At 67.8% G+C, this 111793-nt stretch carries 110 protein-coding genes (2 of these 110 running past the window's edge); 57 read left to right on the top strand and 53 right to left on the bottom strand.

Features of this window, described 5'->3' with window-relative positions:
- The 4 genes from ACFSGX_RS00825 to msrA all read right to left on the bottom strand — a co-directional run.
- Positions 1–2281 carry the 5' portion of a TonB-dependent receptor gene (locus ACFSGX_RS00825; RefSeq protein ID WP_380926748.1) on the bottom strand. 605 nt of this gene lie to the left of the window's left edge, so only the first 2281 of its 2886 coding nucleotides appear in the window; its start codon is at positions 2279–2281; the stop codon falls past the left edge of the window.
- Positions 2282–2566: 285 nt separating this feature from the next.
- On the bottom strand, positions 2567–3109 hold the full coding sequence (infC, locus tag ACFSGX_RS00820) for a translation initiation factor IF-3 (protein WP_373285298.1): 543 nt from the start codon (positions 3107–3109) through the stop codon (positions 2567–2569).
- Between the two features lie 114 nt (positions 3110–3223).
- Positions 3224–4015, bottom strand: coding sequence for a transglutaminase family protein (locus tag ACFSGX_RS00815; RefSeq protein ID WP_380926746.1), 792 nt, complete (start codon positions 4013–4015; stop codon positions 3224–3226).
- A gap of 56 nt (positions 4016–4071) precedes the next feature.
- The gene (msrA, locus tag ACFSGX_RS00810; protein ID WP_380926745.1) at positions 4072–4767 is read right to left on the bottom strand and encodes a peptide-methionine (S)-S-oxide reductase MsrA; all 696 of its coding nucleotides are present in this window, start codon (positions 4765–4767) and stop codon (positions 4072–4074) included.
- A gap of 220 nt (positions 4768–4987) precedes the next feature.
- Between msrA and ACFSGX_RS00805 the strand changes: the two genes are divergently transcribed.
- The 3 genes from ACFSGX_RS00805 (at position 4988) to ACFSGX_RS00795 (ending at position 9358) form a co-directional block, all read left to right on the top strand.
- Positions 4988–6346 (top strand): MATE family efflux transporter, encoded by a 1359-nt coding sequence (locus ACFSGX_RS00805; protein ID WP_380926743.1) that lies wholly within the window; start codon positions 4988–4990, stop codon positions 6344–6346.
- A complete protein-coding gene (pabB, locus tag ACFSGX_RS00800) occupies positions 6343–8091 on the top strand; it encodes an aminodeoxychorismate synthase component I (RefSeq protein ID WP_380926741.1) in 1749 nt (582 codons plus the stop codon). Before ACFSGX_RS00805 ends, pabB begins: the two co-directional genes overlap by 4 nt.
- 64 nt (positions 8092–8155) lie before the next feature.
- The gene (locus ACFSGX_RS00795) at positions 8156–9358 is read left to right on the top strand and encodes a pyridoxal phosphate-dependent aminotransferase (protein WP_380926740.1); all 1203 of its coding nucleotides are present in this window, start codon (positions 8156–8158) and stop codon (positions 9356–9358) included.
- Positions 9359–9491: 133 nt separating this feature from the next.
- Here the strand turns inward: ACFSGX_RS00795 and thrS are convergent, their stop codons facing one another.
- Together thrS and ACFSGX_RS00785 are read right to left on the bottom strand one after the other, a co-directional pair.
- Positions 9492–11483, bottom strand: coding sequence for a threonine--tRNA ligase (thrS, locus tag ACFSGX_RS00790; protein WP_380926738.1), 1992 nt, complete (start codon positions 11481–11483; stop codon positions 9492–9494).
- Positions 11484–11530: 47 nt separating this feature from the next.
- A complete protein-coding gene (locus ACFSGX_RS00785) occupies positions 11531–12223 on the bottom strand; it encodes a hypothetical protein (protein WP_380926736.1) in 693 nt (230 codons plus the stop codon).
- 218 nt (positions 12224–12441) lie between these two features.
- Between ACFSGX_RS00785 and ACFSGX_RS00780 the strand changes: the two genes are divergently transcribed.
- From ACFSGX_RS00780 to ACFSGX_RS00755, 6 genes are all read left to right on the top strand, one after another.
- A complete protein-coding gene (locus ACFSGX_RS00780) occupies positions 12442–13752 on the top strand; it encodes a dicarboxylate/amino acid:cation symporter (protein ID WP_380926735.1) in 1311 nt (436 codons plus the stop codon).
- A gap of 181 nt (positions 13753–13933) precedes the next feature.
- Positions 13934–14665 (top strand): alpha/beta fold hydrolase, encoded by a 732-nt coding sequence (locus ACFSGX_RS00775; RefSeq protein ID WP_380926733.1) that lies wholly within the window; start codon positions 13934–13936, stop codon positions 14663–14665.
- A complete protein-coding gene (locus tag ACFSGX_RS00770) occupies positions 14662–15324 on the top strand; it encodes a tetratricopeptide repeat protein (protein WP_380926732.1) in 663 nt (220 codons plus the stop codon). Before ACFSGX_RS00775 ends, ACFSGX_RS00770 begins: the two co-directional genes overlap by 4 nt.
- 45 nt (positions 15325–15369) lie before the next feature.
- Positions 15370–15783, top strand: a complete 414-nt coding sequence (locus ACFSGX_RS00765) for a VOC family protein (RefSeq protein WP_157176666.1) — start codon at positions 15370–15372, stop codon at positions 15781–15783.
- A gap of 1 nt (position 15784) precedes the next feature.
- Positions 15785–16513: a hydroxyacylglutathione hydrolase gene (gene gloB, locus ACFSGX_RS00760; protein ID WP_380926730.1), complete on the top strand. Its 729-nt coding sequence runs from the start codon at positions 15785–15787 to the stop codon at positions 16511–16513.
- A 26-nt stretch (positions 16514–16539) separates the two neighbouring features.
- Complete coding sequence (locus ACFSGX_RS00755; protein WP_380926728.1) at positions 16540–16941, top strand: hypothetical protein; 402 nt, start codon at positions 16540–16542, stop codon at positions 16939–16941.
- A gap of 3 nt (positions 16942–16944) precedes the next feature.
- On the opposite strand, the gene ACFSGX_RS00750 is transcribed toward ACFSGX_RS00755, so the two are convergent.
- Both ACFSGX_RS00750 and ACFSGX_RS00745 read right to left on the bottom strand, forming a co-directional pair.
- Positions 16945–18732, bottom strand: a complete 1788-nt coding sequence (locus ACFSGX_RS00750) for an AMP-dependent synthetase/ligase (RefSeq protein ID WP_380926726.1) — start codon at positions 18730–18732, stop codon at positions 16945–16947.
- Positions 18733–18802: 70 nt separating this feature from the next.
- Positions 18803–19825 (bottom strand): quinone-dependent dihydroorotate dehydrogenase, encoded by a 1023-nt coding sequence (locus tag ACFSGX_RS00745; protein ID WP_380926724.1) that lies wholly within the window; start codon positions 19823–19825, stop codon positions 18803–18805.
- Between the two features lie 68 nt (positions 19826–19893).
- On the opposite strand from ACFSGX_RS00745, the gene ACFSGX_RS00740 reads away from it, so the two are divergent.
- On the top strand, positions 19894–21720 hold the full coding sequence (locus ACFSGX_RS00740) for a DUF885 domain-containing protein (RefSeq protein WP_380926722.1): 1827 nt from the start codon (positions 19894–19896) through the stop codon (positions 21718–21720).
- 98 nt (positions 21721–21818) lie between these two features.
- Complete coding sequence (ppc, locus tag ACFSGX_RS00735) at positions 21819–24494, top strand: phosphoenolpyruvate carboxylase (protein WP_380926720.1); 2676 nt, start codon at positions 21819–21821, stop codon at positions 24492–24494.
- Positions 24495–24542: 48 nt separating this feature from the next.
- On the opposite strand, the gene ACFSGX_RS00730 is transcribed toward ppc, so the two are convergent.
- Complete coding sequence (locus ACFSGX_RS00730; RefSeq protein WP_380926718.1) at positions 24543–26798, bottom strand: NADP-dependent malic enzyme; 2256 nt, start codon at positions 26796–26798, stop codon at positions 24543–24545.
- A 172-nt stretch (positions 26799–26970) separates the two neighbouring features.
- Between ACFSGX_RS00730 and mutS the strand changes: the two genes are divergently transcribed.
- Together mutS and ACFSGX_RS00720 are read left to right on the top strand one after the other, a co-directional pair.
- Positions 26971–29553, top strand: coding sequence for a DNA mismatch repair protein MutS (mutS, locus tag ACFSGX_RS00725; protein ID WP_380928185.1), 2583 nt, complete (start codon positions 26971–26973; stop codon positions 29551–29553).
- 38 nt (positions 29554–29591) lie between these two features.
- Positions 29592–29789, top strand: coding sequence for a DUF1674 domain-containing protein (locus ACFSGX_RS00720; RefSeq protein WP_380926717.1), 198 nt, complete (start codon positions 29592–29594; stop codon positions 29787–29789).
- Between the two features lie 4 nt (positions 29790–29793).
- Here the strand turns inward: ACFSGX_RS00720 and ACFSGX_RS00715 are convergent, their stop codons facing one another.
- Both ACFSGX_RS00715 and tsaD read right to left on the bottom strand, forming a co-directional pair.
- Positions 29794–30768 (bottom strand): NAD(P)H-dependent glycerol-3-phosphate dehydrogenase, encoded by a 975-nt coding sequence (locus ACFSGX_RS00715; protein WP_380926715.1) that lies wholly within the window; start codon positions 30766–30768, stop codon positions 29794–29796.
- Positions 30765–31799, bottom strand: a complete 1035-nt coding sequence (gene tsaD, locus ACFSGX_RS00710) for a tRNA (adenosine(37)-N6)-threonylcarbamoyltransferase complex transferase subunit TsaD (protein WP_380926713.1) — start codon at positions 31797–31799, stop codon at positions 30765–30767. Before tsaD ends, ACFSGX_RS00715 begins: the two co-directional genes overlap by 4 nt.
- A gap of 83 nt (positions 31800–31882) precedes the next feature.
- Between tsaD and hemC the strand changes: the two genes are divergently transcribed.
- From hemC to ACFSGX_RS00690, 4 genes are all read left to right on the top strand, one after another.
- Entirely contained in the window at positions 31883–32812 is a 930-nt protein-coding gene (gene hemC, locus ACFSGX_RS00705; protein ID WP_380926711.1) for a hydroxymethylbilane synthase, read from the top strand.
- A gap of 77 nt (positions 32813–32889) precedes the next feature.
- Positions 32890–33513: a uroporphyrinogen-III synthase gene (locus tag ACFSGX_RS00700; protein ID WP_380926709.1), complete on the top strand. Its 624-nt coding sequence runs from the start codon at positions 32890–32892 to the stop codon at positions 33511–33513.
- Positions 33513–34439, top strand: a complete 927-nt coding sequence (locus tag ACFSGX_RS00695; RefSeq protein WP_380928184.1) for a hypothetical protein — start codon at positions 33513–33515, stop codon at positions 34437–34439. Before ACFSGX_RS00700 ends, ACFSGX_RS00695 begins: the two co-directional genes overlap by 1 nt.
- A 50-nt stretch (positions 34440–34489) precedes the next feature.
- Positions 34490–35149 (top strand): MBL fold metallo-hydrolase, encoded by a 660-nt coding sequence (locus ACFSGX_RS00690; RefSeq protein ID WP_380928182.1) that lies wholly within the window; start codon positions 34490–34492, stop codon positions 35147–35149.
- Between the two features lie 19 nt (positions 35150–35168).
- Here ACFSGX_RS00690 and ACFSGX_RS00685 read toward each other — a convergent pair whose 3' ends face one another.
- A complete protein-coding gene (locus ACFSGX_RS00685) occupies positions 35169–35564 on the bottom strand; it encodes an MAPEG family protein (RefSeq protein ID WP_380926708.1) in 396 nt (131 codons plus the stop codon).
- Between the two features lie 196 nt (positions 35565–35760).
- On the opposite strand from ACFSGX_RS00685, the gene rpmF reads away from it, so the two are divergent.
- The 7 genes from rpmF to ACFSGX_RS00650 all read left to right on the top strand — a co-directional run bounded on the left by rpmF (position 35761) and on the right by ACFSGX_RS00650 (position 40688).
- Positions 35761–35940 (top strand): 50S ribosomal protein L32, encoded by a 180-nt coding sequence (rpmF, locus tag ACFSGX_RS00680; protein WP_157176650.1) that lies wholly within the window; start codon positions 35761–35763, stop codon positions 35938–35940.
- An 18-nt stretch (positions 35941–35958) separates the two neighbouring features.
- A complete protein-coding gene (gene plsX, locus ACFSGX_RS00675; RefSeq protein ID WP_380926707.1) occupies positions 35959–37038 on the top strand; it encodes a phosphate acyltransferase PlsX in 1080 nt (359 codons plus the stop codon).
- Positions 37035–38024 (top strand): beta-ketoacyl-ACP synthase III, encoded by a 990-nt coding sequence (locus tag ACFSGX_RS00670; RefSeq protein WP_380926705.1) that lies wholly within the window; start codon positions 37035–37037, stop codon positions 38022–38024. The genes plsX and ACFSGX_RS00670 overlap by 4 nt, the downstream gene beginning before the upstream one ends.
- A 71-nt stretch (positions 38025–38095) precedes the next feature.
- On the top strand, positions 38096–38395 hold the full coding sequence (locus tag ACFSGX_RS00665; protein ID WP_157176648.1) for an integration host factor subunit alpha: 300 nt from the start codon (positions 38096–38098) through the stop codon (positions 38393–38395).
- Between the two features lie 9 nt (positions 38396–38404).
- A complete protein-coding gene (locus tag ACFSGX_RS00660; RefSeq protein ID WP_380926703.1) occupies positions 38405–38803 on the top strand; it encodes a MerR family transcriptional regulator in 399 nt (132 codons plus the stop codon).
- A 174-nt stretch (positions 38804–38977) separates the two neighbouring features.
- Entirely contained in the window at positions 38978–39316 is a 339-nt protein-coding gene (locus ACFSGX_RS00655) for a P-II family nitrogen regulator (protein WP_157176646.1), read from the top strand.
- Between the two features lie 16 nt (positions 39317–39332).
- Positions 39333–40688, top strand: coding sequence for an ammonium transporter (locus ACFSGX_RS00650; RefSeq protein ID WP_380926701.1), 1356 nt, complete (start codon positions 39333–39335; stop codon positions 40686–40688).
- 107 nt (positions 40689–40795) lie between these two features.
- On the opposite strand, the gene ACFSGX_RS00645 is transcribed toward ACFSGX_RS00650, so the two are convergent.
- The 3 genes from ACFSGX_RS00645 to ACFSGX_RS00635 all read right to left on the bottom strand — a co-directional run bounded on the left by ACFSGX_RS00645 (position 40796) and on the right by ACFSGX_RS00635 (position 45368).
- A complete protein-coding gene (locus ACFSGX_RS00645; RefSeq protein WP_380926699.1) occupies positions 40796–41212 on the bottom strand; it encodes a protein tyrosine phosphatase family protein in 417 nt (138 codons plus the stop codon).
- A gap of 18 nt (positions 41213–41230) precedes the next feature.
- Entirely contained in the window at positions 41231–42994 is a 1764-nt protein-coding gene (gene recQ, locus ACFSGX_RS00640; RefSeq protein ID WP_380926697.1) for a DNA helicase RecQ, read from the bottom strand.
- 553 nt (positions 42995–43547) lie between these two features.
- Entirely contained in the window at positions 43548–45368 is a 1821-nt protein-coding gene (locus tag ACFSGX_RS00635) for an ABCB family ABC transporter ATP-binding protein/permease (RefSeq protein WP_380926695.1), read from the bottom strand.
- A gap of 98 nt (positions 45369–45466) precedes the next feature.
- Between ACFSGX_RS00635 and ACFSGX_RS00630 the strand changes: the two genes are divergently transcribed.
- Together ACFSGX_RS00630 and ACFSGX_RS00625 are read left to right on the top strand one after the other, a co-directional pair.
- Entirely contained in the window at positions 45467–45700 is a 234-nt protein-coding gene (locus tag ACFSGX_RS00630; RefSeq protein WP_157176641.1) for a hypothetical protein, read from the top strand.
- A gap of 177 nt (positions 45701–45877) precedes the next feature.
- Complete coding sequence (locus ACFSGX_RS00625) at positions 45878–46255, top strand: hypothetical protein (protein ID WP_380926693.1); 378 nt, start codon at positions 45878–45880, stop codon at positions 46253–46255.
- A 75-nt stretch (positions 46256–46330) separates the two neighbouring features.
- On the opposite strand, the gene ACFSGX_RS00620 is transcribed toward ACFSGX_RS00625, so the two are convergent.
- Positions 46331–46999 carry a YggS family pyridoxal phosphate-dependent enzyme gene (locus ACFSGX_RS00620; protein ID WP_380926691.1) on the bottom strand — a complete coding sequence of 223 codons (669 nt, stop codon included), beginning with the start codon at positions 46997–46999 and terminating at the stop codon, positions 46331–46333.
- Between the two features lie 22 nt (positions 47000–47021).
- Between ACFSGX_RS00620 and ACFSGX_RS00615 the strand changes: the two genes are divergently transcribed.
- On the top strand, positions 47022–47549 hold the full coding sequence (locus tag ACFSGX_RS00615; RefSeq protein ID WP_380926690.1) for a thiamine phosphate synthase: 528 nt from the start codon (positions 47022–47024) through the stop codon (positions 47547–47549).
- Positions 47550–47576: 27 nt separating this feature from the next.
- Here ACFSGX_RS00615 and ACFSGX_RS00610 read toward each other — a convergent pair whose 3' ends face one another.
- Positions 47577–48311, bottom strand: a complete 735-nt coding sequence (locus ACFSGX_RS00610) for a porin (RefSeq protein ID WP_229673869.1) — start codon at positions 48309–48311, stop codon at positions 47577–47579.
- 222 nt (positions 48312–48533) lie between these two features.
- Between ACFSGX_RS00610 and ACFSGX_RS00605 the strand changes: the two genes are divergently transcribed.
- From ACFSGX_RS00605 to holA, 4 genes are read left to right on the top strand one after another with little or no spacing between them, the layout of a single operon-like run.
- Positions 48534–48968 (top strand): DUF3576 domain-containing protein, encoded by a 435-nt coding sequence (locus ACFSGX_RS00605; RefSeq protein ID WP_380926689.1) that lies wholly within the window; start codon positions 48534–48536, stop codon positions 48966–48968.
- A 55-nt stretch (positions 48969–49023) separates the two neighbouring features.
- Positions 49024–51573: a leucine--tRNA ligase gene (gene leuS, locus ACFSGX_RS00600; protein WP_380928180.1), complete on the top strand. Its 2550-nt coding sequence runs from the start codon at positions 49024–49026 to the stop codon at positions 51571–51573.
- Entirely contained in the window at positions 51570–52064 is a 495-nt protein-coding gene (gene lptE, locus ACFSGX_RS00595) for an LPS assembly lipoprotein LptE (RefSeq protein ID WP_380926687.1), read from the top strand. The genes leuS and lptE overlap by 4 nt, the downstream gene beginning before the upstream one ends.
- Positions 52061–53080 (top strand): DNA polymerase III subunit delta, encoded by a 1020-nt coding sequence (gene holA / locus ACFSGX_RS00590; protein ID WP_380926685.1) that lies wholly within the window; start codon positions 52061–52063, stop codon positions 53078–53080. The genes lptE and holA overlap by 4 nt, the downstream gene beginning before the upstream one ends.
- A gap of 406 nt (positions 53081–53486) precedes the next feature.
- Here the strand turns inward: holA and ACFSGX_RS00585 are convergent, their stop codons facing one another.
- The 6 genes from ACFSGX_RS00585 to ACFSGX_RS00560 form a co-directional block, all read right to left on the bottom strand.
- The gene (locus ACFSGX_RS00585; protein ID WP_380926684.1) at positions 53487–54386 is read right to left on the bottom strand and encodes a ParB/RepB/Spo0J family partition protein; all 900 of its coding nucleotides are present in this window, start codon (positions 54384–54386) and stop codon (positions 53487–53489) included.
- Positions 54387–54396: 10 nt separating this feature from the next.
- Positions 54397–55179, bottom strand: a complete 783-nt coding sequence (locus tag ACFSGX_RS00580; RefSeq protein ID WP_157176634.1) for a ParA family protein — start codon at positions 55177–55179, stop codon at positions 54397–54399.
- Positions 55176–55769 carry a 16S rRNA (guanine(527)-N(7))-methyltransferase RsmG gene (rsmG, locus tag ACFSGX_RS00575; protein WP_380926682.1) on the bottom strand — a complete coding sequence of 198 codons (594 nt, stop codon included), beginning with the start codon at positions 55767–55769 and terminating at the stop codon, positions 55176–55178. The genes ACFSGX_RS00580 and rsmG overlap by 4 nt, the downstream gene beginning before the upstream one ends.
- Positions 55766–57568 (bottom strand): tRNA uridine-5-carboxymethylaminomethyl(34) synthesis enzyme MnmG, encoded by a 1803-nt coding sequence (mnmG, locus tag ACFSGX_RS00570; protein ID WP_380926680.1) that lies wholly within the window; start codon positions 57566–57568, stop codon positions 55766–55768. Before mnmG ends, rsmG begins: the two co-directional genes overlap by 4 nt.
- Before the next feature lie 65 nt (positions 57569–57633).
- On the bottom strand, positions 57634–58908 hold the full coding sequence (gene mnmE, locus ACFSGX_RS00565) for a tRNA uridine-5-carboxymethylaminomethyl(34) synthesis GTPase MnmE (protein ID WP_380926678.1): 1275 nt from the start codon (positions 58906–58908) through the stop codon (positions 57634–57636).
- 5 nt (positions 58909–58913) lie between these two features.
- On the bottom strand, positions 58914–59153 hold the full coding sequence (locus tag ACFSGX_RS00560) for a DUF6489 family protein (RefSeq protein ID WP_380926677.1): 240 nt from the start codon (positions 59151–59153) through the stop codon (positions 58914–58916).
- Between the two features lie 116 nt (positions 59154–59269).
- On the opposite strand from ACFSGX_RS00560, the gene ACFSGX_RS00555 reads away from it, so the two are divergent.
- Positions 59270–59962, top strand: a complete 693-nt coding sequence (locus tag ACFSGX_RS00555; RefSeq protein ID WP_380926675.1) for a dienelactone hydrolase family protein — start codon at positions 59270–59272, stop codon at positions 59960–59962.
- 226 nt (positions 59963–60188) lie between these two features.
- Here ACFSGX_RS00555 and ACFSGX_RS00550 read toward each other — a convergent pair whose 3' ends face one another.
- From ACFSGX_RS00550 to hemE, 4 genes are all read right to left on the bottom strand, one after another.
- A complete protein-coding gene (locus ACFSGX_RS00550; protein ID WP_380926674.1) occupies positions 60189–60848 on the bottom strand; it encodes a TerC family protein in 660 nt (219 codons plus the stop codon).
- A gap of 24 nt (positions 60849–60872) precedes the next feature.
- Entirely contained in the window at positions 60873–62129 is a 1257-nt protein-coding gene (rho, locus tag ACFSGX_RS00545) for a transcription termination factor Rho (protein ID WP_157176628.1), read from the bottom strand.
- Between the two features lie 276 nt (positions 62130–62405).
- Complete coding sequence (locus tag ACFSGX_RS00540; RefSeq protein WP_229673873.1) at positions 62406–62855, bottom strand: CopD family protein; 450 nt, start codon at positions 62853–62855, stop codon at positions 62406–62408.
- A complete protein-coding gene (gene hemE, locus ACFSGX_RS00535; protein ID WP_380926672.1) occupies positions 62852–63901 on the bottom strand; it encodes a uroporphyrinogen decarboxylase in 1050 nt (349 codons plus the stop codon). Before hemE ends, ACFSGX_RS00540 begins: the two co-directional genes overlap by 4 nt.
- A gap of 289 nt (positions 63902–64190) precedes the next feature.
- Between hemE and ACFSGX_RS00530 the strand changes: the two genes are divergently transcribed.
- From ACFSGX_RS00530 to ACFSGX_RS00490, 9 genes are all read left to right on the top strand, one after another.
- Positions 64191–65018 carry a pyruvate, water dikinase regulatory protein gene (locus tag ACFSGX_RS00530; protein WP_380928178.1) on the top strand — a complete coding sequence of 276 codons (828 nt, stop codon included), beginning with the start codon at positions 64191–64193 and terminating at the stop codon, positions 65016–65018.
- Positions 65015–65608: a Maf family protein gene (locus ACFSGX_RS00525; RefSeq protein ID WP_380926671.1), complete on the top strand. Its 594-nt coding sequence runs from the start codon at positions 65015–65017 to the stop codon at positions 65606–65608. Before ACFSGX_RS00530 ends, ACFSGX_RS00525 begins: the two co-directional genes overlap by 4 nt.
- Before the next feature lie 144 nt (positions 65609–65752).
- Positions 65753–66571 (top strand): shikimate dehydrogenase family protein, encoded by an 819-nt coding sequence (locus tag ACFSGX_RS00520; RefSeq protein WP_380928177.1) that lies wholly within the window; start codon positions 65753–65755, stop codon positions 66569–66571.
- Positions 66568–67209, top strand: a complete 642-nt coding sequence (gene coaE / locus ACFSGX_RS00515; protein WP_380926669.1) for a dephospho-CoA kinase — start codon at positions 66568–66570, stop codon at positions 67207–67209. The genes ACFSGX_RS00520 and coaE overlap by 4 nt, the downstream gene beginning before the upstream one ends.
- The gene (gene dnaQ / locus ACFSGX_RS00510) at positions 67170–67871 is read left to right on the top strand and encodes a DNA polymerase III subunit epsilon (RefSeq protein ID WP_380926667.1); all 702 of its coding nucleotides are present in this window, start codon (positions 67170–67172) and stop codon (positions 67869–67871) included. Before coaE ends, dnaQ begins: the two co-directional genes overlap by 40 nt.
- 111 nt (positions 67872–67982) lie before the next feature.
- Positions 67983–68576 (top strand): ribosome hibernation-promoting factor, HPF/YfiA family, encoded by a 594-nt coding sequence (gene hpf / locus ACFSGX_RS00505; protein ID WP_380926666.1) that lies wholly within the window; start codon positions 67983–67985, stop codon positions 68574–68576.
- Between the two features lie 21 nt (positions 68577–68597).
- Positions 68598–69068 (top strand): PTS sugar transporter subunit IIA, encoded by a 471-nt coding sequence (locus tag ACFSGX_RS00500; protein ID WP_157176622.1) that lies wholly within the window; start codon positions 68598–68600, stop codon positions 69066–69068.
- Positions 69016–69537 carry a PaaI family thioesterase gene (locus tag ACFSGX_RS00495; protein WP_380926664.1) on the top strand — a complete coding sequence of 174 codons (522 nt, stop codon included), beginning with the start codon at positions 69016–69018 and terminating at the stop codon, positions 69535–69537. The genes ACFSGX_RS00500 and ACFSGX_RS00495 overlap by 53 nt, the downstream gene beginning before the upstream one ends.
- Positions 69534–69866, top strand: coding sequence for a DUF1491 family protein (locus ACFSGX_RS00490; RefSeq protein WP_380926663.1), 333 nt, complete (start codon positions 69534–69536; stop codon positions 69864–69866). The genes ACFSGX_RS00495 and ACFSGX_RS00490 overlap by 4 nt, the downstream gene beginning before the upstream one ends.
- A 176-nt stretch (positions 69867–70042) precedes the next feature.
- Here ACFSGX_RS00490 and ACFSGX_RS00485 read toward each other — a convergent pair whose 3' ends face one another.
- Complete coding sequence (locus ACFSGX_RS00485; RefSeq protein WP_157176620.1) at positions 70043–70522, bottom strand: hypothetical protein; 480 nt, start codon at positions 70520–70522, stop codon at positions 70043–70045.
- A 172-nt stretch (positions 70523–70694) separates the two neighbouring features.
- Between ACFSGX_RS00485 and ACFSGX_RS00480 the strand changes: the two genes are divergently transcribed.
- From ACFSGX_RS00480 to ACFSGX_RS00465, 4 genes are all read left to right on the top strand, one after another.
- Complete coding sequence (locus ACFSGX_RS00480; RefSeq protein WP_380926661.1) at positions 70695–71270, top strand: outer membrane protein; 576 nt, start codon at positions 70695–70697, stop codon at positions 71268–71270.
- A gap of 122 nt (positions 71271–71392) precedes the next feature.
- Positions 71393–72514 carry a DNA polymerase III subunit beta gene (gene dnaN / locus ACFSGX_RS00475; protein WP_380926659.1) on the top strand — a complete coding sequence of 374 codons (1122 nt, stop codon included), beginning with the start codon at positions 71393–71395 and terminating at the stop codon, positions 72512–72514.
- A gap of 31 nt (positions 72515–72545) precedes the next feature.
- On the top strand, positions 72546–72779 hold the full coding sequence (locus tag ACFSGX_RS00470; protein ID WP_380926657.1) for a winged helix-turn-helix domain-containing protein: 234 nt from the start codon (positions 72546–72548) through the stop codon (positions 72777–72779).
- A 39-nt stretch (positions 72780–72818) separates the two neighbouring features.
- Positions 72819–73421 (top strand): restriction endonuclease, encoded by a 603-nt coding sequence (locus ACFSGX_RS00465; RefSeq protein WP_380926655.1) that lies wholly within the window; start codon positions 72819–72821, stop codon positions 73419–73421.
- On the opposite strand, the gene ACFSGX_RS00460 is transcribed toward ACFSGX_RS00465, so the two are convergent.
- The 6 genes from ACFSGX_RS00460 to ACFSGX_RS00435 all read right to left on the bottom strand — a co-directional run bounded on the left by ACFSGX_RS00460 (position 73349) and on the right by ACFSGX_RS00435 (position 79448).
- Entirely contained in the window at positions 73349–73990 is a 642-nt protein-coding gene (locus ACFSGX_RS00460) for a 3'-5' exonuclease (RefSeq protein WP_380926653.1), read from the bottom strand. The genes ACFSGX_RS00465 and ACFSGX_RS00460 overlap by 73 nt on opposite strands.
- Positions 73987–74757, bottom strand: coding sequence for a 3'(2'),5'-bisphosphate nucleotidase CysQ (locus tag ACFSGX_RS00455; RefSeq protein ID WP_380926651.1), 771 nt, complete (start codon positions 74755–74757; stop codon positions 73987–73989). The genes ACFSGX_RS00460 and ACFSGX_RS00455 overlap by 4 nt, the downstream gene beginning before the upstream one ends.
- Complete coding sequence (gene cysN / locus ACFSGX_RS00450; RefSeq protein WP_380926649.1) at positions 74754–76679, bottom strand: sulfate adenylyltransferase subunit CysN; 1926 nt, start codon at positions 76677–76679, stop codon at positions 74754–74756. The genes ACFSGX_RS00455 and cysN overlap by 4 nt, the downstream gene beginning before the upstream one ends.
- A gap of 166 nt (positions 76680–76845) precedes the next feature.
- A complete protein-coding gene (gene cysD / locus ACFSGX_RS00445; protein ID WP_380926648.1) occupies positions 76846–77757 on the bottom strand; it encodes a sulfate adenylyltransferase subunit CysD in 912 nt (303 codons plus the stop codon).
- A 201-nt stretch (positions 77758–77958) separates the two neighbouring features.
- Positions 77959–78780 carry a 2,3,4,5-tetrahydropyridine-2,6-dicarboxylate N-succinyltransferase gene (gene dapD, locus ACFSGX_RS00440; protein WP_380926646.1) on the bottom strand — a complete coding sequence of 274 codons (822 nt, stop codon included), beginning with the start codon at positions 78778–78780 and terminating at the stop codon, positions 77959–77961.
- Positions 78777–79448, bottom strand: a complete 672-nt coding sequence (locus ACFSGX_RS00435; protein WP_380926644.1) for a pyrimidine 5'-nucleotidase — start codon at positions 79446–79448, stop codon at positions 78777–78779. The genes dapD and ACFSGX_RS00435 overlap by 4 nt, the downstream gene beginning before the upstream one ends.
- 216 nt (positions 79449–79664) lie before the next feature.
- Between ACFSGX_RS00435 and ACFSGX_RS00430 the strand changes: the two genes are divergently transcribed.
- Both ACFSGX_RS00430 and ACFSGX_RS00425 read left to right on the top strand, forming a co-directional pair.
- Positions 79665–81998, top strand: a complete 2334-nt coding sequence (locus tag ACFSGX_RS00430; RefSeq protein WP_380926642.1) for a S8 family serine peptidase — start codon at positions 79665–79667, stop codon at positions 81996–81998.
- Between the two features lie 180 nt (positions 81999–82178).
- Positions 82179–82475, top strand: a complete 297-nt coding sequence (locus tag ACFSGX_RS00425) for a hypothetical protein (RefSeq protein ID WP_380926640.1) — start codon at positions 82179–82181, stop codon at positions 82473–82475.
- Between the two features lie 45 nt (positions 82476–82520).
- Here ACFSGX_RS00425 and ACFSGX_RS00420 read toward each other — a convergent pair whose 3' ends face one another.
- The 8 genes from ACFSGX_RS00420 to ACFSGX_RS00385 form a co-directional block, all read right to left on the bottom strand.
- Positions 82521–82874, bottom strand: a complete 354-nt coding sequence (locus ACFSGX_RS00420; RefSeq protein WP_380926638.1) for a HesB/IscA family protein — start codon at positions 82872–82874, stop codon at positions 82521–82523.
- Positions 82874–83350, bottom strand: a complete 477-nt coding sequence (locus ACFSGX_RS00415; RefSeq protein ID WP_380926636.1) for an SUF system Fe-S cluster assembly protein — start codon at positions 83348–83350, stop codon at positions 82874–82876. Before ACFSGX_RS00415 ends, ACFSGX_RS00420 begins: the two co-directional genes overlap by 1 nt.
- The gene (locus tag ACFSGX_RS00410; RefSeq protein ID WP_380926634.1) at positions 83347–84573 is read right to left on the bottom strand and encodes a cysteine desulfurase; all 1227 of its coding nucleotides are present in this window, start codon (positions 84571–84573) and stop codon (positions 83347–83349) included. The genes ACFSGX_RS00415 and ACFSGX_RS00410 overlap by 4 nt, the downstream gene beginning before the upstream one ends.
- A complete protein-coding gene (locus ACFSGX_RS00405; protein ID WP_380926632.1) occupies positions 84570–85655 on the bottom strand; it encodes a SufB/SufD family protein in 1086 nt (361 codons plus the stop codon). The genes ACFSGX_RS00410 and ACFSGX_RS00405 overlap by 4 nt, the downstream gene beginning before the upstream one ends.
- Before the next feature lie 82 nt (positions 85656–85737).
- The gene (gene sufC / locus ACFSGX_RS00400) at positions 85738–86481 is read right to left on the bottom strand and encodes a Fe-S cluster assembly ATPase SufC (protein ID WP_380926630.1); all 744 of its coding nucleotides are present in this window, start codon (positions 86479–86481) and stop codon (positions 85738–85740) included.
- Complete coding sequence (locus tag ACFSGX_RS00395; RefSeq protein ID WP_380926628.1) at positions 86482–86823, bottom strand: hypothetical protein; 342 nt, start codon at positions 86821–86823, stop codon at positions 86482–86484.
- Positions 86820–88301 (bottom strand): Fe-S cluster assembly protein SufB, encoded by a 1482-nt coding sequence (gene sufB / locus ACFSGX_RS00390; protein WP_380926626.1) that lies wholly within the window; start codon positions 88299–88301, stop codon positions 86820–86822. Before sufB ends, ACFSGX_RS00395 begins: the two co-directional genes overlap by 4 nt.
- Positions 88298–88768, bottom strand: coding sequence for an SUF system Fe-S cluster assembly regulator (locus ACFSGX_RS00385; RefSeq protein WP_380926624.1), 471 nt, complete (start codon positions 88766–88768; stop codon positions 88298–88300). Before ACFSGX_RS00385 ends, sufB begins: the two co-directional genes overlap by 4 nt.
- 235 nt (positions 88769–89003) lie before the next feature.
- On the opposite strand from ACFSGX_RS00385, the gene ACFSGX_RS00380 reads away from it, so the two are divergent.
- Positions 89004–89486, top strand: a complete 483-nt coding sequence (locus ACFSGX_RS00380) for an MmcB family DNA repair protein (protein WP_380926622.1) — start codon at positions 89004–89006, stop codon at positions 89484–89486.
- A gap of 49 nt (positions 89487–89535) precedes the next feature.
- Here ACFSGX_RS00380 and ACFSGX_RS00375 read toward each other — a convergent pair whose 3' ends face one another.
- The 3 genes from ACFSGX_RS00375 to ACFSGX_RS00365 all read right to left on the bottom strand — a co-directional run bounded on the left by ACFSGX_RS00375 (position 89536) and on the right by ACFSGX_RS00365 (position 92950).
- Positions 89536–91194, bottom strand: coding sequence for an ATP-binding protein (locus ACFSGX_RS00375; RefSeq protein WP_380926620.1), 1659 nt, complete (start codon positions 91192–91194; stop codon positions 89536–89538).
- Between the two features lie 83 nt (positions 91195–91277).
- Positions 91278–92009, bottom strand: coding sequence for a TIGR02186 family protein (locus tag ACFSGX_RS00370; protein ID WP_380926618.1), 732 nt, complete (start codon positions 92007–92009; stop codon positions 91278–91280).
- Positions 92010–92035: 26 nt separating this feature from the next.
- The gene (locus ACFSGX_RS00365; RefSeq protein ID WP_380926616.1) at positions 92036–92950 is read right to left on the bottom strand and encodes a sulfite exporter TauE/SafE family protein; all 915 of its coding nucleotides are present in this window, start codon (positions 92948–92950) and stop codon (positions 92036–92038) included.
- Between the two features lie 361 nt (positions 92951–93311).
- Between ACFSGX_RS00365 and crtY the strand changes: the two genes are divergently transcribed.
- The 5 genes from crtY to ACFSGX_RS00340 all read left to right on the top strand — a co-directional run bounded on the left by crtY (position 93312) and on the right by ACFSGX_RS00340 (position 101397).
- Complete coding sequence (gene crtY, locus ACFSGX_RS00360) at positions 93312–94475, top strand: lycopene beta-cyclase CrtY (RefSeq protein WP_380926614.1); 1164 nt, start codon at positions 93312–93314, stop codon at positions 94473–94475.
- Between the two features lie 38 nt (positions 94476–94513).
- Positions 94514–96037 (top strand): phytoene desaturase, encoded by a 1524-nt coding sequence (locus tag ACFSGX_RS00355; RefSeq protein ID WP_380926612.1) that lies wholly within the window; start codon positions 94514–94516, stop codon positions 96035–96037.
- A 149-nt stretch (positions 96038–96186) separates the two neighbouring features.
- Positions 96187–96768, top strand: coding sequence for an LOG family protein (locus ACFSGX_RS00350; RefSeq protein WP_380926610.1), 582 nt, complete (start codon positions 96187–96189; stop codon positions 96766–96768).
- On the top strand, positions 96765–97703 hold the full coding sequence (locus ACFSGX_RS00345; protein ID WP_380926608.1) for a phytoene/squalene synthase family protein: 939 nt from the start codon (positions 96765–96767) through the stop codon (positions 97701–97703). The genes ACFSGX_RS00350 and ACFSGX_RS00345 overlap by 4 nt, the downstream gene beginning before the upstream one ends.
- Before the next feature lie 472 nt (positions 97704–98175).
- The gene (locus tag ACFSGX_RS00340) at positions 98176–101397 is read left to right on the top strand and encodes a glycosyltransferase family 2 protein (protein WP_380926606.1); all 3222 of its coding nucleotides are present in this window, start codon (positions 98176–98178) and stop codon (positions 101395–101397) included.
- A gap of 84 nt (positions 101398–101481) precedes the next feature.
- Here ACFSGX_RS00340 and egtD read toward each other — a convergent pair whose 3' ends face one another.
- The 5 genes from egtD to gluQRS form a co-directional block, all read right to left on the bottom strand.
- On the bottom strand, positions 101482–102471 hold the full coding sequence (egtD, locus tag ACFSGX_RS00335) for an L-histidine N(alpha)-methyltransferase (RefSeq protein WP_380926604.1): 990 nt from the start codon (positions 102469–102471) through the stop codon (positions 101482–101484).
- Positions 102471–103736 (bottom strand): ergothioneine biosynthesis protein EgtB, encoded by a 1266-nt coding sequence (gene egtB / locus ACFSGX_RS00330; protein WP_380926602.1) that lies wholly within the window; start codon positions 103734–103736, stop codon positions 102471–102473. The genes egtD and egtB overlap by 1 nt, the downstream gene beginning before the upstream one ends.
- Positions 103737–103972: 236 nt before the next feature.
- A complete protein-coding gene (locus ACFSGX_RS00325; protein ID WP_380926600.1) occupies positions 103973–104539 on the bottom strand; it encodes a cob(I)yrinic acid a,c-diamide adenosyltransferase in 567 nt (188 codons plus the stop codon).
- A gap of 4 nt (positions 104540–104543) precedes the next feature.
- Complete coding sequence (locus ACFSGX_RS00320) at positions 104544–104771, bottom strand: HIG1 domain-containing protein (protein ID WP_380926598.1); 228 nt, start codon at positions 104769–104771, stop codon at positions 104544–104546.
- Entirely contained in the window at positions 104771–105655 is an 885-nt protein-coding gene (gene gluQRS / locus ACFSGX_RS00315) for a tRNA glutamyl-Q(34) synthetase GluQRS (RefSeq protein WP_380926596.1), read from the bottom strand. Before gluQRS ends, ACFSGX_RS00320 begins: the two co-directional genes overlap by 1 nt.
- Before the next feature lie 515 nt (positions 105656–106170).
- On the opposite strand from gluQRS, the gene ACFSGX_RS00310 reads away from it, so the two are divergent.
- Positions 106171–106737, top strand: coding sequence for an HNH endonuclease (locus tag ACFSGX_RS00310; protein WP_380928175.1), 567 nt, complete (start codon positions 106171–106173; stop codon positions 106735–106737).
- Between the two features lie 106 nt (positions 106738–106843).
- On the opposite strand, the gene ACFSGX_RS00305 is transcribed toward ACFSGX_RS00310, so the two are convergent.
- On the bottom strand, positions 106844–107572 hold the full coding sequence (locus tag ACFSGX_RS00305) for a YiaD family glycine zipper/OmpA-like lipoprotein (protein ID WP_380926594.1): 729 nt from the start codon (positions 107570–107572) through the stop codon (positions 106844–106846).
- Positions 107573–107742: 170 nt separating this feature from the next.
- Between ACFSGX_RS00305 and ACFSGX_RS00300 the strand changes: the two genes are divergently transcribed.
- The 3 genes from ACFSGX_RS00300 to ACFSGX_RS00290 all read left to right on the top strand — a co-directional run bounded on the left by ACFSGX_RS00300 (position 107743) and on the right by ACFSGX_RS00290 (position 110376).
- Positions 107743–109044 carry a hemolysin family protein gene (locus ACFSGX_RS00300; RefSeq protein WP_380926592.1) on the top strand — a complete coding sequence of 434 codons (1302 nt, stop codon included), beginning with the start codon at positions 107743–107745 and terminating at the stop codon, positions 109042–109044.
- 101 nt (positions 109045–109145) lie between these two features.
- On the top strand, positions 109146–109385 hold the full coding sequence (locus ACFSGX_RS00295; protein WP_380926590.1) for a hypothetical protein: 240 nt from the start codon (positions 109146–109148) through the stop codon (positions 109383–109385).
- Positions 109378–110376: a sensor domain-containing diguanylate cyclase gene (locus ACFSGX_RS00290; protein ID WP_380926588.1), complete on the top strand. Its 999-nt coding sequence runs from the start codon at positions 109378–109380 to the stop codon at positions 110374–110376. Before ACFSGX_RS00295 ends, ACFSGX_RS00290 begins: the two co-directional genes overlap by 8 nt.
- A 70-nt stretch (positions 110377–110446) precedes the next feature.
- Here ACFSGX_RS00290 and ACFSGX_RS00285 read toward each other — a convergent pair whose 3' ends face one another.
- Complete coding sequence (locus ACFSGX_RS00285; protein ID WP_380926586.1) at positions 110447–110935, bottom strand: hypothetical protein; 489 nt, start codon at positions 110933–110935, stop codon at positions 110447–110449.
- Positions 110936–110985: 50 nt separating this feature from the next.
- Positions 110986–111793: the 3' portion of a phosphoribosylamine--glycine ligase gene (gene purD / locus ACFSGX_RS00280; protein WP_380926584.1), read on the bottom strand. The gene runs 482 nt beyond the window's last position; only the last 808 of its 1290 coding nucleotides appear in the window; its start codon lies beyond the right edge, outside the window; the stop codon is at positions 110986–110988.

The following is a 111793-nucleotide window of genomic DNA, read 5'->3' as shown; positions in this document are numbered from 1 at the left end:
CGGTATCGCCGCCGTTCAGGCTCGTCTTGCAGGCCGCAATGTTCTGCACGATGAAGATCGATCCGTTGAACGTGTTCAGCTGGAACGTCTTGAACTCCTGCCGGAACGCCGCGACATTCAGGTTGAAGTGCCGGCTGCTGTACTTCGCGCCGATTTCATAGGCGTCGACCTTTTCGGGCTCGAACTGCAAACCGTCCGCATCGGCATTGGTGCGCGGGCTGAACACGCCGTTCGCCCCGCCCAGCGCCGAGCGGTCGAGGTTGAACCCGCCCGCCTTGTACCCCTTGGAATAGGATGCGTAGGTCAGCACCCGCGCGGTCGGCTTCCAAGACAACACACCGGTGCCGGTGAACTCATCCTCCTTCCGCGTGCTGTTCAGGTTCAGCGCGTTCAGTGCCGGGCTGCTGTTGCCCTGGCAGCTCAGCGTCACGATCCCGCCGGCGATCGCCCCCAGCGCGGGGTTGGCGAGCAACGGCCCGAGCAACGCCTGCTGCGTCGGGCAGATCGTGTTGTTGTTGTCGAAATTCGCGTCGAACTTCTTCGTCTCGTTGGTGTAGCGCGCGCCGAGCGTGACGCTCAGCGTATCGGTGATGTTGATGATGTTGTGCGTGAAGAACGCGTAATTCTCGCTGCGCTGGTTGTAGACCGCGCGGTTGTCGCCCTTGTCGCTGATCGTGCCGAGATTATCGATCCCACGCAGCAGCAGCGGCGCCGCCGCCCCGAACCCGGCGGTCAACGTCGCACGGCCCGCCGCACTCAGGCAGCCCGGCGATCCAGGCGCGCGCAACGCGGCCACCGGGCTGATCGTCGCCACGATGCGGCATGCCGCAAACTGGCCGTACTGCGTGCCGAACTTGATGTTGTCGACCAGCCGCAGCTTCTCGTTCGAGTAGTAACCGCCGACCAGGAAATCGAGCACGCCGTTGAACGCCGAACCCTGGAAGCGCGCTTCCTGGCTGAACGTCTTGAACCGCCGGTAATTGTCCGTGTCGTCACCGCGATACACGAGGTCCGCCGCGTTATAGTCGACGTCCGCCGCGCCGCCGGCCTTGTACTCGCGGTATGCCGTGATCGACGTCAGCGTGCCGGGGCCGAGATCCCAGTCGAACTGCGCTGACCCGCCCCAGTCGGTCGTCAGGTTCTTGAACGTCCGCCCGGGCGTCAGCGCGACGCGGCGGTTATACGGGTCGAGGTTCGCCTGCGTCGGGATGTTGGCATTGAAATACGGGTTGTTCAGGATGTCGACGATCCGGTTCGTCGCCGACTCCGCGGTCGCGCCGTCCGTGTTCACGCCGCCCGTCGCAGACGCCGGGTTCGCGGTCGGATCGACGCTCTCGCGCGTCGCGACGAACACCGCGCCGCAGCAGCTTTCGTTGCGCCGCGAATAATCGCCGATCAGCCGGACCGAGAAATCGTCCGAGGGTTCGTACAGCAGCTGCCCGCGCACGAAGTAGCGGTTGCGGTCGTTGATCCGCGACTCGCTGTCGCCACCCTGCGTCGCATTCTTGTAGAAGCCGTCGCGCTTCACGTAGATCCCATCCAGCCGGTACGCGAGGCCGCTCTTGCCGATCGGGCCGCTGATACCGCCCGACAGGCGCAGGAAATCATAATTGCCGTACGTCGCCTCGGCATAGCCTTCCGAGGTGAAGGACGGCTTCTTCGACACGATGTTGATCAGGCCGGCCGACGCATTGCGCCCGAACAGCGTGCCCTGCGGACCGCGCAGCACCTCGACCCGCTCGATCTCGCCCAGTTCGTTCAGGCCGGAACCGGTGCGGCTGCGATACACGCCGTCGATGAATACCGCGACCGAGCTTTCGAGGCCCGGATTATCGCCGACCGTGCCGATGCCGCGGATGCGGGCGGACCCGTTCGCCTCGCTGCCGGTGGACGATACGAGCAGCGACGGTGCGAGCTGGTTCAGCTGGCGGATGTCGGTGGCGCCGCTGTTCTGCAACGATGCGGCGGTCACCGCGGTCACCGCGATCGGCACGTCGGACAGCGGGCTCGCGCGGCGGGTGGCGGTGATCACGATCGTGCTCGGATCGTAGTTCGGGCTGTTCGGGTCGTTCACGCCGGCGGCGGCGGGCGATGCCGGGTCGGCCGGAACGATCGCCCCGGCGGTGCCACCCGACTGGACCGCGCCGGCTTCGGTACCGGTTCCCGCGGGTCTGGTAGTATTGGCAGGGCTGGCTGGTAGAGTGCCACTATTGTCCTGCGCCATCGCTGGGGCAGAAATCGTGACGATACAGGTGGACAGCAGCCACAGGGCTTTACGCATCATCTTCTCCCGAACACTTTTTTGTTATGTGTTGCCGTGAACGTAAAGCGATCTGTAAAGCGGCGCCAGCCGAAACCGTGGTAATTCTAACAAAAAGGCAGTTTTGCGTCATGTTAGCAACAGACGAAAGTCTTTGCCGACCTTCGCGATTGCAGCATGACGACCGGCGCGCCGGCGCCCTGACGTCGCGTCATGGCTGCGGCATCGGCAACGCAGATGCAGAAAGGCCGCCCGCCCCGGCTTGGGGCGGACGGCCTCGACCGATCCGAAATGATACGAGTCGCGTTACTTGGGCGACAGCACCATCAGCATCTGGCGGCCTTCCATGCGGGGATGCTGCTCGACCTTCGCGGTCTCGACCACATCGTCCTGCACGCGGCGGAGCAGGTTCATGCCCAGCTGGCCGTGCGCCAACTCGCGCCCGCGGAACCGCAGCGTCACCTTGACCTTGTCGCCCTCGTCGATGAACTCGTTGAGCTTCTTCATCTTCGTATCATAATCATGATCGTCGATGTTCGGACGCATCTTGATCTCCTTGATCTCCTGCGTCTTCTGGCTCTTACGGGCGAGGTTGGCCTTCTTCTGCGTCTCGTACTTGAACTTGCCGACGTCCAGGAACTTGGCGACGGGCGGATCGGCGTTGGGCGACACCTCGACCAGGTCGAGCCCCACTTCGCGCGCCTGCTCCATCGCTTCGCGCGTGAACATCACACCCAGATTCTCACCGTTCTCATCGATCACCCGCACCTTCTGGCTCTGGATGAATTCGTTGAAACGGGGGCCGTTCAGCGGGGAAGGCGTCGGCGCGAAACCGCGGCGGGGCATCATCGGGGGTATGGTCGTTTCTCCTGTCGGACCGTTCGTCTATCCCGCTGATATAGGCGATTTCGTGCCTTTGCGAAAGGGTGCCCGACCAAGAGAAGCGTCGATCGCAACCGATTGCTAGCCGTCCGCCCCGGCCAGTGCCGCCAGCGCATCGCCGATCTGCGCACGCCGCACCGGTTCGCGCGTCATTTCCAGCATGGCGCTCAGGCTCGCCCGCGCCGCGGTCACCCGCCCCCCGGCCAGTTCCAGCCGCGCCCGCTCCCACCAAGCATGGCCCGCCCCCGGCGCGATCGTGGTCATCCGCTCGAACAGGGTCAGCGCCCGGCCGTTCTGTCCGGCCTGCTCCGCCCGCATCGCCTGGTTCAGCAACAACCGCACCAGCACCGACCGGTTCGACATCGGCCCGATCGTCGCGCCGGCATTGGGGCCGAGCAACGCCATCAGCGCCGTGACACCCACGACCATCCCGCCGCGGAACGGATCGATCAACACCGACGCGCCGTCGCCCCCGATCCGCACCAGCACATGCCCCGGAATATCGAGCGCATCCGCCGTCCAGCCCAGCCGCCGTGCGGTGGCGACATAAATAATCGACAGGCTGACCGGCAGCCCTCGGCGCCGCGCCATCACCTGGATCAGGTCGGCATTGGCGGGATCGTCATACGCTTCGCGGTCCCCGACGAACCCGAACGTGCCGGCAATGACCTCGGCCAGCACGGCAGCCCGCGCGTCGGCATCGACCGCCTCGCTGGCACCGGCGCGGACGCCGTCGGCGATCGCCGCGAGCAGGTCGATCGCGGGATCCAGGTCGACCCCCGGATGATCGAGCGCGGCCAGGTCGAGCGCCGCCAGGTCGAGCGCGATGGCATCGTCGTCGACGAGGCCGAGGTGGAGGAGATCTTCGTGCATGCCCTCAAGATGGGCGGTCGGACCCGTTCCGCCAAGCGGCGCCCGACCGAACCGGGTCACCCGCGGACCAGCACGGGCTGCGGCCGGGTCAGCGCCGGGTAGAAGCTCTGCAACGCCTTCACCTTGGGCAGGTCGTTGACCCGAATGTACGGCGAGTAGGGATTATTGACGAGGTAGTTCTGGTGATACGCCTCCGCCGGATAGAAGCCCTTCATCGGCTCGATCCGCGTGACGATCGGCCGCTTCCACACGCCCGACTTGCTCAATTGCGCGATATAGGCACGCGCGACCTGCGCCTGCGCCGGCGTCGTCGGCATCAGTGCGGAGCGGTACTGCGTCCCATGGTCCGGCCCCTGCGCGTTCAACCGCGTCGGGTCGGCCACGACCGAGAAATAGACCTGCAACAGCTTGCCGTAGCTCACGACGCGCGGATCGTAGGTCACGCGCACCGCCTCGGCATGGCCCGTGTCGCCGCCCGACACGGCGTCGTAGTTCGCGGTGTTGCGCGCGCCATTGGCATAGCCCGACACCGCCGACGACACGCCCTTCACCCGCTGGTACACGCCCTGCACGCCCCAGAAGCATCCGCCGGCAAAGACCGCGGTCTGCATCCTCGCAGGCACCGCCGGATCGACCGCCGGCACGGGCGTCCGCACCGCGACTTCGGCGGATGCGGCGGACACGGTGCTCAGCATGCCCACCGCGATGATCCCGGCGGCGGCGGCGGCAACGATGGACGATCGAATGGTCATGGCAGGCCTCGTGGTTCACGCATTGTCCGTGGAAGATACGTCGTGGCCCGCCCCCCCGGTTGCAAGGACCGCCGCCGCACCCGGACAATCGGTCCCACGCTGTCCGCGATCCGCTCGGACGATGGCCCCCACCGTCACCACTGTCCCGTCGATTCCGTACCGAAACCGCCGTAGACGCCCGCCGGGGTGACGAGCCGGGCGGGGCTGGCTATGGGGGACCATGTCGCCCACCACCCGTACCGAAATCCGCGCTACGCTGGCGCTGGCGGCGCCCTTGGTGCTGACCAACCTGGCGCAGGCGGCGATCAACGCGACGGATGTGGCGCTGCTCGGCTTGGTCGGGCCGGCGACGCTTGCGGCCGGCGCGCTCGGCGTGAACCTCATCACCGCCTGCCTGTTCTTCGGCACCGGCGTAGTCACCGCGGCCTCGCCGATGCTGTCGCGCACGCTCGGCGCGCGGCCGAATTCGGTGCGCGAGGTGCGCCGCACCGTGCGCCAGGCGCTGTGGTCCGCCCTCGTGCTGGCCGTGCCGTTCTGGCTGATCCTGTGGCACGCCGCCGCGATCCTGATCGCACTCGGGCAGGACCCGGCACTGTCCCGCGCCGCGCAGGGCTTCGTCCGCGCGACGATGTGGGGGCTGCTCCCGGCTTACGGTTTCCTCGTGTTGCGCAGCTTCATGGCCGCGGTCGGCCGGCCCGGCTGGACGCTCACCATCGCGGCACTGGCGATCCTGGCCAATGCCGGCATCAACGCGGTGCTGATCTTCGGCGCGTTCGGCATCCCCGCGCTCGGGCTGGTCGGTGCGGGCATCGGCAGCGCGATCGCCAACCTGCTGATGTTCGGCGGGCTGGCCGCGGTCGTCTTGATCGACCGACGGTTCCGGCGCTACCATCTGTTCGGCCGCTGGTGGCGGAGCGACTGGCCGCGCTTCGGGCAACTCTGGCGGCTCGGCTTGCCGATCGCGGTCACGCTGGCGCTGGAGGTGACGGTGTTCAACGCCGCGGTGTTCCTGATGGGCCTGCTCGGCACCGCCTCATTGGCCGCGCACGCCATCGCGATCCAGATCGCCGCGCTCTGCTTCATGGTCCCGCTCGGCATGGCGCAGGCGGTGACCGTTCGCGTCGGCCTCGCCAGAGGGCGCGGCGACCGGGCAGCGGTAGCGCGCGCGGGCTGGACCACCTTCGGGCTGACCACCGGCTTCATGTGCCTGATGGCGGCCGTGCTGCTCGCGATCCCGCGGCTGCTCGTCTCGGCGTTCCTTGACGTGAATGATCCCGCCAATGCGGAAGTCGTGGCGCTGGCCGTCTCGTTCCTGGCGATCGGCGCGCTGTTCCAGGTCGTCGACGGCGCGCAGGCGGTCGGCGCCGGCATGCTGCGCGGGCTGCACGACACCGCCTGGCCGATGGCGTTCGCGCTTGTCGGCTATTGGGTGATCGGGCTCGGCGTCGGCGTGTGGCTCGGTTTCAACCGTGGCATGGGCGGGATCGGCGTCTGGATCGGGCTGGCAAGCGGGCTGGCGGTGGTGTCCGTCCTGATGATGGTGCGCTGGTCACAACGCGAACGGCTCGGCCTGTCATGAAGACACCGTTCGTCCTGATCGACGACCAGCGCCCGGACGGCCACGCGACGCTCTACCGCGATCCGGTACGCGTCGTGCAAGCCGACACGGCAGCCAACATTCCCATCCTGCTCGACGCCCTGCGACAGGCCCGCGCCGACGGCCTCCATGCCGTCGGCTATCTCGCCTACGGCGCCGGCGCCGCACTCGAACCACGACTAGCGACGGCGGGTAACGCCGGAATGCCGCTCGGCTGGTTCGGGCTGTTCGCCGCGGGTGAACCGGTCACGGCGGCGGACTGGCTCCCCGACCCGGCCGGCGCCGCGACCGGCCCGGTCGTCCCGCGTATCGCCTTCCCCGATTACGCCGCCGCGTTCGAACAGGTGCAGGCCGCCATCGCATCCGGCGATATCTACCAAGCCAACCTGACCTTCCCGGCCGACATCCGCGTCGCGGGCGACCCCCGCGCACTCTACGCCCGATTGCGCGCGGCGGCGGGCGGCGGCTGGGGCGCGCTGGTCTGGGACGGCGCTCGGCACCTGCTGTCCTGCTCGCCCGAACTGTTCTTCACGGTCGCCGGCGACCAGCTGACCGCGCGGCCCATGAAAGGCACCGCGACGCGCGACCCCGATCCCGCCCGCGACGCAGCCGCCGCCCGCGACCTGGCGACGGACCCCAAGCAGCGCGCCGAAAACCTCATGATCGTCGATCTGCTCCGCAACGACATGGCGCGCGTCGCGGTGGCGGGCAGCGTGGGCGTCCCCGACCTGTTCACCGTCGAAACCTATCCGACGATCCACCAGCTGACCTCCACCGTCACCGCCACGCTCGCCCCCGGCCGCGACGCGGTCGATGTGCTGGCTGCCACCTTCCCGTGCGGATCGGTGACCGGCGCGCCCAAGATCCGCGCGATGGAGATCATCGCCGCGGTCGAACCCTGGCCCCGCGGCGTCTATACCGGCTCGATCGGATCGATCGCGCCGGACGGCGACGCCGCGTTCAACGTCGCGATCCGCACGCTCCGGATCGACGCCGGCACCGCCACCGCCACGATGGGCCTCGGCTCCGGGATCGTCGCGGACTCGAACGTCGGGGCCGAATGGGCGGAGGCGCAGGCCAAGGCGCGGTTCGTCGGCACCGGCGCACGCCCGTTCGACCTGATCGAAACGATGCGCTTCGATCCGCTCGAAGGGTTGTGCAACCTCGACCTCCACATGGCGCGGCTCGAACGATCCTGCGCCGCGCTGGGCTTCGCGTTCGACCGCCACGATGTGCGCAACGAACTGCAGGCGGCGACCTTCCCGCTGCGCGCGGACATGCGCGTGCGGTTGATGATGGCGCGGTCCGGCGCGGTGTCGATCGTGGCCACGCCGCTGCCGCCCGCCCCGGTCGAGCCGGTAAACATCGCGATCGTGCCGCTGCCGGTCGACGCCCGAGATTTCCGGCTCGCCCACAAGACCAGCGACCGCAAATTCTACGACGCGACACGCGCCGCGGCGGGGACGTGGGAGGTGCTGTTCGAGGCGCCGGACGGCCGCCTGACGGAGGGGAGCTTCACCAGCCTGTTCGTTCCGTCCGCGAACGGTCCGCTGCGCACGCCGGCGCCCGACGGCGGCCTGCTACCCGGCGTCCTGTGCGCGCGGCTGCTGGCGGACGGCCGCGCCGTGACGGCGGACCTGACGCGCGAAGACCTGGGCAACGGCTTCTTCGTCGGCAATGCGGTCCGCGGGCTGATCGTTGCGCGATTGGCGCCGACGGCAGGTTGAAAGCTGCGCCTGCACGGGCTATCGCGCCCCCGCCGGACGCCCCGGCACGCAAAGGCCCCGCGACATGACCACGACCTCCGCCAGCCTCGATCGCATCACGCCGTCCGCGACGCTCGCCATGACGAGCCGCGTGCTGGACCTGAAGGCGCAGGGCATCGACGTGATCGGCCTGGGCGCCGGCGAACCCGATTTCGACACCCCCGATTTCGTGAAGGACGCCGCGATCGCGGCGATCCGCGCGGGCAAGACGAAGTACACCAATGTCGACGGCACCGCCGAGCTGAAGGCCGCGATCGCCGCGAAGTTCCTGCGCGACAACGACCTGACCTACGCCGCCAACCAGATCAGCGTGAACGTCGGCGGCAAGCACACGCTGTTCAACGCGCTGGTCGCCACCGTCGGCGCGGGCGACGAGGTCGTGATCCCGGCGCCCTATTGGGTCAGCTACCCCGACATCGTCGAATTTGCGGGCGGCACCCCGGTGATCGTGCCGGCTGGCGCGGATCAGCAGTACAAGGTGACCGCCGACCAGATCGAGGCCGCCATCACACCGCGCACCAAGTGGGTGATCCTGAACTCGCCGTCCAACCCGACCGGCGCGGCCTATGGAGCGGACGAACTGGAAGCGCTCGGCGCGATGTTCCGCCGCCACCCGCACGTCATGATCCTCGCCGACGATATGTACGAACACATCGTCTATGACGGCTTCCGCTTCGCCACGATCGCGCAGGTCTGCCCCGACCTCTACGATCGCACGCTGACGATGAACGGCTGCTCCAAGGCCTATGCGATGACCGGCTGGCGGATCGGCTATGCAGGCGGCCCGACCTGGCTGATCAAGGCGATGGCCAAGCTTCAGTCGCAGTCGACCTCCAATCCCTGCTCGATCGCACAGGCCGCGGCCGTCGCAGCGCTCAACGGCCCGCAGGATTTCCTGGCCGAACGCAACGCCGCGTTCCAGGGCCGCCGCGACCTCGTCGTGGGCCTGCTGAACGCGATCCCCGGCATCGCCTGCCCCACGCCGGAAGGCGCGTTCTACGTCTATCCCGACGTGTCCGGCCTGATGGGTAAGACCACGCCGAAGGGCGCCGTGATCGAAACGGACGAACAGCTCGTCACCTACCTCCTCGACGAAGCCCGCGTCGCCGCGGTCCACGGCGCCGCGTTCGGCCTGAGCCCCGCCTTCCGGATCAGCTACGCCACGTCCGAAGCGCTCCTGACTGAAGCCTGCAAGCGCATCGCAACCGCCTGCGCGGCGCTGCGCTAAACCTTAGCACCAAACACACCCCGACCCGTTTGGTTCGAGCCTGTCGAGAACTCCGCGCTGAGTTCTCGACAAGCTCGAACCAAACGGGTCGGGGTGTGGATCAAAAAGCTAGCGCACTACAGCGCCCCACCCCTCAAACCAGATCCGGCGCCAGCGCCTCCGCCTTCAACATCGCAATCGCATCCGCCAGCGGCATCATCGTCTGCGCCTGGCTGCCCAGCCGGCGGATCGCAACGGTGCCTTCCTCCGCCTCGCGCTTGCCGACCACCAGCAGCACCGGCACCTTGGCCAGGCTGTGCTCGCGCACCTTGTAGTTGATCTTCTCGTTCCGCACGTCGCGGTCCGCACGCAGCCCGGCCGCGGCCATCTGCTTCATCACCTCACCGGCATAGTCGTCGGCATCCGACACGATCGTCGCCACCACCGCCTGCACCGGCGCCAGCCACAGCGGGAAGCGCCCGGCATGATGCTCGATCAGGATGCCCAGGAACCGTTCGAACGTGCCGAGGATCGCGCGGTGCAGCATCACCGGCCGATGCCGCTCGCCATCCTCGCCGATATAGCTCGCGTCGAGCCGCTCGGGCAGGACATAGTCGAGCTGGATCGTCCCGCACTGCCACGTCCGCCCGATCGCGTCGGTCAGGTGGAACTCCAGCTTCGGCGAGTAGAACGCCCCCTCGTTCGGCAGTTCCTCCCAGCCATATTCCGGCCCGGCCCGGCCCGCGGCGCGCACCGCATCGCGCAGATTGCCCTCCGCCCGGTCCCACATCTCCTCGGTCCCGAACCGCTTGTCGGGCCGCAGCGCCAGCTTGATCGCATAGCTGTCGAAGCCGAGATCCTTGTACACCGTATCGAGCAGGTCGCAGAACAGCCGCACCTCCTCGACGATCTGATCCTCGCGGCAGAAGATATGCGCATCGTCCTGCGTGAACTGCCGCACGCGCATAATCCCGTGCAGCGCGCCGTGCGGCTCGTTCCGGTGGCAGCAGCCGAACTCCGCCAGCCGCATCGGCAGGTCGCGGTACGATTTGATCCCCTGGCGGAAGATCAGCACATGCGCCGGGCAGTTCATCGGCTTCAGCGCCATCAGGTCGCCCTCGCCGGTCAGCACCGGGCCTTCGTCCTCGGTGTTCGGCACCTCGTCGGGCACCACGAACATGTTCTCGCGGTACTTGCCCCAATGGCCGGACGCCTCCCACTGGCGCGCATCCATCAGCTGCGGCGTCTTCACCTCGGCATAGCCCGCCGCGTCCAGCCGGCGGCGCATATACGCCTCCAGCTGGCGCCACAGGAGATAGCCGTTGGGGTGCCAGAACACCGACCCTTGAGCCTCCGACTGCAGGTGGAACAGGTCCATCTCCTGCCCGATGCGGCGATGGTCGCGCTTGGCCGCCTCCTCGATCCGCGTCATGTGCGCGTCGAGCTGCTTCTTGTTCAGCCATCCGGTGCCGTAGATCCGGCTCAGCATCGCGTTCTTCTGGTCACCGCGCCAATACGCGCCCGACACGCGGGTCAGCTTGAACGCCGCCGGATCGAGCTTGCCGGTCGACACCATGTGCGGCCCGCGACACATGTCGAGCCACGCCCCCTGGCGGTAGATCGTCAGTTCCTCGCCCTCGGGCAGCTCGGCGGCCCATTCGGCCTTGAACGTCTCGCCCTGCTCGGTCCAGCGGTCGATCAGCTGCTGCCGGCTCCACACCTCGCGCACGAACGGTTCGTTGCGCGCGATAATCGCCCGCATCTCCGCCTCGATCGCGGGCAGGTCCTCCTCGGTGAACGGCCGATCCTTCGGCGCGAAGTCGTAATAGAAGCCGTCGTCGGTCGCCGGGCCGAACGTGATCTGCGTGCCGGGAAACAGGTGCTGCACCGCCTCCGCCATCACATGCGCCAGATCGTGGCGCACCAGTTCAAGCGCGTCCTTCTCGTCCTTCGCGGTGATCAGCGCCAGCTGCGCGTCGCCGTCGAACGGCCGCATAATATCGCGCACTGACCCGTCGACGCGCGCCGCGATCGCCGCCTTGGCGAGGCCCGGGCCGATCGCCGCGGCGATATCGGCCGGGGTCGTGCCGGCCGGCACCTCACGCAACGAGCCGTCGGGAAGGGTGATCCGGAACATCTGTGTCATGGCCGGGCTTATGCGCCAGCCCGGCAACGGGGGGCAAGCCAGGACTGTCAGGGTTTCGCGAGGGTATAGCCCAGCAGCGTCTCGGTCTGCAGCACCCGCCCGCCGCGGCTGACCGACACCCGCGCCGCGCCCGTATCCGGCACCATGACGTCATAACGGTAGCCGAGATTGACGAACCGGAACCGCGTCGCCGCCCCCACCCGGCTGCGCACCCCGCGCCCGACGGTCAGCGTGGCCGCGTTGCTCCGTCCGATCCCGGCGGTCTGCACCACCGGCCCGCGCCTGGCCGCGTCGAAACTGCGATAGACGATCTGCCGCCCATCCTCCGTCACCAGGAAGCTGCGCCGCGCGGTCAGCCCCATGAACAGCGTGTTCGCGACCCAACGACACCCCAGCGTCCGCCCGTCGAGCGTGACGGACGTAAAGGTCGGCGTCCGCGCCGTCGTCGGATCGGCCAGCACCGCCGGCTGCACATAGTGCAGATCGCCCGCCGGCCGCCCCGCCAGTGTCAGCGGATAATGAACCTGGCTCATCCCCGCCTCCGCCGCCCCGACCGCGTATCGCCGCGTCACGACCGCCCCCGTTCCACGTGAAACGACGCTGATCAGGCTCTGTCCCCGCTCCAGAGACCCCACCAGCGCCGCCACAGGTGCATCGACCGAATCACACAGAAACCATCCCGGCCGCGGCGCGGGTGCCGCGATCGAAGTGACGGCGGCCAAGGCGAGAAACTGGATCATGCTGTCTCGACGCATATCGTCGACGCCGGTTCCAGTCACGCCAGCAAAGCCCCCTTCCTTTCAAGGGAGGGGGTTGGGGGGTGGGTGCTACCGTTCCCTAAGTCACGACCTTGGAGGCCGCCCCTGCTTCAGAACCCAAAGCCCACAGCAGCACAAAACTTGACCCTGCCCCGCCTTTCCCGCTCTAACCCGGGCCGACACCATATCGGAGCCACGCCTTGGCCAAGCGCCTGACCCTCTACATCCTCATCGGCATGGTGCTCGGCATCGTGGTCGGGTTCGTGATGAACGCCATGATCGCCCCCGCCGATATCAAGGGCGCGACCGACGGCTTCACGATCGTCACCGACATCTTCCTGCGGCTGATCAAGATGATCATCGCGCCGCTCGTGTTCTCGACCCTCGTCGTCGGCATCGCGCATATGGGCGACACCGCCGCACTTGGCCGGATCGGCGCGAAAACGATGGCGTGGTTCCTGTCCGCCACCGTCGTCTCGCTGACGCTGGGGCTCATCCTCGTCAACCTGCTCGGCCCCGGCCGCGGGCTCTCGCTCCCGCTGCCCCCGGTCACCGAAACGCTCGGCCTCGATACCAAGGCATTCAATCTCCACGATTTCCTGACCCATATCGTGCCGACCTCGATCTTCGACGCGATGGCGAAGAACGACATCCTGCCGATCGTGGTGTTCGCGCTGTTCGTCGGCGTGGCGCTGACCGCCATTGGCGAGAAGGCGTCGCCCATCGTGCGCGGCATGGAATCGCTCGTCGCGCTGATGCTGCAGATCACCGACTATGTCATGCGCGCCGCCCCGCTGGCGGTGTTCGCCGCGATCGCCCACGCGGTCGCGGTCAACGGCCTCACGATCCTGCTGACCTTCGGCAAGTTCATCGGCAGCTTCTATCTCGGCCTCGCCATCCTCTGGCTGGTGCTGTTCTTCGCCGCATTCGTGTTCATCGGGCCGCGCATCACGCTGCTGATCCGCTACATCCGCGAACCGATCCTGCTCGCCTTTTCGACCGCATCGTCGGAAGCCGCCTACCCCCGCACGCTGGAGGCGCTCGACCGGTTCGGCGTGCCGCGCCGCATCGCCAGCTTCGTCCTGCCGCTCGGCTACTCGTTCAATCTGGACGGGTCGATGATGTACATGACCTTCGCCAGCCTGTTCATCGCGCAGCTCTACGGCATCGACATTTCGGTCGGTCAACAGATCACGATGGTCCTGATCCTGATGATCACGTCGAAGGGCATGGCCGGCGTCCCCCGCGCTAGCCTCGTCGTGATCTCCGCCGTCATGGGCAATTTCGGCATTCCGGAGGCCGGGCTCATCCTGATCCTCGCGGTCGATCAGTTCCTCGACATGGGCCGCTCCGGCACCAACGTCGTCGGCAACGCGATCGCCACGGTGGTGGTGGCAAAGTGGGAAGGCCAGCTCGAGGTCCGCGAACCCGCCGAGATCGAACCACCCCACGCCCCCACCCGCACGGCCGCCGCCGGCCGCGCGGGCCTCGATATCGACCCGCAAGCCTGATCGGTATGTTCCCCGGCGCAGGCCGGGGCCTAGGTGAACCAGTTGCATCAAGGCCCCGGCCTCCGCCGGGGAACGGTTAAGGCTGTGTAGACAGGTCGGCAGCAAACGCTGGAAGTTCCCTGGCGAAAGCCTGGGCCTAGACGCAACGCCTCCCCCACCAATTCCATGCTACACCCCAAGCATGCCAACCCACACCCGCCCCGACCGCCCAGCGCTCAGCTACCACCACCGCCCCGGCACCGGCCCGACGATCGTCTTCCTTCCCGGCTATGCGTCCGACATGACCGGCTCCAAGGCGCTTGCGCTCGACGCCTGGGCCGCCGACACCGGCCGCGCGATGCTCCGCCTCGACTATGCCGGTTGCGGTACCAGCGACGGCGCGTTCGAGGACCAGATCCTCACCGACTGGCGCGACGACGTCCTGACGCTGATCGATACCGTCGTCGAAGGCCCCATCCTGCTCGTCGGCTCTTCGATGGGCGGCTGGCTCATGCTGCTCGTCGCCCTTGCCCGGCCGGACCGGATCGCGGGCCTCGTCGGGATCGCCGCCGCACCCGATTTCACCGCATGGGGCTATGACGACGCCGCCCGCGCGATCATGGCGCGCGACGGCCGCTTCGTCGAACCGTCCGACTATGGCGACCCGATGGTCATCACCCAGCGCTTCTGGGAAAGCGGCCAGGCCTCCCTCCTCCTCCTCGACACCCCGATCGCGATCGACGTCCCCGTTCGCCTGCTCCACGGACAGGCCGACCGCGACGTACCGTTCGCCATCAGCCTCCGCCTCGCCGACGTGCTGCGTTCAGCCGACGTGCAGACGATCCTCGTCAAGGACGGCGATCACCGATTGTCGCGGCCGCAGGATATCGCCCTGCTGATCGCGACGGTCGACCGGCTGCTGGACACGCTATGATCGCTCTCTTCCTCCTGCTTCAGGCCGCCGCCGGCCCCGCCGCGCCGCCCACCGTTGCGACCAAGCGCTTCGAAGCCTGCACCACGCTCATCAAGACCGACGCCGCCGCCGCGGTGGCGGAGGGCGAACGCTGGGCCGCGACCAATGGCGGCCTCCCCGCCCGGCTCTGCCTCGGCCTCGCCTATGTCGCGCAAGAAAAATGGGCCCCCGCGGAAATCGCCTTCGCCCAGGCCGCGACCGAGGCGGAGGCCGCCCGCGACGGCCGCGCCGCCGCCCTCTGGGTGCAGGCCGCGAACGCCGCACTTGCCGCCGACGACCCGTCCAAGGCCCGCGGCGATCTCGACAAGGCGCTCGCCCTCCCCGTGCTGACCGACGTGATGCGCGGCGAGGCCTATCTCGACCGCGCCCGCGCCGGCGTCGCGCTGAACGACCTGCCCGCGGCGCGCATCGATCTCGATCAGGCGCTGAAACTCGTCCCCGCCGATCCGCTCGCCTGGCTGCTGTCCGCCGCGCTCGCCCGGCGACAGGGCGACCAGCGCCGCGCAGTCCGCGACCTGGCCGAGGCGCGCACCCGCGATCCAAGGGCGCCGGAGATCACCGAGGAAGCCGCCCGCATCGCCCAGATGCCGGCCAAACCGGTGTCGCCCACCGGCCGCTGACCCCCACGGCATTGCACCGGCCGCCGCGGTTCCTACGTACGAAGGATGCGCTATCTCCACACCATGATCCGGGTTTCGGACCCGGACGCCACGATCCGCTTCTTCCAACTGCTGGGCTTGAAAGAGGTCAAGCGGATGGAGAATGAAAAGGGTCGTTTCACCCTGATCTTCCTCGCCCCGCCGGGCCAGGAAGACGCGCAGGTCGAACTGACCCACAACTGGGACCCGGAAGAGTATGGCTCAGGCCGCAACTTCGGCCATCTCGCCTACCAGGTCGACGATATCTACGCGACGTGCCAGACCCTGTCGGACGCCGGCGTCACGATCAACCGTCCACCCCGCGACGGCCACATGGCATTCGTGAAGACGCCCGACGGCATTTCCGTCGAACTGCTCCAGAACGGCACGCTGCCGCCGCAGGAACCTTGGGCCTCGATGCCCAACACCGGGACCTGGTAAGGTGATCGACGTCGCCTGCGTCCCCGCGCTGTCTGACAACTATGTCTGGCTGCTGCATGACGACGCGAGCGGCGACACCGTCGTGATCGACCCGGGCGAGGCCGAACCGGTCCTCGCCGCGGCGGCCGAACGCGGCTGGACGATCGGCCAGATCTGGAACACCCACTGGCACCCCGACCATGTCGGCGGCAACGCGGCGATCAAGGCCGCCACCGGCTGCACCATCACCGGCCCCGCGGCGGAGGCGGACCGCATCCCCACGCTCGACCGCACCGTCTCGGCCGGCGACAGCGTGACGATCGGCGCATACAGCGCGACCGTCATGGCGGTCCCGGCCCACACGAACGGCCATATCGCCTACCACTTCGCCGACCCCGCGATGCTGTTCTCCGGTGACGTCATCTTCGTCATGGGCTGCGGCCGATTGTTCGAGGGCACGCCCGCGCAGATGCACGACGCGCTCACCCGCATCGCCGCGCTGCCCGGCGAAACGCTGATCTACGGCGCGCACGAATATAGCGCGGCCAACGCCCGCTTCGCGCTGGTGACGGAACCCGATAACGCCGCGGTACGCGACCGCGCAGCCGAGATCGACCGCCTCCGCGCGGACGGCAAACCGACACTCCCCACCACGGTGGCGCTGGAACGCGCCACCAACCCCTTCGTCCGATCACCCGACGTCGCGACCCTCGCCCGCCACCGCGCCGCCAAGGACGATTTCCGCGGGTAACCACTTCGCTTCAGGAGATACCCGTCATGTCCGTCCGCTTGTACACCGCCCTCCTCATCGCCGCCGCATCGGTCCCGGCCTTTGCCGCGGCGCCTGTCGAGGCACCGATCACCCGCTCCCCCGAACTCGACAAGCTGATCGGCAACCGCGTCGCCGGCGCACCGGTGGACTGCATCGACCTGCCCCGCGCGCGCAGTTCTGAGACGGTGTCGAACCCCGACACGATCGTCTACCGCGTGGGCCAGTCGCTTTACGTCAACCAGCCGGCCGGCGGTTGCGGGTTCCGGTTCGATCCGATCATCGTCTCGCGCACGCCGTCGACGCGCCTGTGCCGCGGTGACATCATCACCGCGGTCGATCGTGCGTCGCGGATGCAACAGGGTTCCTGCGGCCTCGGCATGTTCACGCCCTACGCCAAGGCGAAATAGCCGCTACTTCCGGTACAGCGCGTCCAGCCGCGCGCCGTACCGCGCGCGGATGACGTGCCGGCGGATCTTCATCGACGGGGTCAGTTCCTCGTTCTCGATCGCGAACGGCTCGTCCGCCACCACGATCCGCCGTACCTTCTCCGTCACCGACAGCCCGGCATTGACCCGATCCACTGCGGCCGACAGCGCACGGGCGAAGCCCGGATCCTCCGCCGCCTTCGCCGGATCGATGCCCTGCGCCGCCGCCCATTCCCGCACCCATTCCGGATCGGGCACGATCAGCCCCACCAAATGCGGCCGCCGGTCGCCGTACACCATCGCCTGCAGGATCTCGGGCTCCAGCGTCAGCATCCCCTCCACCCGCTGCGGCGCGACATTGTCGCCCTTGTCGTTGATCAGCAGGTCCTTCTTGCGGTCGGTGATCACCACCCGCCCGGCCTCGTCGATATGGCCGATGTCGCCAGTGTGCAGCCAGCCGTCCACCAGCACCCGCGCCGTCTCCGCCGGGTTGCGCCAGTAACCGTGCATCACGCACTCGCCGCGCACCAGGATCTCGCCATCCTCGCCGATCCGCACCTCGGTGCCTTTGAGCGGCGGACCAACCGTATCCATCTTGATCCCCGCCGACGGCCGGTTGCACGAGATGATCGGCGCCGCTTCGGTCTGGCCGTACCCCTGCAACAGAGTCACGCCCAGCGCGTCGAAGAACACGCCCACCTCCGGGTTCAGCGGCGCACCGCCCGACACCATCGCCTTCAACCGCCCGCCGAACTTCGCGGAGATCTTCGGCCGCAGCGTCCGCGACAGGATCAGCTCCATCGGCTTGTCGCGCCACCGCGGCCGCCCCGCCATCCGCCCGGCCCCGATCGCGAGCGCGCGGGCCATCAAATAGTTCGGCACGCGCCCCTGCTTGGCCACCTGTTTCAGGATCCGCGTCCGCAACACCTCGAACAGGCGCGGCACCACGACCATGATCGTCGGCCGCACCTCTTCGATGTTGCTCGCCAGCTTCTCCAGCCCCTCGGAATAATAGATCTGCCCGCCCAGCCCGATCGGAAAATACTGCCCCCCGCTATGCTCGTACGCGTGCGACGCGGGCAGGAACGACAGGAACACCTCGTCCCCCCACCCGAAATCGGTCGAGATGACGTCCACGCAGCCCGCCACATTCTGCAGGATCGCCCCGTGATGCTGCTGCACCCCACGCGGCGCGCCACCCGTGCCCGAGGTATAGATCACGCACGCCAGGTCCCCGCGCTCGAAGTCCGCCCCGGCTGCACAGGCTTTCACATCCGGCGTCCCCGCGATCATCAGCGCCTGCCAGTCCGCGAACCGCACATTGCCGGCCTGCTGCCCCACCCCCATCGCCTCGATCCCGACGATCAGGTCGCAATGCGTCGATCGCAGGACGGCGGGCAGCAGCGCCCGCGCCAGCTTCGCGGTCGACACGATCACCGCCCGCGCGCCGCTGTCGCTCAGGATATGGGCATGATCGCGCTCGGTATTGGTGATGTAGGTCGGCACGGTGACGCACCCCGCCGCCATGATCGCCAGGTCCGCCACGCACCATTCCGGGCGGTTTTCGGACACCAGCATCACCCGATCGCCGCGCTCAAGCCCCATGTCGCGCAGCGCCGCGGCCAGCACCGCCACCTGTTCCGCCGCCGCGCGCCAGCACGTCGCGGTCCACGCCCCGTCATGCTTCACCCACAGGAACGGCGCATCGCCGCGTTCCGCCGCCCGCGTGAAGAACATCGTCACCAGGTTGGGGAAATGTTCGAGTTGCCGCATGTCCGCTCCTGCCCGGCCCGTGTCGCGATACCCTAGGCCCGACCGCCGCGGCGGCAACGATAATCGGGTGCTACCCCGTCCCGACCGCATCGGCGACCGACGCGAACCCGTCGCGCTTCAGCAACGCCGGCAACGCCCGCGTTATGCGGCGCGCCAGCCCCGGCCCTTCATAGACCAGGGCGGAATAGAGCTGGACGAGCGAAGCGCCCGCCCGGATCCGCGCATAGGCATCCTCCGCCGATCCGATCCCGCCCGCGCCAATCAGCGGCAGCTGCCCGCCCGTCGCCGCGCGGAAATCGCGCAGGCACTGCAACGCCGGTTCGCGCAACGGCGCACCCGACAGCCCGCCCGCCTCGCCCGCGTGGCGCGACCGCAGCGCCGGCCGCGCGATCGTCGTGTTCGACACGATCAGCGCGTCGATCCCGCTGTCGATCGCGGCGCGCGCGATCCCGTCGATCTGCGCGCGATCCAGGTCAGGCGCGACTTTCAGGAACACCGGCACGGCCCCACGCGCGCCCTGCACCGCCGCCAGCAACGCGGTCAGCTCGCTCCCGCTCTGCAAGCCGCGCAGGCCCGGCGTGTTGGGCGAACTGATGTTCACCGTCACATAATCCGCCACGGTCGATGCGCGCGCCACGCCGGCGGCATAGTCCGCGATCCGGTCTACCGCCTCCTTGTTCGCGCCCACGTTCACGCCGACGATCCCCTTCGGCCGCCGCGCGCTGAGCCGCGCCAGCCCGGCGTCCAGCCCGCCATTGTTGAAACCCATCCGGTTGATCACCGCGCGGTCCTTGGGCAGCCGGAACAGCCGCGGCCGCGGGTTCCCGTCCTGCGGCAACGGCGTCAGCGTGCCGACCTCGACGAAGCCGAACCCCAGCGTCAGGAAACCGGTCGCCGCCTCGCCATTCTTGTCGACGCCAGCGGCCAGCCCGACCGGGTTCGGAAAGCGGATGCCCGCCACCGTCGTCGCCAGCGCCGCGTCGTCCGCCGGCGCCCGCTCCGGCAACCGCGCCAGCCCGGCGATGGTCAGGGCATGCGCCCGTTCCGCCTCGATCCGGAACAGCAGGGGGCGGACAAGATCGAAGGCGCGCATGGCGACGCTATGGCAGGCCGCGGCCGAGGTCGCTAGGCTCTCCGCAACACATAGGGGGTTTCACGATCATGCGCTTCGTCACCATGCTGCTGGCCGGCACCATCGCCGCGGCCCTGCCCGCATCCGGCACACTGGCCCAGACGCCCACTGCCGCACCCGCCACGGGCGCACAGGACGCCGCACTCGCCAGCTTCTTCGACGCGGTCGACAAGGCGCAGCTCGCGCGCAGTCCGCAGGGCAAGGCCTATCGCGGCATCCGCGACGCCGACTATGGCAAGCTCGACGACCCCAGCGACGCCGCCCGCCTGCGCGACTATCAGGCGGACGAAGCCGCGCTCGCCGACATGAAGCGCCGGTTCGATCCGGCCAGGCTCTCGCCCGAAAGCCGGCTGTCCTACGACCTGTTCGTTCAGCAGGCCGATCGCCGCCGCACCGCCTGGGCCTACCGCGACAACGGCTATGTGTTCGACCAGATGAATGGCGTGCAGAGCCGCCTGCCCGCCTTCCTCATCAACATCCACCGCATCACCAACCGTGCGGACGCCGACGCCTATGTCAGCCGGCTGCGCGCGATCGGTCCGGTGATGGACACCGCCATCGCCACCGCCGCCCGCCGTGCGCAGGCGGGGGTTCAGCCGCCGAAATGGGTCTACCCCTATGTCATCTCCGACGCGCGAAACGTCATCACCGGCGCGCCGTTCGGACCCGGCCCCGATGCCCCGCTCTATGCCGACCTCAAGACCAAGGTGAACGCGCTCGCGCTTCCCGCCGCGGACAAGGCCGCGATCCTGAAATCCGGCGCCGACGCGATGGTTCAGGTCGTGAAGCCCGCCTATGACCGGCTGATCGCGGCGATGACCGCACAGGAAAAGACTGCCGGCACCGACGACGGCATCTGGCGGTTCAAGGACGGCGCCGGCTACTATGCCGAGCGCCTCAAGAACTACACCACCACCGACATGACGCCCGACCAGATCCACCAGGTCGGGCTCGACAATGTCGCGCGCATCCACCGCGAGATCCAGGGGATCATGACGCAGGTCGGGTTCAAGGGATCGCTGCAGGACTTCTTCCAGCTGATGCGCACCGACAAGCGCTTCTACGCACCCAACACCCCCGCCGGCCGCGCGCTTTACCTGTCCGAAACCGAGAAGGCCCGCACAGCCGTCACCGCCAAGCTGCCCCAGTGGTTCGGCGTGCTGCCCAAGGCACCTTTGGTCGTGAAGGCGGTCGAACCGTTCCGCGAGAAATCGGCCGGCAAGGCGTTCTATCAAAGCCCGGCCCCCGACGGATCGCGCCCCGGCACCTACTATGCCAATCTCTACGACATGGCCGACATGCCGTTGTTCGAGGTGGAGGCGTTGTTCTACCACGAGGGCATTCCCGGCCATCACCTGCAACGTGCGATCCAGACCGAGCTGACCGAACTGCCGCCGTTCCGCCGCTATGGCGGGTTCACCGCCTATACCGAGGGCTGGGGGCTGTATTCGGAGAAGCTCGCCAAGGACATGGGGCTCTACACCGATCCCTATCGCGACTTCGGCCGGCTCCAGCTCGAACTGCACCGCGCGATCCGCCTCGTCGTGGACTCCGGCCTCCACCACAAGCGCTGGACGCGCGAGAAGGCGATTCAATATGTGAAGGACAACAGTGCCGACGCGCCCGGCGGCATCGTGAAGGCAATCGAACGCTACATCGTCTATCCGGGCCAGGCGACGGCCTACCTCGTCGGCCGGCTGAAGATCAGCGAGTTGCGCGACCGCGCGCAGGCCCAGCTCGGCTCGAAATACGATGTCCGCGCCTTCCACGACGTCGTGCTGAAGAGCGGTCCGCTGCCGCTCGACATCCTCGAACGCCGCGTGGATGCGTGGATCGCCACCACAAAGGCCTCGTAAACGCTCCAAACCTTGCAATTTCGAGCACCCGACACCTCCTCCCCGCATCCGCCCACGGAGGGCATTGACCCCCATGCTGCCGCATAGCAGCATGGGGCATGGCCACATCGCTCCCCATCGCGCAGAACCCCGACATCCGCTTTCTCGGGCGGATCCTGGGTGCCGTCATCCGCGCGTACGGCGGCGACGCGCTCTTCCGCCGGATCGAACATATCCGCTCGGTCTCGGTCGATCGGGCACGCGGCGTGGCGGGGGCGGATGCCATCGACGCCGGCCTCGACACGCTCGGGCTCGACGACACGCTCGCCTTCGTCCGCGGCTTCATGCTGTTCTCGATGCTCGCGAATCTGGCGGAAGACCGCCAGGGCGTGGCCGCCGAACCGGGTGCCGACGTTGCCTCCGCGCTCGACCGGCTGGCCGCCGAGGGCGTCTCGCGCGCCGATGCCGCAGCCCTGCTCGACCGGGCGCTGATCGCCCCCGTCCTGACCGCGCACCCGACCGAAGTGCGCCGCAAGAGCATGATCGACCACCGCAACCGCATCGCCGCGCTGATGGCGCTGCGCGATGCGGGCGAGACCGAAACCCCCGACGGCGACATGATCGACGCCGCGATCGCCCGCCAGATCGCGCTCCTCTGGCAGACCCGTCCGCTGCGCCGCGAACGGCTCTACGTCGCCGACGAGGTCGAAACCGCGCTCGCCTATCTCCGCGACGTCTTCCTGCCCGTCCTGCCAGCCTTGTACGGCCGCTGGGAACGCGCACTCGGCCACCGCCCGAAAAGCTTCCTGCGCCCCGGCAGCTGGATCGGCGGGGACCGCGACGGCAACCCGAACGTCAACGCCGACACGCTTGAGTCCGCGCTCTGCCGCGCCTGCAATGCGGTGCTGACCGACTATCTCGACCGCCTCCACGCGCTCGGCGCGGAACTGTCGATCTCGACCGAACTGACCACCACCACCGACGCCGTCACCGCACTCGCCGACCGTAGCGAAGACGACGCGCTCGCCCGCCGCGACGAGCCCTATCGCCGCGCCGTCAGCGGCATCTATGCGCGCTTGGCGGCCACCTATCGCCACCTGATGGGGCACGAACCACCCCGCCCCGCCACACTTGAGGGTGATCGCTACCCCGACCCGCAGGCGTTCCGCGCCGACCTGGTAGAACTGGCCCGCGGCCTCGCCGCATCGGGCGAAGGAATGCTCGCCACCGGCGGCGCGCTCAGCCGGCTGATCCGCGCCGTCGAAACCTTCGGCTTCCACCTCGCCACGCTCGACCTCCGCCAGAATGCCGACGTCCACGAACGCGTCGTCGCAGAACTGTTCTCGGCATCCAGCGTCTCCCCCGACTATCTCGCCCTCGACGAGACCGCCCGCGTCGCAATCCTGCGCCAGGAACTTGCCAGCCCCCGCCCGTTGTCGTCGCCGTTCGCCACTTACTCCGACGAAACCACGTCCGAACTGGCCATCGTCCGCGCCGCCGCGGAGGCTCACTGCCGCTACGGCAACCAGTCGATCACGTCCTACATCATCTCGAAGGCCGCAACCGTCTCGGACCTGCTCGAGGTCTGCGTCCTGCTCAAGGAAGCCGGGCTCTACCGGGGTGGCGCGACCCCGCGTTCCGACCTGATGGTCGTCCCGCTGTTCGAGACGATCGAGGATCTCGAGGCCGGCCCCGCCGTCATGCGCGACTGGTTCGCGCTGCCCGAAATCGCCGCAATCACCACCGCGCGCGGCCATCAGGAGGTGATGGTCGGCTATTCCGACTCGAACAAGGACGGCGGCTACCTGACCTCGGTCTGGAGCCTCAACCGCGCCAGCCGCGCGCTGGCCGACGTCTTCGCTGAATCAGGCACCCGAATGCAGCTGTTCCACGGCCGCGGCGGCGCGGTCGGGCGCGGCGGCGGGTCGTCCTTCGCCGCGATCCGCGCGCAGGCTCCCGGCACGGTCCAGGGCCGTATTCGCATCACCGAACAGGGCGAGGTTATCGCCGCCAAGTTCGGCACCCGCGAAAGCGCCATTGCCAACCTCGAAGCCACCACCGCCGCGACCCTGCTCGCATCGCTCGAGGCCCCGACGCTCAGCGCCGCCGACACCGCGCGTTTCTCCGCCGCGATGGACCGGCTGTCGAACGATGCGTTCACCGGATACCGCGAACTGGTCTACGGCACGGACGGCTTCCGCACCTTCTTCCGCCAGTTCACGCCGATCGCCGAGATCGCCGACCTCAAGATCGGCTCCCGCCCCGCCAGCCGCACGAAATCCGACCGGATCGAGGATCTGCGCGCCATCCCCTGGGTGTTCAGCTGGGCGCAGGCGCGCGTCATGCTGCCCGGCTGGTACGGCGTCGGCGATGCGCTCGCGCGATTTGAGGACAAGGCGCTACTCCGCGACATGGTCGCCGGCTGGCCCTTCTTCCAGGCGACGCTCGCCAATCTGGAAATGGTGCTCGCCAAGTCCGACATGGACCTCGCCGAACGCTACACCGTGCTGGTCGAGGACCAGGACCTCGCCACCACGATCTTCGGCCGCATCCGATCGGCCTGGGACGCGACCGAGGCCGGCCTGCTCGGCATCACCCGCCAGACCCGCCTGCTCGAACGCAGCCCCGCGCTCGACGCCTCGATCCGGCTGCGGCTGCCTTATATTGAGCCGCTCAACCTGCTCCAGATCGAGCTGCTCAAACGCCACCGTGCCGGCGAAACCGACCCCCGCGTCCGCGAAGGCATCCAGCTCTCGATCAACGCGATCGCGACCGCCCTGCGCAACAGCGGCTAGTCCGGCCCGTCATCCCGGCAGAACCCGGGATGACGGGCCTGACGTCGATTACCGAGCGATCCCGCCTGCCGCCAACACCGCCAGCGTCACCAGCTCACTGGCGGTCGCCGACATCGTCGCGATCTGCACCGGGTGCTTTAGCCCGACCAGCATCGGCCCAATCACCGAATTGCCGCCCAGCTCCCGCATCAGCTTGGCGGAGATGTTGGCCGACTGCAGGCCCGGCATCACCAGCACGTTGGCCGGCCCGGACAGCCGGCTGAACGGGTAGTTCTTCATCACCGCCGGGTTCAGCGCCACGTCCGGCGACATCTCGCCCTCATATTCGAACGCGACGTCGCGCCCGTCGAGGATCTTCACCGCGTCGCGGACATTGTCGACCCATTCGCCATCCGGATTACCAAAGGTGGAATAGCTCAGGAACGCCACGCGCGGCTCCTGCCCCATCCGGCGCGCCACTTCCGCCGTCTGCTCCGCGATATCGGCCAGCGCCGCGGCGTCTGGACGCTCGTTGACCGTCGTGTCCGCCATGAACACCGTGTGGCTGCGCCCGACCATCACGTGGATGCCGAACGGCCGCCGCCCGTCGACCGGATCGATCACGCGCAGGATCTGCCGCAACGTCTGCGCGTATGTGCGCGTCACGCCGGTGATCATCGCATCGGCCTCGCCCAGTTCCAGCAGCAGCGCACCGAAGATGTTGCGATCTTGGTTGACCAGCGCCTCGACCTCGCGACGCAGGTAACCGCGCCGCTGGAGCCGCGCGTAGAGCGTGTCCACCATCCGTTCGATCAGCGGCGAATTGCGGCTGTTGTGCAGTTCGTACGTCGACGGATCGTCGACTCCCAGCGCGCGCAGCTTGTCGGGCACCTCGTCGCGCCCGACCAGCACCGGCGTGCCGAGCCCCGCCTCGCGGAACGCGATCGCCGCGCGCAGCACGGTCTCCTCCTCCGCCTCGGCGAACACGACCCGCTTCGGGCTCCGCCGCGCGCCTTCGTACGCCAGCTGCAGGATCGACGTCGTCGGGTTCAATCGCGCCTTCAACGTCTCGCGATACGCATCCATGTCCGGGATCGCGAGCCGCGCGACACCGGTATCCATCGCGGCCTGCGCAACCGCGGCCGGCACGATCTCCATCAGGCGCGGGTCGAACGGGGCGGGAATGATATATTCCCGCCCGAACTTCGGCGCGACGCCGCCATAAGCGATCGCCACCTCTTCCGGCACCTGCTGTCGCGCCAGATCGGCGAGCGCGCGTGCCGCGGCGATCTTCATCTCGTCGTTCACGCTGGTCGCCCGCACGTCGAGCGCGCCGCGGAAGATGAACGGGAAACCGAGCACATTGTTGACCTGGTTCGGATAATCCGACCGCCCCGTCGCGATGATCGCATCGGACCGCACCGCCTTGGCATCGGGCGGCAGGATCTCCGGATCAGGGTTCGCCATGGCGAAGATGATCGGATCCGCCGCCATCGACCGCACCATGTCGGGGGTCAGCGCCCCCTTGACCGACAGGCCGAGGAACACGTCGGCGCCCGCCACGGCGTCAGCCAGCGTCCGCGCGTCGGTCGCCACCGCATGCGCCGACTTCCACTGGTTCATGCCCTCGGTGCGCCCGGCATAGATCACGCCCTTGGAATCGCACATCACGACATTGTCGGCACGCACCCCCATCGCCTTCACCAGTTCGGTGCAGGCGATCGATGCCGCGCCAGCACCATTCACCACGACCTTGATGTCGCGCAGCTCTCGATTGGTCAGGTGGCACGCATTGATCAGCCCCGCCGCCGCGATGATCGCGGTGCCGTGCTGGTCGTCGTGGAACACCGGGATGTTCATCCGCTCCTTCAGCGTCTGCTCGATCACGAAGCATTCCGGCGCCTTGATGTCCTCGAGGTTGATCCCCCCGAAGCTCGGCTCCATCAGTTCGACGGCCGCGATGAACTTGTCGACATCCTCGGTCGCCAGCTCGATATCGATCGAATCGACGTCGGCGAACCGCTTGAACAGCACCGCCTTGCCTTCCATCACCGGCTTGGACGCCAGCGCGCCAAGGTTACCAAGGCCCAGGATCGCGGTCCCGTTGGAGATCACCGCGACCAGATTGCCCTTGGCGGTATAGTCGTACGCACAGGCCGGATCGGCGGCGATCGCCAGCACGGGCACCGCGACGCCCGGCGAATAAGCCAGCGACAGGTCGCGTTGCGTCGCCATCGGTTTGGTTGCGACAATCTCGATTTTGCCCGGCCGGCCCTGGCTGTGGAACAGCAGCGCCTCGCGCTCGGAAAACTGAATGTTGCTCATGCGGCCTCTCCGTCGGTTGCGGCCGTAGTGGGGGAAACGGCCCGAGGGGACAAGCCGCGATGCGCCACGACGTGTCGCGACTTCATTCCAGCCGCCGGACGGGCTAGGACCCGCGCACATGGCACGAACCGAACAGACCGACGGAGGCGCGAACAGCGGTGCCGCGACGCCGATGATGGCGCAATATCATGTGTTGAAGGCCCAGGTGCCTGATTGCCTGCTGTTCTACCGGATGGGCGATTTTTTCGAGCTCTTCTTCGACGATGCGAAGGCCGCCGCCGCCACGCTCGACATCGCGCTCACCGCGCGCGGCACGCATGACGGGCAGCCCGTCGCGATGTGCGGCGTGCCGGTCCACGCGGCCGAAGGATATCTGGCGCGGCTGATCAAGGCCGGGCACCGCGTCGCCATCGCCGAACAGACCGAGAGCCCGGCGGAGGCGAAGAAGCGCGGCGGATCCAAATCGCTCGTTGCCCGCGGAATCGTGCGGGTCGTCACCGCCGGCACGCTGACCGAGGAGTCGCTGCTCGATGCGAAGGCCGCCAACTGGCTGGTCGCGCTGGCGGAGGCGAACGGCGAACTTGGCATGGCGGCAGCGGACATCTCGACCGGTCGGTTCGAGATCGGCTGCGTGCCGCGCGGGCAACGCGACGCCGAACTGGCGCGGCTGTCGGCGGCCGAGATCGTCGTTCCCGACACGCTTGAGGACGCCCCGGACGGCGCCTATCCCTGCCCGCGCGCACGTTTCGATGCCGCAGCCGGCGAGGCCCGGATGAAGTCGCTGTTCGGCGTCGCCACGCTCGACGGCTACGGCGCCTTCTCGCGCGCCGAACTGGCGGCGGCGGCGGGGCTGCTCGCCTATCTCGACAATGCCGGCCAGGGCACGCTGCCGTTCCTGCAACCCCCGGAGCGTCGCCAGGCCGCCGGCCATATGCTGATCGACGCCGCGACGCGCGAAAGCCTGGAGCTGACGCAGGCAAGCGACGGCGGCCGGCGCGGCAGCCTGCTCGACGCGGTCGACCGCACCGTGACGGGGGCCGGCGCACGCCTGCTCCGCGCGGATATCGCCGCCCCACTGACCGACCGGACCGCAATCGAGGCGCGGCTCGATCTGGTTGGGTTGTTCGAGGCGGACTCAGGTCTGCGCGATGCAGTGCGCCGCGCACTGAAGGCGCAGCCCGACATCGGCCGCGCGCTCGGCCGGATCGCCGCCGGCCGCGGTTCTCCGCGCGACGCGGGGCAGCTCCGCGATGGGCTGGCGGAGGCGCGCAACCTGCACGACCGGCTCGAGCAGATCGACCATCCCCCCACGCTGCTCGCGTCGCTGCTGCCCCGGCTGACCGGGCACGGTGCGCTCGTCGATCAGCTGTCCCGTGCGCTCGTGCCGATGCCGCCGGTCGATGCAGACAAGGGCGGCTACATCGCGGAGGGTTACGACGCCGCACTCGATACGCTCCGCGCCTCCGGCGGCGACGGCCGGCGCGCGATCGCGGCGCTGGAAGCGCGCTACCGGACCGAAACCGGCATCGCGACGCTCCGCATCCGGCACAACGGCGTGCTCGGCTATCATGTCGAGGTCGCCGCCCGCCATGCCGACCCGCTCATGCAGGCCGAGTCGGGCTTCACCCATCGCCAGACTTTGGCCGGTGTCGTGCGGTTCAACGCCGCCGACCTGCACGACCATGCGATCAAGGTGGCGCAAGCCGGTGCGCACGCCCTGGCAGCCGAGGCGGCACATTTGGAAGAACTGACGCAGGCGGTGCTCGACCGCCGCCACGCAATCGCGGCGACTGCCGACGCACTTGCCCGGCTCGACGTCGCCGCCGGCCTGGCGGAACGCGCGGCCGAAGGCGGCTGGTGCCGCCCGACGCTGGTCGATCACAGCTGCTTCGAGATCGTCGGCGGGCGGCATCCCGTCGTCGAGCAGGCGGTCGCGCGTGCCGGCGGGCGGTTTGTCGCCAACGACTGCTCTCTCTCTGAGGACAGCCGGCTCTGGCTCGTCACCGGTCCCAATATGGGCGGCAAATCCACCTTCCTGCGACAGAATGCCACGATTGCGGTGCTGGCGCAGTCGGGCAGCCCGGTCCCCGCCACCTCCGCGACGCTAGGACTGGTCGATCGCCTGTTCAGCCGCGTCGGCGCGTCCGACAATCTGGCGCGTGGCCAATCGACCTTCATGGTCGAAATGGTCGAAACCGCTGCGATCCTGGCGCAGGCGACCCCGCGCAGCTTCGTCATCCTCGACGAGGTCGGGCGCGGCACATCGACCTATGACGGCCTCGCCATCGCCTGGGCGGTGGTCGAGGCGATCCATAACCGCAACCGCTGCCGCTGCCTGTTCGCGACGCATTATCACGAACTGACGCGGCTGGCGGAACGGCTCGATGCGCTGACGCTCCACCATGTCCGTGCGCGCGAATGGAAGGGCGAACTGGTCCTACTGCACGAACTGGTCCGCGGACCGGCGGACCGCAGCTACGGCCTCGCGGTGGCCAAGCTCGCCGGACTCCCCGCCGCGGTCGTGACCCGCGCCCGCGCGGTGCTGGCCAAGCTGGAGGCCGGACGGAACGCAACCGGCGGACTGGCGGCGGGGCTGGACGACCTGCCGCTGTTTGCGGCCGCCGCGGCGGCGGAACCGAAGGTCGATCCGCTCCATGCCGCGCTCGCCGCGACCGACGCCGACACGCTCAGCCCGCGCGATGCACTCGAACTGGTCTACCGCCTGAAGCTGCTGCTGGAAAACGGCGCGGACTGATCGCCCTGGACCCTTGTCGCGGCCCATGCGGTGCCCACATGACAGTGACGCCGACCGACAGGAGATGCGCCGTGCCCCGCCCCGCCGATTTCGTACCGCCGAAGAACCTGTCACCCAACCCCCCGGTCCCGACACCCGAGCCGATCCATCCAGAGTCGGAAAGCGGCGGCCCCAAGGGCCTCGAGCCCACCCGCTACGGCGATTGGGAGAGCAAGGGCATCGCCTGGGACTTCTGACCCGTCAGACAGTCTCGCTCTTCAGCGGGCGTGCCAGCAGCCGATCAACGACCTCCTGCACGCCCAGCCGCCCCGCCAGCAACGCACACACCGCCGACACGATCGGCATATCGACGCCGACCTTTGCGGCGGCTTGCTCCAGAACCGGTGCCGTGGAGGCCCCCTCCGCCACCGTTCGCCGGTCGGCCAGCAAGGCGGCGGCCGACTGCCCCAACCCGAGCCCCCGTCCCAGCGAGAAGTTGCGCGAGCTGACTGAGGAACAGGTCAGCACCAGGTCGCCCAGCCCCGACAGCCCGGCCAGTGTTTCGGACCGCGCACCCCGCGCCAGTCCGAACCGCGTCATCTCGGCAAACCCCCGGCCGATCAGCGCCGCCCGCGCATTCTGTCCGAGCCCCGCCCCCTCCACGACCCCGCACGCGATCGCGAGCACGTTCTTTACCGCCCCGCCGATCTCCGCCCCGATCACGTCGTCGCTCAGATAGGGCCGGAACCCCGGCCGCGCGATCCGCCCTGCCAGCATACCCCCCAACGCCGCATCCTCGCACGCCAGCGTCACCGCCGTCGGCAGCCCATCCGCCACCTCATGCGCAAAGGTCGGTCCCGACAGGACGGCTACCGGCGCCCCCGGTGCGGCCTCCGCCGCGACCTCCGACATCAGCATGCCGGTCCCCGCCTCGATCCCCTTCGCGCACAGGATACGCGGCGCCGTCCCGGGCACCTGTGCCAGCAACCCGCGCAGATGCTGCGCCGGCGGCACGACCAGCACCAGATCACATGCGCCCAGCGCTTCCAGGTCCCCCGTCGCGCGGATCGTGTCCGACAAGGGCCGGTCCGGCAGATAGACCGGGTTCCGCCGTGTCTCGTTGATCGCAGCCACGACCTCAGGCTCGAATGCCCACAACAGCACCGGTTCGCCGTCCTGGGCGATCACCTGCGCCAGCGCAGTCCCCCACGCACCCGCACCCAAGATCCCGATCATGCCTTCACCCCCGCACCACGTGCCTTTTCCGCCGACGGATCCAGCGGCCAGCGCGGACGCGCGGCGATATCGAGCGGATCGAACAACCCGGCCGCAAACCGTTCCGCCCCGGCCCAGCCGATCATCGCCGCATTGTCGGTGCACAACCACAAAGGCGGCGCCACGAAACGCAGGTCCGCCGCCGCCGCAACGGCCTGCAACGCACCCCGCACCGCCCCGTTCGCCGCTACCCCGCCAGCCACGACCAAAGCGGTCGCACCTTCAGCATGGACCAGCGCCCGCCGCGTCCGATCGACGAGACAATCGACGACCGCCTGCTGGAACGACGCAGCGATATCGTCGGCATCATGCACCCCGGCATCCCGCGCCCGCAAAACCGCGCTCTTCAACCCGGCGAACGAGAAATGCGGGTCCGGCGACCCGAGCAACGGTCGCGGCAACGGTACCTTGCCGGCATCCCCCCGCCGCGCCGCGATCTCGACCGCCGGCCCGCCAGGAAACCCCAGCCCGAGCAGTTTCGCAGTCTTGTCGAACGCTTCCCCCGCCGCATCGTCGATGGTCGTCGCCAAGCGGCGATAGCGGTCGACCCCCTCCACGAACAGCAACTGGCAATGCCCGCCCGACACGAGTAGCAGTAGATAGGGAAATTCCAGGTCTGGATCAGACAACCGCGGGCTGAGCGCATGGCCTTCAAGATGATTCACTGCAATCAACGGCTTTCCCGCAGCCAGCGCCAGCGCCTTGCCCGTCACCAGCCCGACCATCACGCCGCCGATCAACCCCGGCCCCGCCGTCGCCGCTACCGCATCGACATCGCCCAGCGTACACCCCGCATCGGCCAGCGCCGCTTCCACCAGCGGCATCAGCATCTCGACATGCGCGCGCGCCGCGATCTCGGGCACCACACCGCCATAAGGGCGATGCGCCGCCTCCTGCCCGGCCAACCGGTGCGACAGGATCGTGCGATCGCCCTGCACAAGCGCCGCCGCCGTTTCGTCGCAGCTCGATTCCAGGCCTAGGATCAGGGTCATGGGGGCTTTTGCCACGCGACCGGGATTGCGTACAGGGCACGGACCGAATTGCGGAGCATCCGCTTACCGATTAGGCGGTTCGCATGATTTTGCCGCTCCGCCTAGGAACCCGTGGATCGCCGCTTGCCCTGACGCAGGCGCGCATGGTGGTCGCAGCCCTCACCGCCGCCCACGACCTGGCACCGGACGCGATCACCATCGTCCCGATCCGTACGTCGGGCGACCGGATCCAGGACCGGGCACTGGCCGAGGTCGGGGGCAAGGCACTCTGGACCAAGGAACTCGACCGCGCACTGTTCGACGGCGACATCGATTTCGCGGTCCATTCGATGAAGGATGTCGAAACCGTCCGCCCCGACCGGATCGTCATCGCCGCAATGCTGGAGCGCGCCGACGTCCGCGACCGGCTGATCGGTGCCGAAACGGTGTCCGCCCTCCCCCCCTCCGCCTGCGTCGGCACTTCGTCGCCGCGTCGCGCCGCACAACTGGCGCGGGCCCGGCCGGACATCCGGACCGTCCTGTTCCGCGGCAACGTCGCGACACGGCTTGCGAAGCTGGGGGCAGGCGAGGCGGATGCGACGCTGCTCGCCGCGGCGGGCCTGGACCGGCTGGGCCACGACACAATCGGCCACGCCATCGCGACGTCCGAGATGTTGCCCGCCCCCGCGCAAGGTGCGGTCGGTATCGAGACGCTGGGCGACGCGCAGGATATCCGCCTGATGCTCGCCGCAGTCGATCACCGGGACACAAGCCTGGCGGTCGTCGCCGAACGTGCCTTCCTTGCGGAACTCGGCGCGGATTGCCGGTCCCCCGTTGCCGCGCTGATGGCGCGCGACGGGACCGACTGGCGGTTGCGTGCGCAAATCCTGTCGATGGATGGTACGCTTTGCGAGTCCGGCGAGGCGATCGTGGCCGGGGACGATCCCGACGCTCATGCCGCAATGGCCGCGAACCTTGCCCGGGCGCTGCTGGACCGGGCACCGCCGGCGCTGCGCACGCTCTTCGCGCCGTGAAACTGCTTGTCCTGCGGCCGCAGGTTGGGGGTGACGCCACGGCGGCCCGCGCTGCCCGACTGGGGTTTGACCCGGTAGTGGCACCGCTGTTCCACTACCGCAGCCTGCCTTGGTCGCCGCCCGATCCCGCAACAATCGATGCCCTTCTACTGACCAGCGCAGCGGCGGTCCGACTGGGGGGCGACGCGCTGGCGCAGTACCGGACGTTGCCGGTCCAGGCCGTCGGCACCGCGACAGCAGACGCGGCCCGCTTGGCAGGGTTCACCGACATTACCACCGGTCCGAAGGACGCCGCCGCCGCCGCTGCGATGCTGGCAACGCAGGGCCGCCGCGCGATCCTGCACCTCTGCGGTAAGGACCATTTCCCGATCGAGCACCCTCTGCTCACGATCCGACATGTTGCGGTCTACGTCGCGGAAGCGGTTCAGTGCCTGCCCACTGCCGCAGTCTTGGCGCTCGACACCCGTGCGGTCGCCCTGCTTCATTCCCCCCGTGCCGCTCGCGTCTTCGGTGACTTGCTAGAGCGTGCTGAACGTTCGCGCGGTACGGTCCAAATCGCTTGTTTCAGTCAAAATGTCGCAGATGCGGCTGGCGGCGGGTGGGCAGGGGTGGGGATCGCGGACAGCCCGACCGATGATGCTCTCTTTGCGGCGGCGCGGATGTTGTGCGATCAGGACCGGAACGGGACGCTGGAGCGGTGATGAACGACGATTGGGATCAGCCCGCACCTGAAACGAGACGGTCGCGTACGTGGCTCTGGGTTCTGCTCACCCTCCTTGTCACGCTCGTCGTCGGTGCGGTGCTCGCTGTCTATGTGTTGCAACGGTCGCAGCCCGCACGCCGACTGACCGGCCTGGAACCTGCTGTGGCGGCAAATCCCGTGGTCATCCACGACGCACCCGTTCCACGATCCGTGACGCAAGCCGCAGCCGCAACGACCGATCTGGTGCGTCGGGTCGAACGGACCGAACAAGGGATCGCCCAACTCGCCGAACGCACCACCGAAAGCTCGAGCAATGCCGAGCGTGCCGAGGGGCTGCTCGTTGCGTTCGCGGCGCGCCGTGCGCTCGATCGCGGAGCGCAGCTGGGTTACATCGAAGGGCTGTTGCGCGAACGGTTCGGCGGGGGGCAGCCGCAGGCTGTGGCGACGATCCTGTCGGCGTCGCGCCAGCCGGTGACGCTGGAGGAACTGCAGACCGGTCTGGACGAGATCGCGCCGACGCTGCTGGCGCGTGGAACGGATGACAACTGGTGGCAAGGCGTACGGCGCGAACTCGCGGGGCTAGTCGTCGTACGCCGTGCGTCCGTGCCGTCAATCGCGCCTGTCGATCGCCTGACACGGGCTCGTCGCCAGCTTGAGTCCGGTCACGTCGACACCGCCCTGGCGGAGATCGCCCGGCTCCCCGGCCGGGCGCTGGCCGGTGCATGGATCGTCAAGGCACGGCGTTACGTCAGCGCGCGGCGAGCTCTCGACATTGTCGAGACCGCCGCCCTGCTGGCACCGCACCGCCCGATTATCCCCGCGGCCATCGTTCCGCCTGCCGCTCCGATCGTAGCAGGATCGGAACCGACGGCACCGGCTGACGCCGCTGTAGCAACCGACACCGATCAGTCCGAGCCCAACTGACAAGGGCGTTCCGACTTGCACCCGCCGTCGGCGGAGGGCAGTTGAACGGAATGTCCACGCCCCCGCTCAGAGCAACCGTTATCCCGGTCACCCCGCTCCAGCAGAATTGCACGCTGTTATGGTGCACCGCCACGATGCGCGGTGCCCTCATCGATCCAGGCGGCGACCGTCCTCGCCTGATCGCCGCGGCGAAGCAGCACGGCGTCACGGTCGAGAAGATCCTCCTGACGCACGGCCATATCGATCATGCCGGGGCGGCCGGCTTGCTGGCAGAGGAGATCGGCGTGCCGATCGAAGGCCCGCAGGAGGCCGATCGTTTCTGGATCACCCGCCTGGAGGAGGATGGTCGCACCTACGGGATCGAAGGCAAGCCCTTCGAACCCGATCGCTGGCTTGAGGATGGCGATACGGTCACGATCGGCGACCTGACTCTGGATGTCTATCACACGCCCGGCCACACGCCGGGTCATGTCATCTTCCACCACGCGCCGTCCCGTTTCGCGCAGGTGGGCGACGTATTGTTCCAAGGATCAATCGGCCGGACGGACTTTCCGCTGGGCGATCACGATACGCTGATCGGCTCGGTCGTAACCAAGCTCTGGCCGCTCGGCGACGAAACCACATTCGTTTGCGGTCACGGCCCGCCATCCACTTTCGCGCACGAGCGCCGTACGAACCCGTTCGTGGGTGACGCCGCCCTTAGCCGCTAGCGGCAGGTTTGCTCAGGGTTTAGCTAACCACGCCGTACAGGAGCAGCGCGCCCCAAACGATTAGCGCGATGGTCACCAGAAACGTGATCAAAATGCCGCCGGCCCGAAACGGGTTTGGCACCGGCCGTTCCATCCCGAACGCATGCGCGACTCGCGCCAGAACCAGCGCGATACCCAACCCAAACAGGATCTGCGAGGCGCCGACCCGCATTTCGATCAAGCCAATGAGGATCAGGGCAAGCGGTACATACTCAAGAAAATTCGCCTGCGCCCGCATCCGCGCAGTGAGCAGCGGATTGCCGCCGTCGCCGACCGAAACCTTCGCCCCCAGTCGCGCTTTTCCGGTCCGGAAGGCGAGCCAGAGATTGATCAACGCGAACGCAACCGCGAACATCAGCGTATAGGTCAGCGTCACGTCATATCCTTGCCCGTTTGGTACCGAGCCTGTCGCACGCGGTCGCTACGCTTGCAACTCGAAGCCGAATCGCTATAGGTCCGCGGCTCTCGACGAGCTTTGCCCGATCGACCCGCGGTTCCGGTGTGAACCGATGGTTGCGTGGCGCAGAGCGCGTTGCTTCTTAGTTTCGACAGATATTGGAACAGGTGCCGAAATGGCCGTCCCTAAAAGAAAAACCTCCCCGTCCAAGCGCAACATGCGCCGGAGCCACGACTCGCTCACGGTCGCGTCGTTTCAGGAATGCCCGAACTGCGGCGAACTGAAGCGTCCGCATCACCTGTGCAATTCCTGCGGTCACTATAACGGGCGCGAGATCGTCGCGATCGAAGCCTGATCCGACGGCATTGATCAGATGGACGACCGTCCTTCGCAATACGGACGATCGGTCACCACACCGGTGCGGATCGCGCTTGATGCCATGGGTGGCGATGCCGGCCCGGCAACAATGGTCGAAGGGGCAGCGCTTGCTGTCCGCGCAGATCCGAATCTGACGATCACATTGTTCGGCGACGCAGCCGGGATCGAGCGGGAACGCGCGCGTTTTCCGATCCTGGCCGATCGTTCGAGCATCGTTCACGCTCCCCACGTCATTTCCGGTGAAGACAAGCCGAGCCAAGCCATCAGACGGGCGAAAGATAGTTCGATGGGACTGTCGATTGCTGCCGTAAAAACTGGCGAGGCCGGAGCAAGCGTATCGGCCGGCAACACCGGCGCCTTGATGGCGATGTCCAAGCTGGCATTGCGGACAATGCCTGGGATCGATCGGCCGGCGCTGGCGGCGCTGTTGCCCACGCTTGGCGACAACGACCTTGTCCTGCTCGATCTTGGCGCCAACACCGAATGCGACGCACGGAATCTGGTGCAGTTCGCCGTGATGGGCGCGGCCTACGCCCGGACCGTGATGGGCCTCCAACGGCCACGCGTACGGCTGCTCAACATTGGCACCGAAGAGCTTAAAGGCACGGACGAACTTCGTGACGCTGCGCAGGCGCTGCGCGACGCGACCGACCTGCCGATCCAGTTCGACGGTTTCATCGAAGGCGACCGTCTCGGCCGCGGCGAGGCGGATGTCATTGTGACGGACGGCTTCTCCGGCAACATCGCGCTGAAGTCGATCGAGGGTACCGCGCGGTTTGTTGCCGACCTGCTGCGGCGCGCGTTTGCAAGCTCGATCCGGTCCAAGATCGGGTTCCTGATTTCCCGCCCGGCCACCGAACTGCTCCGCCATCATCTCGACCCGAACAATCATAATGGCGCGGTCTTCCTCGGCCTCAACGGCATTGTTGTGAAAAGCCACGGCGGCGCCAGTCCGCAGGGTGTTGCCAACGCAATCGGCGTTGCAGTGAAACTGGTCGAGGCTGACATCACCCGGCTGGTGACCGAGGACCTTGCATCGATCCGCTCGCCGATCATCACCGGCGGCGGAAAGTGACGGACGGGCCGAGCGTTCGTCGCGCACGGATTGTCGGAAGTGGTTCGGCTCTACCGGTCCGCCGCGTCTCGAATGCGGAACTGGCCGAGACTGTCGACACCTCGGACGAATGGATCGTCGAGCGCACTGGCATTCGTTTTCGTCATATCGCCGGCGAAGGCGAGACGACCGCGACCCTCGCGACGGATGCCGCGCGCCGTGCGTTGGATGCGGCGGGCATCACCGCCGATCAGGTGGACCTGATCGTGCTGGCGACGGCAACGCCGGACCAGACTTTTCCGGCTACTGCGACAAAGGTCCAGGCCGCGCTTGGCGTGAACGATTGCATTGCGTTCGATGTCCAGGCCGTCTGCTCCGGTTTCCTCTACGCATTGTCGGTTGCGGACAGTATGATCCGTGGGGGCGCCGCCAAGACGGCGCTCGTGATCGGTGCCGAAACGTTCAGTCGGATCCTGGACTGGGAGGATCGCGGTACCTGCGTCCTGTTCGGCGATGGCGCCGGCGCGGTCGTGTTGGTCGCCGAGGACGCGCAGCCGTCCGCGCAACCGCGCGGTATCCTGTCGGTCAGCCTGCATGCCGACGGCCGCCATAACGGGCTGCTTTATGTGGATGGTGGTCCATCGACCACCGGCACGGTCGGCAAGCTGCGCATGAAAGGCCCCGAAGTTTTCAAGCATGCGGTGACCAACCTTGCGTCCGTCATGCACGAAGTTCTCGAACGGGCGGGACTCGAGATTGCGGATGTCGACTGGATCGTGCCGCATCAGGCCAATCGTCGGATTCTCGACGCCACGGCCCGGAAGCTGGGCTTGGCCAAGGAACGGGTCATCGTGACAGTCGATATCCATGCGAACACATCGGCCGCGTCCGTTCCGCTGGCCTTTGACGTGGCCGTGCGCGACGGACGGATCAAGCCAGGCGATCTGGTGGTGTTCGAAGCAATGGGTGGCGGTTTCACATGGGGCGCTGCGGCAATCCGGCTCTGACGACGGACGCACGCTTGTCTGACGACGGCGATCGATTTAGACCGCGAGAACGCACCGGCAGGGAACGAGACATGACCGATATCGACACACTGACCCGCGCCGATCTCAGCGATCGGGTGCATGGCGAAATTGGTCTCGCACGCGCTGACGCTGCTCGGATCGTCGAGAAGCTCTTGTCCGAAATGTGCGGCTCCCTTTCTCGTGGGGAGAACGTGAAAGTGTCCGGCTTCGGCAGCTTCATCCTGCGTGACAAGGGCGAGCGCGTCGGCCGCAATCCAAAGACCGGCGTCGAGGTTGCAATCGCACCACGCCGCGTGTTGACGTTCCGGGCAAGTCAGATCACGCGGGATCGCATTGCGCGTGGTCACTGATCGAGGCGCATGACCGACGAACGCCCCCAGAAGCTTCCCACGAAATCAGCCACGGCATTTCGCACGATCGGCGAAGTCGCGACGGAACTCGGCATCGCACAGCATGTGCTGCGGTATTGGGAAGGGCGCTTTCCTCAACTAAAGCCGTTACAGCGCGCCGGGAACCGACGCCTTTATCGGCCAGCGGACGTCGATTTGGCGCGGAGAATCCATGCCCTCCTCAGTAACGAGGGGTACACGATACGCGGCGTCCAGAAGCTCCTCGCCGATGGTCCTCCCTCGATCGTCCCTGCTGTCACCGCCCCCGTCGAGCCAGCGGAGGAAAAAGTCAGCGCCAGAATCACCGAGCTGACGGCCATCCGTCAAATTCTCGTCGACGCACTCGTGGCAGACGCCGGCCATCAATGAGGCCAGAAGGCCGTCGACCCGTTGAGGGTGCTCGTTAAATAAGCGTCAGCTCGATAACGCCTATTTTTTGAGCAGGCCGTTCGCGGCATGTCTTGGGAAACCGTCCCTTCCCTAGCGAATCTGGCTGGCACGGTCTTTGCTAGTTTCGCTCCGGGGCAACGGACTGGGGCGGCCATGAAACTCGTGATTGCGATCATTAAGCCATTCAAGCTGGATGAGGTGCGTGAAGCACTGTCGCTGCTGGGTGTCCAAGGCATGACGGTAACCGAGGTAAAGGGCTTCGGGCGCCAAAAGGGCCAGACGGAAATCTATCGCGGGGCTGAGTACAGCACAAACATGGTGCCGAAGATCAAGCTGGAGGTCGCCTGCCCGGATGCATTGGCCGGCCGTGTCGTGGAAGCGACGCAGGCCGCGGCAAATACCGGGGCGATCGGCGACGGCAAGATCTTCGTCCTCGACCTCGTCGAAGCCGTTCGCATCCGGACCGGCGAAACCGGCGACATCGCGCTTTAACCCAGGGGGGTAGACCATGAACATGATGAAAAGGATCGCCGCGATAACGGCCGGAGCCGGGGCAGCCGCTTTCTTCGCGCTGCCAGCTTGGGCTCAGGACGCCGCGCTGCAGGCACCCGCCGCTGCCGCCTCTCCGCCGACCGTCGACAAGGGCGACACGGCTTGGATGATGATGTCCACGATCCTCGTGCTGCTGATGATCCTCCCGGGCCTGGCGCTGTTCTACGGTGGCCTCACGCGATCCAAGAACATGCTGTCGACGATGACGCAGATCGGCGCGGCCGCCGCATTCGCCATGCTGATCTGGGTCATGTGGGGCTACACCATGGCATTCGGTGACGGCGGCAACGCGGTCATCTCCGGCTTCGGCAAAGCATTCCTCGCGGGCGTGACTCCCGCATCGACTGCAGCGACCTTCACTTCCGGTGTCGCGATTCCGGAATATGTCTTCATCTGTTTTCAGATGACGTTCGCCGCCATCACGGTCGCGCTGGTGCTCGGGTCGGTTGTCGAGCGGATCAAGTTCTCGGCCGTCATGGCGTTCGCCGCGGTTTGGCTGACGATCGTCTACTTCCCGATCGCACACATGGTGTGGGCATCGACCGGCTACTTCTTCGTGCTCGGTGCGCTGGATTTCGCGGGCGGTACGGTTGTGCACATCAACGCCGGCGTCTCGGCTCTGGTTGCGGCGATCATCCTGGGCAAGCGCATCGGCTACCCTACGGAGCGCATGGCACCGCACTCGCTGACCATGACCGGCATCGGGACTGGCCTGCTGTGGGTAGGCTGGTTCGGGTTCAACGCCGGGTCTGCGCTGGAGGCGAACGGCTCCGCTGCTCTCGCGATGATCAACACCTTCGTCGCCACCGCCGCCGCGGGCCTCGTCTGGATGCTCGTCGAGCGGGTCAGCGGACACAAGAGTTCGGCACTCGGCTTCTGCTCGGGCATCATCGCCGGGTTGGTCGCGGTGACCCCCGCGGCGGGCAACTCGGGACCGTTCGGAGCCATCGTGCTCGGCGCGGTCGCCAGCATCGTCTGCTACTATGCGGTTGCGGTGCTGAAGCCGAAGCTCGGCTATGACGATGCGCTCGATGCGTTCGGGATCCACGGCGTCGGCGGCATTGTCGGCGCGATCGGGACGGCCATCGTCTACGCTCCGTCGCTCGGCGGGCCGGGTGCTGCGGATTACGACATGGGGGCGAAGCTGATTGTGCAGTTGATGGCGGTTGGGACCACGATCGTCTGGGCTGCGGTCGGCACCGTCATCGCGATCTATGTTGCCAAGCTGCTCACCGGCCTACGGGTCTCGGTGGAGGTGGAGCGCGAAGGCCTCGACCTCGGCGAGCATGGCGAGCGCGCCTACAATTATTGACCAGTTCGGGGATGCCCGCAGCGGCATCCCCCCAAGAGGTTCCTCCTGCGAACGACTGAGCCGGCGGCTAACCCCGCCGGCTTCTTTTTGCCTTCTGCGGTTAATCCTCACTCGGGCGTCAGCAGGCTCCGCACCGGCGTCAGGTCATAGCCCGCCCCGCCCGCGCGTTCGAACAGGGTGGCGGGTGCATCGCCCAGCCGGGCACGCGCGACGGCCCAGAGCAGCGTCGAGCGGGTGCCGGAGCGGCAAAAGGCCAGGACCGGACCGTCGGCACGGCGCAGGACCTTGACCGTCGCGTCGATCATTGTCTCCGTCATGCTCGCCTGCCCCATTGGGATCGCGTGATAGTCCAGGCCGGCGGCCTTCGCGGCCAGGGCCATCTCCTCGGTCGACGGCTGGCCGGCTTCCTCGCCGTCGGGACGGTTGTTGATGACGGTGCGATAGCCTGCGTCGGCGATCGCCTGCAGTTCGTCCGGCATCAGCTGCCCGGCCACACCCATGCTGTCGTCGAGTCTGCGGTACATGACGGTCTCCTTGTCGTGTCAGCCGTTCAGCGCATCGAGGAACGCGCGGCCATAATCTTCGAGCTTGCGCGCGCCTACGCCGGAGATGCGGCCGAGTGCCGCCAGCGATGTCGGGCGTATCGCCGCCATCTCCCGCAGGGTCGCATCGTGGAAGATGACGTATGGCGGGACGCCGAGTTCCTTGGCGAGCGTCCGGCGGCAGGCGCGCAGCGTCTCGAACAGCGGGTCGTGCGGATGTTCGTCGGCGACGGCGCTGCCGCGACGTCGGGTGGCGCGGACCGCGGGTTTGACGATTGCGAGCGTTTCCTCGCCCTTCAGCAAGGCACGCGCGCCGGGGCCGAAGGAGAGGCCGCCATAGTCGTCGGAGCGGAGCGCATCGCGGGCAAGCAGCGCGCGGGCGACGGGCTTGATCAACGCCAGATCGTCGGGGGTGGCAATGCCGAAGACGGAGAGCTTGTCATGGCCGAGCGTGCGGATCTTTTCGGTGTCGCGGCCCGCCAGCACGTCGGTCAGATGTGTGATGCCGTAACGCATCTCCGTTCGAAATGCGGCGGACAGCAGCTTGCGCGCCGCTTCCGTGGCGTCGATGCTGGACGGCGGGTTGAGGCAGTTATCGCAGTTTCCGCAGGCGGCGGGCGGGTCCTCGCCGAAATGGCGGAGCAGGATCGCCCGACGGCAGCCGGCGGCCTCGACCAGCGCGCCGAGTGAGGCCAGCCGCTGGCGTTCGCTGCGCTGGCGGTCCTCACCGATATCGTCGGCGATGCGGCGGGTGGCGCGGGCAAAATCGTCCGCACCCCAGAACAGATGGGCGACGGAGGGGTCGCCATCGCGACCGGCGCGGCCGGTTTCCTGATAATAGCCCTCGATCGATTTCGGCAGGCCCGCGTGCGCGACGAACCGGACGTCGGGCTTGTCGATGCCCATGCCGAACGCGACGGTGGCGACCATCACCATGTCCTCGGACGTGACGAACGCTTCCTGGTTGCGGGCGCGGACGGCGGCGTCGAGGCCGGCATGATAGGCGCGGGTTGGGCGGCCAGTGCTCGTTGCTAGGGCGGCGGCGAGCTTTTCCGTCGCGTCGCGGGTGGGGGCGTAGACGATGCCGGGGCCGGGCGTGTCGCGGATGATCTGTGCCAGCTGGGTCGGCAGGCCGTCGCGCGGGGTGATGCTGTAGCGGATGTTCGGGCGGTCGAAGCCGGCCAGGATCAGGCCGTCGGCGGGAATGCCGAGTTGGGCCAGCACGTCGTCGCGGGTGTGGCGATCCGCGGTGGCGGTGAGCGCCAGGCGGGGGATCTCGGGATGATCCTCGACCAGCGCACGGAGCAGGCGGTAGTCGGGGCGGAAGTCGTGGCCCCACTCGCTGACGCAGTGCGCCTCGTCGATGGCGATCAGGCTGAGCTGGACGCGGTCCACCATGCGGCGGAACCCCTCGCCCGACGCGCGTTCCGGCGCGACGTAGAGCAGGTCGAGGTCGCCGGCGAGGAAGCGGCGGACTGTCTCCTCGCGGTCGTCGTTGGCGGAGGTGAGCGCGGCGGCCTTGATGCCGGCGGCGGAGGCGGAGCGGACCTGATCGTGCATCAGCGCGATCAGCGGCGAGATGACGAGGCCTGTGCCGGGGCGGGCCATGGCCGGGACCTGGTAGCAGAGCGACTTGCCCGCGCCGGTCGGCATGACGGCCAGCGTGTGGACGCCGGCCATGATCCGATCGATCACATCCTGTTGCCGGCCGCGGAAGCTGGAATAGCCGAAGGTTTCGTGGAGGACGTCGAGTGGATTGCGCACGCCGTCCACATAGGCCCGGGCGGCGGGCGTTGCCAGCGTCGTCGGTCGGGTGCGGCGGGGCGAAGTTGCGGGCGGGTTTTGGGTTGGAAACGTCGTGGCGTGGGAATGGCGGGAAACTGGGGTTTTTGCGGGTTTGGGTGGAGCGAAGTTGAGGAAGTTGCGGTGTTTGATCGGGTTGCGATCGGGTCGTACCGGCCGTGTTGGGTGTGCTGGCCTCGAGGCGAAGTTGAGGAAGTTGCGGTGTGTGGAGGGGTAAGCCGGGGTGCCGGCGGGCGGGGTAATGTTCGTTGCGATATCGTAACGAATGGATTTGGATCCCCGTGATGATCGTCTGCGGCGTTGCTCCCCTCTCCCAACCCTCTCCCCGGAGGGGAGAGGGCTTTGATGGCTTTTTGGGTAGGATTGGCTCTGAGGTTGCGTCTAGGGCGGCCCCCCACCCAACCCTCCCCCCAGTGGGGGGAGGGCTTGCTTTGGTCGGAGGTGGCTTTGCAGACCGGTGGGTTTGATGCGGCGTGGGTGAACGCTACGCTTCACCCGCCCCTGTAGGACAGCCCTACTCCGCAGCGACGGCCTCTTCCTGTTCGTTGGCCTGGCGGGACCACATGGCGGCGTAGGCGCCTTCGCGGCGGAGGAGGTCGGTGTGGGTGCCGCGTTCGACGACGCGGCCGGCCTCCAGCACGACGATCTGGTCGGCGTCGACGACGGTCGAGAGGCGGTGCGCGATGACGATGGTGGTGCGGCGGGCGGAGACGCGGGCGAGCGTTTCCTGGATGTCGGCCTCGGTTCGGCTGTCGAGCGCGCTGGTGGCCTCGTCCAGGATCAGGACGGGGGGGTTCTTGAGGAGGGTGCGGGCGATGGCCACGCGTTGTTTCTCGCCGCCCGACAGTTTCAGGCCGCGTTCGCCGACCTTCGTTTCGTAGCCGTGCGGCATCGATGCGATGAAGTCGTGGATCGCGGCACCGCGGGCGGCAGCCTCGATCTCGGCCTGCGACGCGCCTTCGCGGCCATAGGCGATGTTGTAGCCGATCGTGTCGTTGAACAGCACGGTATCCTGCGGGACGATGCCGATCGCGGCGTGCAGCGAGGTCTGCGTGACGCCGGCGATATCCTGACCGTCGATGGTGATGCGGCCGCCGGTGATGTCGTAGAAGCGGAACATGAGCCGGGCGAGCGTCGACTTGCCCGCGCCGGACGAGCCGACCACGGCCAGCGTGTGGCCGGCCGGCACGTCGAGGTCGATGCCGTGCAGGATCGTGCGATCGTCGTCATAGCCGAACCGGACATGATCGAACCGGATCGCGGCCCCGGACACGGCAAGCGCGGGGGCATCCGGCGCGTCGACCACCTCCGACGGGGTGTCGATCAGGTCGAACATCGCGCGCATGTCGATCGCGCCCTGGCGGAGCGTGCGGTAGACCATGCCGAGCAGGTCGAGCGGGCGGAACAGCTGCGCGAGCAGCGTGCTGACCAGCACCGCGTCGCCGGCCGAGAAGCGACCGCGCGACCAGCCCCACACGACGAAGCCCATGCCGCCCGCCATCATCAGGTTAGTGATGAGCGACTGGCCAATGTTGAGATAGGCGAGCGAGGTCTCGTTCTTTACCGCGGCACCGGCGTAAAGCGTCATGGCACGGTCGTAACGGCGCGCCTCGCGCTCCTCCGCCCCGAAATATTTGACGGTTTCGAAGTTGAGCAGCGAGTCGACCGCGTGCGCGACGGCACCGGTGTCGAGGTCGTTCATTTGTTCGCGCAGCTTGTTGCGCCAGTCGGTCACGACGCGGGTGTAGGCGATGTAGAGCACGACCATCACCAGCGTGGCGACGACCAGTTCCCAGCCGAACCGCGATCCGAAGATCTGCAGCACCAACCCCAGTTCGAGAAAGGTCGGCGCGATGTTGAACAGCAGGAAGTAGAGCATCGTGTCGATGCTCTTGGTGCCGCGTTCGACGACTTTGGTGACCGCACCGGTGCGGCGGTGGAGGTGGAAGCGCAGCGAGAGCGCGTGGAGGTGGCGGAACACGCTGGCCGCCAGCCGGCGGGTCGCGTCCTGCCCCACCCGTTCGAACACCGCGTTGCGCAGATTGTCGAACAGGACGCTGGCGAAGCGCGCGGCGGCATAGCCGACGACGAGCATCAGGACGAGGAACACGGTTTGCGATCCGCCGGGCAGGCCCATCGCATCGACCGCGCCCTTCAGCGCGAACGGCGCGCCGTAGACCTGCACCGCTTTCGACGCGAGGACGAACAACAACGCGACGACGATGCGGACGCGCAGCGCCGGCGAATCCTTCGGCCAGAGATAGGGCAGAAAGCGGGCGAAGGTCCGAAAACCCTTGTCGGGCATCGGCGCGGCGGGGGCGGTGTCTGGCGGCATTCCGTCTTAGATAGGGCTTTTCGCGCGCGGCACCAACGACGGCGTGGAACCGGAAAGCGCAGGGCCGGTTTCGACGCCATTCAAACGGGGCAGATGCGATGGAACCGATCCTCTACGTGCTGGCGATCATGGGCTGTGGCGACGGCCAGAGCCGGTGCGAGCAGGTGCGCGTGGAGCCGGCGCGCTACAGCTCGGTCGTTGCATGCCGGGCGGCGGCGCCTGGAGCGCTGATGCGCAGTACCGACCTGTCCTACCCGGTGGTAGTGAGCGAATGTCGCACCACGCAGCAGGTCGCGGCAGTTGCGACGCCGACGCAGACGGCGTCGCGCTGAACGGGACCTGGTTCGCAGCGAGCGTATTGCCGAGCATGGCCATTGCTGTCGGTGCCTGGGGGCTCAGCGCATAACGACATCCCTGCCCCCGTGCTCCTCGCCGTGTCGTCACGCGACCAATATCTCCGACTTGAGCCGCTCGTTGTAAACTGCGTGCGCTTCTGATCTGAAGCGCACATGACTCCCGGATCGTCGTCCCTTGCCGCCGCAATTGCCTGCCTCGCGCTGAGCGGGTGCAGCGGGGGGCCATCACGTGATGGCATCTTCAACAATATCGACGACTATGATCTTGCGATCCGCCGCCATGAGGCGGCATGGCTTGCCGCGCTCGGCCAGAACCCGACTGTCTCACGCATTGATCAAGTTGTGCGCGACCAGGGTGGGTCATGCTCGGCCGGGGATTCCGGCGGTTTCAGTTGCGCGGCAGTGGTGAAACCTCGCTGGCCGTCGGTCTTCACGCTCGCGATCCAATGGACGCTCGCGTTCGAGCGCCGGGAGAACGGGCGCGTCTCCGCAGTGCGAGCAGACCGCACGAAACTCGGCTGGGATTTATAGGGAGCTAACACTGACTCTCCCATCAGCCAGCAAGGAGTGATCGCCTCGCTTACACTCAAGCCGTGAGCGGCGATCTTAAGCGGGCGGGCCGAACAGGGCGGTACCGATGCGGACATGGGTGGCGCCGATCAGGACGGCGGTTTCGTAATCCTCCGACATGCCCATGCTGAGCCCGGCGAGGCCATGGTCGCGGGCGAGTTTCGCGAGCAGCGCGAAATAGGGGGCGGCCTCGACCGAGGCGGGCGGGACGGCCATGAGGCCGGCGACGGGTAGCTCGGCGGTGCGCGCCTGGGTGAGCAGAGCGGGCAGGTCGGCGATCGGACAGCCGCCCTTCTGTTCCTCCGCGCCGATGTTGACCTGAATGAAGCAGTCGGGCCGGCGATCGGCCTTGTCCATCGCGCGGGCGAGCGCGGTGACGAGCGAGGGGCGGTCGACGCTGTGGATCGCATCGAACAGCGCGACGGCGGCGTCGGCCTTGTTCGATTGGAGTTGGCCGACGAGGTGGAGCGCGATGTCGTCCTGCCCCTCGCGCAACGCCGGCCATTTCGATTCGGCTTCCTGGACGCGGTTCTCGCCATAGGCGCGGTGGCCGGCGGCGATCAGCGGGGCGATCTCGTCCGCGCTGCGCGTCTTGGTGACGGCGATCAGCGTGACCGGGTGCGGCGCGGGGCGCAGCGCGGCGGCGCGCGCGATGCGGGTGGTGGCGTCGGCCAGGCGGGCGGCGGGGGACGTATCGGAGTTCATCGCGCGCGCTATACAGGGGCCGATGCCGACGCGCCACGCCCGTACGCCAGCACTTCCCACGCTGTGGCTGATGACCGATCCGCGGATGGGCGAGGCGATGTGGCCGGCGATCGAACGGCTGCCGCGCGGGGCGGGCGTGATCTTTCGCCATTACGGCGTCGCGGGGCGGCGGGCGTTGTACGAGCGGGTGCGGCGGATCGCGCGGCGGCGGGGGCTGGTGCTGGTGCTGGCCGGGACGCCGGTTCAGGCGCGCGGCTGGCGGGCGGACGGGGTACATGGCGGGGCCGCTGGTGCGGCGCGGATCCGGACGATGGGCGCGCATGATGCGGCGGAGTTGGTGCGGGCGTGGCGGCGCGGCGCGGACTGCGTGCTGCTGTCGCCGGTGTTCGCAACGCGGTCGCATGCGGGGGTCGCGGGCCTGGGGCGGGTGCGGTTCGGGTTGCTGGCGCGGCAGTCGCGCGTGCCGGTCGTGGCGCTGGGGGGGATGGATGCGGCGCGAGCACGGGGGTTGCCGGCTTATGGGTGGGCCGGGATCGATGCGTTTCTGTAAGGGTTCGGCGAGAGCGCCGAGCCGGGATCAGAAGCGGAAGGCGGTCCCGATATAGAGCGCCTGGCTGTCGCGGCGCTGGTCGGCGGTCGCGTCGAGCCGCTCGCGCTGCGTCTTGTAACGCAGGCCGCCGGCCAGATCGAGGTTGCGGGTGAGCGCGTAGGCGCCGCCGAGGTCGACCGAATAAGTCTGGTCCGCGCCGAGCAGCGACGGGCGCGAGCCGGTCACGCGATCCGCACCAAGCTGCAGCTTGGTGCTCCACTTGCGGTTCGTATAGCTGACGCCCAGGTCGATCGCCTCGTTGTCGATCGGGAGCAGATTGCCCTCGGTCTTGGCGAAATCGCCGGACAGCGCGAACTTCTTCCAGCCGACCGACGCGCCCAGGCTGTACGCCGACGGGGCGAGCGACAGGTTGGCGACGTTGGTGATGATGCCGGCGCGCTGCGCCTCGATCCGCGCATTGGCGGCGCGCGCACGGACCGCGACGGTCACGGCACGGCGGCTGCCGATCGTGGTGGACGGCGTGAAGCGGAACCCGCTGCTGTTCAGACCCGACATGCCGGCCAATGCGGCGCGGCGCGGATCGGCGGCGGCGGGGGTGAACGACCCGATGCCGCTGGCCGACGGAAGCGAGATGCCCGAGGCACCGGAGATGCGACGACGCTGCGTTGCCGCATCGGCGCCCGACGGAAGGGCGACGGACGCAAGCAGGACGAGCGCACCCAGTGCCCCCGTCATCCCAGCAATGGCGTGATTCGCCGCCATGGTCCTCATTCCCTGCACCCCTTGAAAACCCCGCTAGCACATGGCGGTTGCCCGTCACCAGCGAGCCTCGCAAATATCGGCAACCCTGTTGCATCAACTCCACAATCGGGGCTCGGGCGGGCCGCAGGGGCGCGTGCTTGCGGGCGTAGGACGAGGCTCTATAACGGGGGCGATCCCGTCGTCTCCGGACGGCCCTGCCCTGTTGCCTATCGAGGTTCCGTCATGCGTCTGTTCACCCCCGCGCTCATCCTCGGCCTCGTCGCGCTCACCGCATGCGGCGGCGGCAAAGACAAGGCCCGTCTGGCCGCCGCGATGGCACCGTCGCGCGTAACGACGATCGGCGTGAACAGCTATCTGTGGCGCGCCGCGCTCGACACGCTGTCGTTCATGCCGATGGGTCAGGTCGATTCCAACGGCGGCGTGATCGTGACCGACTGGTACCAGAACCCGGCGCTGCCGTCCGAGCGGATGAAGGTGACGGTGTCGATCCTCGACCAGGACCTGCGCGCCGATGCGCTGCGCGTGGCCGCATCGCGCGAAGTGTATCAGGGCGGGCGCTGGGCGGAGGCGCCGGTGCAGGCCGCCACCGTGCAGAAGCTGGAAGAGGTGATCCTGACCAAGGCCCGCGACCTGCGCCGTACCGCCGTTGCCGGCTGATCCGCACGTGACGATTGAAGGCCAGACGACGGGAGGGCCGCAGGGGTCCGCCCCGGTGCGGTTCAACGCGCTCGACGCCGATCCACGCTGGCAGGCGACCTGGGCGGAGCGCGGCACGTTCGAAGCAGACGACACCAGCCCGAAGCCCAAAAGCTATGTGCTGGAGATGTTCCCCTATCCGTCCGGGCGGATCCACATGGGGCATGTCCGCAACTATACGATGGGCGACGTGCTGGCGCGCTATCGCCGGATGACCGGGCACGAGGTGCTGCACCCGATGGGGTGGGACGCGTTCGGGATGCCCGCGGAAAATGCCGCGATGGAGAAGGGCGTCCATCCGGGCGCGTGGACGCGGGCGAACATCGCCGACATGCGGACGCAGCTGAAGCGGCTGGGCTTCGCACTCGACTGGAGCCGTGAGCTGGCGACGTGCGAGCCGGATTATTACGGGCAGGAACAGGCGCTGTTCCTCGACCTGTTCAAGCATGGGCTGGTGTACCGCAAGGAAAGCGCGGTGAACTGGGACCCGGTCGACCATACGGTGCTGGCCAACGAACAGGTGATCGACGGGCGCGGATGGCGGTCGGGCGCGCTGGTGGAACGGCGCAAGCTGAGCCAGTGGTTCCTGCGGATCACCGATTTCGCGGACGACCTGCTTGCCGGGTTGGGTGACCTGGACCAGTGGCCCGCCAAGGTGCGGACGATGCAGGAGAACTGGATCGGCAAGAGCCGCGGGCTGAAGTTCCGGTTCGATATCAGCGATCCGCTGCCGGGGCATGAGACCCTGGAAGTCTTCACGACGCGGCCGGACACGATCTTCGGCGCGAGTTTCGCGGCGATCGCGGCGGATCACCCGATCGCGCAGGCATTGGCCGCGAACGACCCGGCGCTGGTCGACTTCATCGCGGCGTGCAAGCGGACCGGGACCGCGGCGGCCGAGGTCGAGACGGCGGAGAAGCTGGGCTTTGATACCGGCCTGCGCGTGGTGCATCCGTTCGATCCGGACTGGACGCTGCCGCTGTTCGTCGCGAATTTCGTGTTGATGGACTATGGCACGGGCGCGGTGTTCGGTGTGCCGGCGCACGACCAGCGCGACCTGGATTTCGCGCGGAAATATCAGCTGCCCGTGACGCGCGTCGTGGCGGCCAGCGCCGATCTGGCGGATGCGCCGGTCGGGGACGAGGCGGACAGTGCGCCGGGTGTGCTGGTGCAGTCGCGGTTCCTGGACGGAATGAGCGTGGAGGCCGGGAAGGCGGAGGTCATCGCGCGGGCGGAGGCCGGCGGCTGGGGCGAAGGCACCACCGTGTGGCGGCTGCGCGACTGGGGCGTGTCGCGGCAGCGTTACTGGGGCACGCCGATCCCGATCGTGCATTGCGACGCGTGCGGCGTGGTGCCGGTGCCGACCGAGCAGCTGCCGGTGGTGTTGCCGGAGGATGTGACGTTCGACGTGCCGGGCAACCCGCTCGACCGCCATCCGACGTGGAAGCATGTCGATTGCCCGGCGTGCGGCGAGCCGGCGCGGCGCGAGACCGATACGCTCGACACGTTCGTCGATTCGTCGTGGTACTTCATCCGCTTCGCCAGCCAGCCGGACGACAAGCCGTTCGACAAGGCGGTGGCAGAGCAGTGGCTGCCCGTGGGGCAGTATATCGGCGGGGTCGAGCATGCGATCCTGCACCTGCTCTATGCGCGGTTCTGGACGCGCGCGCTGAACCGGATCGGGCGGCTGGACGTGGCGGAGCCGTTCGCCGGGCTGTTCACGCAGGGGATGGTGACGCACGAGACGTATTCGCGCACGGTCGAGGAACGGACCGAAACGGGCGAAATGCTGACCGTGCCGAAATGGCTGTCGCCCGACGATATCGAACGGCGCGACGAGGGGGTGTTCGAGACGGCGACGGGCCTAGCCGTAACGGTCGGGCGCGTCGAAAAGATGTCGAAGTCGAAGAAGAACACGATCGATCCGGGGCCGATCGTCGACCAATATGGCGCGGATGCGGTGCGGTGGTTCATGCTGTCGGACAGTCCGCCGGAGCGCGACCTGCCGTGGAGCGAGGCGGGGATCGAGGGCGCGTGGCGGCTGGTGCAGCGCGTCTGGCGGCTGACCGAGCCGGGTGCGGCGGGTGACGGGGTTGCGCCGGAGCTCGAGCGGCTGCGGCATCGCACGATCCAGGGCATCGCGGACGATATCGACGCGCTGCAGTTCAACAAGGCGGTGGCCAAGCTGTTCAGTTTCGTCGCGGCGCTGGAGAAGGCCCCTGTCGGCCCGGACCGGGCGCGGGCGGCGGAGACGCTGATCCTGCTCGTCGCGCCGATGGTGCCGCATCTGGCGGAGGAAGCGTGGGCGCGGCTGGGTCGCGACGGGCTGGTCGCCGATGCGGCGTGGCCGGCGGTCGACCCGGCGATGCTGGTCGACGATCAGGTGACGATCGCGGTACAGGTGAACGGCAAGCTGCGCGATACGCTGACGGCCGCGAAGGACGCGGATAAGGGCGCGCTGGAGGCGATGGCGATGGCATCCGAGAAGGTAATCCGCGTGCTGGACGGCGCGACCCCGCGCAAGATCGTGGTGGTGCCCGGCCGCCTCGTGAATATCGTCGCATGAGGCGCCTCCTCCCTCCCCTGATGATGCTGGCCGCGCTGTCGGGTTGCGGGCTGCGACCGGTCTATGCCGGTGGCGGGAGCGGTCCGGTGGCGACGGCGCTGGCCGATGTGTCGGTCGCGCCGATCCCGGGCAAGGCGGGCTATTTCATGCAGGGCGCGCTGGCGACCCGGCTGACCGGCGGCGCGGGTGCCAAGACGCGGGTCGAGGTCGAGCTGGACGACCAGATCACCGGCTTCGGTATCCGCACCGACCAGGCCGTGACGCGCGAGCGCCGGACTCTGCGCGCGCGCTACCGGCTGGTCGATGCGACGGCAGGCACCGTGCTGCTCGACGCGACCGCCAGTTCGGATGCGGGCATCGACGTGGTGAGTTCGGAATATGCGCTGATCGCGGCGGAGGAGACCGCGCTGGAGCGGCTGTCGGGCGATATCGCCGACCAGATCGTCGCGCGCCTCGCGCTCTATGCGCAGCGGACGGCACCGCCCAAGTGATTTTGAAGCGCCCCCAGATGGAGCGGGCGCTGGACAAGCCGGACCCCGCGGTCCGCATGTTCCTGCTCTACGGACCGGACGAGTCGGGATCGCGTGAGCTGGCGGCGCGGCTGGGCAAGGCGATGGCGGGGGCCGAGCGGATCGACCTGACCGGTCCGGGGCTGAAGGCGGATCCCGCGCGGCTGTCGGACGAGGCGATGGCGATGTCGCTGTTCGGGGACAAGCGCTACATCCGCGTCGAGCCGGCGGGCGACGACATGATCGAGGCGGCCGAGGCTCTGATGGAGGCGCCGGGGGCGGGCAATCCGGTGATTGTGGTGGCCGGCGCGCTGCGCAAGGATGCCAAGCTGGTGAAGCTGGCGACGGCGCGGCTCGATGTGATGGCGTGCATTTCATATTTGCCCGAGGGGGCGGAGGCGGACCGCATCGCGCTCGGCATGGGGCAGGCGCGCGGCGTGCGGATGAGCCCGGACATCGCGCAGCGTATGGCGGCGGCGAGTGGCGGAGACCGCGCACTGCTGGCGCAGGAGATCGACAAGTTCGCGCTGTACCTGGATGCGGCCCCGGATCGGCCGGTGGAGCTGGATGCAGCGGGGTTTGCTGCATTGTCCGCCGACGCCGAGGAGGGCGATGTCGGCGCTCTGGTCAATGCGACGTTCGACGGAGATCTGGCGGCGCTCGACGCGGCGCTAACCCGGATCGATGCGGCGGGCGAGGCGATCCCCGTGCTGCGCGCGCTGGTGCGGCGGGTGCTGCTGCTGTCCGCGATCCGGGCGGAGGTGGCGGCCGGCGCGAGTGTCGCGCAGGCGATGGCGGGGTCCGGCAAGGCGGTGTTCTTCAAGGAACGCGGGATCGTGGAGCGTCAGGTGACGCGCTGGAGCCCGCCGGCGCTGGCGCGCGCGCTGGAACGGCTGGCGGCGGCTGAGCGCGATGCGAAGTCCTCGCGGTCCGCGGGGGGTGCCGGGTTGGGGGAAGAGCTGTTTGCGATTGGAAGGCAGGCGCGGCGGCGGGGGTAGGTTCGGGTTGCTGAGCGTTCCCCGGCGGAGGCCGGGGCCTTGGTGGAGCTTCTTCACCTAGGCCCCGGCCTTCGCCGGGGAACTGTTCGAGGTTAGCTCACCGACCTACTTAAGTCCGCCTACCACAATTCCGTCCATGCCGAGCGCAGTCGAGGCACGCTTCTTCAAGCGCAGACGGGGGGCGCTGTTGGCTTCTCGACTACGCTCGAAGGGTTCCTCGACTACGCTCGGGATGGACGGGTTTTTGGGGTTGAGGGTCAACCCGGATCCGTTTGGTTCGAGCCTGTCGAGAACTCTGCGCAGGGTTCTCGACAGGCTCGAACCAAACGAGTGGGGGGGTTGGACCTCTACGCGTGGGGCCCACCTCGCTCGACTGGCCTAAGCCGCGGACTTCGGCGGCCGCCCCTCAGATCGCCTCGCCACTCAGCCGCTGGCAGATCATGTCGAGCTGATCCAGGTTGGCGTAGCGGAGCGTCACGCTGCCGCCGTCGTCGCTGTGGGCGATGGTGACCTTTAAGCCGAGCAGATCGCCGATCTGGCGTTCGAGCGACTGGATGTCCTCGTCGGGGGCGGCGGGCTTTGCAGGTGTCGCCGTGCGTTGGCGGGGCGCGCGGGCGTCGCGGGCGAGTTGTTCGGTTTCGCGGACCGAAAGCCCCCGGTCGATGATCTGGCGGGCGAGGACCATCGGGTTCTTGGCGGTGACGAGCGCGCGGGCGTGGCCCATCGAGAGCGCGCCGGTCGAGACATCGTTGCGGACCGGTTCGGGCAGGTCGAGCAGCCGGACGAGGTTGGCGACGTGGCTGCGCGATTTGTGGACGAGCTTGCCGAGCGCTTCCTGGCTGTGGCCATAGTCGGTGATGAGCCGCTGATAGGCCTCGGCCTCCTCGATGGCGTTCAGGTCCTGCCGCTGGATATTCTCGATCAGCGCGACTTCGAGCGTTTCGACGTCGTCGAACGCGCGGACGATGACCGGCACCTCGTGCAGATGCGCGCGCTGGGCCGCACGCCAGCGGCGTTCACCGGCGATGATCTGGTAGCCGCCGTCATGCGGGCGGACGAGAATGGGTTGCAGGACGCCGCGGACCGCGATCGACTGCGCCAGTTCCTCCAGCGCGGTCTCGTCGAAGTGGCGGCGCGGCTGGCCGGGGTGCGGGTGGATCGCGGCGATCGCGACGGACTGGACGCCCTGTTGCCGCTGTCCGTCGGCGGCGACCGGGGCTTCGCGCTCGACCTCCCCCAGCAGGGCGGAGAGGCCGCGCCCGAGGCCGCCGGGCCGTTTCCTGACGCTGGTCCCGTCGCCGCTCATTCTCATCCTCTCAAGCCGCCTTGGCCGGCGCGGGCAGACGCCCGATCAGTTCGCGGGCGAGCGCGATATACGCCTCCGACCCCGAGCAGCGATGGTCGTAGATCAAGGCGGGCAGGCCGTGGCTGGGCGCCTCGGACAGCCGCACGTTGCGCGGGATGACGGTTTCGAACACGACATCGCCGAGGCAGGCGCGGACATCCTGCGCGACCTGTTCCGACAGGCGGTTGCGCTTGTCGTACATGGTGAGTGCCACGCCGAGGATCGACAGGCCGGGGTTGAAGCGCGAACGGATCCGTTCGAACGTGGTCAGCAGCTGGCTGAGCCCCTCGAGCGCGAAGAACTCGCATTGCAGGGGTACGAGCAGCAGGCGGGCGGCGACCAGCGCGTTGATCGTCAGCAGCCCCAGTGAGGGCGGGCAGTCGATCAGGCAGACGTCCCAGCGGCCGGGGGGCGCGGCGTTGATCGCGGCATCGAGCCGGTGCGTGCGATGTTCGAAATCGATCAGCTCGATCTCCGCACCCGACAGGTCGACCGTGGCGGGGACGAGGTCGAGCCGCGGAACCTTCGTGGGGATTGCGGCGTCGACCAGCGTGCTGTCGCCGCGCAGGACCTCGTAGCTCGATGCGCCGCGTTCGTTCTGGTGGATGCCGAGGCCGGTCGAGCAATTGCCCTGCGGATCGAAATCGATCAGCAGCACGCGCCAGCCGGATGCGGCGAGCGCGGTGCCGATGTTGATCGCGGTCGTGGTCTTGCCGACGCCGCCCTTCTGGTTCGCAATGGCAATGCGGATCATCGCGGCTCCTTGCGGCGGACGGTCTGGCGGACGTTGGTCGCCACGACAATCGCGGCGTCGGCGTCGGTCCGGCTGGGGACGACGCGAAACTCACCCTGCCATGTTCCGCGGACCGTATCCAGTTCCGACGACGCGGTGCGGCCCTTGGGAAGGATCCAGACGGTGTTGCGGTCCGAGAAACGCACCGCGGAGTCGAGCAGTTTGGGCAGCGGGGCGTAGGCGCGCGCGGTGATGCGGTCGAAGTGCTCGGTCTCCATCGTCTCGATCCGGCCGGCGTGCAGCGTGGCGCGGTCGCCCAGGCCGAGCGTTTCGATGCAGTGGGCGAGGAATTCGGCACGCAGCCGGCGGCTTTCGACGAGCCGGACCTCCGCGCCGAGGATCGCGAGGACGATGCCGGGAAGGCCGGCGCCGGAGCCGATATCGAGCCAGCGGCCGCCGGGCAGGGCCAGATCGAGCAGCTGCGCGCTGTCGTCGATATGGCGGGTCTGGAACGCGTCGAGGCTGGCGGCGGAGACGAGGTTCTGGCGCGTGGCCTCGTCCCGGACCAAGTTGGCATAGGCGGCGAGCAGGTCGTGCGACGTGTCGGTCATGCCGCGCGCCGCGCTTGGACGAGGATCGCAGTGAGCGCCGCCGGGGTGATGCCGCGGATCCGCGATGCGGCCTGAAGGTCGGCGGGGGCGGCGGTGCGCAGCTTCTCGATCATCTCCGCGGACAAGCCGCCGATGGTGGCATAGTCGACATGGCCGAGCGGCAGGTTCGCACCGCCGAGCAGGCGACGGCCGTCGGCGCGCTGCCGTTCGACATAGGGCTCGTAAAGCAGGTCGGCGATGATCTCGGTGACGATCGCGTCGGGCTGGTCGGCCGTAGCGGGGACGACGGTATGGACCGTGGCGAGGGCGTCGGGGCCGGAGAAGGACTGGCGGAGCGTCGCGGCGGTGGGGGGGTGGGTCATTGCGGTGTCGAGCGTGGCGCGGACGTCGGCGCGGGCTTCGGCGCGGCGTTCGATCGCGTGGCGCTTGGTCGCGCGGACGGCGCCCGTGGCGATCGCCTGCGGGGCGAGCCGGACTTCGGCATTGTCGGCGCGCAGGTGGAGGCGGTTGTCGGCGCGCGCGGTGAGCATGCGATAGGGTTCGGTGACGCCCTGCAGGGTCAGGTCATCGACCATGACGCCGATGTAGCTGGCGGTGCGGTCGAACAGGATCGCGTCGGCAGCGCGGGCGTGGGCGGCGGCGTTGAGGCCGGCGACGAGCCCTTGCCCGGCCGCTTCCTCATACCCGGTCGTGCCGTTGATCTGGCCGGCGAAATAGAGCCCGGCGAACCCGGTGACGGCGAGCGTGGCGTCCAGCGCGCGCGGGTCGATATAGTCGTACTCGACCGCATAGCCGGCCTGCAGGATCTCGACCTGTTCCAGCCCGGCGATGGTGCGCAGGAACTGCTGCTGGACGGACGCGGGGAGCGAGGTGGAAATGCCGTTGGGGTAGACCGCATGCGTGTCGATCCCCTCGGGTTCGAGGAAGATCTGGTGACCGTCGCGGTCGCCGAAGCGGAAGACCTTGTCCTCGATCGAAGGGCAGTAGCGCGGGCCCGAGCCGGTGATGCGGCCGGAGAATAACGGCGACACGTCGAGCGCACCGCGGATGATGTCGTGCGTCGCAAGGTTGGTGCGCGTGACGGCGCAGTGGACTTGAGGCAGGCGCGGCGTCTGCGTGTCGGGCGACATCGTCCAGGGTTCGGCGTCGCTGGCCTGTCGGTCGAGGCGGGCCCAGTCGATCGTGCGACCGTCGAGTCGCGGCGGGGTGCCGGTCTTGAGGCGTGCCATGGGAAGGGCGAAGTCGCGGAGCTGCTGGCCGAGTCGAGTCGCGGCGCGCTCGTCGACGCGGCCGCCGGGGGTGGCGGTCATGCCGCTATGCAGGATGCCGCCGAGGAAGGTGCCGGTGGCGATCACGACGGACTGCGCGACCAGCGTGCCGGTGCGGGTTTCGATGCCGGTGATGCGGTCGCCGGTGCGGACGAGGGCGTCGACCTCCGCCTCGACCACCGTCAGGTTCGGATAGGCGGCGAGTGCGGACTGGACGGCCGCGGCGTAGCGGGTGCGATCGGCCTGAATGCGCGGGCCGTGGACGGCGACGCCCTTGCTGCGATTGAGCATGCGGTAGTGGATCGCGGCGGCGTCCGCGGCGCGGCCCATGATGCCGTCCCACGCATCGACTTCGCGGACGATGTGGCCCTTGCCGATACCGCCGATCGCGGGGTTGCACGACATGGCGCCGATCCGGTCGGCCTGCATCGTGACCAGTGCAACGGTGCAGCCGAGGCGTGCGGCCGCGGCGGCTGCCTCGCACCCGGCGTGGCCGCCACCGATGACGACAACATCATAAGCCTGTTCCATATCCGGCGCGTAGCAAAGCCAGCGTAGATTTGCACCCATGGTCGGCGGTGTTCCACGTGGAACAGTTATTTGCCCAGGCAGAATTGTCCGAACAAGCTGTCGAGCAGGTCCTCGAACCCGGAACGGCCGGTCAGCCGATCGAGCGCGAGGCGGGCGCGGCGGAGCGCTTCTGCCTGCAGGACGGCGTCGGTTTCGGTCGCCGCGTCGCGCATGGCAAGGTGGGCTTCGGTCAGTTCGCCACGTTGGCGGCGCGAGATGGCGTGGGCGTCGGTGGTGGGGAGGAGCGTGGCGGCGCGGGCCTGCATCCAGGCGATCAGGGGGGCGAGGCCCTGCCCTGTCTCGCTCGATACGGCGAGGCGGTCCGGCGGCGGTTGGTCTGGGCGGGCGTCGGCGCGGGGGAAAAGCCAGAGCGTGTTGGGGTGCGCGGGGGGTGGATCGTCGCCGAGCCAGAGCAGGAGGTCGGCGTCGGCGATGCGGGTGCGGGCACGGGCGATGCCGATGCGTTCGACCTCGTCGGTGCCGGCGCGCAGGCCGGCGGTGTCGGAGAGGAGAAAGGCCGTGCCGTCGATCGCCACGGGCACCTCGACGACGTCGCGGGTGGTGCCGGGGGTTGCCGAGACGATCGCGGCGTCGCGGCCGGCGATGCGGTTGAGCAGGCTGGATTTGCCGGCATTGGGCGGGCCGGCGAGAACGACCGCGACGCCGTCGCGGACGCGTTCGACCGCAGGCGCGGCCAGTGCCGTGGCGAGGTCTGCGGCGATGTGTTCGGCTTGGGATCCGATGCCAGTGCCGTCCGGGGCGGCGGGGTCTTCGTCGCCGAAGTCGAGGCTGGCTTCGACCTGAGCGGCGAGGCGGAGGATCGCGCCTCGCCACGCGTCCACCTGTCGACCGAGCGTGCCGTCGGCCATGGCGAGCGCGGTGCGGCGTTGCTGTTCGGTTTCGGCGGAGAGGAGGTCGCCGAGCGCTTCGGCCTCAAGCAGGTCGATCCGGCCGTTCGCGAAGGCGCGGCGGGTGAACTCGCCAGGGTCGGCCATCCGGCAGGCGGGAAAGGTCGCCAAGACCGCCAGCATGCGGGCGACGACGGCGCGGCCGCCGTGGAGGTGGAATTCGGCGAGATCCTCCCCGGTCGCGGTGGCGGGCCCGGGGAACCAGAGGAGCAGGCCCTGGTCTATGATCTCCCCTGCCCCGTCGCGGAATGTGCGGAGCGTCGCGCGGCGGGGTACGGCCGGGCGACCGGCGACGGCGCGGACGATCGTATCGGCGGACGGGCCGCTGATCCGTACGACCGCGATCCCGGCCGGCGGGGCGCCGGACGAGACGGCGAAGATCGTGTCGATCACCGCGATTATTTGCGCGTCGAGGCCTTGCCCATCTGATCGGACAGCTGCTTCCAGAGCATGAGGCCGGCCTCGCCCATCGGCGCCCAGCTCTTCAGCATCGCCTGGAGCGAGTCCGGGGTGATGCCCTCGTCGATGTTGCGCTTCATCTTGTCGAGATAGGCGGCGTGCAGCGGTTCGAGATCGGGTAGGCCCATGAAGGCGCGCGCTTCCTGCGGCGTGCAATCGACGTCGACTGTGATCTTCATGGGGTATCCCTCCGCTGTCACCGTCCGGCATCGCACCCCACGACCGCCCTGTCGAGGGATGGCCGGGTGCGGCATCGCACTGTAGATAGGCAGCCAGCAGTTATTGGAGAAGAGCATTGGGTAACCGCATCGAAATCGCCACGCTGGACGGCAACGACATGATGCCGGCGTATCGCGCGCAGCCGGCCGGCACGCCGAAGGGCGCGATCGTCGTGATCCAGGAGATTTTCGGGATCAATGCCGGGATCCGCGAGAAGGCGGATCGCTGGGCCTCGCTCGGCTACCTCGCGATCGCGCCGGACCTGTTCTGGCGGATGGAGCCGGGTGTCGAGCTGGACCCCGACGTGCCGGAGGAGATGGAACGCGCGTTCGGATTCTACAAGCAGTTCGATCTGGACGCGGCGATGCGCGACGTCGAGGCAACGATCAAGGCGGCGCGCGGCGACGCGGAAAAGGTCGGCGTGGTCGGATATTGCCTGGGCGGGCTGATCGCATATCTGGCCGCGACGCGGACCGATGCGGATGCGAGCGTCGGTTATTATGGCGGCGGCATCAACCAGAAGCTGGGCGAGGCGCATGCGATCGGCAAGCCACTGATGCTGCACTTCGCGGGCGACGACCACTTCATCGATGCGGCGGCGCGCGAGGCGATCGGTGAGGGGTTGCGGTCCAATTCCCACGTCACGATCCACGACTATGCGGGTGTGGATCACGGCTTTGCGGCGACGTCCGGGTCGCGGCGCGTGGATGATGCGGCGCGGTTGGCCGATGGGCGGACCGAGGCGTTTTTTGCCGAGCATATTGGGTAGTTGCTGAGCCCTCCCCCCACCGGGGGGAGGGTTGGGTGGGGGGCTTTTCTTGGTGAGGCGTCGCAGGTTTGCGGTGTCCGTTCGGACCCCCGTCAACCTTGCGTCCAGGTCGGCCCCCCCTCCCCAGCCCTCCCCCCGGTGGGGGGAGGGAGCTAAGGCAGCATCACCTTCAGCAGACGTAAAAAAGGGGGCGGTGTCTGGTGACACCGCCCCCTTTTTCGTTGGCTTAGCTGAAGAGCGTCAGGACGCCGACGCTCGGGTCGATAAGGCCGTCGTAGATCATCTTGCCGGCGACGTAGACGATGACCGCGAGGCCGATATAGGCGATCCAGCGGTAGCGTTCGATAACGCGGGCGAGGACGTTTGCGGCGACGCCCATCAGCGCGACGGACAGGATCAGGCCGAGCACCAGGATGCCCGGATGTTCGCGCGCGGCACCGGCGACGGCAAGCACGTTGTCGAGACTCATCGACACGTCGGCGAGCGCCACGGCCCAAGCGGCCTGCGCGAAGCTGCGCGGCTTCTTGAGCGTGGCTTCGTTGGTGTCGCCGTCCTCGGCCGAGGCGCCGGGCTGAAGCTCGCGGTACATCTTCCACGCGACCCAGAGGAGCAGAACACCGCCGGCGAAGACGAGGCCGACCAGAGCGAGCAGCTGCGTCACGAGCAGCGCGAAGATCACGCGCAGGACGAGTGCCGCCGCGATGCCGATCAGGATGACCTTGCGGCGCTGATCCGCAGGCAGCCCGGCGGCGAGCGCACCGACGACGATTGCGTTGTCGCCGGCCAGCATGATGTCGATCAGCAGAACCTGCCCGAACGCCGCCAGCTGCGACGGCTGGGTTATGTTCGAGAAGTCGCTGACGATATGACCCCAGAGTTCCATCATGGTGCTTGTCCCCTGCCCTGTCGCTTAGCTGTTCATCGAATCGAAGAAATCTTCGTTGGTCTTCGAATCCTTCATCTTGTCGAGCAGGAACTCGACCGCGTCGATCGTCCCCATCTGCATCAGGATCCGGCGCAGGACCCACATCTTGCTGAGCTTGGTCTTGTCGACCAGCAGCTCTTCCTTGCGGGTGCCGGACTTGCCGATGTCGATCGCCGGGAAGATGCGCTTGTCGGCGATCTTGCGATCGAGCACGATTTCCGAGTTACCGGTGCCCTTGAACTCCTCGAAGATGACCTCGTCCATCCGGCTGCCCGTGTCGATCAGCGCGGTGGCGATGATCGAGAGCGAGCCGCCCTCCTCGATATTACGCGCGGCACCGAAGAAACGTTTCGGACGCTGGAGCGCATTGGCGTCGACACCGCCGGTCAGGACCTTGCCCGACGACGGTACGACCGTGTTGTAGGCGCGGCCGAGACGCGTGATCGAATCGAGCAGGATGACGACATCCTTCTTGTGCTCGACCAGTCGCTTGGCCTTCTCGATCACCATTTCGGCGACCTGGACGTGGCGCTGCGCCGGTTCGTCGAAGGTGGAGGAGATGACCTCGCCCTTCACGCTGCGCTGCATGTCAGTGACTTCCTCCGGCCGCTCGTCGATGAGCAGGACGATCAGGAAGACCTCCGGATGATTGTCCGTGATGGCCTTCGCCATGTTCTGGAGCAGCACGGTCTTGCCGACCCGCGGCGGGGCGACGATCAACGCGCGCTGGCCCTTGCCTTGGGGGCTGACGATGTCGATTACGCGCGAGGACTTGTCCTTCACGGTCGGGTCGTGCGGATCGAGCGTGAGCTTCGATTCCGGATAGAGCGGCGTCAGATTGTCGAAATTGACGCGCGTGCGGACGACGTCGGGGTCGTCGAAATTGACCGACACGAGCCGGACGAGCGAGAAATAGCGTTCGCCGTCCTTGGGGGCGCGGATCTCGCCTTCGACAGTGTCGCCGGTGCGCAGGCCGAATTTGCGGACCTGGTTGGGCGAGATGTAGATATCGTCCGGGCCGGCGAGATAGCTCGCCTCCGGGCTGCGCAGGAAGCCGAAGCCGTCCTGGAGCACCTCGATCGTGCCGACGCCCATGATCTCCTCGCCGCGATCGGCGAGGACCTTGAGGATCGCGAACATGAGGTCCTGCTTGCGCAGCGTGGAGGCGCCCTCGACGCCGAGTTCGTCGCCCATCGCGACGAGGGCCGCGGGCGGGGTCTTCTTGAGATCTTTGAAATGCATGGAGCGTGTGGTCCTGATGCGGATTGGCCCACCGCGCGGCGATATGGCCTGCGTCGGAGTCCCGGAGAAGGAGCCTCGCACGGACGGGAGGCAGCGGTGTCGCGGGTAGGCGCGACGGAGGGTGGGTGTCAAGGTTTTGTGGGGTCTGAGCCCCTCTCCTTTAGGGGAGAGGGTTGGGGTGGGGCTGAGCGCATCAAAGCTACAACGTTGCAGGTGAGGTGCTGTTGCCCCCACTCCAACCCCTCCCCTGAAGGAGAGGGGCTCAGAAGAAGAACCTCAGAACGGCTTTACGATCACCAGGACCACGATGATCGCGGTGGCGATGCCGGGGACCTCGTTCATGAGGCGAAGCGCCTTGCCGGTGACGGGGCGTTCGCCGCGGGCGAGGCGCTTGCCGTAGGCGACCATGTAGCCGTGATAGCCGGTCAGGCCGATGACGAGCAGGAATTTGAGGTGGAACCAGCCCATCGTCCAGGCGCCGATCGTGTAGGCGAGGATGAGCCCGAACACCCAGACCGCGATCATCGCGGGGGTGAGGATGATCGAGCGGAGCTTGCGTTCGCGGTCGATCCAGCGGCGTTCCTCGTCCGAGCCGGGGGCCGATTCCTGGTGGTAGATATAGTAGCGCGGCAACATGAAAAGCCCCGCGATCCAGAAGATCACGAAGATCAGGTGGGCGGCCTTGATCCAGAGATAGGTCATCGCAAAGGCCGTCCCAAATGTCATCGGCGTCGCACCTGTTCCAGCAACCGTTCGACATGCGCGATCGGCGTGTCGGGGAGGATGCCGTGGCCAAGGTTGAAGATATGCGGCCGTTCCGGAAACGCAGATAGGATATGGTCCACGGCCTGCGCAAGCGGTTCGCCGCCCGCAATCAACGCCAACGGGTCGAGATTGCCCTGCACCGGTAGGCCGGCAGGCAGTTCACGGTCCGCCCAAAGCGGATCGACGGTCTCGTCCAGCCCGAGCGCATCGACCCGCGTTTCGCGGGCATAGGCGGGAAGTTTGCCCCCTGCCCCCTTCGGAAAGCCGATAATCGGCACGTCCGGCCGCGCGGCGCGGACCGCGTCGACGATCCGCACGGTGGGGGCGATAACCCAGCGTTCGAATTGCGCGGGTGAGAGACTCCCCGCCCAGCTGTCGAACAGCTGCACTGCGTGGACGCCCGCGTCGATCTGGCCGATCAGATAGTCGATCGTGGCGGTGACGATGGCGTCGACGATCGCGCCGAATGCCTGCGGGTCGCCGTAAGCCATGCGGCGGGCGGGTGCCTGGTCCTTCGACCCCTGCCCCGCCACCATGTAGGTCGCGACGGTCCAGGGACTGCCGGCAAAGCCCAGGAAGGTGGTCTGGGGCGGCAGTGCGGCCGCGACGAGGGCAACGGTGCGATAGACCGGGTCGAGCCGCTCCGGGACACGTGCCAGCGCCTCCAGCGCATGATCGACGAGCGGGGGCGAGAGTCGCGGGCCCTCGCCGACCTCGAACACCAGATCCTGGCCGAGTGCGTGCGGGATGACGAGGATGTCGGAAAACAGGATCGCGCCGTCGAATCCGAACCGCCGGATCGGTTGCAGCGTGACGTCGGCCGCCGCCGCGCTGTCGTGGACCAGTTCGAGGAATCCGCCGCGATCGGCCCGGAGCGCGCGATATTCGGGGAGGTAACGCCCGGCCTGACGCATCAGCCAGACGGGCGGCACGGCTTGGCGCTGCCCTTTCAACACCGCGTAGAGCGGCCGGTCGACGGTCGGAACGGCCACGAACGCGGAGTCCATCTAATATCCTTTAAGAGTCTTAAGAGAGTCTGGGTTGGTAGTAGGGGGCAGGCGAAGCGGGGTTTATTCGCCCCACCCCGAATTGCCAACAGTGGCCTCGGAAACCGACTCGCGAGTCGTCGGCGAGTCGTTTTTTCCACCCCCGTTATCCACAGGCAGAGTCGATCGGTGCGTCGCCTGTGGATAAGCGGGGAGAACAAGGCGGGCCAGCGGGGATGAACGCGCCGCTTGAAAGCATCCCCGCCCCTGGCCTACCGCAACCCCCACGGTTTTCCACAGGATCCCCCCCATCATGCGCTTGCACGTCCATCTGCTGTCGGATTCCACGGGCGAGACGCTGGAAAATGTCGTGAAGGCGGGCCTCGCGCAGTTCGACGGGGTGGAGGCGATCAAGCATTTCTGGCCGATGGTGCGGTCCGAAGGGCATCTCGACCGCGTGATGGTGGAGATCGGCAAGAACCCCGGGCTGATCGTGTTCACGCTCGCCAATTCGGATGTGCGGCGGAAGCTGGAGGCGCGGTGCCGGGCGGCGGGGATCCCGGCGGTGGCGGCGCTCGATCCGGTGACCGACGCGCTGTCGCGGCTGCTGGGGCAGATCGCGAGCGCGCGGCCGGGGCGGCAGCATAATCTGGACGCGGCCTATTTCGCGCGGGTCGATGCGATCCAGTGGACGATCGCGCATGACGACGGGATCGCGGCGGAGAATTGGGAGGAGGCCGACATCCTGCTGGCCGGCGTGTCGCGCACGTCGAAGACGCCGACGTCGATCTATCTCGCCAATCGCGGCTACAAGACGGCGAACATTCCGATCGTGCCGGTGTCGCCGCCGCCCGCGCACATCCACCGGTTGCAGCATCCGCTGGTCGTCGGGCTGACGACCAGTCCGGATCGGCTGATCGCGATCCGGCGCAACCGGCTGCTGTCGCTGAACCAGGCGCCGGAGACCGACTATGTCGATCAGGAAGCGGTGGCGGCCGAGCTGTCCTATGCGCGGCGGATGTTCGCGGACAATGGCTGGCCGGTGATCGACGTGACGCGCCGGTCGATCGAGGAGACCGCGGCGGCGATCATCAACCTGGTGAACGAACGGCGCGGCGAGACGAGCGTGCTGGCATGATCGTTCTCGCGTCGAAGTCGGCGGCGCGGCGCGCGATGCTGACCGCGGCGGGTGTCGCGCACGAAGCGGTCGCGGCCGGGATCGACGAGGAGGCGGCGAAGGCGGCGCTGGTGGCGGAGGGTGCGGACGCGCGCCGGCTGGCCGATGCGCTGGCTGAGTTGAAGGCGGTGAAGATTTCGCGGCGTTATCCGGATGCTTTGGTGCTTGGCTGCGACCAGACTTTGGCGCGCGATGATGGGCAGTTGTTCGATCAGCCGCGCGACCGGGCGGATGCGGCGGAGCAACTGCGGCGCTTACGCGGACGGCGGCATCGGCTGACCAGTGCGGCGGTGCTGGCGACGGGGGGTGTGCCGACGTGGCGTCATGTCGGGGTCGCGACGCTGACGATGCGCGATTTTTCGGATGCGTTTTTGGAAGACTATCTGGGTGTGGAGTGGCCGGCGGTTTCGGGGTGCGTCGGCTGCTATCGGCTGGAGGGCCCCGGGGTGCAGCTGTTTTCGCGGGTCGATGGCGATCATTTCACAGTGTTGGGGTTGCCGTTGCTGGCGCTGCTGGATCAGTTGCGGGTGCTGGGTTTGATCACAAAATGATAGCAGGATTTTTTCTAAGCCCCTCCCCTTCCGGGGAGGGGTTGGGGTGGGGCTGACGGTTTCAATATTGCAAGGTGGGGATCGAGGTGCTGTTGCCCCCACCCCAACCCCTCCCCTGAAGGAGAGGGGCTAGAAAGAGAGAAGATCATGCCCGGAATTCCCTATGCCGAAGTGATCGGCGATCCGATCGCGCACAGCAAATCGCCGATCATCCATCGGTTCTGGCTGGCGGCGCTGGGGATCGAGGGGGATTATCGCGCGACGCATGTCACCGCTGCGGGGCTGGCGGCGCATTTCCGGTTGCGGCGTGACGATCCCGACTGGATGGGCAGCAACGTGACGTTGCCGCACAAGCAGGCGCTGTTCGAGATCGTCAGCGACAAGGCGGGGCTGCAGAAGACGCTGGGGGCGCTGAACACCGTGTTCGGCGACGGCGACGGCGGGTTGGTCGGGACCAATACCGATGCGGGCGGGTTCCTGGAGCCGCTGGACGATGTGCCGCTGGAGGGTAAGGCGGTGGCGGTCGTGGGGGCCGGCGGCGCGGCGCGTGCGGTGCTGCTGGCGCTGGCGAGCCGTGATGTGGGGCGCGTGACGTTGCTCAACCGGACGCCGGACAAGGGGCGTGCGTTGCTCGACCAGTTCGGGTTGCAGGGCGACGTGGTGGGGCTCGACGCCGCGCTGCCGGCGGTGGACCTGCTGGTCAATGCCAGTTCGCTTGGGCTCGAGGGGCAACCGCCGCTGGTGCTGGACCTGAGCCCCCTGCCCTCCACTGCGATCGTGTACGACATCGTCTATGCACCGCTCGAAACCGCGCTGCTCGCCGCGGCGCGGGCGCGTGGGCTGGCGACGATCGACGGGCTGACGATGCTGATCGGCCAGGCGGCGCTGGCGTTCGAGATCTTTTTCGAGGCGCATGCCCCGCGCGAGCGTGACGCAGAACTGCGTGGGTTGCTGACCGCATGATCGTGCTCGGCCTCACCGGGTCGATCGGCATGGGCAAGTCCGCGGTGGCGGGCATGTTCGCGGACGCCGGCGTGCCGGTGTTCGATGCCGATGCGGAGGTCCACCGGTTGCAGGCCGCCGGCGGCGCGCTGGTCCCGGTGATCGAGGTCGCGTTTCCGGGCACGACCGGTGCGGGCGGCGTCGATCGGCAACGTCTGGGCCAGGCGGTGCTGGGGCAACCGGCGGCGCTGGCGCGGCTGGAGGGAATCGTCCATCCGGCGGTGGCGGCGGCGCGGCGCGCGTTTCTGGCGAGGCACATGCGGGCGGACATCGTGCTGCTCGATATTCCGCTGCTGTTCGAGAAGGGTGGCGCGGACGCGGTCGATGCGGTGGTGGTGGTGTCGGCCCCTGCCCCAGTGCAGCGCGTGCGCGTCCTGGCGCGGCCCGGCATGACCGCCGAACGGTTCGACCGGATTCTGGCGTTGCAGCTGCCCGATGCGGAGAAGCGCGCGCGTGCCGATTTCCTGATCGATACCGGAGTCGCGCTGGACGAGACGCGCGCGGCGGTCGTCGCGCTGGTCGCTTGCCTCCGCGACCATGGAGTCCGATACTGCCGGACATGCGCGAAATCGTCTTCGATACCGAAACCACAGGACTGAACCCACGGGGTGGCGACCGGCTGGTCGAGATCGGCTGCGTCGAACTGCTCAACCGGTGCGAGACGGGGCGGACGTTCCACGCCTGGTTCAACCCGGACCGCGACATGCCGGCCGAAGCGGAGGCGATCCACGGCCTGTCCGCACGGTTCCTGGCAGACAAGCCGCGATTCCACGAGGCGGTGCCGGACCTGCTGGAGTTCATCGGCGACGCGCCGCTGATCGCGCACAATGCGACGTTCGACTTCGGGTTCCTGAACGCGGAGCTGGACCAGTGCGGGCAGCCGGTGGTGTGCATGACGCGAATGGTCGACACGCTGACGATCGCCAAGACGCGGCATCCGGGCGCGAAGCTGAGCCTGGACGCGCTGTGTTCGCGCTACGGCATCGACCGCAGCCACCGCGTGAAGCACGGCGCGTTGCTCGATGCGCAGCTGCTGGCGCAGCTGTATGTCGAGTTGATGGGCGGTCGGCAGATCGGGTTGATGCTACCGCCCGAAGAGTCCGGCAACGCTACGGCACCGGTTGGGATGACCGACGTTATACCTTTGACGGTACGTCCTATGCGGCTGTTTTCGGCAAGTCCGGAAGAGTTGGCACGGCATGCCGCGTTCGTTGCGAAACTGGTCGATCCGTTGTGGAGCACGGTCGACGCGCAGGGGTGACATCACGGGTCCGGCCAGTCCGGTTGACCCCGGAACGCCCCGGTTCTAAGGCCGCGGCGCCCGATCCTCGGGTGACCGGCCGCAAATTGCTCTTTTGAGGAGGTCATTACGATGGAAATCCGAGTCTCAGGTCATCAGGTCGACACCGGCGACGCATTGCGGACGCATGTGAACGAGCGGATGCAGGCCATCGCGGACAAATATTTCTCGCGATCGATTTCCGCGCATGCGACCTTCGGCAACGGACCGCATGGTTCGTTCACCTGCGACATCGTGGCGCATGTGATGCAGGGCGTGATCCTGAAGGGGCACGGCCAGGGTAACGAAGCGCACCCCGCCTTCGACCAGGCTGCGGCGCGTGTCGAGACGCAGCTGCGCCGCTATATGCGCCGGCTGAAGGACAAGCAGGCCACCACCAGCATGGGCGGTGCCGCCGAGTACGACACGGTGAGCTATGACGAGAATGCGGGCTACACCGTGTTCCAGACCGCGCCGGAAGAGGAAGAGGTCAACGACAACCCGCTGATCATCGCCGAGACGCGCGTCGACGTGCCCGACGCGACGGTGTCGGACGCGGTGATGATGCTCGACCTGCGCAACACGGGGGCGCTGCTGTTCAAGAACCTCGGCACCGGCACGTTCAACATGGTCTATCGCCGCCCCGACGGGACGATCGGCTGGGTGGAGCCGCAGCGTACGGCCTGACCGGCCGTTCGTTTTTCCTTGATGGACTCGCTTGTCGATATCCTGGCACCCGATGCCGTTGCGGCCGCCATGGCCGTGCCGAACAAGAAGGTGCTGTTCCAGCAACTGGCGGCGACCGCCGCGCGGTTGCTGGATGTCGATGCGCGGCTGGTTGCGGACCGGTTGTCCGACCGCGAGCGGCTGGGATCGACCGGGTTCGGCGGCGGCGTGGCGATCCCGCATGCCAAGATCGACGGCCTGCCCAAGGTCGTCGGGCTGTTCGCGCGGCTGACGACGCCGATCGACTTCATGGCGGTGGACGACATGCCGGTCGACATCGTGTTCATGCTGCTGTCGCCCACCGATGCGGGCGTCGAGCATCTGAAGGCGCTGGCGCGGGTCAGCCGGCGGTTGCGCGACCGGACGTTCGTGGCGAAGCTGCGCGGGGCGGCGTCGGAGGATGCGTTGTACGCGCTGTTCACCAACGGCAACGGCCGTGACCCCGCCGGCTGACCCGGCCGCGCCGTCGAGCGGGGCGGCGGCGCATTTCAGGGCCCTGCAAGCCCTCTATGCCGCCGCGCCGATCAACGGCATGTTCGCGTCACGGCTGGAGATCGTTGAGGCCGGGATGGCGCGGATCCGGTTCCTGGTGGAGCCCGCGGTGCACCATGCGGCCGGCGCGGCGCACGGCACGGTGTATTTCAAGATGCTCGACGATGCGGCCTTTTACGCGGCCAATTCGCTGGTCAGCGACCGGTTCCTGCTGACGACGCAGTTCAACCTGCTGCTGACGCGGCCGGTGAAGGCGGGCGAGGTGATCGCCGAGGGGCGCTGGATCAGCGGGAAGCGGCGCGTGTTCGTGGCTGATGCACGATTGATCGATGCCGATGGCGAGGAGATTGCGCGCGGCACGGGTACGTTCATGAAATCGCGCATCCCGTTGGCGACCTTGCCGGGTTATGCGGCGGCGGCTGGCGCATGACGGCGCGGCTGACCGCGACGATGCTGGTGTCCGCGATGGTGCGGCGGATGCAGGCCGAGGGCGGTAACGCGATGGTCGTGGCGAAAGGTGACGCGACCGCTGGGGCGATTTTGATCATCCTGGCGGAGCGCGGGCAGCCCAGCGGGTTGGTCGAGCGGGTGTTGGGCGCGACGGGTTATGGGCTGGGCGCGACCGGGCCGGACGATCTGGCGGCGCCGGGGGTGTTGTCGGAGTATGTGGCACGGCGGCGCCAGCGGGATCCGGATCTGTGGGTGGTGGAGCTGGACGGGCCGGGTGCCGCGGCAGTTGCGGCGGAGACGATGGGGTAGGGGGTTTGTGACTTTCTCCCCAACCGTTTGTCCCGAGTAGGGGCTGAGCGCAGTCGAAGACCCGTATCGAAAGATGGGTCCCACATGCGAATACCGTGCTTCGATACGCGCCCTCGATACGCGCCGAGGGGCGCTACTCGGTCTCTACTCAGCACGAACGGACGTGGTGTTGGGTGTCACCCCGACGGCGCACACGCCAGCGTTGCGGCGTCGATCGCGGTGGCGGCACCGCGCAGGCGGTAGGTGTCGACCAAGCGACTGCCGTCGCGGGCGCGGGTTTCGATGCGCATGCTGTCGGATTGGCGCATCGCGGCCACGATCCGCGCGTCGATCGCCGCGTTTGGGGCCCAGGCGTCCGCGCCGCCGGCAACCAACGCGAACCGCATATTCCCGACCATCAGCAGGACCGGTGCGCCGCGGCGCTTCGCCTTGCGCAGGCGGATATTGAGCTGCGCACGGACTCCGCGGGCCGGCCAGGCGGAGATGGCGGCAAACGGGCGCCAGGCGGCGCTGCGACGGCGGGCGTCTGGTTCCGCAATCGCGTAGCAGCGCCGAGGGCGGGGATCGGCGAACGCGCCCCAGCCGTCGAACACACCCAGCGTGTCGCGCGCCGATGCAGGGGCGGGGATGGCAAAAGCGGTGAGAAGGACCAACATCGCAACAACGCCGACAACTCGTCCGACACTGGATCGTCGGGCTTCCCCGCAAGCCCCTGTAGCAAAAATGCCACAAAAAACGCTGTTTAGATGAGGTTCATGCAACGCCACGCGGTTTCATGCACTGAGCCCCCACGCCCGACAAGGGCATGTGTCACATGGAGTATATGACATGCGTAGCGTAGCTTTTGCCGCCATCCTCGGTTCCACCATGCTGGTCGCCGCCCCCGCCATGGCACAGACCGCCGCACCGTTCACCGGCGCGCGCGTCGAGGGCATCGTCGGGTACGACAACGTCAAGAACGGCGATAACGACGACGCGGTGATGTACGGCGTCGCCGCCGGTTACGACATGCAGATGAACGGTCTGGTCGTGGGCATTGAGGGTGAGGCCGCGGACAGCGACGTGCGCCAGTGCGATGGCCTGCAGTCCGCCGTTTCGCCGCGTTTCTGCGCGAAGGCCGGGCGTGACCTGTATGCCGGTGCCCGCGTCGGCACCGTCGTCGGTGGCCGCACGCTGCTGTACGCAAAGGCGGGCTACACCAACGCGCAGTTCAAGCTGACCAGCGACAACGGCACGAGCGAGACGACGCTGGGCAAGACCAACCTGGACGGTATCCGGGCGGGCGTCGGCGCGGAATATGCGGTCGGCCCGAACAGCTATGTGAAGGCGGAATATCGTTATTCCAATCATGAGGACGGCTTCAGCCGCAACCAGGCAGTCGCCGGTTTCGGTTTCCGTTTCTGATCGCGGACCGATCCTGACGATATGAACGAGGGCGGGGGGAAACCTCCGCCCTTTTTCCTTCCCCGGACGTCCCGCCGCGCTATAACGCGGGTCCGGTTGGCTGGTAGAGATTTGGGGCGGACATGAAGGCGACGATCGAGCGGACCATCCTGCTGAAAAGCCTCAGTCACGTGCAAAGCGTGGTGGAGCGTCGCAACACCATCCCGATCCTGTCCAACGTGCTGATCGAAGCGGCGGCGGACGGTACGCTGAAGCTGATGGCGACCGACCTGGACCTGCAGGTCGTCGAGACCGTGGCGGCTGCGGTGGACCAGCCGGGCGCCACCACCGTGTCGGCGCACACGCTGTTCGATATCGCGCGGAAGCTGCCCGAGGGCAGCCAGGTGCAACTGACCGCGGCGGACGGCAAGATGCTGATCGTGGCCGGGCGCGCGCGGTTCAACCTGTCGACCCTGCCGCGCGACGATTTCCCGATGATCGCGGAAGGCGACCTGCCGACGAAGTTCGCGCTGCCGGCCGATACACTGAAGCAGATCATCGACAAGACGCGCTTTGCGATCTCGACCGAAGAGACGCGCTATTATCTCAACGGCATCTTCCTGCACGTGACGGACGGCGACAGCACGACCGGCCCGGTGCTGAAGGCTGCGGCGACCGACGGCCACCGGCTGGCGCGCGTGACCGTGCCGCGCCCGGCCGGGGCGGAGGCGATGCCCGACGTGATCGTACCGCGGAAGTGCATCGCGGAACTGCGCAAGCTGCTCGACGAGGTGGACGGCGATGTGGAGATCACGCTGTCGCCGACCAAGATCCGGTTCGGGCTGAACCATGCGATCCTGACGTCGAAGCTGATCGACGGGACCTTCCCGGACTATTCGCGTGTCATCCCGACCGCGAACGACAAGTTGCTCAAGATCGATCCGAAGAGCTTCATGCAGGGCGTCGACCGCGTCGCCACGATCGCCAGCGAGAAGACCCGCGCGGTCAAGATGGCGCTCGATCGCGACAAGATCACGCTGTCGGTGACGAGCCCGGAGAATGGGACCGCGGCCGAGGAAGTGCCGGGCGAATATACCGCGTCGGGCTTCGAGATCGGCTTCAACGCGCGCTACCTGCTCGACATCCTGGGTCAGGTGGACGGCGACATGATCGAGGTCCACCTAGCCGACGCTGCGGCGCCGACGCTGATCCGCGAGAATGATACGTCGTCGGCGCTGTATGTGCTGATGCCGATGCGGGTTTGATGCCCGGCGACATTCCCGATTTCAGACGTTGATGCTCCCTGTCCTGCGCGACGCGCGGGATGGGGACGTTCGGATCGGCGAGACCGTCGCGCGGCTGCCGGATCAGTTCGGACTGTCTCAGGACCAACTGGCCCAGCGGGTGCCATCCGGGCAGCAGACCGTGTTTGGCAACCGCGTGTCGTGGGCGAAGAGTCATCTGGCCAAGGCCGGTTTGATCGACATGACGCGGCGGGCTTGTTTTTGCATCAACGACCGAGGTCGGTAGGTGCTGGCGAGTGAGCCATCGCGAATCGACCTCGTGTATTTGAGGCAGTTTCCGGAGTTCTTGGTAGGTCCTGAACGAAGCAGTTCCGTTGCGGCGGTGGAACCGGAAGTTGTCAGTAATCTGATACCGGACGAGATGATTCGTCAGGCGCGCGATCAGATCGAGGCGGATCTGTCGGCAGTTTTGCTGGCACGGGTTCAATCTGCCTCACCGGCATTCTTCGAGGGCCTTGTGGTGAAGCTGCTGACGGCCATGGGCTATGGCGGCTCCGTGACCGATGCCGGGCGTGCGCTGGGGCGTAGTGGCGACGAGGGCGTCGATGGCGTTATCGATCAGGACGCGCTCGGGCTGGAGCGTATTTATGTTCAGGCCAAGCGCTACGGCGATGGCAATGCCGTTGGGGCGGGGGCGATCCGCGATTTCTTCGGGGCGCTCGATCAGGTGAAGGCCGGCAAGGGTCTGTTCGTCACGACGTCCTACTACACGACGGCGGCGCGCCAGACGGCGGACGGGTTGAGCAAGCGGATCGTGTTGATCGACGGTTTGCAACTGGCGGCGTTGCTGATCCGCTACGACGTCGGGTGTCGAATTGAGGAAACGGTGTCGATCAAACGGCTGGACGAAGACTTCTTCGAGGCCTGATCCGCGGCCTTCAGGGTTGAAGCCTTCGGTGTGTAGCGGCCGAAGCAGTCGTCGAGGGTCCAGCCTTGTTCTTCGAGGGCGCGGAGGGTGAGGGTGCCGGCGGCGCGGGCGTCTTCCAGGGCGTCATGGTGGCGGAAGGTCAGGTTGAAGACCTTGGCCAGGTTGGCGAGGCCGTGGCCGCCGCCTTCGCCCTTCAGGTGGGGCCAGGCGCGGCGGGCGATGGTGACGCTGTCGAGCCAGCGGCAGGCGAAGGCGGGGAGGATGTGGTGTTCGCAGGCGTTGCGGAGCGCGCCGCGGTCGAAATTGCCGTGTGCCAGGACGATGCGGTCGTGGAGATGCGCATGGAGCCAGTCGTGCAGGTCGGGAAAGCAGGCGGCGTCGGTGACGTGCGTGTCGCGGATACCGTGGACGCGGATGTTCATCGGTTCGAACGGTTCGCGCGGGTTGACCAGCACGACCTCCGACGCGACTTCGCGCCCGTCCTCGTACACGACGATGCCGATCTGGCAGATGCTGCGCGTGTTGCGGTTCGCGGTCTCGAGGTCGATCGCGACGAAACTGTGGCTCATGCTTGCCCGCGTAGCACCGCGAACACCGGTTCGGCCAGATCGGCGCGACAGATGAGCAGGTCGGGGAGCCACGGGTCGGCGGTGTTGTAGACCAGCGGGCTGCCGTCGATCCGGCTGACGTGGAGGCCGGCGGCCTGGGCCACGGCGACGGGCGCGCAGCTGTCCCATTCATACTGGCCTCCGCTGTGGAGGTAGATGTCGGCCTCGCCGCGGACGACGGCCATCGCCTTTGCGCCGGCCGAGCCCATCGGGATCAGTTCGGCGTCAAGCGCGTCGGCGACCTTGAGTGCTTCCGCGGCAGGGCGGGAGCGGCTGACGACCATGCGGATGCGGCCTTCGGTCTGGCCCGGCGCGACGCAGCCGGCGGTGCAGATGGTGTGCGCCTGCGCGGGGAGGGCGACCGCGCCGGCGGTGGCGTGGCCGTCGACCGCGAGCGCGATGTGGACCGCCCAATCGGCGCGGCCGTCGCCATATTCGCGCGTGCCGTCGAGCGGATCGACGATCCAGGCGCGGGTGTTGGCGAGGCGGGCGGGGTCGGCAGCTTCCTCCTCCGACAGGATCGCGTCGTCGGGGCGGGCCTCGCGCAATGCAGCCATGATGAAGGCGTTGGCGACCGCATCGCCGGCGGCACCGAGCGCCTTGCCACGGAACAGGTCCGACCCGCGAAGCGTCATGAGGATCTCGCCGGCGGTTTCGGCCACGCGTCGCGCGAGGGCGGCGTCGTCGAGTTGTTCGGCGGTCGTGCCGGGGGTGGTGGCGTCGGTCATGCGGGCATGCTCAGGAGATGGTCGACGATCGCCTCGGCGGCCTGTTCGGGGGTCATGTCGATCGTGTTGACGCGGATTTCGGGGTTCAGCGGCGCCTCATACGGGCTGTCGATGCCGGTGAAGTTGGCGAGCTGTCCGGCGCGGGCTTTGGCATAGAGGCCCTTCACGTCGCGGCTTTCGGCGACGTCGAGCGGGGTGTCGATATGGACCTCCATGAATTCGCCGGGCGGGAGCATGGCACGGACCATGTCACGTTCCGCGCGGAACGGCGAGATGAAGGCGGTCAGCACGATCAGGCCGGCGTCGGTCATCAGCCGCGCGACTTCGCCCACGCGGCGGATATTCTCGACCCGGTCGGCATCGGTGAAGCCGAGATCGCGGTTGAGGCCGTGGCGGACATTGTCGCCGTCGAGCAGGAAGCTGTGATGGCCGAGTGCCAGCAGGCGCTTCTCCACAAGGTTGGCGATGGTGGACTTGCCGGCGCCGGACAGCCCGGTGAACCAGAGCAGGCGGGCGCGCTGGTTCTTCTGCGCCGCGTGCGCCTCGCGCGTCACGTCGATCGCCTGCCAATGGACGTTGGCGGCGCGGCGCAGTGCGAAGTGGATGAGGCCGGCGGCGACTGTGGCGTTGGTGATCTTGTCGACCAGGATGAAGCCGCCCAGGTCGCGGCTGATCGCGCCGTCGGGCGCGGCATAGGGTTCGAACACGACCGGGCGATCGGTCGACAGGTTGGCGACGCCGATCGCGTTCAGGCCGAGCGTGCGCGCGGGCAGATGCGCCATCGTGTTGACGTTGACCTGGTATTTCGGGGCTTGGAGCTGCGCCGAGACGGTTTGCGTCGCCAGTTTGAGCCAGTAGCTGCGGCCGGGGAGCATCTCCTCGTCCGCCATCCATAGGATCGTGGCCTCGAACTGGTCGGCGACCTCCGCCGGCGCATCGGCGCGGACGATGACGTCGCCGCGGCTGCAATCGACCTCGTCCGCGAGCGTCAGCATCGCGGACTGGCCAGCGACCGCGTGCGGCAGGTCGCCGCCGTGCGTCACGATCCGCGCAACCGTCGTGGTGCGGCCGGAGGGGAGGATGCGGACGGGGTCGCCGGGCGCGATGCGGCCGGCGGCGATCATGCCGGAGAAGCCGCGGAAGTCGAGATCGGGGCGCGCGACCCACTGGACCGGCATGCGGAACGGGCGCGCCTGATCGGCCGTCACGTCGAGCGGGACGGTTTCGAGATGCTCCATCAGCGTGGGGCCGGTGAACCACGGGGTGTGGTCGGACCGGCTGGCGATGTTGTCGCCCTTGAACCCGGAGATCGGGATGGGGACGAAATCGTCGATGCCGATCGTGCTGGCGAATTCGCGATATTCGCCGACGATGTCCTCATATTTGACGCGGTCGTAGCCGATCAGGTCCATCTTGTTCACCGCCAGCACCAGTTTGCGGATGCCGATGAGGTGGGCGAGGTAGCTGTGCCGGCGCGTCTGGGTCAGGATGCCCTTCCGCGCATCGACCAGGATGACGGCGAGGTCGGCGGTGGACGCGCCGGTGACCATGTTGCGGGTATATTGTTCGTGGCCGGGCGTGTCGGCGACGATGAACTTGCGCCGGTCGGTCGAGAAGAAGCGGTAGGCGACGTCGATCGTGATGCCCTGTTCGCGTTCCGCGGCAAGGCCGTCGACGAGCAGTGCGAAATCGATGTCCTGGCCCTGGGTTCCGACGCGCTTGGAGTCGGCTTCGAGCGCGGCAAGCTGGTCCTCGAAGATCATTTTCGAATCGTAGAGCAGGCGGCCGATGAGGGTCGATTTGCCATCGTCGACCGAGCCGCAGGTGATGAAGCGGAGCAGCGACTTGTGCGCGTGCTGGTCTAGGTAGCTGTCGATGTCCGACGCGACGAGATCGGGGGCGCGGTAGGCTGTGTCGGTCATGCTGCGGCCTTATGGGCGGTGTTCTTTAGCCCTCTCCCCTTTGGGGAGAGGGTTGGGAGAGGCCGCGACGTTTGGGCAAGCGGGGCGGTTGCGGCTTGTTGCGGCGTTGCTCCCCTCTCCCCGGCCCTCTCCCCGGGGGGGAGAGGGGGAAGAAGACGATTTCCCATCAGAAATAGCCCTCCTGCTTCTTCTTCTCCATGCTGCCGGACTGGTCGTGGTCGATGGCGCGGCCCTGGCGTTCGGAGGTGGTCGTCAGGAGCATTTCCTGGATGACCTGGGGGAGGGTCGTCGCCTCGCTTTCGACCGCGCCGGTCAGCGGGTAGCAGCCGAGCGTGCGGAAGCGGATCGAGCGGTCGACCGGGACTTCGCCGGGCCGCAAGCGGAAGCGGTCGTCGTCGACCATCAGGAGCATGCCGTCGCGTTCGACCGTGGGGCGGGGGGCGGCGAAGTAGAGCGGGACGATCGGGATCGCCTCGGCCTGGATGTACTGCCAGATGTCGAGTTCGGTCCAGTTGCTGATCGGGAAGACGCGCATGCTTTCGCCCTTCGCCTTGCGGGCGTTGTAGAGCCGCCAGAGTTCGGGGCGCTGTGTCTTGGGATCCCAGCGGTGGGTGGCGGTGCGGAACGAGAACACCCGTTCCTTGGCGCGGCTCTTCTCCTCGTCGCGCCGGGCGCCGCCGAAGGCCGCGTCGAAACCATATTTGTCGAGCGCCTGGCGCAGGCCTTCGGTCTTCCACATGTCGGTGTGGAGGCCACCATGGTCGAACGGGTTGATGCCGCGCGCCTCCGCATCCGGGTTGCGGTGGACGAGCAGTTCCATGCCGCTTTCCGCCGCCATGCGATCCCGCAGTGCGTACATGTCCCGGAATTTCCAGGTGGTGTCGACGTGGAGCAGCGGGAAGGGCGGCGGGGCCGGGTAGAACGCCTTGCGCGCGAGATGCAGCATGACGGCCGAGTCCTTGCCCACCGAATAGAGCATCACGGGGCGTTCGGCCTCGGCCACGACCTCGCGCAGGATATGGATGCTTTCGGCTTCGAGCCGTTGGAGGTGGGTCAGGGTCTGCGGTGCGGTGGCCATGCCCGGATATTTAGGGCGGGGGCAGGGGCGGGGAAGCGGGTTTTGCTTTCACGCGGGATAGTTGGGGGTGGCGCTACCCCCTGGTGCCGTCATCCCGGCGGAGGCCGGGATTTCTCTTGGGCTACGGGTGAGAGCTTTACCGGAGGGAGATCCCGGCTTTCGCCGGGATGACGTGATTAAAGCGAGCGTACCGGGCAACCCTCAGTCGCGGAGCAGATCGTTGATGCCGGTCTTGGCGCGGGTCTGCGCGTCGACGCGCTTGACGATGACGGCGCAGTAGAGCGACGGGCCGCCGGCGAGACCGGGGAGCGTGCCGGGGACGACGACGGCGTAGGGCGGGACCTCGCCGAGGAAGACTTCGCCGGTCGCGCGGTCGACGATCTTGGTCGACGCGCCGAGATAGACGCCCATCGACAGGACGGCGCCCTCGCGGACGATGACGCCCTCGGCGACTTCGGAACGCGCGCCGATGAAGCAGCCGTCCTCGATCACGACCGGGTTCGCCTGAAGCGGTTCGAGCACGCCACCGATGCCGGCACCGCCGGACAGGTGGACGTTGCGGCCGATCTGCGCACAGGAGCCGACCGTGGCCCAGGCGTCGACCATCGACCCCTCGCCGACATAAGCGCCGATGTTGACGAAGCTGGGCATCAGCACCGCGCCCTTGGCGACATAAGCACCGCGCCGGACGATCGCGCCGGGGACCGCGCGGAAACCGGCGGTGCGGAAGGCGGCGTCGTCCCAGCCGGCGAATTTCGACGGGACCTTGTCGAACCCGGGCGACCCGGCCGAGCCGCCGTCGATCAGCGCGTTGTCGTTCAGCCGGAACGAGAGCAGCACGGCTTTCTTCAGCCACTGGTTGACGATCCAGCCGCCGTCCGAAGGTTCGGCGACGCGCGCGCGGCCGGTGTCGAGCATGTCGAGCGCGGTGGTGACGGCGTCGCGGACGGCACCCTGCGTGGTGAGGCCGATGTTAGCGCGGTCGTCCCAGGCGGCGTCGATGGTGGCGGCGAGATCGGTCATGCGTCGGGTTCCTGGATAGCGTGAAGCCATGCACCGACATCGTCGATGACATGGTCGATGGTGGCGGGATCGGCGCCGTGGCCGGCGGATTCGGAGCCGTTGTCGACCCACACCGTCGTCATGCCGAGCGCCTTTGCGGGGACGAGGTTGCGGGCCATGTCCTCCACGAACAGCGCGGTGGTGGGGTCGATGTCGAACGCGGAGATCAGCGCGGCGTAACCCTGCGGATCGGGTTTCGCCTGATAGGCGCAGGCGTGGATGTCGTGGATCGCCTCGAACGCGTCGGTCAGGCCGATGCGGGCGAGGACGCGCGCGGCATAGGTGGCGTCGCCGTTGGTGAAGATGAGCTTGCGGCCGGGGAGGCGGGCCATCGCCTCGACCAGCCGGCGGTCCTCGGCGATGCGGTCCATTTCGATGTCGTGGACGTAATCCAGGAATTCGCGCGGGTCGATCGCGTGACTGCGCATGAGGCCCGACAGCGTGGTGCCATGTTCGAGGAAATGCGCCTTCTGGACGCGGCGTGCCTCGGCCGCATCAACGCCGAGCAGGCGCTGGACATATTCGCCCATCCGGACGTCGATCAGCGCGAACAAGTCCGTCGACGCCGGGTAGAGCGTGTTGTCCAGATCGAAGATCCAGGTCCGGACATGGGCGAAGTCGGGATGCATGGGTGCGCCGTAGCGGGCGGGGCGGCGCTCGACAACCGGGTGGAGGCTGTTCCACGTGGAACAGGGCGTCCCGCGCGATGCCTGGGCGTGTAGTGCCGGTGCCGGATGATTCGCCGAATGTCCGACGGATCGGCGCGATGCCGCAGTGATTCGGTGAGTCGATTTAAAACTCTGGCGCTGTACTGTCGCGGTGACTGGGCGGGCGGGGATGCGACGATGAAGCTGACAGCATCCGGGCGACGTGGGGCGATCCTGTTGCTGCTCGCAACGACCGCGTGCGGTGGCGGGTCGGGCGGGGGGGTGAGCAGTACGCCGACGCCGCCCGCGACACCGACGCCTACTCCGACACCCACGCCGACCCCGACCCCGCCGCCGGTGACGCAGCCCGATCCGATCGCGCCGACGCCGACTCCGCCGGCCAGCGGGAGCGGCGAGTACCAGCGGTCGGCCGGCGCGGTGCAGGCGAGTGCCGCGACCGCCTATGATCGCGGCGTGACGGGGAGCGGGGTGATCGCCGGGATCATCGACAGCGGCATCAATACGACCGGCAGTGAGTTTGCCGGGCGGATCAGCGCGGCGTCGGCGGACCTGGTGGGCGCGCGTGGGATCCAGGATGAGAACGGCCACGGGACCGCGGTGGCGGGCGTGCTGGGGGCGGCGCGCAACGATGTGGGCGGGCTGGGCATGGCTTATGGCGCGACGTTGCTCGTGCTGCGGACCGACACCGCGGGCAGTTGCACGACCGAGGATGGCTGTACGCACAGTGACGTGGCGATCGCACGTGGGATCGACACGGCGGTGCAGAACCGTGCGCGGGTGATCAATATCTCGTTGGGCGGGGACGAGGCGGGGAGTTCCACGTTCCGGGCCGCGGTGGGCCGTGCGACGGCGGCAGGGGTGGTGATCGTGCTGTCCGCCGGCAACGACCCGACCGCCGATCCGGAGGCGTTCGCGCTGGTCGCCAATACCGCGGAAGCGCGCGGACTGGTGGTAATCGCGGGGGCGAGTGGCGCGGACGGGGAGATCGCCTCGTTCAGCGCGCGAGCTGGCACCGGGAGTGCGCATTACCTGCTCGCGCTCGGTGAGCGAGTGCGGAGCGTCGATCAGACGGGGGAGGCGTTCCTGTATTCCGGCACGTCGTTTTCCGCGCCGTTGATCTCCGGCGCGGTGGCGTTGCTGGCGCAGGCGTTCCCGAATTTGAGCGGACAGCAGATCGTCGACATCCTTTATGCCAGCGCGACGGACCTGGGTGTTGGTGGCGTCGATGCGGTGAACGGGCGCGGCCGGCTGAACCTGACGTCTGCGTTCCAGCCGATCGGCGCGACCGCGCTGGCCGGCACCGGGATGGCGGTGGCGCAGGCGGGCAACGGGCTGTTGTCGCCGGCGATGGGCGACGCGGGGCTGCGGGGTTCGTCGTCGACGGGGGCGGTGATGCTGGATGGCTATCAGCGGGCGTTCACGATTGACCTGGCGCGGACGTTGACGCGGGCGGTACCGGAGGACCGGTTGTACCCGGCGCTGGCCGGCGGCGTGCGGCAGGTGAACGGCGGGGTGCCCGGCGCGATGTTCGCGGTGACGATCGCATCGCGTGGCGGCGACGTGGCGGTGGAACGGCTGACGCTGGGGCGCGCCGATGCCGCGACGGCGCGGGCGACCGCGGGGATGATGGCGACGCGGGTCGGCGCGGGGCTGACCGTCGGGCTGGGCTTTGCGCAGGGCGCGCAGTCGGTGGCGCGGATGATGGGCGGGCAGGAGGGCACGCCGTTCCTGGTGGCGAGCGATCCGCGCGAGGTGGCCGGGTTCCGCCAGCGCACCGGATCGAGCCTGGCGGTGCGGCAGGAGCGCGGCGCGTTCGGGGTGACGGTGACCGCGGAGAGCGGCGATGCGCTGGTGGCCGGGACGTTGCCTGGTTCAGGCGATACGAGGCGGCAGGGTGGGTATGACCGTTCTGGCTATGCGACCGTGGGCGTGGCGCTCGATCGGCAGGTTGGGCCGGTGCGGATCGGGGCGGGGCTGTCGCGGTTGACCGAGCGTGGGACGGTGCTGGGCGGGCGGTTCGCGGCGGCGTTGGGTGCGGGTGGCGCGGTGAGCAACTTTGTCGATGTGTCGGCGCGGGCGGATCTGGGGGGCGGCTGGTTGCTGGCGGGGTTGTGGCGCGAGGGGCGGACGCGCGGGCAGGCGGGGACCGTGGCGCTGGATGGGGCGCGGTTGCGGACGCGGGCCTGGAGCTTCGAGGTCGCGACGGTGTCGTTGTTCGGCGGGCCGGATCGGGCGGCGGTACGCGTGGCACAGCCGTTGCGCGTGGCGCGGGGCGGTGTCGATCTGACTTTGCCGGTGGGGTATGATTATACCAGCGGTGCGGCCGAAATGGGTGTGCGTCGTCTGGACCTGGCGCCGGACGGGCGGGAGTTGGATGTCGAGGGTTCGCTCGGGCGCGCGGCATTGGGGGGGTGGGTTTCGACCAACCTCTACTGGCGGCGCGATCCGGGAAATTTTGCGGATGTGCCGGCCGATGTCGGGGGCGCGTTGCGCTTCTCCATGGCGTTGTAAACGTTCCGGAAGAATGAGCGTGTCGGATGACTGGGTCGTCGTGAGCGGACGGTGACGGTCGGGCGCTCCGCCCTCTCGGCCCTCCGACGACGCAACCGATTTCTACAAGAAGGGTTGAAGCGAGCGGCCATGCCCTGATCCGCGGTTCTTTGGCGGGCGGACGCATGGCGATAGGAGACGATGATGCGGGTTTCGATGATTGCAGCGCTGGGCGCGGGTCTGCTGTTGGTGTCGGCTTGCGGCGGCAAGGGCGACGACAAGCTGGGCGACCAGGCGCACGACGCGCTCGAGAACAAGGCGGATGCCATGGACGCGGCCGCGGGTCAGATGGGCGGCACGGACAAGGCGTTGATGGAGGCGAAGGCCAAGACGACGCGTGCGGCGGCCGATGCCAAGGAAGAGGCGATCGACGACGCAGACGTGAACGCGGACGCGATGTCCGATGCGCAGAAGAACGCGGTGATCAACGGCAATTGATCGAAGGTGGGCGCCGCACGGATTCAGTCCCGACGCGGCGCCCGGTCAGACGGTGAAGCTCTCGCCGCAGCCGCAGGCGCCCTTGGCATTGGGGTTGGAGAAGACGAAGCCGGCGGTGAAGTCGTCCTCGACCCAGTCCATCGTCGATCCGATGAGATAGAGGATCGAGCCGCCATCGACGTACAGATCGCCACCGGGGGTGGTGATCTTCTCGTCGAACGCATCGGCGGACGAGATGTAGTCGACCGAATAGGCGAGGCCCGAACAGCCACGGCGCGGGGTCGAGAGCTTGACGCCGATGCTGCCGTCCGGGGCGCGCGCCATTAGGTCGGCGATGCGGGCGTGCGCGGTCGCGGTCAGGTTGAGCGCGGCGGGGCGGGCGCGGAGCGTGGTGGCCATTACAGCATCCCCAGTTCGAGTTTCGCTTCGTCCGACATCTTCTGCGGATCCCACGGCGGATCCCAGACGAGGTTGACCTCGGCCGAGCCGACGCCCGGGACCGCGCCGACGCGCATCTCGATCTCGCCCGGCATCGATTCGGCGACCGGACAGTTCGGTGTGGTGAGCGTCATCGACACGACGACATGGTCGCCGTCGACATCGACGCCGTAGATCAGCCCGAGATCGTAGACGTTCACCGGAATCTCGGGGTCGTAGATTTCCTTCAGCGCCTCGATCACCATCTCGTAGAGCTGACCGCCGGGTTCGCCGGGGCTGAGCTCCGTCGGCTGCTGGGCGAGGAAACCGTCGAGATAGTCGCGTGAGCGCGCAGGCGGGGTCTCGCTCACCGGCGGCTCGTCGATCGCATCCGACACGCGCGCGCGGGGCGGCGGGGGCGGGGTGTGATCCAGCTGTTCGGTCGTGAAATCGTTCATCCGAAAATCCTCGTCACCCTGTCAAGTGCGCGGGCGAGCGCGTCGACATCGGCCAGGCTGTTGTAGACGCCGAAGCTGGCGCGGGCGGTTGCCGATACGCCAAGATGCGCCATCAGCGGCTGGCAGCAGTGATGGCCGGCGCGGATCGCCACCCGCTCCTCGTCCAATATGGTGCCGACGTCGTGCGGATGCACCCCGGCAACCTCGAAGCTCACGATTCCGGCGCTGTCGGCCGGGCCGAAGAGCGTGACGCTGTTGATGGCCGACAGCCGTTCGCGGGCGGCGTTGACCAGTGCGGTTTCATGGGCGTGGATCGCGGGGAGGCCGATGTCGGTCACATAATCGATCGCGGTGTGGAGGCCGAGCGCGCCGACGATGTGCGGGGTACCCGCCTCGAACCGGCCGGGGGCGGGGGCGTAGGTGGTGCCCGCGAACGAGACCTTGTCGATCATGGCACCGCCGCCCTGCCACGGGGGCATGGCGGACAGGATCTCGCCGCGCGCCCAGAGAACGCCGATGCCGGTCGGGCCGTAGAGCTTGTGACCGGAGAAGACGTAGAAGTCGCAATCGAGCGCCTGCACATCGACCGCGATGCGGGCGACGGACTGGCAGCCGTCGATCAGGATCTTCGCGCCGACCGCATGGGCGAGGTCGGCGGCACGGCGCGCGTCGAGGATCGAGCCGAGGACGTTGGAGACGTGCGAGAGGGCGACGAGCTTGTGCGCGGGGGTGAGGATCGTGGCGACCGCGTCGAGATCGATCCGGCCGTCTTCAGTCAGCGGCGCGACGTCGATGACCGCGCCGGTGCGGGCGGCGAGCAGCTGCCAAGGCACGATGTTGGCGTGATGTTCGAGCTGGCTGAGCAGGATGCGGTCGCCGGCCTTGAGCGACTGGCCCCAGCTTTGCGCGACGAGGTTGATCGCCTCGGTCGCGCCGCGGACGTAGACGATCTCGTCCTGGCTCTTCGCGTTGAGGAACGTCGCGATACGGGCGCGGGCGGCCTCGTACGCGACGGTCATGTCGGCGGAGCGCTGGTACACGCCGCGGTGGACGGTGGCATAGGTTTCGGCATAACCGCGGGTGATCGCGTCAATCACGATCTGCGGCTTCTGCGCGGTGGCGGCGGTGTCGAGATAGGCCCAGCCGGTCGGGATCGCCGGGAAGTCGGCGACGACGTCGAGCGGGGCGGTGTCGGCCTCGCGTTCTCTTAGCATCGTGCTCATGCTTCGGCTCCCAACCAGGCGTCCGCGGCGGCGCGGAACGCGTCGCGGACCGGTTCTTCCTCGATCCGGTCGAACGCGTCGCCGACGAAGGCGCGGGTGAGTAGCGCGCGGGCGGCCTGAGGCGGCACGCCGCGGCTGGCGAGGTACCAGAGCGCCTGTGCGTCGAGTTCGCCGACGGTGGCGCCGTGCGCGCACTTCACGTCGTCCGCGAAGATTTCGAGCTCGGGCTTCAGGTTGATCGTGGCGGTGCGGCGCAGCAGGAGGCCGCGGAGCGACTGTTCGCCGTCGGTCTTCTGCGCGCCGCGCGCGACCTCGACCCGTGCGGCGAGGCTGGCGGTGGCGCGGTCGTCGGCCACGGCGCGCCAGAGCTGGCGGCTGACGCCGTCGAGCGCCTCGTGGCGGACGGCGATCGCGGCGTCGTGACGCTGGCGGTCGCGCGACAGGAGCGCGCCGCCATATTCGGCGCGCGCGGCGTCGCCGTGGAGCGTGATGCCGGCGTCGATGCGCGTGCCCGCGTCGCCGATCGCCAGGACGGTAGCGGCGAGGTGGGCGTTTGCCGCGAGCGTGATGGTTTCGCGCGTGGAGGTGAAGCCGCTGGCCTGCATCAGCCGGACGTTGCGGGTGAGGTGCGCGTTCGCGCCGAGGCTGATGTCGGTCTGGCGGTTGGACCAGCCGTCGCCGGCGTGCGTCTCGACGATGCTGGCGCGGGCGCCGTCGGCAAGCGCGATGCGCGCGGGGACGTGGTTCGCGCCGCCGGTGGCGATGTGGACGATCTGGATCGTGTCCGCGTGCGTTTCGCCGGCGGGGACGGTGAGGGTCCAGCCATCATGGCCTGCGGTGAGCGTGCCGAGAGGGTGGGTGCCGGTTGGGGCGACGGACCCGAGCGTGACGGGGCCGGGGCTGCTGTGCTCCGCGGCGTAGCGACCGTCGATGAAGAGCAGGCGTGGGCCTTCTGCCGCGATCCAGAGCGGGTCGATCGGGGTTGGAGTGCCGGTCGGGGTCTGGGTCGCGAGCGTGGGGAGGGCGGTCAGGTCGGACCAGCGCCAGGCTTCTTCGCGGGTGGTGGGGAGGGCCAGGGTCATGCTGCTACTGCTGCGCCGCGGGTTCGTGACGGGGTTGCGTCTAGGCCCCGGCCTGCGCCGGGGAACGGATCATGCGCGGGCGTCATGCAGCGATCCCAGCGTAGCCGGCGCGTTCGAGTTCGAGCGCGAGGTCGGCGCCGCCGCTGCGGACGATGCGGCCGTCGGCGAGGACGTGGACGAAATCGGGGCGGACATAGTCGAGCAGGCGCTGATAGTGGGTGATCAGCAGGACGGCCTTGTCGGGCTTGCGCATGATGCGGTTGATGCCGTCGCCGACGATGCGGAGTGCGTCGATATCGAGGCCGGAGTCGGTTTCGTCGAGGACCGCGAGCGCGGGGTCGATGATGCCCATCTGGACCATCTCGTTGCGCTTTTTCTCACCGCCGGAGAAGCCGACGTTCACCGGGCGCTTCATCATGTCCATGTCGAGGCCGAGGCCGTCGGCCTGTTCGCGCGCGATCTTGAGGAAGGCGCCGCCGGACAGCTCGGCCTCGCCGCGCTCCTTCTTCTGCGCGTTGAGCGCAGTGCGGAGGAACTGGACGTTGGAGATGCCGGGGATCTCGACCGGGTATTGGAAGCCCAGGAACAGCCCGGCGGCGGCGCGTTCGTGCGGCGCCATGTCGAGCAGGTCCTTGCCCTGGAACGTGACCGACCCACCGGTGATCTCGTAGCCCGGACGGCCGCCGAGCACATAGGCGAGCGTCGACTTGCCGGCGCCGTTGGGGCCCATGATCGCGTGGATCTCGCCCGCGCCCAGTTCCAGCGTCAGGCCCTTGAGGATGACCTTGCCGTCGATTTCGGCATGAAGATTCTGGATGGAGAGCACTTAGGAGTCCTTCGATTCTGCAAGTTCGACGTGCGACACGAAGCCGCCGTCACCGTTGGTCAGGTCCAGGATGAACCCGGATTCGAGCGCCTGGGCGAGGCAGCCCTTGTCCATGCGCAGCCGCCCCGCATTGGGCCATTGTACGAACACGGGGACCCGGGGGCTGCCCACCGCTTCGCTCAGCCGCACCAGCTCGCGCTTGAAATGGTGCAGCCGGTTCGACTTGGGATCGCGTTGCTTCAGGAGCGAGGACGCCGAGAAGGTCGATGCGTCCTTCACGAACACCTTGGTGGCATCCATCGGCGCGTAGTCGATCGCGACGCGGGTGTAGACCGGGTTCATCCGACCGAACCCTCGAGGCTGATCCCGAGCAGCTTCTGCGCTTCCACCGCGAACTCCATGGGGAGCTGCTGCAGCACTTCCTTGGCGAACCCGTTGACGATCAGGCCGACGGCGGTTTCGGGGTCGAGGCCGCGCGACATGGCGTAGAACATCTGGTCGTCGCTGATCTTCGACGTGGTTGCCTCATGCTCGATCTGCGCGGTCGGGTTGCGGATCTCGATATAGGGGATGGTGTGCGCGCCGCACTGGTCGCCGAGCAGCAGCGAGTCGCACTGCGTGAAGTTGCGCACGTTTTCCGCGGTCGGACCGACGCGGACGAGGCCGCGATAGGTGTTGTCGGAGCGGCCGGCGGAGATGCCCTTCGCCACGATGGTCGAACGCGAGCCCTTACCGAGATGGATCATCTTCGTGCCGGTATCGGCCTGCTGCATGTTGTTGGTCACCGCGACCGAGTAGAACTCACCGACGCTGTTCTCACCCGCCAGCACGCAGGACGGGTACTTCCATGTGACCGCGGAGCCGGTTTCGACCTGGGTCCAGCTGACCTTGCTGTTCTTGCCCTGGCACAGCGCGCGCTTGGTGACGAAATTGTAGATGCCGCCCTTGCCGTCCGCGTCGCCGGGGTACCAGTTCTGGACGGTGCTGTACTTGATCTCCGCATCGTCGAGGATGACGAGTTCGACGACCGCGGCGTGCAGCTGGTTCTCGTCGCGCATCGGCGCGGTGCAACCCTCCAGATAGGAGACGTAGCTGCCCTTGTCGGCGACGATCAGCGTGCGTTCGAACTGGCCGGTGTTGGCCGCGTTGATCCGGAAATAGGTGCTGAGTTCCATCGGGCAGCGGACGCCCTCCGGAATGTAGACGAACGTGCCGTCGGAGAAGACCGCGCTGTTGAGCGTGGCGAAGTAGTTGTCGTGCGCGGGCACGACCTTGCCGAGCCACTGCTTGATCATGTCGGGATATTCGCGGATCGCCTCGGAGATCGAGCGGAAGATAACGCCCGCCTTCTCAAGCTCCGCGCGGAAGGTGGTGGCGACCGAGACGCTGTCGAACACCGCGTCGACCGCGATGCGGCGCGGCGGTTCGGCGCCCTCGACACCGGCGAGCAGCTTCTGCTCTTCGATCGGGATGCCGAGCTTCTCGTAGATGCGCAGGATCTCGGGATCGACCTCGTCGAGCGAGCCGAGCTTCGGCTTCTCCTTGGGCGCCGCGTAGTAATAGGCGTCCTGATAGTCGATCGGCGGGATGTTGAGCTTGGCCCATTCGGGGGCTTCCATCGTCAGCCACTTGGCATAGGCCTTCAGCCGCCAGTCGAGCATCCACTCCGGCTCGCCCTTCTTGGCGGAGATGAATCGGACGGTGTCCTCGCTCAGCCCCTTGGGCGCGAAATCCTGTTCGATGTCGGAGACGAAGCCATATTTGTAGGTCGACGCTTCTTCGACGGCCTCATGTGCTTCGCGGTTGCGGACGTCCGTCATGCCGTTGCTCCTGCCGCGATCGGCGCGGCTTCTGTCGTTCGTGTGATTTTCGTGGCTACCGGTGTCGTGCCGGCCAGCGTGGCGAGCGAAACACCGCCCAGCGCGCCGCGGATCGCCTCGTTCACCGCCGACCAATGCGGCCGGACCGAACAGGCGCCTTCAAGCGCGCAGTCGTGCCGGTTCTCGTCGACGCAGGTCGTCATCGCGATCGGGCCCTCGACCGCCTCGACGATCTCCCCCAGGCTGATCGCCGCGGGGGCCCGGGCCAGCAGGAAGCCGCCGCCGGTGCCGCGCGCCGAGGTCAGCAGCCCGGATGCGGCGAGCCGCCCCATCAGCTTCTGCGTCGTGGGCAGCGGCACGCCGGTTTCGCCGGCGAGCACCGTCGCGGACAGCCGGTCGCCCGCCGGATGGCGCGCGGCGGCCGTCAGGATGACGACGGCATAGTCAGCGAGCGAGGATAGCCGCAACGGGTGGTCCAATCGGAGTGATTCGGTAGGATTGGGAGATAGGGGTTTTCCGGGGGGGATCAAGCGGGTTGGATCTCTTAGCCCCTCTCCTTCAGGGGTGGGGTTGGGGTGGGGCTGAGCGCTTCAAGCCGGTGAGGTTGCGGGTGTGGTGCTGTTGCCCCCACCCCAACCCCTCCCCTGAAGGAGAGGGGCTTTTGGGCTTTTGTGTGTTCTTGGCTTGTTCTAGACTGCTGGGATGGCGACTGCACCTTCCTGCTTTGACGACAGTCCCATGGTGGCGCGCGATGTTGCGCGAGGGGTGGCGCGGTTGTTGTTTCGGCAGGATGCGATGGCGTTGTGCGAGGTACCGCTGGGCAATGGGCGGCGGGCGGACCTGATGGCGATCGATGCCAAGGGTCAGGTCGTGATCGTGGAGATCAAGGTGTCGCGCGCGGACCTGCGCGGGGACGCGAAGTGGCCGGAATATCTCGATTATTGCGATCGCTATTACTGGGCGGTGCCGGCGGGGTTCGACCTGGCGCCGTTCGGGGAGGAGGCTTTCCTGCCCGAGGTGTGCGGGCTGATCGTGGCGGACCGTTACGATGCGGAGGTGATGCGTGCGGCGGCGGTGCGGCCGATGGCGGCGGCGCGGCGGAAGGTGGAGACGTTGCGCTTCGCCCGGCGGGCGGCGCGGCGGTTGCTGGGGGGGCTGGATCCCGGGTTGGTGGGGCTGGACTAGCCCTTCTTATTAGCCCCTCCCCTGAAGGAGAGGGGCCAAGTAAGAAGAATCACCGCCCCTGGTTGCGCCAGCGGCGGACGACGCGGGAGATGATCGCGTCTTCGCCGCCGGACTGGCGCCAGAGGACGGAGAAGGCGGGGTCGCTGGAGGCGGGGCGCTTGTCGGGTTCGAGGTCGTCGAGCTGGACGCGGATCGGGATCGCGACACCTTCGCCGCAGATGACGGCCTCGCGGTTGCGGAGCGCGGGGATCGAGTCGAGGAAGCCGCGTGCGCCCTCCGGCATCGCGGCCTTCACGAACGCCTGGTCGCGATCGTTGTTGAGTCGCATCGCGATGATCGTGCCGCATTGCGAGAGCACGCCTTCGGCCAGATCGGACGGGCGTTGCGTGACGAGGCCGAGCGAAACGCCGTATTTGCGGCCTTCCTTGGCGATCCGTTCGAGCACCTTGCGCACCGCCTGGCCGCCGCCGGTGCGATCCGCGGGGATGTAGCGATGCGCTTCCTCGCACACCAGCAGGACGGGACGCTGTGCCTCGCCGCGCGCCCAGATGGCATAGTCGAACACCATCCGGCTGAGCATCGACACCACGACGCCGGTGATTTCGGAGGGCACGCCCGACATGTCGATGATCGAGATCGGGCGGCCGTGGCCGGGCAGGCGGAACAGCTTGGCCAGGAATGCGCCCATCGTGTCGCCGACCAGCATGCCGGAGAACATGAAGGCATAGCGCGAGTCGGCCTTGATCTCGTCGATCTTGGCCTTCAGCCGGAGGTAGGGTGCGCTGTCGGTGGCCTTGTCCATGCGGCCCATCTCGGCCTGGATCATGTTCGACAGATCGGACAGCAGATAGGGGATCGGGGCGTCGACCGTCAGCTTGGCGATCCCCTCCGCCAGGCGGTTCTTCATCCGCGCGGCAAGCAGGCATTTGGCGAGGATGTCGCGATCGACATGGCCCTCCGCACCGGTCGTGGTGACGAAGGTTTCGGCATGTTCCTCGAAATTCATCAGCCAGTAGGGCATCGCCAGGTTGCCGACGTCGAAGATCTCGCCCGTCTTCTGGAACGCGGCGCTATATTCGCCGTGCGGATCGATCATGACGATGTGGCCCTCCGGCGCATGTTCGCAGATTCGGTGGAGGATGAGCGCGGTGGCGGTCGACTTGCCGGTGCCGGTGGAGCCGAGGATCGCGAAGTGCTTGCCCAGGAACGCGTCGATGAACAGCGCGCCGCGAATGTCGGTGGTGGGGTAGATCATGCCGATTTCGATATGCGGGCGATCCTCGGTGGCGAACACCTGCCGCATGTCGGCGGCGGACAGCGGGAAGACGCGCGCGCCGGGGACCGGGTAGCGCGTGATGCCGCGCCGGAAGCTGCGGAGCGTGTCGGCCGCGGCGTCATAGTCCGCCTCGCCCAGGAAATCGATGTCGGCCAGGATGCGGTCGCCGTCGGTGCCGGACAGTCGCATCGAGCGGACGTTGGCGATCAACCAGCGGTTCGCGACGATCATCTTGACGAGGCTGCCGACCTGGCCCGCCGCGGCGATCGCCGGATCGGGATCCTGCGCGAGCCGGTCGATCAGCGCGGCGTCGAGCACGACCCGCGTGGCGGAGCCGGCGACATCGAGCAGGCGGCCGATTTCGGGCAGTGCGGCCGCGTCGTCTGCGACCGCGGCGGTCCGGAACGCATCCCCGCCCATCGACATGTCCATCAGCGCGCGCCTTCCTTAACGAAACTCGCCGAGGAATAGGCCGCCGCGCGTTAAGATTTGGACAAGGACGATGGTCGCCCGGATCAGCGCAGCCGGCGGAACAGGACCGCGCCGGCCCAGCCCAGCACCAGCGAAACGACGACCGCGAACAGCCCGTAGAGGAAGCCGCGATCGGCGGCGGCGGCGGCGACGTAGCGTTCGAAGCCGGTCTTCTCGATCGCGATCTCCCGCGTGGCACCGGCGACGACGCGACCGTCGACCAGCAGGAACGTCTCGGCCGTATAGACGCCGACCGGCACGCGGGCGGGCAGCTGGATCCGGGCGCGGTAGAGCACGCCTTCGGTGATCCGGACGCGGGTCTTTTCCTCGACATAGAGGCCCTGGCGGCGTTTCAGGTCGACGAGGCCGCGTTCCAGCCGGCGCTGTTCGGCGGGCACCTTGCCGCTGGCCGGCGACAGCTGGATATTGTCGACACCGAATTCGTAGATCGCGGCGGTGCGACCGTCGACGAGTTGGGACAGCGGGCGCGAGGCGGCGACGGCGTAGAAGCTCGGGACCGAGCGGAAGCGCGCGCTGTCCGCGTTGATCCACATGCCGGCGACCTTCTGCTTTTCGCGCAGGACGATCGGTTCGGCAGGCCCCTTGATGACGATCGCGATGTCCGCGTCGCGCGTCGGCACGCGGCCGCCGGGGTAGAGGATCGCGCCGAACAGCAGCAGTTCGGCGCCGGTGAAGCTGTAGACGATGTCGATCCGGCGTTGCGATACGTCGGGCACCAGCCGGGGCACGGACTGCGCTAGGAGGAGCGGGGACATCAGGGAGAGCGCGAGCGCGGCGCGCCTCACAGCACCTGCACCGTGTAGATATCGTCGGGCCGCCAGGTGAGGCCGAGCCCGACGCGGAACGCCACGAACAGCACGATGATCGCGAGGAACAGCCGGAGATATTCGGGCTTCACCTTGTTGGCGAAACGCGCGCCGAGCTGCGCGCCGGACACGCTGCCGATCAGCAGCAGGACGGCGAGCACGATATCGACCGCGTGGGTGGTAAGCGCGTGGACCATGGTGGTGGCCGCGGTGACGAACAGAATCTGGAACAGCGAGGTGCCGACGACGACCTTCGTCGACATGCCGAGCAGGTAGATCATGGCGGGCACCAGCACGAAGCCGCCGCCGACGCCGAGCAGGACGGTGAGCAGCCCGGTGAAGAATCCGAGCAGTAGCGGGGCGACGGGCGAGATGTAGAGCCCCGAGCGGTAGAAGCGCCAGCGGCCGGGCAGGCTGGCGACGAGCGGGTGATGGCGGCGCGGGCCGCCGGGCGCGGGCCGGCCGCGGCGGACGGCATAGACGCTGGTGACCGCTTCCTTCGCCATCAGCAGGCCGATGCCGCCGAGCAGGAAGACATAGAGCAAGGCCACGACGGTATCGATCTGGCCGGAGCGTTGCAGCGCCCGGAAGATGAAGCCGCCCGCGACCGAGCCCGCAGCACCCCCCGCGACGAGCACACCGCCCATGTGGAAATCGACGCCCTTGCGCTGCATGTGCGCGAAAACGCCGGACACGCTGGCCCCGGTGATCTGCGTGGCGGAGGACGCCACCGCGACCGCGGGCGGGATGCCGTAGAAGATCAGCAGCGGCGTGGTGAGGAACCCGCCGCCGACGCCGAACATACCGGACAGGATGCCGACCAGGCCGCCAAGCGCGACGATGACGAAGGCGTTCACGGAGAGGCCGGCGATCGGAAGATAGATATCCATCGTGTGGGTTGGACTAGCGGGTCCGGCGGAGGGGTGGAAGCGGGTTGTGGGTTGGGGGTGATCCACGTGGAACATGTCGATGGTTGGTGTGGGTGCTGAGTGAGCTCCCTCTCCCATGGGGGGAGGGGGCTGGGGAGAGGGGGGGTTCTGGGTGGAACGTCGGTGGTGGGTCAATCCAAGCCACTCCCCCTCTCCCCGACCCTCCCCCCGAGGGGGGAGGGGGCGATGGTATTCGCTCGCAGTTGTCGTCTGCGCTGGGCTTGCTCCCTCCACCCAACGGGGGGAGGGCTGGGAAGAGCCGCATGCGTAGGACAGAAGGTCCTACTATCTCGTCGCATCAGGGTGGGGTAGGACGACATCAATGGCAGACAGTCTGAAATGCGACGTTGCGGTGCTGGGCGCCGGGCTGGCGGGCGGGCTGGTCGCGCTGGCGCTTGCGAAGCGGCGGCCGGAGCTGACCGTGCTGCTGATCGAGGAGACCGACCGGATCGGCGGCAACCATGTCTGGTCGTTTTTCGACAGCGACGTGGACGAGGCGGATCGTTGGCTGGTGACGCCGCTGATCTCCTATGGCTGGCGCGGGTATGACGTGCAGTTCCCGGCGCATGCGCGGATGCTGGGCACGCCTTATTACTCGGTCGAATCGGAGCGGCTGGACGCGGAGGTTCGCGTGGCGATGCCGGCTGAGTGCATCCTGACCGGGCGGCGCGTGCTGGCGGCATCGCCCAAGGCGGCGGTGCTCGACGACGGCACACGGATCGACGCGGGCGGCGTGATCGACGCGCGTGGCGGGGCGACGCTGCGGCATCTCGATTGCGGATGGCAGAAGTTCGTCGGGCACGAGCTGGTGCTCGATGCGCCGCACGGGCTGGAGCGGCCGATCGTGATGGATGCGACCGTCGAGCAGCATGACGGCTATCGCTTCGTCTATTGCCTGCCGTTCGCGGCGGATCGCGTGTTCGTTGAGGACACCTATTATAGCGAGTTCGCGCATCTGCATGTCGACAGCATCGCCGCGCGGATCGCGCGCTATGCCGAGGCGCGCGGCTGGAAGGTCACCAGCATCGCGCGGCGCGAGTCGGGCGTGTTGCCAGTGGTGATGGGCGGCGATTTCGACGCGTACTGGCAATCGGGCAGCGGCGGCGTGGCGAAGGTCGGCGCGCGGGCGGCGATGTATCATCCGACGACGGGATACTCGTTGCCGGATGCGATCCGGACCGCGGTGATGATCGCAGGCGAGACCGATCTGTCGGGCGCGGCGCTGCACACCCGGTTGAAGGCGCATGCGCGCGCGGCCTGGGATGCGCGGGGCTTCTATCGGATGCTGGACCGGATGCTGTTCCGGGCGGCGGCGCCGACGGAACGCTACCGTGTGCTGGAACGCTTCTACACGTTGGATGGTGGGTTGGTGCGGCGTTTCTATGCCGCCCAATCGACCGGCATGGACAAGTTCCGGATTCTGGCGGGCAAGCCGCCGGTTCCGGTGGGCCGCGCGATCGCGGCGCTCGGGGAGACGCGACGGTAATGGCGACTATAGCAGCGAATACGGCGATCGGTGCCAGCATGCTTGCGACTGATGCGGTCCCGGCGCGGGCCGGGGGCCAACCACAGAGCGCGGTGGTGATCGGCGCGGGCTTCGGCGGGCTGGCGCTCGCGATCCGGCTGCAATCGGCCGGCGTGCAGACGACCCTGGTCGAGGCGCGCGACAAGGCCGGCGGGCGGGCGTACGTCTGGGAGCGCGACGGGTTCACGTTCGATGCCGGGCCGACCGTCATCACAGATCCGGCGTGCCTGCAGGAATTGTGGGGCCTGAGCGGGCGGCAGATGGCCGACGATATCGAGCTGTTGCCGGTAACGCCGTTCTACCGCCTGAACTGGCCGGACGGGACCAACTTCGACTATTCCAACGACGATGCGTCGTTGATGGAGGAGATCGGCAAGCTCAACCCCGACGACATCGCGGGCTATGCCAAGTTCCTGGATTATGCGGCGGGCGTGTACCGCGAGGGGTATCTGAAGCTCGGCCATGTCGCGTTCCTCGACTTTGCGTCGATGCTGAAGGCGGCGCCTGCGCTGGCGAAATACCAGGCGTGGCGGTCGGTCTATTCGGTCGTGTCGAGTTTCGTGAAGAACGAGAAGCTGCGCGAGGCGCTGTCGTTTCACACGCTGCTGGTCGGTGGGAACCCGATGACGACGAGCGCGATCTACGCGCTGATCCACAAGCTGGAGAAGGACGGCGGCGTCTGGTTCGCGCGCGGCGGCACGAACCAGCTGATCGCGGCGCTGTGCACGCAGTTCGAGCGGCTGGGCGGCACGTTGCGGCTGAGCAGCCCGGTCGAGGCGATCGAGACGCTGGGCGACCGGGTGACGGGCGTGCGGCTGGCGGGCGGGGAGACGATCGCGGCGGATGCGGTCGCGTCCAACGGCGACATCGTTCACACCTATCGCGACCTGTTGAAGGACACGCCGCGCGGCAAGCGGGCGGCGGCGAAGCTGGAGCGCAAGAGCTATTCCCCGTCGCTGTTCGTCGTGCATTTCGGCATCAAGGGGACGTGGCCGGGCATTCCGCACCACATGATCCTGTTCGGCCCGCGGTACCGCGAGCTGCTGACCGACATCTACGACCACGGCGTGCTGGCGGAGGATTTCTCGCTGTACCTGCATCATCCGACCGTGAGCGATCCGTCGCTGGCGCCGGAGGGCTGCTCGACCTTCTACGCGCTGGCGCCGGTGCCGCATCAGGGCAAGCTGCCGATCGACTGGGACGTGGAAGGGCCGAAATATGCCGAGCGCATCCTCGACGAGATCGAGAAGCGGCTGATCCCAGATCTGCGCGGGCGGATCATGACGCAGTTCCACTATACGCCGAAGGATTTCGGGCGCGATCTGAGCGCGCATCTGGGGAGCGCGTTCTCGCTGGAGCCGGTGCTGACGCAGTCGGCGTGGTTCCGGACGCATAACCGGGACGACGTGATTCCGAACCTATACTTCGTGGGGGCTGGGACGCATCCGGGTGCGGGGATTCCGGGCGTGGTCGGGAGTGCGAAGGCGACCGCTGCGCTGATGCTGGAAGGGTTACGGGTCTGACTTTCTAGCCCCCCTCCCTTTCAAGGGAGGGGCTGGGGGTGGGTGGTACCTGCGTTCAATCGGTGACGTCTCGAGTGTGGTGCTGTAGCACCCACCCCCAACCCCCTCCCTTGAAAGGGAGGGGGCTTTGCTATGTGAAGAGGTTCTGCGTGAAGCGTCTTGCCATCTACTGCGGGTCGGCGACCCCCGCGGATCCGGTCTATATCGACAGTGCGCGTGGCATCGGTCGGCGGTTGGCGGAGCGTGGGATCGGGGTGGTGTATGGCGGCGGACGGCTCGGGCTGATGGGTGCGGTGGCGGACGGCGCGCTGGCGGCTGGGGGTGAGGTGATCGGGGTGATTCCGGATGCACTGGTTGCCGCCGAGGTCGCGCATCTGGGTTGTACCGAACTGCATACCGTGCGGACGATGCATGAGCGCAAGCAACTGTTCACCGACCTGTCGGACGGGTTCGTGACGATCCCGGGCGGGACGGGGACGATGGACGAGTTGTGGGAGGCGATGAGCTGGGCGCAGCTCGGCTACCACGCCAAGCCGGTCGGGCTGTTGAACGTCGCGGGCTATTACGACCTGCTCGTCGGGTTCGTGACCAAGATGGCGGAGGTCGGGTTCCTGCGCGCGGAGCATCGCGAGATACTGGTGGTCGATACCGAGCTGGATCGGTTGATCGACCGGATGGCGGCGTATGTCCCGCCGCGGACGATCGTGGCGATGGGCGCGCGCGAGCTGTGATCCGCGACCGCGCCGCGCTGGTCGAGCAGGCGCGGGAGAGCATCGCCAAGGGGTCGAAGTCGTTCGCTGTGGCGTCCAAGCTGTTCGCGCCGGCGACGCGCGAGCGGGCGTGGCTGCTATACGCGTGGTGCCGGCGGTGCGACGACCTGGCCGACGGGCAGGATCTCGGCTCGGCGATCAGCGTGGTGGACGATCCGCATGGGCGGTTGGCGGTGATCCGCGACCTGTCGGCGCGCGCGATGGCGGGCGAGGCGACGGGTGATCCGGCGTTCGACGCACTGGGCGTGGTCGCGGCGGAGGTCGGGTTGCCGCAGGCGTGGGTGGACGACCTTATCGCGGGGTTCGCGCTGGATGCGGACGGGTTCAGCCCGCGAACGACGGACGATCTGCTGCGTTATTGTTATCATGTCGCGGGTGTCGTCGGGTGCATGATGGCGGTGGTGATGGGCGTCGACCCGGCGGACGATACGACGCTGGACCGCGCGTGCGACCTGGGGCTGGCGTTCCAGCTGGCCAATATCGCGCGGGATGTGGGCGAGGACGATGCGGCCGGGCGATGCTACCTGCCCGCCGACTGGTTGGCGGAGATGGACGTGCCGCCCGGCGAGACGATGCGACCGGTGTACCGACCGCGGATCGCCGTGCTGGGGCGGCGGTTGGCGACGATGGCGGAGGCGTATGAGGCGAGCGCGCGGGCGGGGACGCCGGCGTTGACGCTGCGCTCCGCCTGGGCGGTGCTGTCTGCGGCGGGGATCTACGGCGATATCGCGCGCGAGGTCGCCCGGCGCGGTGAGCGGGCGTGGGACAGCCGCGTATTTACGACGAAGGCGGACAAGCTGGGCTGGGTCGCGAAGGCGGGCGTGCAGGCGGTGCGACGGGGACGCTATGCGGACGCCCGGTCGCGCGCCGGACTGTGGGTGCGGCCGGGTCGGTAGGCTGGTGGGGCGGGCGAGTCGGTAGGCACGGGAGGCTCTGCAGTTTGCAAGGGTCATCATCACACTGGCGAGTCGCGGGTTGCGAGGTGCAACTTCGATGCACACAGGTTAAGACTTTCCTACGATTACGGCACCGCAACAGGACCGTAACATTCGGGGCGCTTATGAGCGCGGCAACAGGTATGCCGCGTAATACGGGCGTTTTGCTTGTGGCCCACGGATCGGACCGGCGTGGGATTGTCCCAATTTGAAACCGGATCGCTTTACGTCGCACATGTGATTTCAAGGGGCGGGACGTGAAAATGTTGCGCTACGGCATGGGGCGGATATGGAACGTTCAGCATCGGCGATTTAGCGGAGTGGCCGTGTATGGTCTCGCCGCCGTACGAGACGCTATCGTGACTGGACGTCCCATCTTTGCCGGGGCGGCTCGTCAACTTGCTGCAACCAATGATGAATGGGTTCAGATTCTATGCGTCGAGTTGCTGAAGGCATCAAAAGCTGGCTGAACCCGCGGGCGACCCAGGCCGCACGTGAGGCCGCCTCCGCAACGTTCGCATCGGCGCATGACGACGCGCATACGGCAAGCGAAGCCGTCGTCGGCGGCGGGCCGCTGAACGCCGGCCGGTCGGTCGATGACGAGGATGTGCGCAACCTGTACCGCATCCTGCTGTTTCGCGAGGCGGAGACCGAGGCGGTGGTGGCAGCCAAGGTCGGGCAGGACGCGGGCGATGCGCTGGATGCGTTCTTGTCGTCGGAAGAATTCCGGGCGCTGGTGCCGCGTCTGACCCCCGACAACAGCGGAGCGGCCCTTGGCCGTGCCGTGCCGGACGACCTGCGCGCCTGGGTTCCGGGTTACTTTGCGATCGGCGGGGCTGCGGCGGCCCGGGTCGCGGACGCGCAGGACATGGTGCAGTTGCTTGCGATCAGCCTGTCGGAGGGGGATGCCCGCCGCCGGCTGGAGGCGCATATCGGACCGGTGCCCGCCGAGCGGCTGATGACGGCAGCGGTTCGCGCAATCGGCGATGCGCCGCTCCGCCCGATGGCCGGTTCGACCACGAGCGAGGATATCCGCGCCTGTTACAGCCTGTTCCTGCAACGTGCGCCGGAAACCGACGCGGTGATGGCGCCGCGGCCGCACATGCCGCTGCTCGACACGGTGATGGAAGCCGTCGGGTCCGCCGAATTCGCGGATCGGACCGTATCGCTCGCGCTGGACGGCCTGATCCGAAACCCGGTCGCGCCGGAGCCCTTCGTGGCGACGTGGGCGCAGGAACGGTTCGACATCGACATGCGGGGCGGGGCAACCGCGCCGTTCCTGATCGCGGCGATCCTGTCGCGCCCCGACGTCGCGGCCCGGCTGCGCGAGATTCCGCCGGAATGGCCGGTGGCGGAGGTGGTGCGCAGCCTGCGTGTTGCCGCCGGCGTCCTGCCGCTGGAAACGATGGACCTGCCGACGCGGCTGGCCATGGTGACGACCAACCTGACGATCGACGCGGTCAGCGATATCGAGCTCGGCCCGGATGGTCACCATGTGCAGTTCACCGGGATCGACCCGTGGATGATCCTCCACCCCGATGCCGAGGCCCGCACCGGTGACCTGATGCAGTTGCGGTTTCGATCGGCGATGTTCGATGGACCGACGCTGAGCCATCTCTATCTAGACTATGGCGATGGGTTCTCCGAGGCGAACTCGATCGGCCTGAGCCTCGATGCGCAGGGCTATCAGGTGGCGCTGATCGCTGCGCCGCAGAAGCTGGTCCGCATGCGCTGGGATCCGTCCGGGGAGAGCGGGACGGCGTGCATCGGGATGATCGAAGCCCGTCCGTCGTCGATGGACGCCTATGCCGAGCGCGAGTTGCAGGCCGCCGGCGTCGACAAGATGGCGGAGATGATGCGCCGGCTTAGCGAGGATGCGCAGGCCGCCCCGAATGCGCCGGGCGCCATGATGCTGACCCGCCTGCTTTCACCGCTACGGATGGAAGCGACCTACGCTGCGTGGATCACGCGGAACGAGCTGCAGGGTTCGACCGGCCGTGCCTTGCTTCAGAATCAGCTTGCCGGGCTGACGGCCCGTCCAATGATCAGCGTCCTGGTGCCGACGTACAACACGCCGGAACCGCTGTTGATCGAGATGATCGAGAGCGTTCGCAAGCAGGTCTATCCCAACTGGCAATTGTGCATCGCCGACGATGCGTCGACGCAGCCGCAGGTCGCCAGGGTGCTGGAGCGGTATGCTGCCCTCGATCCGCGCATCAAGGTTCACATGCGGCCGCAGAACGGCCACATCTGTCATGCCACCAACGACGCGCTGGCGTTGGCGGACGGCAGCTGGATAGCCATGCTGGACCATGACGATCTGCTTGCACCGAACGCGCTGCTGTCGGTCGCGCAGGCGTTGGAGGAGAAACCGGATGCGGTGATCCTGTATTCGGACGAAGACAAGATCAACGCGTCCGGCCTTCGTGAGCAGCCTTATTTCAAGCCGGAATATTCGCCGGAGCTTCTGCTGGCGCAGAATTACATCAACCATTTGTCCGTCTACCGGACGTCCGCCGTCCGCGATGCGGGCGGCTGGCGCGTCGGGTTCGAGGGGAGTCAGGATCATGACCTTGTCCTGCGCATGGTCGAGGGAGCGCGGCCGGACCAGATCGTCCACATCCCCAAGATCCTGTACCATTGGCGCGCGATCGCCGGGTCGACGGCGCTGGGCGGCGATCAGAAGAACTACACGCTCGATGCCGGTGTCGCGGCTGTCGAGGACCATCTGCGCCGGACCAGCCGGGATGCGACGGTCGAGGTTCTACCGAAGGTCCATCATTACCGCGTCCGGCATGCCCTTCCGGAACCTAAGCCGCTCGTCTCGCTACTGATCCCGACGCGCGACAAGGCGTCCGTCCTGAAGCTGGCCGTAGACTCGATCATCGAGAAATCGACCTATGATCCCTACGAGATCATCATCATCGACAATGGTTCGACCGAGCAGGAAACGTTCGACCTGTTCGACTCGTGGAAGGATGACGCGCGCATCCGGGTCATCTCGTTCGACAAGCCGTTCAACTATTCCGAAATCAACAATTTCGGCGTGCGGGCCGCGCGCGGATCGGTGATCGCGTTGGTCAACAACGACGTCGAGGTGATCACGCCCGACTGGATTGAGGAAATGACGGCGTGGGCGCTCCAGCCGGACATCGGCTGCGTCGGTGCGAAGCTCTATTACCCCGATCTGACGTTGCAGCATGGTGGCGTGATCATCGGACTGGGCGGCGTGGCCGGTCATTCCCACAAGCATTTCCAACACGACAGCCCCGGCTATTTCAACCGGTTGCAGGTCCACCAGAACCTGTCCGCGGTGACGGCGGCGTGCCTGTTCGTGCGGCGTGAGGTGTATGAGGAGGTCGGCGGTCTTGAGGAGATCCTGACGGTCGCGTTTAACGACGTCGATTTCTGCCTGCGCGTGCGGGAGGCGGGGTATCGCAACCTGTGGACGCCGTTTGCGGAACTCTACCATCACGAAAGCATCTCGCGCGGGGCGGAGGACAATCCGGAGAAGATCGCACGTGCGGCCCGCGAGGTTGCGTTCATGAAGGAGCGCTGGCGTGAGAAGCTGCAGAGCGATCCGTTCTATTCGCCTAACCTGACCTATGACCGTGAGGATTTCAGCCTGAGCACGTTGAAGCCGGCCCGGGCCTGAGCGGTTGTGCGGACCCGGGTAAGGCCGGGTCCGCGATTATCGGCGTCGGACCTCGAGCGGTAGGGCTAGCCGCCGTCGCGAGGTTTAGGGCGCGACACCGGGCGGGCGGGCCTCGGCCAGGATGAGGGCGAACTGGTCGTTCTCGTCGGTCCACTCGGCGATGGGTTCCCAGGCGCCGGCGCGGAGCAGGACGCGGGCGTCGCGCGGGCCGTATTTGTGGCTGTTCTCGGTGTGGATCGTCTCGCCGGCGGCCATCATATATTGTTCGCCGACAATGGTGAACGCGACGTCGCGGGTCGCCTCCAGGTGCATTTCGACGCGGGCGTGGACGTCGTTCCAGATCGCGCGGTGGCGGAAGGCGTCGACCGGCACGTCGGCGTCGAGATCGCGGTTGATGCGGTGGAGGAGGTTGAGGTTGAACGCGGCGGTGACGCCCTGCGCATCGTCATAGGCGGGGACCAGGACGTCGGGTGATTTGACGCGGTCCATACCGATCAGCAGCATCGACCCTTCGCCCAGCGTCTCGACCATCGCCCGGAGCAGGTTGACCGCGGTGCGGGCGACCATGTTGCCGATCGTCGAGCCGGGGAAGAAGCCGAGCCGCGGCAGACCGGCGATCCGGTCCGGCGTGGCGATCGGGTGCATGAAGTCCGCCTCGACCGGGACGATCGGCAGCTTGGGGAAATCGGCCGCCAGCGCCGCGGACGATTCGCGCAGGAAATCGCCGGAGATGTCGATCGGGACATAGGCGGCGGGTTCGACCGCGGCGAGCAGGTGGGGCGTCTTGGTGGAGGAGCCGGAGCCGAATTCGACGACCGCGCGGCCGGGGCCAACCAGCTTCGCAATGTCGCCGGAGTGGCGGCTGAGCAAAGCGGTTTCGACGCGGGTCGGGTAATATTCGGGGAGGTCGGTGATCTTCTCGAACAGCTCCGACCCCTCGCGGTCGTAGAACCAGCGCGCGGGGATGGCGCGCGGGCGGGCGGCGAGGCCGGCGAGCACGTCGGCGCGGAACGCCGGATCGGCGGCACGGCGGTCGTGCAAGGCGGGGGCGATGGGTTCGGCCAGATCGGTCATCACAGGTCCCTTGCGAGGCGCAGCCCGGTGAACTGCCAGCGTTGATGCGGATAGAAGAAGTTGCGGTACGACGCCCGGACGTGGCCGCGGGGGGTGGCGCAGCTGCCGCCCTTCAACACCGACTGGCCGGACATGAACTTGCCGTTGTATTCGCCCACCGCGCCGGGGGCGGTGCGAAAGCCGGGGTAGGGCAGGTAGGCCGAACCGGTCCATTCCCACACGTCGCCGAACAACGCGCGGCATCCCGGGCCGGCGGGTGCGGCGCGTGGGCGGACGGGGCCGGCGATGTCGAGCTGGTTGCCACCCGCCGCGTCGTGGCCGGCGGCGGCGGACTCCCATTCGGGTTCGGTCGGCAAGCGTTCGCCGGCCCAGCGGGCGTAGGCGTCCGCCTCGTAATGGCTGATGTGTGTCACGGGCGCCGCGGGGCGGATCGGGTGGAGGCCATCGAGCGCGAAGCTGGACCAGCCGTCGCCGGTCCGCTGCCAGTAGAGCGGCGCTTCGATCGCCTCTGCCTTGACCCAGGCCCAGCCGTCGGACAGCCAATGGTCGGGGCGGTCGTAGCCCCCGTCCGCGATGAAGTGCGCCCATTCGGCGTTGGTGACGGTGCGGTCGGCGAGCGCATGCGGGTGGAGCAGCACGTCGTGGCGCGGGCCTTCGCAATCGAACGCGAAGCTGCTGTCACCGTGACCGACCTGGACGATGCCGGTGCGGCCGGGGATCCATTCGATCGGGCCGGGGACGGCGGCGGGGGTATCGCGCGGATGGTCCCAGATCGCGGGGGCGGTCGGGTTCTGCGCGAAGAGGTGAAGGATGTCGGTCTGGAGCAGTTCCTGATGCTGCTGCTCGTGGTGGATGCCAAGTTCGATCAGGGTGCGCGCGTCGGGGCCGAGCCGCGGGGCGGCATTGGCGATCGCGGCGTCGACATGCGCGCGCCAAGCGATGATGCGGTCGAGCGACGGGCGGGTGATGAGGCCGCGGGCGGTGCGGCTGTGGCGCGCGCCTTCCGCGTCATAGTAGCTGTTGAACAGATAGGCGAAGGACGGGTCGAACGCGGTGTAGCCGGGGACATGATCGCGCAGCACGAAGGTTTCGAGGAACCAGGTGGTGTGGGCGAGGTGCCATTTGGCGGGAGACGCGTCGGGCATCGATTGCACGGTGGCGTCGGCATCGGAGAGCGGGCCGACGAGGGCGACGGTCAGGTCGCGACAGCGCGCGAGGTCGGCGAGGAGCGGATCGGGGCGGGCGGGGAGTGCGTGTGTTGCCATATTTGTCGGTCCCGTCGTCCGTCTAGATGGGGAGAACCGGTGAGGGTGGGATTGGTTGCTCTGGGTGTTGCTGACACTTGTGCTGGCGGGTTTTTGGTTTGCGCTCCGGCTGGATCCGCGCCTTCGCGGGGATACGGATCGTGATGTCTGTATCGTTCCCGTCGGAGGCTGAGGCCTGGGTGAAACGGTTGCGTCTGGGCCCCGGCCTGCGCCGGGGAACGCTTAATGCTCAGCCGTTACCGCGTTGCGCCGGGTTGCCAGAGGATGTCGCCGGCGGCGGACTGGACGTGGCGGGCAAGGACGAAGAGGTGGTCGGACAGGCGGTTCACATAGGCGAGTGCGACCGGGTTGAGGCCGACGGTGCCGTCCGCGACGACGCAGGCGCGTTCGGCGCGGCGGGCGATGGCGCGGGCGAGGTGGATCGCGGCGGCGGCGGGCCTGCCACCGGGCAGGATGAAGCTGCGCAGCGGGGCGAGCGCCTCGTTCATCGCGTCGATCTCCTGTTCCAGCCGGGCGACCTGATCGGGGATGATGCGCAGCGTCATGTCGGAGGGGGTGAAGTCCTGCCCCGGCGTGGCGAGGTCGGCGCCGAGATCGAACAGCTCGTTCTGGATGCGGCCGAGCATGGCGCGCGCGGGCTCCGGCATGTCGTGGGTCAGCGCGACGCCGATCGCGCTGTTCGCCTCGTCCACGTCGCCCATCGCCTCCAGCCGGGCGTCGGACTTGGGAATGCGCGAGCCGTCGACCAGCCCGGTCTCGCCGCCGTCGCCGGTGCGCGTGTAGATCTTCGTCAGGTTCACCATGAGATCAGGCCGGGCGGCTGAGCATCAGGAACAGCACGACGAGTACGACGGCGAGCGCCTGGAACTGGACGCGGCGCCACATCATCTTGTTCTGGCGCAGGCCGGAGACGTTGGGGCCGGTGCCGGTCAGATCGGCCTGGCTGGTCTTCAGAAACGCGACGATGCCGCGGATGAGCGAGACCAATGCGCCGATCGCCGCGAGGACGATCAGGATGATGAGGAAGGTTTCCATCAGGGAGAGATAGTCCCGGCGGGGCGCGGTGCCAATGGACATAGTGTCGCAGCGGGCGCGGATAGTGCGATGGCGGCGTGCAGTTCGGCGGCGAGCGCAGGCCCGTCCTGTCCCGCGCTGCGCAGGTCGGCGATCGCGGGGGCGCCGTCGCGTTTCGCCAGCCGGCGGCCGTCGGGGCCGAGCATCAGCGGGTGGTGGTGGTAGCGCGGGACGGGGAGGCGGAGCAGCGCCTGGAGCAGGCGGTGGACGTGGGTCGCCTCGAACAGGTCGACGCCGCGGACGATGTCGGTGACGCCCTGCTGCGCATCGTCGAGCGTGACGGCGAGGTGGTAGGAGGCGGGGGCGTCGCGCCGGGCAAGCACGACGTCGCCGTGCTGTTCGGGGGTGGCGCGGACCGGGCCGGCGGTGGCGTCGTGCCAGTCGAGCGGGCCGGCCCGTGCGGTGGCGGCGGCCATGTCGAGCCGCCACGCGGCGACGCGGGTGGGATCGGGCGCGCGGCGGCGACAGGTGCCGGGGTAGATCGCTGCCGGGCCGTGCGGGGCACTGGCGCTGGCGGCGATCTCGGCGGCAATTTCCGCGCGGGTGCAGGTGCAGGGGTAGAGGAGCTTTGCGGCGCGGAGTTGGTCCAGGGCGGCGGCATAGACGGGGAGGCGGGTGGACTGGTGAAGGACCGGGCCGTCCCAACTCAGACCGAGCCAGGCGAGGTCGGCGAGGATCGTCGCGACATGCTCCGGGCGGCTGCGGCCGGGGTCGATATCCTCGATGCGGAGGAGAAAGCGGCCGCTTTGGCTGCGGGCGAAGTCGTGCGCGCGGATCGCGGAGGCGGCGTGGCCGAGGTGGAGCTTGCCGGTCGGGCTAGGGGCGAAGCGTGTGGTCGGGGGCATGGTTTAGTGTAGCGCGCGGCGGGGGTGTGGGGGAGGGGTGCTCTTCGGCCTGCCGGGGTTTGGGAGTGGCGCGCGGCTCCCCTCAATATCCGTCATCCCGGCGGAGGCCGGGATCTCCCTTGTGCTGGGGGTAAGTTCTCAACCGAAGGGAGATCCCGGCTTTCGCCGGGATGACGGTTTGGGGCGAGGGGGCGGGGGGGGGGGGCGCTTCCTCGTTCCGGCTTGGTCGGAACCGCCCTGCTCCGGCCGTCCGCAGCCGACGGGTCCGTCCGTCTCTCGTCTGCAACCCTCAAGTCCAAGTCGCTTTGTCCTGCCCGCGCACAAGGGGGTTGACCTGGAATCATCGTGGTGGTGTCATGCGCTTGTCACGGCCTTTCGTCAGGGTCGCGATGACGGAGACGTAGGGCCTGCCGGCCGCTTGCGCCCCGCGTGCGACGGGACCGGTGAACCGGTATGACCGATGTCTCCACCCACTGGTGGAAGGCAGTCGTCGCACGATGTACCATCCCGATCTGTTGAAGCACCCCGACCTGTTGCGGCATCCCGACAGCTGTCCGGCGCTGGTGCTGAACGCCGATTATACGCCGCTGAGCTATTATCCGCTGAGCCTGTGGCCGTGGCAGACCGCGATCAAGGCGGTGTTCCTAGAGCGCGTCGACATCGTCGATCATTACGCGCGCGAGGTGCACAGCCCGACGCATGTCATGAAGCTGCCGTCGGTGATCGCGCTGCGACAATATGTGAAGCCGTCGCAGCATCCGGCGTTCACGCGGTTCAACCTGTTCCTGCGCGACCGGTTCGCGTGCCAATATTGCGGGGTGCAGAGCGACCTGACGTTCGACCACGTCATTCCGCGGTCGCAGGGCGGGCGGACGACGTGGGAGAATGTCGCGACCGCGTGCGCGCCGTGCAACCTGCGCAAGGGCGGGCGGACGCCGCAACAGGCGAAGATGTCGCTGTATGTTCAGCCGATCCGGCCGACGACGTGGCAGCTGCAGGAACATGGACGGAGTTTTCCGCCGCACTACCTGCATCAGAGTTGGCTGGACTGGTTGTATTGGGACATCGAGCTTGAGGCTTGAGGGGCTTGCTGACGGTTTAGCCGGCTACGTCGTATTGGTGGTGCTGTCGCACCCACCCCCAACCCCCCTCCCTTGAAAAGGAGGGGGCTTCAAAAGATTATCCCCCTCAGTAGCCGCGGTCGCGGCGGGGGCGGGCGTTGCGGTCGTCTGGGTAGGGGCGGTCGTCCAGGGCGCGGTCGTCGCTGACGGGGACGATCTTGATTTCGACGCGGCGGTTCTGGGCGCGGCCGTCGAGGGTGTCGTTCGAGGCGACGGGCTGGCTGCTGCCGAAACCGCGGGTGGCGAGGCGGGCGGACTGGACGCCGCGGGTGGTGAGATAGTCGGCGACCGAGCGCGCGCGGTTCTCGGACAGCGGAATGTTGATCTGGTCGCCACCGGTCGAATCGGTGTGGCCGTACACGTCGACCATGGTCTGGTTATACTGGGTCAGCGTCTGCGCGACCTGGTCGAGCGTGGTGCGGAACTGCGGTTGGATCGCATAGCTGTTGGTGTCGAACGTGATGCCCGACGGGATGTTGAGCAGCAGGTCGTCGCCGTCGCGCGTCACCTCCACACCGGTGCCCGCGGTCTGGCGGCGGAGCGCCTGTTCCTGCCGGTCCATATAGCCGCCGATCGCACCGCCCGCGATCGCGCCGATGCCGGCACCCACGATCTTTTCCGTCCGGTCGCGCCGGCCGCCGAGCACGTCGCCGGCGAGCAGCCCGCCGAGACCGCCAAGGCCCGCACCGATCGCGGCGCGCGACACGCGCTGCTCGCCCGTATTGGGGTCGGTGACGCAGGCGGTGGTGGCGGTGAGCGCCAGCATGGCGGCGGCGGTGATCTTCAGGTTGCGCATCGTTCGGGGATCCTAGTCGGAGATTGCACCGGGAAACCCGGCTTTGGCGAGCTTGTTCCGCATCCGTGCTGAACGGCACCTGATCGTTTGGTCGTAGGAACCGCACGGACGACCATCGGTGATCCACCATTGTGGCGCCCGCCGCTTTCGTTCAAAGACGCACTGCGCCCATGACCGACGCTTCCCCCTTTCCCTGGATCGACCTTGCGATCATCCTGGCGCTTGTCGCGCTGAACGGCGTGTTCGCGATGTCCGAGCTGGCGATCGTGTCCGCGCGCAAGCAGCGGCTGGAGGCGATGGCCCGCGCCGGCAAGCATGGCGCGCGCGCCGCGCTAAAGCTGGCGAACGATCCGGGGCGGTTCCTGTCGACGGTGCAGATCGGCATCACGCTGATCGGGATCGTGTCGGGCGCCTATTCGGGATCGAGCCTGGGCGGACCCGTCGGGGAACGGCTGGCCGCGATCGGGTTGCCCGCCAGCTGGGGGTTCGGGGTCGTCATCGCGCTCACCACCTATGCGTCGCTGATCGTGGGCGAACTGGTGCCCAAGCAGTTCGCGCTCAGGGCGCCGGAGGCCATCGCGGTGGTGATGGCACCGGTGATGCGCGGAATGGCGTGGGTGACCGCGCCGTTCGTCTGGCTGCTCGACGGGACGAGCATGCTGATCTTCCGCCTGCTGCGGCTGGACCGCGAATCGGAGAATCACGTTACTGCCGAAGAGCTTCACATGATTGTGGCCGAGGCGTCCAACGCCGGTGTGATCGAGGAGAGCGAGCGGGCGATCATCAGCGGCGTCGTGCGGCTGGCCGACCGCCCGGTGCGCGAGGTGATGACGCCGCGGACCGAGGTGGAGTGGATCGACCTGAACGCGGAGCCGGAGACGCTGGCGATGCGGCTGGCCGAGATGCCGCACAGCCGCATCCCGGTGGCGAACGGGTCGGTCGACGAGATCATCGGCATCGTGCAGGCGCGCGACCTGGTCGCCGCGCTGATCGCGGGCGAGGCGATCGACCTGCGCGCGCTGACCCGCGACGCGCCGGTGGTGACCGACCGGATGGACGCGATGGACGTGCTGGGCGTGCTGCGCGAGGCGGAGGTGCCGGTGGCGCTCGTCCATGACGAATATGGCCATTTCGAAGGGCTGGTGACGCCGGCCGACCTGCTCGCCGCGATCGCCGGGGCGTTCGCATCGGACCGCGACGACGACAGCGACCCGCCGATCCACGAGCGCGAGGACGGCAGCTTCCTGCTGTCCGGGTCCTGCGCGGCGGATGCGATGGCGGACCGGCTGGACTTCACGCTGCCCGAGGATCGCGACTATGCGACCGTCGCGGGCCACGCGCTGTCGGTGCTGCGCCACTTGCCGAAGGTCGGCGAGGTGTACCGCGACCGCGACTGGAAGTTCGAGGTGGTCGACATCGATGGCCGGAAGATCGACAAGGTGCTGGCCACGCGGGTGGGCAAGCGGGGGTAGGGCGGCCGCCCGACAGCCGCCACGCGCGGTCCGCTTGCTTCACGAATGTTAACCTTTTTCCGATCTTATTCTGAGCGGCGCAGTGCCGTTGAGGAAGACCCGTGCGAATCGATCAACTCCATCCGACCCCGACCGCCGCGCCGCCGCTGGACATACCGACAGAGCTGCTGGCGAGCGTGAACCGTCATCAGGCGCACCTGCTGGCGCTGATCGAAAGCCTGCGCGCGGCGGGATTGCACGAAGATGTGGTGGAAAGCAGCGTTCGAACATTGGTGGACAGCTATGCCGACGAACTGACGGTCGTGATCGGCAAGCTGGTGCAGGGGGCGGATCATGAGTGATCGCTGTCTGCGCGACGACGAGGGGCGCGTGGCCGCGCTCCACCGGCTCGACGTGCTGGATACCGGCATCGAGGAACCGTTCGAGAAGATCGTGACGCTGGTTCGAACCGTGCTGGCCGTGCCGATCGCCACGGTGACACTGGTCGATCGCGAACGGCAATGGTTCAAGGCGCAACGTGGGCTGGACCAGCAGGAGACGCCGCGATCGGGCTCCTTCTGCACGCACACGATCAAGCAACAATCGGCGATGGTCGTGGAGGATGCGCGGCTGGACCCGCGGTTTGCCGACAGTCCGATGGTGGTCGGTCCACCCCATATTCGCAGTTACGCCGGTGTCCCGTTGCGCACGCCGGACGGATATAATGTCGGGGCGTTATGCGCGATCGATACGCGCAGCCGGAAGTTCAGCCCCGCGGACATCGCGATTCTCGGCAATTTTGCCAATATCGTCTGCGATGAGCTGGAACTGCGAATGATCGCGCAGGTCGATCATCTGACCGGCGCATTGACGCGGCGTGGCTTCATCGAACACGCGGAGCGCGAAATCGCGCGGTACCGGCGGTACGGCCGGCAGAGCAGCCTGGTGATGCTGGACGTCGATCATTTCAAGCTGGTCAACGACCGCCACGGCCATGCCGCAGGCGATCAGGTGCTGCACCAGATTGCCCGGCTTGCCGAAGCGACGTTGCGGCCGATCGACGCCTTCGGACGGCTGGGGGGCGAGGAGTTCGCGATGATCCTGCCCGAAACGGACGGCGCGGAAGCATATGAGGTGGCCGAACGGTTGCGCCAGGCGATCGCCGCGCGTCCGATGTCGTTCGCCGACGGCAGCACGGTGCAGGTGACCGCCAGCTTCGGCGTCGCACCCCTGACGGCGTCGTTCGACGCCTTCCCGGCCTGGCTGGAGGACGCGGACGCGCTGCTTTACGCCGCGAAATCCGCCGGTCGCAACTGCACGCGGATTACAGCGGCAGCCCTTAAACAGGGTTGAGTGAGGCGTGATCCCGATGCCGGCCCGGCAGCGGCGATGAGGCCCTGTCGATCAGGTCCGGGGACCGGCGTTACCCCAGTTTGCCAAATTGCGTTTCGAACCCGGTGCGGTCGCCTTCGGCCAGGTAGCGCGCCTGTTCGATCCAGCGATCCTTGTGGAGGCGGCCCTTGAAGGGGCCCATCTGGTTGTCGATCGCGGCCTGTTGCGTCGCGTCGAGCGCGGCGAGCTGGTCGAAGCGGGTGATGCCGAGTTCGCCGAGGCGGGTGGCGGCCTTTGGCCCCAGGCCCTTGAGCGTGGTCAGGACGTCCGGATCGCCGACCGGTTCGGGCAGGACGACGGGGGGCGGGACGTCCGGGTGAGCGTCGACGCCGAGCAGTTGGCCGATCGTATCCTCGATCGCGGCGGCGGCCCCGTCGGCGACGCCGTCGCCCTCCCGCCCCGTCACGCGGTCGGTCGGCGTGCGGCGGCCGCGGAGCAGCAGCGTCAGGATCAGGACCAGCACGATGGCGGCCCCGATGACGAGGCCGATGGTGTTCATGTCGGGGGAGGTGGTCAGCATGGAGGGCCCTGTTCGGATCGGTCGGTCATGGGAAGGTCAGGAAGACGGGTTCAGGCGGTGTCGGCCGCTTCGCGCGCGGCCTCGCGCCAGCCGATGTCGCGGCGGCAGAAGCCGGTCGGGAAATCGATCGCGTCGACCGCGGCATAGGCCTTGTCGCGCGCCGCGGTGACGGTGCGCCCGGTGGCGGTCACCGCCAGCACGCGGCCGCCGACCGCGATCAGCCGATCGTCGTCGGTCCGCGCGGTGCCGGCGTGGAAGACGGTCGCGCCGGTCATCGCCGCGCCGTCCAGCCCGGTGATCGTGCCGCCGCGCGCCGGCGTGCCGGGATAGCCGTCCGCCGCCAGCACGACGGTCAGCGCGCAGTCGTGCGACAGGCGCGGATGGGGCGCGTCGGCCAGCGTGCCGGTGGCGGTGGCGAACAGCAGCGGGAGCAGGTCGCCCTCGATCCGCGGCATCAGCACCTGCGTCTCCGGATCGCCGAAGCGCGCATTGTACTCGATCAGCTGCGGCCCGGTCGGGGTGAGCATCAGCCCGGCATAGAGCACGCCGGAATAGGGCGTGCCGGCATCCGCCATCGCGCGGACGGTGGGCAGGATGATCTCCGCCATCGCGCGCGCCTCCAGCTCCGGCGTCAGCACGCGGGCGGGGCTGTAGGCGCCCATGCCGCCGGTGTTGGGGCCGGTGTCGCCTTCGCCGACGCGCTTGTGATCCTGCGCGGAGCCGAGTGCGACCACCGCGGTGCCGTCAGTCAGCGCGAACAGGCTGGCTTCCTCGCCGGTCAGGAACGCCTCGATCACGACCTCTGCGCCGGCCGCGCCGAAGCCGCCGTCGAACATGGTGGCGAGCGCGGCGGTCGCC

The organism is Sphingomonas arantia, assembly GCF_042682045.1.
Lineage (GTDB): Bacteria > Pseudomonadota > Alphaproteobacteria > Sphingomonadales > Sphingomonadaceae > Sphingomonas_R > Sphingomonas_R arantia.
Note: the sequence above shows the minus strand (reverse complement) of the source record. Positions and strands in the feature narration are given on the sequence as shown.

Excerpts from the sequence above, each read along its gene's own strand:
- infC (WP_373285298.1), bottom strand. The coding sequence starts at position 3,109 with ATGATGCCCCGCCGCGGTTTCGCGCCGACGCCTTCCCCGCTGAACGGC.
- ACFSGX_RS00815 (WP_380926746.1), bottom strand. The coding sequence starts at position 4,015 with ATGCACGAAGATCTCCTCCACCTCGGCCTCGTCGACGACGATGCCATC.
- msrA (WP_380926745.1), bottom strand. The coding sequence starts at position 4,767 with ATGACCATTCGATCGTCCATCGTTGCCGCCGCCGCCGCCGGGATCATC.
- ACFSGX_RS00805 (WP_380926743.1), top strand. The coding sequence starts at position 4,988 with ATGTCGCCCACCACCCGTACCGAAATCCGCGCTACGCTGGCGCTGGCG.
- pabB (WP_380926741.1), top strand. The coding sequence starts at position 6,343 with ATGAAGACACCGTTCGTCCTGATCGACGACCAGCGCCCGGACGGCCAC.
- ACFSGX_RS00795 (WP_380926740.1), top strand. The coding sequence starts at position 8,156 with ATGACCACGACCTCCGCCAGCCTCGATCGCATCACGCCGTCCGCGACG.
- thrS (WP_380926738.1), bottom strand. The coding sequence starts at position 11,483 with ATGACACAGATGTTCCGGATCACCCTTCCCGACGGCTCGTTGCGTGAG.
- ACFSGX_RS00785 (WP_380926736.1), bottom strand. The coding sequence starts at position 12,223 with ATGATCCAGTTTCTCGCCTTGGCCGCCGTCACTTCGATCGCGGCACCC.
- ACFSGX_RS00775 (WP_380926733.1), top strand. The coding sequence starts at position 13,934 with ATGCCAACCCACACCCGCCCCGACCGCCCAGCGCTCAGCTACCACCAC.
- ACFSGX_RS00770 (WP_380926732.1), top strand. The coding sequence starts at position 14,662 with ATGATCGCTCTCTTCCTCCTGCTTCAGGCCGCCGCCGGCCCCGCCGCG.
- ACFSGX_RS00765 (WP_157176666.1), top strand. The coding sequence starts at position 15,370 with ATGCGCTATCTCCACACCATGATCCGGGTTTCGGACCCGGACGCCACG.
- ACFSGX_RS00755 (WP_380926728.1), top strand. The coding sequence starts at position 16,540 with ATGTCCGTCCGCTTGTACACCGCCCTCCTCATCGCCGCCGCATCGGTC.
- ACFSGX_RS00750 (WP_380926726.1), bottom strand. The coding sequence starts at position 18,732 with ATGCGGCAACTCGAACATTTCCCCAACCTGGTGACGATGTTCTTCACG.
- ACFSGX_RS00745 (WP_380926724.1), bottom strand. The coding sequence starts at position 19,825 with ATGCGCGCCTTCGATCTTGTCCGCCCCCTGCTGTTCCGGATCGAGGCG.
- ACFSGX_RS00740 (WP_380926722.1), top strand. The coding sequence starts at position 19,894 with ATGCGCTTCGTCACCATGCTGCTGGCCGGCACCATCGCCGCGGCCCTG.
- ppc (WP_380926720.1), top strand. The coding sequence starts at position 21,819 with ATGGCCACATCGCTCCCCATCGCGCAGAACCCCGACATCCGCTTTCTC.
- ACFSGX_RS00730 (WP_380926718.1), bottom strand. The coding sequence starts at position 26,798 with ATGAGCAACATTCAGTTTTCCGAGCGCGAGGCGCTGCTGTTCCACAGC.
- mutS (WP_380928185.1), top strand. The coding sequence starts at position 26,971 with ATGATGGCGCAATATCATGTGTTGAAGGCCCAGGTGCCTGATTGCCTG.
- ACFSGX_RS00720 (WP_380926717.1), top strand. The coding sequence starts at position 29,592 with ATGACAGTGACGCCGACCGACAGGAGATGCGCCGTGCCCCGCCCCGCC.
- ACFSGX_RS00715 (WP_380926715.1), bottom strand. The coding sequence starts at position 30,768 with ATGATCGGGATCTTGGGTGCGGGTGCGTGGGGGACTGCGCTGGCGCAG.
- tsaD (WP_380926713.1), bottom strand. The coding sequence starts at position 31,799 with ATGACCCTGATCCTAGGCCTGGAATCGAGCTGCGACGAAACGGCGGCG.
- hemC (WP_380926711.1), top strand. The coding sequence starts at position 31,883 with ATGATTTTGCCGCTCCGCCTAGGAACCCGTGGATCGCCGCTTGCCCTG.
- ACFSGX_RS00695 (WP_380928184.1), top strand. The coding sequence starts at position 33,513 with ATGAACGACGATTGGGATCAGCCCGCACCTGAAACGAGACGGTCGCGT.
- ACFSGX_RS00690 (WP_380928182.1), top strand. The coding sequence starts at position 34,490 with ATGTCCACGCCCCCGCTCAGAGCAACCGTTATCCCGGTCACCCCGCTC.
- rpmF (WP_157176650.1), top strand. The coding sequence starts at position 35,761 with ATGGCCGTCCCTAAAAGAAAAACCTCCCCGTCCAAGCGCAACATGCGC.
- plsX (WP_380926707.1), top strand. The coding sequence starts at position 35,959 with ATGGACGACCGTCCTTCGCAATACGGACGATCGGTCACCACACCGGTG.
- ACFSGX_RS00665 (WP_157176648.1), top strand. The coding sequence starts at position 38,096 with ATGACCGATATCGACACACTGACCCGCGCCGATCTCAGCGATCGGGTG.
- ACFSGX_RS00660 (WP_380926703.1), top strand. The coding sequence starts at position 38,405 with ATGACCGACGAACGCCCCCAGAAGCTTCCCACGAAATCAGCCACGGCA.
- ACFSGX_RS00655 (WP_157176646.1), top strand. The coding sequence starts at position 38,978 with ATGAAACTCGTGATTGCGATCATTAAGCCATTCAAGCTGGATGAGGTG.
- ACFSGX_RS00650 (WP_380926701.1), top strand. The coding sequence starts at position 39,333 with ATGAACATGATGAAAAGGATCGCCGCGATAACGGCCGGAGCCGGGGCA.
- ACFSGX_RS00645 (WP_380926699.1), bottom strand. The coding sequence starts at position 41,212 with ATGTACCGCAGACTCGACGACAGCATGGGTGTGGCCGGGCAGCTGATG.
- ACFSGX_RS00635 (WP_380926695.1), bottom strand. The coding sequence starts at position 45,368 with ATGCCGCCAGACACCGCCCCCGCCGCGCCGATGCCCGACAAGGGTTTT.
- ACFSGX_RS00630 (WP_157176641.1), top strand. The coding sequence starts at position 45,467 with ATGGAACCGATCCTCTACGTGCTGGCGATCATGGGCTGTGGCGACGGC.
- ACFSGX_RS00625 (WP_380926693.1), top strand. The coding sequence starts at position 45,878 with ATGACTCCCGGATCGTCGTCCCTTGCCGCCGCAATTGCCTGCCTCGCG.
- ACFSGX_RS00620 (WP_380926691.1), bottom strand. The coding sequence starts at position 46,999 with ATGAACTCCGATACGTCCCCCGCCGCCCGCCTGGCCGACGCCACCACC.
- ACFSGX_RS00615 (WP_380926690.1), top strand. The coding sequence starts at position 47,022 with ATGCCGACGCGCCACGCCCGTACGCCAGCACTTCCCACGCTGTGGCTG.
- ACFSGX_RS00610 (WP_229673869.1), bottom strand. The coding sequence starts at position 48,311 with ATGGCGGCGAATCACGCCATTGCTGGGATGACGGGGGCACTGGGTGCG.
- ACFSGX_RS00605 (WP_380926689.1), top strand. The coding sequence starts at position 48,534 with ATGCGTCTGTTCACCCCCGCGCTCATCCTCGGCCTCGTCGCGCTCACC.
- lptE (WP_380926687.1), top strand. The coding sequence starts at position 51,570 with ATGAGGCGCCTCCTCCCTCCCCTGATGATGCTGGCCGCGCTGTCGGGT.
- ACFSGX_RS00585 (WP_380926684.1), bottom strand. The coding sequence starts at position 54,386 with ATGAGCGGCGACGGGACCAGCGTCAGGAAACGGCCCGGCGGCCTCGGG.
- ACFSGX_RS00580 (WP_157176634.1), bottom strand. The coding sequence starts at position 55,179 with ATGATCCGCATTGCCATTGCGAACCAGAAGGGCGGCGTCGGCAAGACC.
- rsmG (WP_380926682.1), bottom strand. The coding sequence starts at position 55,769 with ATGACCGACACGTCGCACGACCTGCTCGCCGCCTATGCCAACTTGGTC.
- mnmG (WP_380926680.1), bottom strand. The coding sequence starts at position 57,568 with ATGGAACAGGCTTATGATGTTGTCGTCATCGGTGGCGGCCACGCCGGG.
- ACFSGX_RS00560 (WP_380926677.1), bottom strand. The coding sequence starts at position 59,153 with ATGAAGATCACAGTCGACGTCGATTGCACGCCGCAGGAAGCGCGCGCC.
- ACFSGX_RS00550 (WP_380926674.1), bottom strand. The coding sequence starts at position 60,848 with ATGATGGAACTCTGGGGTCATATCGTCAGCGACTTCTCGAACATAACC.
- rho (WP_157176628.1), bottom strand. The coding sequence starts at position 62,129 with ATGCATTTCAAAGATCTCAAGAAGACCCCGCCCGCGGCCCTCGTCGCG.
- ACFSGX_RS00540 (WP_229673873.1), bottom strand. The coding sequence starts at position 62,855 with ATGACATTTGGGACGGCCTTTGCGATGACCTATCTCTGGATCAAGGCC.
- hemE (WP_380926672.1), bottom strand. The coding sequence starts at position 63,901 with ATGGACTCCGCGTTCGTGGCCGTTCCGACCGTCGACCGGCCGCTCTAC.
- ACFSGX_RS00525 (WP_380926671.1), top strand. The coding sequence starts at position 65,015 with ATGATCGTTCTCGCGTCGAAGTCGGCGGCGCGGCGCGCGATGCTGACC.
- coaE (WP_380926669.1), top strand. The coding sequence starts at position 66,568 with ATGATCGTGCTCGGCCTCACCGGGTCGATCGGCATGGGCAAGTCCGCG.
- dnaQ (WP_380926667.1), top strand. The coding sequence starts at position 67,170 with ATGCGCGAAATCGTCTTCGATACCGAAACCACAGGACTGAACCCACGG.
- hpf (WP_380926666.1), top strand. The coding sequence starts at position 67,983 with ATGGAAATCCGAGTCTCAGGTCATCAGGTCGACACCGGCGACGCATTG.
- ACFSGX_RS00500 (WP_157176622.1), top strand. The coding sequence starts at position 68,598 with ATGGACTCGCTTGTCGATATCCTGGCACCCGATGCCGTTGCGGCCGCC.
- ACFSGX_RS00495 (WP_380926664.1), top strand. The coding sequence starts at position 69,016 with ATGCGTTGTACGCGCTGTTCACCAACGGCAACGGCCGTGACCCCGCCG.
- ACFSGX_RS00490 (WP_380926663.1), top strand. The coding sequence starts at position 69,534 with ATGACGGCGCGGCTGACCGCGACGATGCTGGTGTCCGCGATGGTGCGG.
- ACFSGX_RS00485 (WP_157176620.1), bottom strand. The coding sequence starts at position 70,522 with ATGTTGGTCCTTCTCACCGCTTTTGCCATCCCCGCCCCTGCATCGGCG.
- ACFSGX_RS00480 (WP_380926661.1), top strand. The coding sequence starts at position 70,695 with ATGCGTAGCGTAGCTTTTGCCGCCATCCTCGGTTCCACCATGCTGGTC.
- dnaN (WP_380926659.1), top strand. The coding sequence starts at position 71,393 with ATGAAGGCGACGATCGAGCGGACCATCCTGCTGAAAAGCCTCAGTCAC.
- ACFSGX_RS00470 (WP_380926657.1), top strand. The coding sequence starts at position 72,546 with ATGCTCCCTGTCCTGCGCGACGCGCGGGATGGGGACGTTCGGATCGGC.
- ACFSGX_RS00460 (WP_380926653.1), bottom strand. The coding sequence starts at position 73,990 with ATGAGCCACAGTTTCGTCGCGATCGACCTCGAGACCGCGAACCGCAAC.
- ACFSGX_RS00455 (WP_380926651.1), bottom strand. The coding sequence starts at position 74,757 with ATGACCGACGCCACCACCCCCGGCACGACCGCCGAACAACTCGACGAC.
- cysN (WP_380926649.1), bottom strand. The coding sequence starts at position 76,679 with ATGACCGACACAGCCTACCGCGCCCCCGATCTCGTCGCGTCGGACATC.
- cysD (WP_380926648.1), bottom strand. The coding sequence starts at position 77,757 with ATGGCCACCGCACCGCAGACCCTGACCCACCTCCAACGGCTCGAAGCC.
- dapD (WP_380926646.1), bottom strand. The coding sequence starts at position 78,780 with ATGACCGATCTCGCCGCCACCATCGACGCCGCCTGGGACGACCGCGCT.
- ACFSGX_RS00435 (WP_380926644.1), bottom strand. The coding sequence starts at position 79,448 with ATGCATCCCGACTTCGCCCATGTCCGGACCTGGATCTTCGATCTGGAC.
- ACFSGX_RS00430 (WP_380926642.1), top strand. The coding sequence starts at position 79,665 with ATGAAGCTGACAGCATCCGGGCGACGTGGGGCGATCCTGTTGCTGCTC.
- ACFSGX_RS00425 (WP_380926640.1), top strand. The coding sequence starts at position 82,179 with ATGATGCGGGTTTCGATGATTGCAGCGCTGGGCGCGGGTCTGCTGTTG.
- ACFSGX_RS00420 (WP_380926638.1), bottom strand. The coding sequence starts at position 82,874 with ATGGCCACCACGCTCCGCGCCCGCCCCGCCGCGCTCAACCTGACCGCG.
- ACFSGX_RS00415 (WP_380926636.1), bottom strand. The coding sequence starts at position 83,350 with ATGAACGATTTCACGACCGAACAGCTGGATCACACCCCGCCCCCGCCG.
- ACFSGX_RS00410 (WP_380926634.1), bottom strand. The coding sequence starts at position 84,573 with ATGAGCACGATGCTAAGAGAACGCGAGGCCGACACCGCCCCGCTCGAC.
- ACFSGX_RS00405 (WP_380926632.1), bottom strand. The coding sequence starts at position 85,655 with ATGACCCTGGCCCTCCCCACCACCCGCGAAGAAGCCTGGCGCTGGTCC.
- ACFSGX_RS00395 (WP_380926628.1), bottom strand. The coding sequence starts at position 86,823 with ATGAACCCGGTCTACACCCGCGTCGCGATCGACTACGCGCCGATGGAT.
- sufB (WP_380926626.1), bottom strand. The coding sequence starts at position 88,301 with ATGACGGACGTCCGCAACCGCGAAGCACATGAGGCCGTCGAAGAAGCG.
- ACFSGX_RS00380 (WP_380926622.1), top strand. The coding sequence starts at position 89,004 with ATGGCGACTGCACCTTCCTGCTTTGACGACAGTCCCATGGTGGCGCGC.
- ACFSGX_RS00375 (WP_380926620.1), bottom strand. The coding sequence starts at position 91,194 with ATGGACATGTCGATGGGCGGGGATGCGTTCCGGACCGCCGCGGTCGCA.
- ACFSGX_RS00370 (WP_380926618.1), bottom strand. The coding sequence starts at position 92,009 with ATGTCCCCGCTCCTCCTAGCGCAGTCCGTGCCCCGGCTGGTGCCCGAC.
- ACFSGX_RS00365 (WP_380926616.1), bottom strand. The coding sequence starts at position 92,950 with ATGGATATCTATCTTCCGATCGCCGGCCTCTCCGTGAACGCCTTCGTC.
- crtY (WP_380926614.1), top strand. The coding sequence starts at position 93,312 with ATGGCAGACAGTCTGAAATGCGACGTTGCGGTGCTGGGCGCCGGGCTG.
- ACFSGX_RS00355 (WP_380926612.1), top strand. The coding sequence starts at position 94,514 with ATGCTTGCGACTGATGCGGTCCCGGCGCGGGCCGGGGGCCAACCACAG.
- ACFSGX_RS00340 (WP_380926606.1), top strand. The coding sequence starts at position 98,176 with ATGCGTCGAGTTGCTGAAGGCATCAAAAGCTGGCTGAACCCGCGGGCG.
- egtD (WP_380926604.1), bottom strand. The coding sequence starts at position 102,471 with ATGACCGATCTGGCCGAACCCATCGCCCCCGCCTTGCACGACCGCCGT.
- egtB (WP_380926602.1), bottom strand. The coding sequence starts at position 103,736 with ATGGCAACACACGCACTCCCCGCCCGCCCCGATCCGCTCCTCGCCGAC.
- ACFSGX_RS00325 (WP_380926600.1), bottom strand. The coding sequence starts at position 104,539 with ATGGTGAACCTGACGAAGATCTACACGCGCACCGGCGACGGCGGCGAG.
- ACFSGX_RS00320 (WP_380926598.1), bottom strand. The coding sequence starts at position 104,771 with ATGGAAACCTTCCTCATCATCCTGATCGTCCTCGCGGCGATCGGCGCA.
- gluQRS (WP_380926596.1), bottom strand. The coding sequence starts at position 105,655 with ATGCCCCCGACCACACGCTTCGCCCCTAGCCCGACCGGCAAGCTCCAC.
- ACFSGX_RS00305 (WP_380926594.1), bottom strand. The coding sequence starts at position 107,572 with ATGCGCAACCTGAAGATCACCGCCGCCGCCATGCTGGCGCTCACCGCC.
- ACFSGX_RS00300 (WP_380926592.1), top strand. The coding sequence starts at position 107,743 with ATGACCGACGCTTCCCCCTTTCCCTGGATCGACCTTGCGATCATCCTG.
- ACFSGX_RS00290 (WP_380926588.1), top strand. The coding sequence starts at position 109,378 with ATGAGTGATCGCTGTCTGCGCGACGACGAGGGGCGCGTGGCCGCGCTC.
- ACFSGX_RS00285 (WP_380926586.1), bottom strand. The coding sequence starts at position 110,935 with ATGCTGACCACCTCCCCCGACATGAACACCATCGGCCTCGTCATCGGG.